Genomic DNA, 83794 nt, shown 5'->3' with positions numbered 1-83794 from the left:
AGAAATTGGAAATCGCATTTTCAATTTCTGTCCTCTGATTAAATCATGGATGAGTTAATCAGAGGTTCCTATAGAAAACTCCGAGTTAATCAGAGTTTCTTATATTAGATATTGTTTTTTGAGGCTTCAAAACAAAGTATTGACAGGTTAGTGTCTTTAAGCCACTATGTATTCATCGAAACGATGTTGGGATTCAACATTACGGTTTTGATAAGGTTTAACGAACTTGGAGAGACCGAGTTCTGTACACATCAATAGCAAGGAGTTTGCTGTTATGAGCGATCAATCGTTCGATTTCCTCGTATTTATAGGGCGCTTTCAGCCTTTTCATTTAGGTCACCTAGCCGTTATTCAGGCGGGCATGGCACAAGCCAAACAAATGATCATTCTTTGCGGTTCGGCACATCAACCGCCATCGGTACGCAATCCTTGGACAATTACCGAGCGTGAAGCAATGATTCGTTCGTCTTTCAATAAACTCGATAACGAACGCCTACATATTGTGCCGCTAATGGATAATGTTTATAACGACGAATCATGGGTAAGAAATGTTCAAGCTACCGTAAACGGCTTGGTCACTGCGCATCACAGCGTTCCCCATAAACAACCCAGCATTGGTTTAATTGGTCACAGCAAAGATCAAAGTTCGTATTACCTTAATCTGTTCCCACAGTGGCGTGCGGTACAGGTTGAAAACTTTAATAGCATTAGCGCGACGCCCATTCGCGCACGAATATTTTCAGACTCTGGCGAAGACTACATTGCAGCAAATACAGCACAAGAGTTACCTAAACCAGTTAAAGAGCAATTAAAAGCATTTTGTGCAACCGATACTTATCGCGAATTAAAAGAAGAACAACACTTTGTGAATAAATACAAAAGTGCTTGGGCTAACGCACCTTATCAACCAACCTTTGTGACGGTTGATGCGGTAGTTGTACAAAGTGGTCATGTATTATTGGTAAAACGCAAAGCGCGCCCTGGTAAAGGTTTATTTGCCTTACCCGGTGGTTTTGTGGGCGCTAACGAAAAACTAGTCGATGCCTGTTTGCGGGAACTAAAAGAAGAAACTCGTCTTAAGGTGCCGGCACCGGTATTAAAAGGCTCCATCAAGCGTCAACAGGTTTTTGATGATCCGCATCGATCAGAAAGAGGCAGAACTATTACCCACAGTTATTACATCGAGCTAGAACCCAGCCAGCAATTACCTAAAGTAAAAGGTGGCGACGATGCCAAACATGCTCTGTGGGTGCCACTTGCAGATATTAATCCCGGTAATTTATTTGAAGACCATTATTTTATCATTCGCGAAATGATAGGCATGTAACAAATCAATAGACCAACACGATTTAACAAGTTGGGAAAGACCCAGCTTATAGATAATGACAGGAGGATTTCCGTCATGGACAGTCAAAACATTATTTTAAACGTAGATTCTTACAAAACCTCACACTATCTTCAGTACCCACCGCAAACCACATTTGTTTCTAGTTATATCGAAGCGCGCGGTGGTCAGTTTGAAAACGTATTGTTTTTTGGTTTGCAAATGTTCATTAAACAATATCTAACAAAACCCATTACACAAACAAATATTGATGAAGCCGAAGAAATATGCGCGGCACACGGCGTACCTTTTAACAAAGATGGTTGGCAATATATTTTAAAAACCTACAACGGATTTTTACCCATAGAAATAGAAGCCTTACCAGAAGGCAGCGTTGTACCAGTAAAAACCGCGTTAGCACAGGTTAAAAATACCGACCCAAATTGCGCATGGTTAACCAGCTACATAGAAACCGCACTTTTGCGCGCCGTTTGGTACCCAACCACCGTTGCCACCCAAAGCTGGTATTGCAAACAAGTTATTTTGGCCAACATGCTAGAAACCTGCGATACCACAGACGGTATTAATTTTAAATTACACGATTTTGGCGCTCGCGGCACCAGCAGTGAAGAATCTGCAGCCATTGGTGGCGCAGCACACTTGGTAAACTTTATGGGTACCGATACCGTGAGTGCATTGGTGGCTGCAAAAAGATACTACGGCGCCGATATGGCCGGGTTTTCAATTCCAGCAGCAGAACACAGCACCATTACTGCTTGGGGTAGAGAAAACGAAACACAAGCCTACGCCAACATGCTGGAACAATTTGCTGGCGACGGCAAACTAGTCGCCGTGGTTAGTGATTCTTACGACCTTTGGAATGCCGTTGGTAATATTTGGGGTGGTGAATTAAAAGAAAAGGTAAAAAATAACGGCGGTACCCTAGTTATAAGACCTGACAGTGGCAACCCAGTACAAATAGTTTATGAAACCATCGAACTATTAATGGATAAATTTGGCTTTACCGTTAACAAAAAAGGTTACCGCGTACTACCCAATTACATTCGGGTCATACAGGGCGATGGCATTTCATTAAAAAGCATTGGCGAAATTTTAGAAAACCTAAAGAACTATAAAATAAGTGCCGACAACATCGCCTTTGGAATGGGTGGCGAACTTTTGCAAAAAATAAATCGCGACACATTAAAATTTGCCATGAAAGCCTCAGCCGTTTGTGTCAACAACGAATGGCGAGACATATACAAAGACCCAGTCACCGACAAAGGCAAACAATCTAAAAAAGGCCGTCTAGCCGTTATTAAAAACGAGGCCGGAACAATACAAACCGTTCAATTAGATGAATTAAACGAGCGCGAAAATTTATTAAAACCAGTATTTAAAAATGGTGAATTGTTAAAAGATTGGCGGTTTGATGAAGTTAGAGAACGTACTTTAATAAAATAAAAAAGCATCATTAAAAACATTTCCATTTAGTTGTTTACTAAAAACCCCGGAATTTTATTCCGGGGTTTTCTTTTATTACACCCACAAAAAATAAATTTCCAATTTAATAAGAACTTTGTCGCCAGAATTTTCTTAATGCCACGTAACAACCTAGATTAGTTACTTATTTACAATTCATTGAGAAATAATACGCATAATTATCTCGATCTGTGTGCTAGTTTTTCATCGTCTTAAAAATTATCTTTCTATAAAAAAATACTACTTTTAGCGTTAATTTTTTAGTTTTTTTGAACTAATTTTTTAATTGCCTAGAAATACGCTTTTTCAAATTAGATTTAATTGGAGAAAACCTATGCCACACTTTTACCCAGATGATCACTTCGCGTTACCTGCTCAAGAATATCTTGAGATAGTATTAGAGCAATCAAAAAAACAGCTTATAAAGATGCGAGTTCAACTGAGAGAAAAACCTGAAGAGTTGGAAGTAAAAGAGCGAAATTTTCTACGCCGAGAATGTGCAAGGTTAAACTCTCTCTCCAAACTTCAAGCTCGTTTGGAAAAATATCGACTGTATCATCAGAGCTCTAGGTTATCAGACAAGGTCAAGGAAGCTAGGAAGTTCACTAATTCAGAAAAGCTAGGTAAGCATTTAAGAGCATCCGGGCATTTTAAGCCGGGAGTAAATTGGCAGGCTCATCATATAATTTGTTCCAAGCATCTCAGCCATGCCTCTGCTAGATTGAAGTTATTCGCGTATTTAGGTATCAATGATCCATCAAATGGTTGTTGGTTACCAATAAAACAGGCGGATGCAATAGATTCAATATATCCTGATGCCGCTGGGCATGTATATGTTCATACAGAAGCGTACTCTACTTGGGTAAGTAATAAGGTGAAGGCAATACAAGGTGCCGGAGAAATGCATAACGTGTTAAGAAATATTCGGTTGAAATTACTTAGAGCAAGAAAGGAGCAAGAGGTTTTCTCGTTGCTTTCAAAAGATGGTCAGCTAGATTTGAAGGGTGTTATCAAAAGTAAGAGTGTATGAAAATGGCAAAAATATTCCAGATAGATTTTGATATTGAGGCTTACGCTTTTTGCGCCTTAGATGATTACGACATTGTCGAGAAAATGGAAGACTTCGCTATAAACACAATTGGCACACCCTTATCATTTGAGTGGATTGCTCCGGGCGTTGAGTTTATGGCGAATGATGATGGAATTACCCTGCGGCCAGATTTAACACAATGGGCGGGTAATGATTTAATTGTATCAAAACTTGCTGCCGAATACTTAGCAGAATTCCTTACTTCAAAAGTTGTAGAAAAGTATCCTTTGGCAAAAGAAGGTGTTGATTATATCTATATAAACCCGATTATAAGACTGGGTAACGAAGTAATAGACACCAACAAAACTAAATTTTCATATTTCGACGACGGTACTGTCGATAATATTGAAGTTTTGGTTTTTAAAAAAAACGCTATGAATAATGCGCCACCGCTATTCACATTAGATATTAATGGCGGAGGCTACTTATATTGCAATGAAGATTTTTATAATAAGGTAACCAAAAATAATTTTAGCGGGTTGGTTTTTACAGAGGTTGATCAGGTTTGATTTGGATTGGCATAAAATATTTTATCAGCATCAAAAAGTTAGCAAGTTTGTTTTCAATTTGTCGAGACTTTTTATAGGAAACTCTGATTAACCTAGAGTTTCCAGCGACACAAGGATGTGTCGCCAATTTCAAGAACCGTAAGTGATTGAAATTGTGAAGAAATTGGAAATCGCATTTTCAATTTCTGTGCTCTGATTAAATCATGGATGAGTTAATCAGAGCTTCCTATATAAAGAATTCGTGTGATCAGGTTGAATAACAGTGAAATTGAACTCAAATCTTACCTAGCTTAAGCAGGAAAGTAATTGCCTGCGTGTTAGATTAGATTTGAGTCGGTGGCGCTAAATACCTAAAAAGCTTGAATTAGCTACGTCATAATTTTTGTAAGGAATTATTTATGAATTTGGATCTGCGGTTGTAAGTTCTTCTTCATTTTCAGCTATTAAGGTTAAAATTTGATCTAAGTATATGCCATGCTCTTTGGCTGTTGCCTTTCGCAAGTACAGTGGAATATCTTCTTGAAATGCACTTTTAGTTATTGGTTTAAATTCACAAAGTGCATCTATCATTGCCGGCCTCAGTATGCTGCTATTTTGTGGAACGTCTATTTTCGATTTGGCAATAATACGAGAATCGAACTCTTTAAGCTTTGCTTCCAGTGTGTCTTGCTCTCCATTGAAGCTTGTAAGCTCTGATATTATTTGAGCTTCTTCATCAACATCGCGTTCAATCTCGAAACTACTTGTATCCATTTCCGGCTCATAATGAACGTCCGTTTTTAATTGATTGAGAAGTGCAATAATTGGCTTGATTTGCGCTTGAGGATTTTTAAACCAGTCCGTAGACCAGATTCTTGTAACATTCCAGCCAAGGCTCTCAAGAACTGATTGGCGTAACCTATCCCTATCTCTCGCTGATTTTGCAGAATGATATGTCGCACCATCACATTCAATCGCCATTAAGTATCGGCCTGGTTGTCCCGGGTCTTTCACTGCTAAATCAATAAAGTATCCAGCAACTCCAACTTGAGGTTCACATTCGAATCCGTGTAATTTTAGAGCATTCATTACACCTATTTCAAAATCACTATCGGGCTCCTTACCGGTGCTCTTAATTTGTGGCAGCCTACCTGTCTGAGCAAAGTTTAGGAAACTCTTCAGTGCGCGTACACCAGCACTAGATGATGGATTTACCAAGATATGACCTTCGGTCATTGAGCTGAAAACATGCATACGTTTTTTAGCGCGGGTGAACAGAACATTTAACCGACGACCACCAGAAGCCGAGTTTATTGGGCCAAATCTTTGCGGCATTTGTGCCGCTCCAGCTTCCTTAGGACCGTAGGTGCAAGAGATAAAAATAACATCTCTTTCGTCGCCTTGGACATTTTCTAAGTTTTTGAGGAAGAATGGTTCGTCGCTGTATTTATTTTTCTCGTAAACATCTCTGAATAGTTCGTCGTCTTTGGATAGCTCTTCTACACAACGATCAATTTGTTCTCTCTGATTCGTGCTCATAGCGACCACGCCAAGAGATTCCTTAGGATTGTTTAACAAGTGCCGCCTAACCGCTTCAGCGATAACCTTTGCTTCTTCAATATTATGTTGGTTAATAAAGCGACCAGTTTTAACGTAAGTGAATTTAATTCCAAATTCGTTACTTCTCTCAGAAGGAGAGGGGAACACTACGAGATTGTTGTCATAAAATTCTTGATTAGAGAATGCAATTAGGCTTTCGTGACGAGATCGATAATGCCATCGCAAGCGGCGAGCATCAAATATTGGAAGAGATACGTCTAGAATACTTTCAGATTGTTCTATAGCTGTTACATCTGCACTCTCGTTTTCAACAGTCTTTTCGAAAAAGCTTGTAGGTGGTAGCTGTTTAGGGTCGCCGACAACTATCAACTGTCTTCCGCGAGCGATTGTACCTAAAGCGTCTTCCGGTTTAATTTGTGAGGCTTCATCCATCACAACTAGGTCGAACTCGATTTGTCCTGGCTCAAGATATTGAGCAACCGAGTGCGGGCCCATCATAAAGCAAGGTTTTAGGGCGATTAACGATTTACCTGATCTATTAATTAATTGTCTTATTGGCGTATGTCGAGTTTTTTTATTTATCTCGTGGTTAATTAGCCCCATTTCAGAATAAGACGAGACTTTACCACTAGATATACCAGGCAGGACTTGATTTTTTCCATTTTGCGCGATTTGGAATGCTATTTTTTCCTGCTGGAGTTTCTTTAGCTTCGTATCATATTGACAGAATTGTTCGCGAATAGCATTTTGGTTAGGGCCTGAGAAATAAGCCAAATTATGGTTTTCGTTGAGAATTTCCCGAGATAGGCTATCGAATACTAAATACAAATACAGCTGTTCAATAGTATTTAAATCTATTTTTCCATTTTCGATACTGCGCAGAAGATTATCTAATCCTGCGTTGCTTAAAGATTCTCTAATTCGGACGAAATCAATCCAAGTGCTCAACCACCTTGGCTTAGAAAGAGCTTGATAGCTTTTCTTTTTCCATAGTAACAAGTTGTCTCCTGTAGACTGAAACCATGCCGCACTGTCCAATTCAACGCGTTCTTTAAATGTATTGAAGTTGGTGCTGAGTTGAGTTGTTCGTTCAGATATTAGCTTTAAACTGTCACGAATGGAGTCTAGTTTCTGTACACTTATATTGGCCAGTAAATAGCTTTTTAGACTTATTGTGTTCAAGTCCATCAGCTTGCGATACAGGTTTAGTGTTGTGTTTATCACTTGTTTTGCGGATTCGCAGTTTTTTCGCGAAGATAGACTAAATCCTTCTCCGAACAATATTGATGAGCATTTATCATTGTTAAGATTTTTTTCCATCTCAATCAATTGACTAAGGTTGCTAACTTTTGAGTTGAGCTCATTAATCGATATCTCTATTTTACATAGTGATTGTAATGTCCGGGTTGAGGTCTCCAATGACTGACAAAATTGTTCTATACCGTTTTGTGATACGAGGTTGTAGTTTCTGTCACTGATTATATCTGATTTAAAGACTGATCCAAGTTGGTCATTGAGTTGCGAAAACTGATCTAATGAAGGCAGAGATTTTGACTTCGCTAGATGTTGGATTCCCTTAAATGTTGAGTCGCTGAAACGGAAAATTGCATTTGCAAATGCCACTTTTTTTCCAAATCCAATGCCATACTGATCTCTTACAGAACGGTACCAGAATCTTAATTTATGTAGTTGCTCAATGGGAGTTTTGATTCCGTTAAATTCATGTTTCAATTGGGTTTTAAAGGAATTATCAGATAGTTGGTCACAGAATTCTTTATACTGAATTAAGTTTTGTAGTTGAAAAATTAATTCGTTTATTCTAGGTTTAATAGGTATGGAAAACCCGAAAATTTTATTCTTTGCTTCTCGCCAGCTTTTTTTGAACCAGCGTAATAAACTTTTATCATTTAATACATTTGCTAATTCTTTTAATTCAGAACTGCTAGGAGTTTCGTTTAGTTTAAAAAATGGTTCAAGAGCGGTTTGAAGAGGTTTAATTTTTCCTAATAGAGCGTTCAGGTCTGATAAAACAATATCCAAGTGGTCATTGTCAAACAAGTCATCACGTCGGCTAACTAGAGATGGATCTAGTAGATCGAAAAACTTAAGAAAGGATTCAAATTCATTGAATCCATTAGCTGATGGTATAACCAAGCCAGCTAAGGTTGGATCTTGTTCAACAACGGAATTTAAATCTTCGTTAATAGATAAAGATAAATCCTTATATGATTGGACAAGTTTAAGTTGTTTGTATATGTCATTTGGACTAAAGTGTTCATGTTTGAGATTACCTTGAACATCACCTAGTGCATTTTGCAATTTAATTAGCGAAATATTATTTTGGAAAATGTTTTCTTCGAATATTGGAGCGAGTTCCGAGTACAGATTTCTAGCCGAATCATAAATAGCAATGTAATTGAGTAGAGTTTTTTCACTTTCATTAGATATCTTATGTAAAGCAGAAAAATCTTCGTTACCATTTAGTTCTGGTAATTTTCTAAAATCGATTGTAAGACTTTTTAGTATGCGTCTAGTTTTGGGTAATTCAATCGATAGTTTTTTAGATAAGTTTTCGAGATCATTAATTACAGATTCTGTAGCTTCGTGAAAGGGTTTTAAAGCATTACAAACTTCTTCGCACTCGAATACCTGAATGTTCTTGTTGTAAACACCAAACCACGGATGATCGCTTAATAACGAATTTTTTCCAAGTTGATTTTTAACTTCATTAAAAATATATGCATATCTACGTAATTCATCAGAAATTCGGCGTCCCTCCAATTCATCGAAGTTTTCACCATTAAAATTTATGGGTTTAATCTCTTCAAGGTTTATCGCGCTGAATTCTTCGCGATATCTCGCGGCCGCGGTTAGAATTTGATGAATAGTTTTCCCAGATTTTTTCCATGTTGAGTTAATAAGTTCGGAGTGCTGACTCAGAGTTTCTTTTTTTCCTTCGTACATCTGAATATCAACTTTAATCGATTCGGGATCGCGATAATTTTTTTGCTCCTCGAGGCGTTTTTTAAGATTTTCATACACTTGTTTTTTTTGAGTTTTATTACTATGTAACTCAAGGCAAAAATCTCCCAGTCCCGCACGTGTAAGCCGTGATTGAACAACTTGAAGAGCTGCCATTTTTTCAGCGACGAAGAGTACTTTTTTCCCCTGCGCTATAGCTGCAGCAATTAGGTTCGTAATGGTCTGCGATTTTCCGGAGCCCGGCGGCCCCTCTATGACAAGGTTTTTACCTTTTATAGCGTCGACAAGAGCGCTGTGTTGGGAGCTATCGGCATCATCAATTAACGGATATAGCTCGTGCACATTTTCTAGTGCATCAATTTCGTACTCTGTTCCAAAAAATGTAAGTCCTGAAGAGTCTTTCGCATTTCCTTCCTTGGTAAAAAATTGTTGAATAATTGCGTGATTCTGAATGTTGTTAGCGCCCGACGGCCACCTAGAAGGATCTAGATCTAGGTACATTAATAATTTACCGAAATCGAATAGTGACAAGGTTGCATTTCGTTTTACGGACCAAGCGGGCTTATTTTTTTTAAGTTGCTTTTCTACGAGCTCTAAATAACTTTCCGGTAGCATTCCATCTTCTATTTCTGGAAGTAGCAGATGGAAATCATGTTTCAGTTTTTCTCTAAGAGATAAGTTTGAGATGATATCTTCACCGGTATGCTCAATTGTGTATGTATAAGTACTGAGCACCACATTTAGGGATGCCTTATTGATTTTGACGGGGAGTAAGAAAAGAGGAGCTTCCTTAGGAGTTATAGAGCTTTCATCCTCGTACCATTCAAGAAAACCGAATGCAAGATAGAGAATATTGGCACCTGTTTCCTCAATAGCTAAAGTTGCCTTGTCGTGAAGTTTGCGTAGTTGCGCTTCTAATTCTCGGGGGAATAATAGAGACTGTATGTTAGTGTCATCGTGTTTTGGCTCTTTTATTTTTTCACTTTTGGGTAACTCATAAGCTGCATTAATTCCTTTTATTTTCGCCCATTCTTTAGCGGTAGGATTAGACTTAGTGGTTACTTCTTGTCCATCTTCCTTAATAGAAATATATCCGTGTTCAATGAGCTCATCTTTTGTAGGTTCATCGACTGGAACGAAGGTGAATTTCCGCCCATCCAAGATATTAACTGCTAATTGGTCTGGCATTTCGTCAATTACTCGTACAAAGCCAGATTTGCCATATCGGAAATTTAATAGTCTATTACGACCTGTTAGGTCAAGAAGTCTATTGCGAATTGTTTGAAGGGAGTCGAAAGCAAAATTTTTATTTATTCCATTGTCTGGTGAACGATCCATGTTTTAACTCCCCCTCGAAGTTCTTATATTGTTTAATTATTAAGAGTAATGAGCGGAACTTGAGCTCGATTAATAGTAATTCTATTTTGCTTTGAGACTAGTATTCTCACCAGTCTTTAAATTATCGAACTGGTAGATTTATCAAACTAGAGGTTTATTGCGGTTGTAAAGCAAGTACTGTTAGGTCATAAACATCCTAGAATTAAGTTTTCTTGTAAAGTGAATTAGCATTAGTTCTCTTAATCTAGTCAATGTGGCGGAGCAAAGTAGTTTTTAACCAGAACATATTTATCGAGGGCGCAATTTGTAAAGGGCTTGTGGTGGTCCTGAGTTGTAATCTATTCGATTCAGTTGAGCGGGGTAGGTAAGTTTACAGATTCATTTTTGACTGGATGCAGAGTTGCATTAAGTTGAATACGAAATATCAAGCTATGGTCGGTATTTCTTAACCACTTCTGTTTTGAGGTTCTTTCAGGCATAAAAAAGCCTCGCATTTGCGAGGCTTTAGAATTTGATGGTGCCCAGAGGCTGAAGCATCCGAATAGCCTTTGGGCTATTCGTCCCCTACGGGCTGCGCTTGTGGCTCAATGCTCGGTCGCATTGAGTCGAACCACGGTCGGTGGTTTCTCAACCGCCTCTGTTTTCGTGTTTTTATCGGGCATAAAAAAACCCCGCATTTACGAGGCTTTAGAATTTGATGGTGCCCAGAGGCGGAATCGAACCACCGACACGGGGATTTTCAATCCCCTGCTCTACCGACTGAGCTATCTGGGCAATTCTTCTTAGGCGCTAAGGTGCGCTGGAAGAGGCGCGTATTAAACCGATTGCGAGCGATCTAGTCAAGGCCTTGCGAAAGAATTTTTCACGAAAAATCAGTTGCTTGACTCTCTTGCGGTCTATTCGCTGGTTTTATCGCCAGTTTGCGGTACAAAGCCTTCAATTTGATCGGTTTCACTGCCAGAAAAGAACTTTTCCATCTGTTCGTTTAGGTAGGTGCGGGCGGTTAGGTCCATCATGTTGAGTTTGCGTTCGTTAATGAGCATGGTTTGGTATTTCATCCATTCTTCCCACGCTTGTTTCGATACATTGTTAAAAAGGTCCTCGCCTTTGGCGCCGGGGTAGGGTGGGCGTTCTAGTCCTTCAAGCTCTTTTTGATAGCGGCGGCAGAATACGGTGCGTGACATGGGTTGTTCTCTTGGTTGTCAAACTTGGTGGTCATTATAGATAGAAAGCACGGTGCGATGCATCCGCATAGGCGGCTGAATGGTTTGTATTTGCCTCCAAAGGCATATCAGTGGTGATTACAAGTGGTTGTGTTAGGGTGCAAATCTGAAGGTTAGAGTGCAAGTTTAAAGCTCGTTATGCGGGCGTAATCGACATCAAAATAAGCGGGGGCTTATGAATCGCTTACTGTTTTTGTGTACGGGTAATTACTATCGTAGCCGTTTTGCCGAGCAATATTTTAATCATCATTGCCAGCGCTTGGCCTTGCCTTGGCGGGCTTATTCCAAGGGTTTGCTGCGCAATATGGCGCTAAGCCCAAATCTTGGGCCTTTGTCGGCGCATACTAAAACGTATTTAAGTGAGCTTGGTATAACGCCAGGCGATTCTCGCTGGCCAGAAAGCGTAGAGCTTGAAGATTTTGATCAATACCATCGTGTAATTGCCGCCAGTCGTGACGAGCACTACACGATGATGCAAGAGCACTTTGGTGATCTTGCAGATTGCATCGATTACTTTGAGGTTGAAGACCTGCATATTGAGTCTTCTGAGTCGGCCTTGCCCAAGTTGGTTATCGCCCTAGACCGGCTCATCGAAGAGATTCAGGGTGCCTAGATGCTCATTTCCGTTGTTATTGCCATCACCAAGTTGTTTTAAGAGCTTGGTGACCGGCGCTGCCAGTCCTAAACCGGATTCGGGATTGGTTTGATTATTCAGTGTCAGCCATTGGCCAGATTGTTCGGCTATGTGTGCTGGATTATTGGCCAGCGTGATCAATACCGGTTGAATGTGTAGGTGATAGTGGCTAAAGGTGTGTATAAAGCTTGGCCAAAGTTGCTGGCTTTTAATGTGTGCGTTTAACGTTGAGCAGTGCTTGTGAATCGCTGCGCTGAGATCGTTACCGTTGTTATTGGCGTTATTTTTTGAGTTGTTTTTATCGGAATTATTCTCGGTAATTGCTTGCTCAAAAACAGTTTGGTCGTCACTTTGCAAAACCTCCGGAAAACTCCAAAGCCCGCCCCAAATGCCGTGTGAGGGTCGTTGTTGTAAATAAACTTCGCCGTTTTGATTAATGAACATCAGCATGGCGGTGTATTTGGTGGGTTTTTGTGTTTTCGGTTTTTTACCAGGAAATTCCAATTGGCGATTTTCTTTGAAGGCAACGCAGGTTTCAACAAGCGGACATGCCTGGCAATTGGGTTTGGTGCGTGTGCACAGTGTCGCGCCTAAATCCATCATGGCTTGTGTGTAGTGATTGCAGTTGTCTGCCGGAGTATGTGCTTCCGCTACCTGCCAGAGTTGATTGAGCACCTCGGTTTTACCGGGCCAGCCGCCAATGGCGAAATGTCTTGCCAGCACGCGTTTTACGTTGCCATCTAATATGGGTGCGTTTAAGCCCATGCTGATACTGGCAATGGCACCCGCGGTTGAGCGGCCAATGCCGGGTAATTCTGCAAGTTGGTCTACCGTGTGTGGAAATTTACCTTTGTGCTCTGTAAAAACAGTGATTGCGCATTTGTGCAGATTCCGCGCGCGAGCGTAATAGCCCAAACCGCTCCAGTGGCTTAATACGTCGTCTACCGGCGCTTGTGCTAGCGCTTTTAAGGTAGGAAAGCGTTTCATAAAACGCTCAAAATAAGGAATCACCGTGGCAACTTGAGTTTGCTGCAACATAATTTCCGATATCCAAACGCGATACGGAGTTATATTTTTTTGCCAAGGTAAATCTTTACGGCCGTATTGATAAAACCACTCCAGCACGCGCTCACTAAAATTAACGCTAATTAATGCCGAGGTGTTGGTATTTTTATCAGATTTTTTAAGGTATTTGCTCATACATAAAAAAGCCAGTGGCTTAGCACTGGCTAAAATCTCTTTAAATTTTTATCGGTTAAAATAGTTACTTATTTATCTTTATCGCGTTTAAACAAGCCGTCTAATAATTTACTGGCGCCGTCGCCCAATTTGTCATCGATCTTATCGCGAAGCTCATTGCGTTTTTCATCGATTTTTAATTTGTCTTTGGCTTCTTGTTTTGCTTTGTCTTCAAGATAATCTTTTGCCCACTCGCGAATGGCGCGTTCGTCTAAGCCACAAGCCGAGGTTGGATTTGATAGATCACCTTTACAGCGAATTAATGACAGTGCTCGACCCACTAAATAAGAGCTGGTAACCGGGCAGCCTTGGCTTTCTAAATTGGCTTGTGTAACCGAAAAAGGTAAGCGCACATCTAACGACTGATTCGCCAAATCAACCTTACCGTTAGCGCCGATTATAAATTGCTGTACACCAGCGGATAGGTTTTCGATGGTTGCGATCTGGTTTGCGAAATTAATTTTGGCGTTAAATTGCTGCATTTGTGTAAAGTTTGGCCATTCAATTTGCGAGTTAAAACTCTCGCCCTGAATTAACGCGACTGCTTGGCAAACCATTTTTTCGATATTAACTGGCACTAATTGCAACGATTGAGTATCGGCGCTGAGTTGTGCATTTAAATTTTCAAACAATTGCGTGCTGGTTAAACCGTTTGTGGTAGAGGTAAATTGAGTATTGGCTTTGCCTTTAAATAAAAACGATTGCGCAGAACCCGGTTCAATAAAGCTGGTGAGTAATGGTTCTAACGACACGCCATTGCCACTGCCATTAATGGCAATTTTAGGCGTGGCTGGACGAGCATCAATGGTGCCGTTGGCTTTTAACGTACCTTCGTAAAAGTTCGCGCTAAAGTTTTTTAAATTCGCTAAACCGTTTTGGTTATTGAGCGCGAGGTTTAGGTTATCGAATACCATGTCGGTAACTTTAATGCGATCAAAATCAACGGTAATGTTCGCGTTGAATTCTTTTAATAATTCAAACGGAATGGGTTCTTCCGGTGCTGTGGTTGTGTTAGCTGATGCATTCGCGGTTGCTGGTTCTTCTGTGGGTGGCGGCAAGTAGCGATCAAGATCAATACTGCTGCCTTTAAGCGCTAAATCTAGCGAATTAAAGTTATTGATTTTGCCGGTCGCGTTTAAGGTGGTTTCGTCGAGTTTCGCTTGCAATTTAGAAATTTGAATCGCATCAAGCTTACCACCGGCAATTAATTCAAAGCTTGCGCTGGTTAATGCTTTGGCATCGGCCATTTCTGGCTTGTCAATTTTTGCTTGCGCTAATATTTTGCTGGGATTAATAGTTGGTACGGTAACGTGTGCATTAAATTGCTGTTGCTTGTTAACATCACCGGTAATCACAATTTTTGAGCCATCTAATACCAGCGATAATTCGTTGAGTTTAGCAATGCCATTACCGCTATTTAATTTTACGGTAGGTTTGTTAAAGGTAATGCCACTGGCGGTAATCTCTTCAAACGCGATGTCGGCATTTAACAAGTACTGGTCTAAAAATGCTAAATCTAATGGCTCATCGGAATTTGTAGTCGTTGATGGTGAACCGGCTGCTGTTGAGGTGGTAGCAGTCGCAGATGTAGCAGCAGATTCTGGTGGTAAATAATCGTCTAAATTAATTTTGGTGCCGCGTAGCTGTAAATTTAGATCATTAAGATTATTAACCTGCGCAGTGCCGGTGATATTGGTTTTATCCAATTCTAAATTTAATTGGCTAAGACTTAATTGTTTTTCGTTGCCGCTTATAGAAAGGCTTGCCGCAACCTTGGTGAGTGCTTGCGGATTTTGCGTGGCCAGCTCGTCTAAACCTAAGGTTTTCATTAACGTTTTGGGGTTAAACGATTCAATTTTAAATTGCGCATTAAGATTGGGTTGCGCTTTTAAATCGGTGGCAGCGACGGTAAAGGTAGAAACAATCGACTCGCTAATCGATTTAGCGGTGTTTTCAAGTAACAGTGCCAATTTACCGGAATTCATTTCGACGCTAGTAAAGTCTTCGCCGAGTTTTATTTTTGAGCTAAAACTACCAGCAACATTAAGCTGGTCGGGAAGGTCTTTGCTGAGCAGGCTCACTTGCCATTGTGCCTCTACGGGAAAGCTTTTACCCGTTAGACTTAAATCATCGACAGTAAGGTCAAAATCCAAGAGGCTGGCATTGATGTCGTTTTGGCGGTCTATAAAGGTCACCGCAGCGTTTTGTATGCGAATACTGTCGGCAGTAATGGATAACGCCGAGCTTTCACCATTATTATCGCCGGAAGTTTGGTTTTGCGTTGCTGCTTGAGTTTCGGAGGATTTATCAAGCAAAACTTCCCAGTTGCCTTTGCCTTGTTCGTCAATTTCTAAATGAGTTTTTAATCCGGTTACCGAAATTGTTTGGATAACAATTTCTTTGCGCAGTAATGGTAATAGGCTTACTGATACTGCGGCGTCTTCAATGGCGGCAAAGCTTTGTCCATCAACGTTATTAGGCAGTAATTCGGTGCGGCCAATACTGATACCAATAGACGGAAACCACTGCCAGGACAGTTCACCTTGGATGGCAATGGGATAGCCTGCATCTGAGGCGGCTTTTTCGATATCACTCTTGTAGTCGTTGGGATCAATAACGGAGGTAACTACTACAATGACGATGGCAATTAATAAAATTAATGCTGAAACGGCGGAAAGTAAAATTTTTAGCAGTTTTTTCATTGTTTACTTCCAAATAAATTGGGCGCGAAAGTGGTGGTTCTGCAAAATAAGTTTTTTGATATATATGGGGCTTTAATGTGCGAGATATGAACAAAATGAGCCTATAGGGTTTTATTTTGATTAATCTCAAGGGATTTTTCTAAATAAAAGTACTTGTTATTTGCAATTCATTCTTAAATTTGATACCTAGTTTATCTCAGTTATCGTCAATTGCTGACCGCAGTTTGATGCCAAACATTATCTATTAGATCAAGTGTATATGAATCAGCTAAGACGCTCCGTAATTATTAACAGACTCGCTAAAGCCGCAAAAGTTACCGGTATTTCTATGTTGAGCGTTGGACTGTTTGCCTGCGCAGACGATTCTGCCAATAAAAATGTTCTAACAGTGTACACCGCCCGTAACGAGCAATTAATCAGACCTCTGTTTGATTTGTACCAGCAAGAAACCGGAACCGAAATTCGCTACATCACCGACAGTGCTGGGCCTTTGCTCGCACGACTGAAGGCCGAGGGTGCAAATACTCCGGCGGATTTATTTGTTACCGTTGATGCCGGTTTTTTGTGGCAAGCTTCTAACGAAGGCGTGTTACAACCCTTTGATTCTGAAATTCTAAAAACCAATATTCCAGAGAGCCTACGTTCAACTCAAGACGACTGGGTTGGCTTATCGTTGCGTGCGCGCACGATTATTTATTCGACCGACAGAGTAAATCCCGAAGATTTAAGTACCTACGAAGCATTGGCTGGACCGGATTGGAATGGTCGCCTGTGTTTACGCACCGCGAAAAAGGTCTACAACCAATCGTTGGTTGCAACCATGATCAAAACGTTGGGCGAACCCGAGACAGAATCCATTGTGGGCGGCTGGGTAAAAAATCTCGCCGCTGCGCCCTTCTCAAACGATAACCAAGCCATGGAGGCAGTTGTGGCTGGCTTGTGCGATGCGACAATAGTAAACACTTACTATTATGGCCGTATGAAAGAAGATAATCCCGATTTGCCGTTAGCAGTGTTTTGGCCAAATCAAGATGATCGCGGTGTGCACGTGAATGTCTCGGGTGCGGGCATTACCAAGTACGCAAAAAATCCGGTTGCCGCTAAAGATTTCTTAGAATGGTTGAGCAAGCCCGAGGCGCAATACATTTTCGCGGAAGCTAACCAGGAATATCCGGTAAATCCCGAGGTTGAGCCTTCTGAATTGGTAAAATCTTGGGGTGAATTTAAAGCCGATTCGGTCAACGTAGAAGCGGCAGGTCGTTTGCAGGCAGAAGCCATAAAGCTAATGGATCGTGTCGGTTATCACTAATCGTTTATAATCCTGGCAGCTTTTACGACAAAATTCTTTTGGAAGTGAGCAAAATTGTCTGCCCAAGATCTCGTATTACCAGCGCCTAAAACCAAAATCGCTCGCGTTAACACGGGATTTTGGTGGCGCTTTCCCACCTACCTTGTCGCGGCAATGGTGTTGTTGCCGCTGTGCGTTATTGTCTTTTCGTGGCTACAGCCCGCTCCCGATATTTGGGCGCATTTGATAGAAACCCAACTGGCGCGTTTGTTAGAAAACACCTTTGTGTTGCTCGTTGGTGTTGCGGTCTCGGTGTGTGTATTGGGTGTGAGCTTGGCGTGGTTGGTTGCAGCCTGCGAATTCCCCGGCAGACGTTGGCTTGATTGGGGCCTGATGCTGCCTTTGGCAATTCCACCCTATGTCTTGGCATTTGTGTTTTTGGGGCTGCTTGATTACGCCGGGCCGGTAAACACGTGGTTGCGCAACTCTTTAGGCATCGCTGGCGGTATTGGCGAAGTCCGAACGGCTCCCGGTGTTATTATTGTGATGTCGCTGGTGCTGTATCCGTACGTGTACATGCTGGCGCGCTCGGCGTTTGTGAACCAAGGTCGCGAGTTGATGGATGCGGCTCGAAGCTTGGGTGTATCGCCGCTAAGAGCGTTTTTTAAAGTATCTCTTCCCATGGCGCGCCCCGCAATCGCAGCGGGAATGGCGTTGGCTATGATGGAAACTCTGGCCGACTTCGGCGCTGTTTCGGTGTTCAACTTTGATACCTTCACCACCGCTATTTATAAATCGTGGTTTGGTTTTTATAACCTCGCCGCCGCCGCGCAATTGGCATCGTTGTTATTGTTGTTTGTGCTCTTAGGGCTTTGGGCAGAGCAGAGTGCTCGCAGTAAAGGTCGATTGCAAACGCGACGTGCGTCCTCCAATAACGATCGCTATCAATTGCGTGGCCTTCACGCTGGCTTGGCGTGTGTCTATTGCGCTCTGGTATTCGCCGTGGCGTTTTTGGTACCCATTGGCCAATTGTTGATTTGGACTTTCTCTCATCTTAATGAATTCGATAATCGCTACTGGGGGTTTGTTAAGAACTCATTGGTGTTGGCGTTCTTAGCTGCGCTGGTTTCCGTAGGTTTAGCACTGTTAGTCTCTTTTGGACGACGCCAAAGCCCGGTTAAAGGCTTAAGCTTTTGGGCGCGCGTCGCTGGATTAGGTTACGCCTTGCCGGGTTCTGTTTTGGCGGTAGGCATCTTGTTAGTTTTCACACTAATCGAAAATCAACTTTTGGCACCACTGCGTACTTGGTTAGGATTTGGACAGGTGTTTATCGGCAGTTTAGCGGCCTTGATTTTGGCTTACGTGATTCGATTCTTCTCGGTAGCGATAGGCCCGGTGCAATCCGGTCTTGATGGCATTCGGCCTAGCTTTCAAGAAGTTGCTCAAACCCTAGGTTCAACACGATTGCAAATATTGCGACGTGTGTACCTGCCTTTACTACGTCCCGGACTATTAACCGCAGCACTTTTGGTATTAGTTGATACACTAAAAGAAATGCCCGCAACGCTAATTTTAAGACCGTTTGGTTGGGATACTTTAGCCGTGCGTGTATTCGAGCGAACCGCCGAAGGCCAATGGGAACAGGCGGCATTACCGGCGGTAACCTTGGTTGCAGTCAGCATGGTACCGGTCGTGCTCATGATTCGGCGCAGTAACCGAGACTGATCTCTAAACTCGGAAAATAAGTAATTGACCATAAAATTGTAATCCGGTGATTTCAGGGCTTTACGTTACAGGCGTTTATACTTTTTAATAGCGCCCAATGGCGTCTACAAGTGAGTGAATATTGAGCAGTAGTGCTTGGTGGCGAAGCAAAATGGGTAAATTTCCACATCGCTCACCCGCTTAACACGCTAACCCAACACCGGTTTAGAGGAAAAAAAATGAGTGAATTTCGCAAAGAACTAAAATACTTGCCTTCCCACGAGTGGGCGCGTGTTGAAGAAGACGGCACTGTTACCATTGGCATTACCGATCACGCACAAGAAAGCTTAGGTGATGTGGTTTACGTTGAAACCCCAGAAGTGGGCGCCGATGTGAATGCAGGTGAAGAGGCCGGTGTTGTTGAATCTGTAAAAGCGGCTTCAGATATTTTCTCACCAGTAAGTGGTGTTGTTATCGCTGTTAACGAAGCACTGGGCGATGCGCCAGAAACCGTTAACGAATCCCCATACGATGACGGCTGGTTCTTTAAAGTTAAACCAACTGATCTTTCAGAATTAGACGACGCTCTTGATGTTGATGGCTACAAAGCCGCTTTAGAAGAAGACGAGTAATTTCAAACTCGTTGTTATCTAATCTCTGATGCTATAACCCGGCTACTGGCCGGGTTATTTTTTTGTTACTTCCAAAATCAGCACACACCACTACAGTAGGTTCGTCATGTCTCTTGCACGCTTGCAACTTAAACCCAAAGCCGATCGTCGATTAAAACAAGGCCATCTGTGGATTTATTCCAACGAAATCGATATTGCTAAAACACCGCTTAAAAATCTGCAAATTGGCGAGCAAGCAGAGATCGTGAGTGATACCGATAAAGTTTTAGGCGTCGCCGTGGTTAATCCCAACGGATTAATTTGCGCGCGATTAATCAGTCGTGATAACAAGCACCTATTGAATAAATCGCTGCTAGTGCATCGTATTAATCAAGCCAAATCGCTACGTGAATTAAATTTTGCTGATCCTTATTACCGATTAGTTTATGGTGATTCCGATTTACTGCCGGGTTTAATCGTCGATCGCTTTGGTGACACATTGGTGGTGCAAATTGCCAGCGCGGGCATGGAAGTGGTTAAACAAGAAATTGTTGATGCCCTTGACCAGTGTTTACGTCCAAAAGGTATTTTGATTAAAAACGATCACTCGGCTCGTGAATTAGAAAACCTACCCTTGTATACCGAAAGTTTGGGTGAAGTAACCAACACCGTTGAGCTTGTTGAAAACTCGGTTAAATTTATTGCGCCCATTGTTGAAGGCCAAAAAACCGGTTGGTTTTACGATCACCGCTGTAATCGCGAATACCTACAAAAAATATGTAAGGGCAAACGCGTATTAGATATCTTCTCTTACGTGGGCGGTTGGGGCGTGCAAGCTGCCGTTGCGGGCGCTACCGATGTCACCTGTATTGATGCTTCCGAATTTGCACTAGACATCGCCTTTGAAAATGCAAAATTAAATGGCGTAGAAGACAAATTACGAATGCTTGAAGGCAAAGCCGTTCCAGCCCTAAAAGCATTAATTGAAGAGGGCGAAAAATTCGACGTGGTTGTCTTAGATCCGCCCGCATTTATTAAACGCAAAAAAGATCAAAAATCTGGTGAAGCCGCTTATTACCACGTTAACGAACTTGCCATGCGGTTATTAAATCGCGACGGCGTTTTAGTATCGGCATCCTGCTCCATGCACATGGCCGAAGAAAAACTTATCGACACCATTCGCTCCGCAAGCCGCCACCTCGACCGACAATCACAAATCTTCTATCGCGGCTGCCAAGGGCCAGATCATCCTGTTCATCCCGCAATTCCAGAGACCAATTATTTAAAAGCGTTGTTTGCAAGGGTTTATAGGGTTTAGAAAATTCCCACTGATGTTGAAATATCAACGACACAAGGAAGTGTCGCCAATTTCAATCACTTACGATTTTTGAAATTGTGAAGAAGTTAGAAGTTTCTGCCCTCTTATTAAATCACGGATGAGTTAATCAGAGGTTCCTATAGTTTAATTTCTCTACATTATCCACAACTACTCTAAATGTGTTCTGCAGATCACTGACCAAAGAATTATTATCAGGACATGCTTTTCGTAGACCCTATGTAAATTTTCACTTATTAATACAATTATTTGTAGAAAATTAGGTGGCTAGCCGGTATTCCATTAGAGTCATATTATTTAAAGAATGATGAGTGCAATTACAAACGCACTCCGCAGAGTGAAGTTTTGAATACCATGTTTTTTGCCTTGGCGGTAATTTCTTTTACAGGAAGTTTTAATCCGCGTTGATTACTAGCGCGGGTAACCAACGCAATTTTAATGTTGAGGTTTTCTTTAAATGTTTGTGTGTATATCTGAATTAAATCTGCTTTGGAGCGCTGCGCGGGTAGTTTAAGTTCAATAGCTTTTGCATCATGGCTTTTTGCTAACCATTGCATGCCGCACTTAAAACTGGGGCAGTCAATATCTGCCCAAAGAAGACAATCTCACTCTATATAAAAGGTAGATCAAGAACATTCTATTAAATCAATTAACCGTAGGTAACGGCCATCATTTACTAAACTCGGATCAGCCTCTTCTATAAGATTAAGAACCCTCATTAGATCGTAAGGTAAATTTACAGTGCTGTTTGGAGTTACTGCATCAATCAATTTTAATACATCACGTGGATACTTCTCTAAAATTATTTTTGGGTTGTCTAGATGGACGAAAGAATAAAGCCAATGTACATCGATCTCAATAGGAACTAAAAAATCATATATCGAAGATAAAACATCTGGGAAACTGTCTCCAGTATCTTTCAATATAGATATCCACGATTGTGTAAGACCAGATGTTCGGAATTTAAGCTCCTTTGGCCATACGTTGTTAATAAACGGAATTACATAATCAACCCAACCCAACTTACTCTCATTGCCGACTCCGCCAAGAAAAAGCACTGCACTCCGTCTATCTCTGTTATTCATATTTCTTAGGCATGTTCTAGCTTCATTTGAAGAAAATCCGACCTCATCTTTGTAACGTACCATTAAATCTATAATTAAACGGGTAGCTACTTGTATTATGTTTTCCTGCCATTTCCACGAATAAATGACAGGAAATAATTCCAATAATAAAGGTTTGAGTAATGCAAATAATTCATCATTAGGCAAATATCGTGAACATAAAAAACCATTCCAAGCTGGTTCGGAGTTTGTATGATTTAACACAAACCATGGCAAGATAGTTTTTTGAACCCAAACGGGATCTAAATTATGAAGCCATTCAATTTGTTGTGTAATCAAAATTACCGCATGGCTACTACCTTCCCCTGGAGCTTCCACTAACTTTTGGTATCGAATTTTAAAACTTTCAGGAATACCTGAAGATTCCTTAAGTTTTAATGAATTAAGTGTGGAATGCAGTGCTTCGGTGATATCGCCAATGGGGCTATTTATTGCATAATTGTAGGTTCGCCTAGAATATTCGATTTCTCCGGGTTTTTGAGGCATATATATCCCACTACCTGTGACCGAATCGTCACCGGAAGTTAAACCTTCAACGAAATGATCAAACACGTTCCAAGCCAATATTTCATCAAATTGATACATTAATAAAAGCTTATCTTTTAACCATTCCCCTACCGTGTGCCTCAACTTTTGTATCACGGAATGAGGTAAACGATACAATCTATAAAGAAATGTTTGGAATAATCTCGAATTTGTATTTTCGGGCCAATTTTGAATTAATGAACGCCAATATTCTTCTGGAAATGCTCCACGCCTTGCCTGAACTGAAAGCACAGATAACGCCTTTCTTGGTTTTTCTTTCACCAAACCATCAAAAGGCTGTTTGTTATAATCGGTAGAAAGATCTCGCTTCGAAATAGATTCAGCTACGTCTATTACCTTACTGATAGGAACGTCAATTAATTCTTCCGGGCTTTCATCAGTGCGTATAGATCGGACTCTGGGGTTATTCTGAGTCAAAAGATATGTAGCCCATTCATCGTACCATTTTGGTAAACTGGAAATCATATCTTCAAGTAGAGTAATATCTTTGCTATTAAACCCTCTTCCTTGCAAAGCCAACCATTTTATATATCGACAAGAAGTGTCAATTTTATTATTCGTGAATTCTTCCTGAGACAAACCTTCGTTGTTATCAGGGCCAAGAAATAAGCGTTCTACAATTGTATTTCTATCATTTAAATCGAACTCATCCCAGCGATCATTTAGCAAAAACAATAACTCTCGTTTATTACTCCAATCCCAGAAAGCTTCCTGCGATAAATCCAATATTATTTCAGCCACTTCGTTACTGTTAAATAATTCAGGATGATTCAGTGCAAACAGTTTGATCTTTGTAAAAAAATATCTCTCGTGTGATCGCCAAGTAAGTACGTATCCTTTTAATACATTAGGATAACTCTTTATCATCTGAGAAAATAACTCAAGAAACCAGTAGAAGAATTCGTTATTCTCATGATTATGACCAACTACTTCTCGATCAGTGTAACAAGTCAATTTATGTGGGGTAAAAGAATCGCATTCTCTTTTAAGATCAGCAGCTCGCTGTAAACTTGCTTCTAGTATCTTAAAAACTAATTCCAAATGCTCAACACGAAGATTCAAATATTTAGAATAGGTATTAGGAAGTTTTACTTGCCAACGAATCAACCTCTTATTATTTTCCCACTCACTGATAGGAGGTTTGACTGCATCAAGACCATATGATTTATTTACGGATAATATTGGCGCAGCTGCTGATGTAAATTCACGAACAACGCTAGAAGTCCATCCTTCTTCTTTAATTCTGGTTTGTAATAGGTGCCATCCCATATCACCTGAAAAGTTTCGACCATCTGATTGATAGTAATGAATTAAACTCCAAGTACTTCGAGCGATTTCATGTAATGAACCATTTCTGGCTAATTCCCATTCTATACACTTCAAAATTGTAGAATGTAACCCTCTCTTTTTCGCAGCCCACCATGCTGTAATCGGGTTGTTTAAGTGTTTGATGATCCAATCCGTAAGATGTTCTAACCGTTTAGGTATTGGCGAATAGTTTCCATATTGCAAATCAGCTAATTGGTGAAAATCAGTTGGATTTTTGTCGCCATATTGCCATTCCAAAATATTATTAGGAAATGAATGAGTTTTAAAAGGTCTCTCAGGGTCATCATCCAAGCCATATTCTTCCAATGGGTCAAAGGATTCATTTTCTCCTAATTCCCAATTGCCACTTTTAGAATCAGCAAGTCGACAACGCGCATCAAAAACACATAACCACTCCGGTGAAGGAGACGGGTCAGTTTTGGCAAATAGGCGTGCTCCAGGAATAGATTTGACTAGATGCACAACTTGGCCTCGTTCATGCGGTTTTAGAGCACGAGGCCCTTTCAAGGCTAGATCGATAACACTGTTTCTCCACTGCCTTAGGTTATCGGCTCGAACCGCCCAGGCTTCCAATGTCTCCCAAAGGCTTTTGTGGCTCTCACACGCAATGGCAGTTACCCCACGGTCTCTCCATTTAGCTTCAATACTTTCGGGATCTCCGCGATCAAAAGCATATAAATTACTTCTGTCAGATTGCCCATCATGATTTAATCCTTGAAGTAAGTATTTTACAGGTGGATCTTCAGCTTGGTAACCTACCAACACAACCGTATAACGTTCTAATAACGAACGGATAAAATTAGTAGCCCATGCTTCTGATAAGTATGCACGACCAAAATCGGCACTGCTGAGTACGTAGGGATGATGAGAGGCTTGAGGGCTTTTTATTCGTCCATGGAGATAGGTAATTCCTGTAATTGGTAAACCAAGATCGATATGCGGAAATTTAGGCGGTTCATAGATATCAGACTCTTTGAACTCTACTGCTGTTTCAAATAGACGGTCAAAATTGGTCGTTACTATTTGGGGGGAGCCATCCTCATTCGTGGATATTCTAGCGATAATACTGTGTTCTTTACTTACTTCAGGCGCAGCTTCTTTACTCAATCGTCGAGCAACTTGAAAATTTACATTCTCTCTACCGTACTCTTGATTGAGCAAATGAAAAATTTGGTCAAGAGCAGTTTTGGGGCGATTTTGTTTTTTTTCATTATCTTCAACCCAGGGACGAAATTCTAAATCTATAGCTGAACCTTTTGCCGGGTCGTAATAATCTATTACATGTTTGGTCAAGTCATAAAAAGTTGGCATCCCTGCATTAATAGAAACTCCAGCCCCACAGAGAAAAACGACTCGCCCTTGATCTCTTTTTTCCAGTAACTGATCGGGAATATTAGGGCCGTTTTTAATAAATCGCACTGAATTTACCTTCCTGAAAACTCACAATTTCTATCAAAAATACCAGACAAACTTCTAATTACCAAATGATGAAAACCGCTCTTATCTATATTTTTGAATTACATTATATATAATAATCAAACCACTTTTTTTGGCGTCGACATTTTTCTCATTCCATTGCACCGGAATTGGGTTCGTCATCGTCCGGGGATTTTATACGTTTGGCTGCCTGTTTTGCCTTTAATCGTTGCTGAATCAAACCAAAACGGTGATCCGAGTGATAATGCGATGGCGGTAATCATCCAATCAAAGATGTTTTTTATGACTAACCATTTTGATTCAGTCCATAATTCGGTTAGTGAATCTGCATTTTTATAGGCTTTAACTAATGGTGTTGAATCGTTCCAGCCAACAATGGGCGGAATATCTACGGAAATTTCTCGGGCTGAAATTGCTAAAGCCCGAGACATTATCAAATAGTGATGAGAGCGCCCAAGCTAGGCAAGTTGGTGTGTATTATATAACTGTTTAACGATTTTAAGCAGATTCTACTCGCAGCGCATTAATCAGCGCTTGAATGTCTTCGATCTTTGTAAAAATCTGCGGTGTTACGCGAATGCAGTAGCCGCTATTTAGGCCATCTCTTACGACGGTAAATACGCCGTATTTTTCTTCCAATGTTTTTTGCAGGTTTTTTACTTCGGTTTCGCTGGCTTTACCTTTTATGCGAAAGCTGCCCATTCCCGTTGTGGATTCTTCGTCGATTGCGCCAAGTATTTCAATGTTAGGATTTTCTTTAAGTTGATTGACCCAGAGTGAGCGTAGGTATTTAAGTCGGGCTTCTTTGTTTTTGCCGCCTATTTTTGTGTGAAAATCCAATGCCATGGGTACCGATATAAAACTCGCGAAGTCTGCGGTTGCCATGTGTACACGTTGGGCAATGGTATCGGTATTGGGCTTTGCATCTCCCGGAAAGGGTGCAATTTTATCGAGTAGTCCTTCTTTTATGTAAAGTGCACCCACTCCTAGTGGCGAGCCAATCCATTTATGCAGATTAAATACGGCTAGGTCTACGCCTAATTCTGGTAAGGTAAAATCAACTAACCCCCAAGATTGCGCGCAATCACAAATGACATCAATGTCATGTTTTTTTGCCTCGGCGGTAATTTCTTTTACAGGAAGTTTTAATCCGTGTTGATTACTAACGTGAGTAAGTAGGGCAATTTTAATGTTGGGATTTTCTTTAAATGCTTGTGTGTATATCTGAATTAAATCTGCTTTGGAACACTGCGCCGGTAACTTAAGTTCAATAGCTTTTGCATTGTGGCTTTCTGCTAGCCATCGCATGCCATGTTTAAAGCTGGGGTAATCTATATCTGCCCAAAGTACAGCGTCGGATGAGTTTAAGTTTTTATACTGACGAATTAATGCATGAAACCCTTCTGAAGCGTTGCGTGTCAGTGTAATTTCGCTTGAATTTATAGTCAGTGCGTTGGCAAGCATTTGGTTAACACTTGTCATGTCTTGATTAAAATCTTTCCTTGCGTAGTAGGAGTTTTGTTGATTCACCATTTTTATGGCGTTTAGATAAAAATCTTGAACCGGGTGCGACATTTTGCCCCAGTAGCCATGCTCTAAATTAATGATACCTTCGGTATGATCATAATATTTTGCGATCCTATTCCAATAGGATTCGTCTTTGGCGAGCGTTGAGGGATTAGTATTTTTTGTTTTTTTGAAGTTGTAAGGTTCTAAAAGTTTAGTGGCTGCGAAAGTAGGTATGCTAGTGGTAGTTAGGAGTCCTAGGGTCGAAGCCAAAAAACAACGTCGGTTTAGTCTTATAGGCGAGGTCACTGTTAACTCCTGAGCTAAAGAAAAGTGAAGATGATTTTTAGAGGGTGCAACAAAATAAATGATTAAACAAGAGCTTGAGGTTTATTTTTTTCAAAGTGAGTAAGTGTTTTTTTGGATTTTCTGAAGGTGTTTTTGCGAGTTATTGTTGGACGCAGTTTTTAAAAAGCAGGAATTTACCTGGAATTGAATGTGATGGAAGAACACTTGGAAATGACTGTTTAAAACGGTAATTTTCACCGTAGGTTGTTCTGTGTAATTATTTTTTGGGGTTTTCTAAGCTCGATTTTTTTAATTCACAAATATAAAGTTCTGTAATTAACGCCTTCTGGATTTAATCAAAGGGTAAGAGTTGCCTTCACTTATCGCTCTTGAAATTAGTGACGCCTGACTACACTGCGCAAATCTCTGGTTTATTCAGAGCTGCCTTATTTAATTGTATGTAGTCTTTTAACTTATTGATGGAGTCATTCTAGAGGACAGAAATTGAAAATGCGATTTCCAATTTCTTCACAATTTCAATCACTTACCGTTCTTGAAATTGGCGACACATCCTTGTGTCGCGAGAAACTCTAGGTTAATCAGAGTTTCCTAGACTTAGTAAGTTCTGCCTTGTATGTCTTGGTAGTTGTTAAATGGATAAAAGATTAAGGATTTCGGTTGCCTGTATCTTTAAATTTAAGTCGGCTTGAACGTCTTCCAAAGCAGAGTTATCTTCTAAAGGATCGGTTTCAAGAGTGTCGGTCTCATGAGTGTCGGTCTCATGAGTGTCTGTGTTAAAAGTATCTGTATTAGCCGTGTTATTATTTTCGCTCGATGGATTAATGTCTTCTAAAGAGTTATTTACGTGCGAATGGCTAATTTCTATAGCCGATTTAAGCGATTGTAGTTTTGTAATTATTTCGGCGTTGTTCACTGAGGCGGTTGTTCTTGGGTCGACTTGTAGTTGTTTGCTGAATATTTCTAAGTACAAATCGATGCTATTGCCGATAATAGCTTTTGGGATATTTGCATCGCCAATGCCAGAAAAAAACTCATGGTGGAGTTCTATCTCACCGTTGTCATTGATGTTGCTCAATACTTCTGTTTGCCAATGGGTTTTCAGTGCAGAATTCCACAAGGTAAGCTGTGAAATTGGCTCTAGATTTTTTAGGCGTATTGAGGTGTTTTTCTGCCAAAATAAGTGTAGCGCGGTTAAATCATCGTGAAGTAATTGTGTTTGCAGTCGAATTAAATCTCTGCGGCGATTTTGTGGGGTTTGGTTAGGTTTTAAGTCTCGACTTTTAACAGCAATGAAATCTTTGATTGTACGAGTTCCGTCGGCGCCCCAAAGTAAAAACTCTATAGCGTGCAAGCCAAGAGAGACTTCTTCTGAATCGGTGATTTGGTGCTGTCCCCGAATTGTTTCGGCGTTGATACTTACCAGTAAGTCATTAACAATTCCGCTGTCGGTATAAATGCCAAAGCTGTCTAGGTATCCGGGTAGAATCGGTTGCGCATCTAACACCGTTTTAAAGCCTGCTAATTCGTAAAACAAATCTTCACTGGCATCTATTAAATTAAATAGAGCGCTAAGTTGAGTGTAGGATTTGTGTGTGGCAATCCACTGTTCTTTTATTACCGCCAAGTTTTCGCTCGAAGGCGTTGCATAAAAATCCGTGGCGAGGCTTTTGAGTTTTTCGGACTCCGCCAACGTAGCGTTAAATATTTGATGAAACAGGTTAATAACCGCTTGCGCCGATTCTTGTCGGGAGTCGCTTGTTAGCTCTGATGATTCAAGCGGTGCAATTTGGGTAGTAGGCAGCGGTTCTGGTTGATTCTGTGATGAAGGCTCTGGCGAGCAAGCATTTAAAATGGGCAGTATCGCAACTGTAATGATGAGTGGTTTGAGAGAAGCCCAGTTTAGTGTCCATTTTATAAAACCTGGGCGGGTATTTGCGGTGTATTTATTGTTGTGAATTGAAGTTTCCATACTCAATTTTTATCAGTGTCTTTTAACGTAGAGAGGTAATTTTCCAGCCGTGTGCTAAGGCGTGTTGTTTTAGGCGATCGTCTGGGTCTACAGCAATAGGATTTTCAACAATGCTCAATAGAGGCAAGTCGTTGAATGAGTCACTGTAAAAATAACTACCGGTTAGGTCACCTGAATATTCTTCCAGCCAATTATACAGACGTTTTACTTTTCCATCTTGGAAGCAAGGCACACCGGTGATTTTTCCAGTGTATTTTTCTTCCACAATTTCGGGTTCGGTTGCTAATAATTGGGTGATGCCAAGCCAAGTCGCAATGGGTTGGGTAACAAAACGGTTGGTTGCGGTAATAATTAATAGGTCGTCGCCTTCGTTGCGGTGGCGCTCAATTAATGCTTTGGCTTTTGGTAAAAACATTGACTCAATTTTTTGAGAAAAGAAGTCGCGTTGCAGGTGCGCAAGTTCTTGTGCGGTTTTTCCGGCGACGATTTGCAGAGCAAATTCGGAGTATTCAAAAATATTTAAGGTGCCGTCTAGATACTGTTGATAAAACCGATTGTTCTGAGCCCGAAATACTTCACTATCTACTAATCCTTGATCCGCAAGGTATTCACCAAATGCGTGGTCGCTGTCACCGCGAATTAATGTATTGTCTAAATCGAAAATGGCTAAGCTCAAAACTTCCCCCTAAAACCAAGTTTCCGAAACTTGAAAGTGTGCAGTTGCAGCATTTTTTTTGGAATGTCGGAACAATCAATGCCGAGTTTTTATAAACGGGTTTATTTTGAGGGATATTTTGAGTATTTGTCACTGTAAAAGTGTTTTTTGTGGGCTTGAATGGTAGAGAGTTCTTTTTGAAATTATGAAACTTGTGAAACAATAGTTTATATTGAAGGTTCAGAATTTCTTTCGTTAACAGGAGCAGGGTTTGATCGACGCCGATGGATTTCGTCCGAATGTGGGTATCATCTTATCGAATGATGAGGGCCAGCTATTTTGGGCACGGCGTGTAAACGGCCAAGATGCTTGGCAGTTCCCGCAAGGTGGTATTAACGAAAATGAAACACCGCGCGATGCGTTGTTTCGTGAGCTTTATGAGGAAGTTGGCTTACAGCCTGATGATGTTGATATTCTCGGCTGTACGCGCGGCTGGTTGCGCTACCGTTTACCAAAGCGATTGATTCGCCAAGGTAATACTCCGGTTTGTGTTGGCCAAAAGCAGAAGTGGTTTTTGCTGAAGCTGAGAACAAAAGATTCAGCAATCGATTTGCAAAAGTTTGGTCACGCCGAGTTTGATCAATGGCGCTGGGTCAGTTATTGGTATCCGCTTGGGAAAGTGGTGGCATTTAAACGCGATGTGTATCGCAGGGCGTTGAAGGAACTCTCAACCCTGCATTGCCAGTTGGAGGTCGCCCGCGGGCTGTAAATCATGCTTAATTCCCTGCGCACCCTCGTACAGGAAGTTAACGGCGCCGATGATTTGCAAGTCGCGCTGGACATTATTGTTCAGCGCGTGCGCGAAATTATGCACACGCAAGTGTGTTCAATCTATTTGCGAACCACCGAAGACAATTACCAGCTGATGGCCACTCAGGGCTTACGCCCAGAGGCCGTGGGTAAGGTTAATCTACAGTCACATGAAGGCTTAGTGGGTTGGGTTGTGGCCCGAGCTGAGCCTATCAATCTTGAAAATGCCGCAGAGCATCCTCGCTACGAATATTTCCCTGAAACCGGTGAAGAAAAGTACCAGAGCTTTTTGGGCGCGCCGATCATTCATCATCGCGAAGTATTGGGTGTGCTGGTTATTCAGCAGATCGAAAGTCGCAAGTTTGATGAAAGTGAAGAGGCGTTTCTGGTTACGGTATCGGCTCAGCTGGCCGGCGTTATTGCCCACGCTGAAGCTACCGGTGCTTTGGGGTCTATCGGTAAAGAATCGCGACAGGCGCGATTTAGCGGTATCAGTGGCGCAGGCGGTGTGGCACTGGGTGTGGGGGTCGTTGCATCGCCTTCAGCTGATTTACATTCAGTGGCGCAAACAACCTGTAAAGATCCCGAGTCGGAAGTGGAGTTTTTGCTGGGCTGCATGGGTAAGGCTCGAAACGATATTGAGCATTTGGCTGAACATCTAAAAGAGCGGCTCAGCGCACAAGAGCAGGTATTGTTTGACGCCTATTTGGCCATACTTGAAGACACCATGCTTATCGACGAGGTCAGCCAGCGTATCCGTTTGGGTGAGGGCGCAGCTTGGGCATGGAGCCAAGTGGTGTTAACCCACGTCTCCAGTTTTATGAGCATGAACGACGCCTATTTACGAGAGCGTGCCAGCGATTTACGCGACTTGGGGCGCCGAGTATTGGGTCATCTTCAGCAATCTGCGGCTAAATCGCGGGTTTATCCTGAAAATACCATTCTAGTTGGACAAGAATTAAGTGCCTCTATCTTGGCAGAGGTGCCGCAAGAATGCCTTCGGGGCATCATCTCTGTTCAAGGTTCAAGCAACTCTCACGTAGCAATCCTAGCGCGTGCCATGGGCATTCCTACGGTAATGGGCGCCGTAGATTTACCCTATAAGAAGATGGATCAACGCCAGATAGTGGTGGATGGCTATCGTGGGTTAGTGATTACCGATCCAACCCAAGAGTTGGTTGAGCAGTATCGAAATATCGCTGAAGAAGAAAAACAGTTGGCCTCGGGTCTTGAGGCGATTACCGATTTGCCCTGTGAAACCCTCGATCATCACCGCGTAGCGCTCTGGGTCAATACCGGCTTAATGGTCGATGTGATGCGCTCGCTGGAGCGCGGTGCCGAAGGTGTGGGTTTGTTTCGAACCGAGGTGCCGTTTTTACTGCGCGACCGTTTTCCGTCTGAAGAAGAGCAGCGCAAGATTTATCGCGAGCAGTTGCAAGCCTTTCACCCCAATCCGGTCACCATGCGCACACTCGATATTGGTGGTGACAAGTCTTTACCTTATTTCCCCATTGAAGAGCAAAATCCGTTTCTGGGTTGGCGTGGCATTCGTGTAACTCTGGATCATCCAGAAATCTTTTTGAGTCAGGTCCGGGCCATGCTTAAGGCCAGCGAAGGTTTAGACAACCTCCGTATTATGTTGCCGATGATTTCAAGCATTGGTGAGCTGGAGTCCGCTCAGGTACTGATTTATCGGGCGTTTCACGAGTTGTTGGAAGAAAACTACAATATCACCCTGCCGCCGATTGGCGTTATGGTGGAAGTGCCCGCGGCGGTTTACCAAGCGCGAGAATTGGCGGCACGAGTGGATTTTCTATCGGTTGGTAGTAACGATCTTACCCAGTATTTATTGGCGGTTGATCGAAATAACGGCCGAGTTGCGGGTATTTATGAATCTCTGCATCCGGCAGTGCTTAGAGCCTTGTACGAGGTGGTGGTGCAGGCCCATAGCCAAGGTACGCCCGTGAGTATTTGTGGCGAGCTCGCCGGTGATCCGGGCGCGGCAATGTTGTTGGTTGGAATGGGCTTTGACGTGTTATCGATGAATGCTACTAACCTCCCCAAGGTTAAGGCGGCGTTGCGTTCTGTATCTTTGGACGACATAGAAGAGTTATTCCTTCAGGTGCGAGATCTACCCGATGCACAAAGTATTAATAATTGTGTAGACGCATTTCTTAAGGAGGCCGGAATCTACAAGTTGTTGCGTACGGCAGTAACCGAAAACGTGACGGTTCCTTAGTAATTAGCTAGGTCGATTCCCTGAATTTTCCCAAGAAAACCCTTATCGGTGCGCAGTTTTATTGGGCAGCTTGCCGGAGTGTTGGGTGATGAAAAACCTGTTTCAAACAGTGTCTTATTTTTAGTGATTGAGGTATTTCTCGTGGCAACGAGTGCACAAAGCGTGATTTTGGTGGGTATGCCCGGAGTGGGCAAAAGTACTCTGGGTGTTTTATTGGCTAAAGAGCTCGGTATGGAGTTTGTTGATACCGATTTAACCATTCAGACCCGAGAAGGCAAAACTTTACAAGAAATTATGGATGAGCGTGGTTACTTAGCGCTGCGTGATGTTGAAGAGCAAGTGTTGCTGGAGATGTCTTTTCACTCAACCAAGGTTGTTGCTACCGGTGGCAGTGCGGTGTACAGCGAACCGGGCATGAATAACCTTAAGCGCTATGCGAAAGTTGTGTATTTATCCCTGTCGCTTGATGCCTTGCGAGGTCGTATTCACAATTACGAAAATCGCGGTATCGCTCGTGCGCCAGGCCAGAGTTTTGAGTCGCTGATGGAAGAAAGAACAGAGCTTTACAAAAAGTTCGCCGACATTGAAATTAACTGCGAAGGGAAAACACCGCAACAATGTCTTATGGCCATTTTGAAAGCGCTGAAATAGTTAGCGGTTTCGTCTAAAAGTAGACGATCGATCGAAATCGTTTTTTGGGTTGCTCGAAAACTTAAAAGGAAACTTTGATTAACCCGGAGTTTCTTGCGACGCAAGAATGTTTCGCCAATTTCAATAACGCTAGGAGGTTGAAATTGCGAAGAAATTGGAAGTCGCATTTTCAATTTCGGCCCTTTGATGAAATTACCGATGAGTACATCAAAGGCTCCAAAAGTCAGTCTGCCCAACTAAAAAAGGCCTTATCAAAAGGCCTTTTTGCTTATTACCAGTTCACCTCAACGGCGGTTTCGGTGGAAATCTCACCGCTTTCGTGATTACGCTCGTGCCAAACGCCGTGGCCGTTTTTATCAATCATGATGATCGTGGTTGAGCGTGTACCGTAATTGCCATGGCTATCTGGAATGTTATCAGCCGTAGGCGTAATAAATTTTGACGATAAATGATGTTCAAGCTCTGTACTTACACCGGTGCGAGGTAAGTCTTCAATATCAGCCCGTTGAGTATCGGTCATTAAGCTGAATAGTTCTTCAATATCTACATCGGTTTGATCAATAATTTCGGCAAATGTGCGTTTGCCACTGACCACTTTTGGCCAAGGTGTATCTAACAAGTGGTTCGATAACCCATAAATACCGGGCTCAAGTAATTTAGGGCCATCGGATTTATTGCTGGTGTAGCCCAAATCTTTTCCGTCAAATACCAAAAGGTTAAAGCCGGTGTAGTCTTCTGGGTTAATATTTTGCAAATAATCTAAAGCGCCAGCGTTACCATTGACGAAATCGGTAACCAGTTGACCGCGACTGATTTTGCCCAGTGATTGATTAGGATCGCGAAAATTTGTAACCGCACTGAAACGGCCGTTTTTGTTGACGGCAAGCCAAGTGCCGCCGTGTTCTTGATCCTTTCCAGCGAGCAGGTTAAATTGCGGGCCCCAAAAGTGACCAGGTTGGGTTGGGCGATTGAAAAACTCATCGCGATTACTGGCAATAATTAATGGCCAATCGCTATGTTGCTGGTGAGCTAAAAAAATCAGACACATATTTTTATTCACAGGTCACAAAGAGCGGCTAGTCTACCCGATTTAATGTGCCAGTAGGCAAATAGGCTCGAAAAAAGCTGTCATATTTCTTAAACAGTTGCAGGATTTTCGAGTATTGGAGAATTTATGCTGAAATACCCAGAGATCGATCCCATTGCGTTTAGCGTAGGTCCGCTGACGGTGCATTGGTATGGATTAATGTATCTTGCCGGTTTTGCCGCTGCTTATGCTTTAGCGATGCATCGATCTGGAAAAGATTGGACACCCATTCGCAAAAGCCAAGTGGATGACTTGGTGGTGTGGGTGGCGCTCGGTGTTATCTTAGGAGGACGCTGCGGTTATGTGTTCTTCTATCAATTTGAGCGTTTTTTAGAAGATCCCTTGTGGTTATTCCGTGTTTGGGAGGGCGGCATGTCTTTCCACGGCGGTTTGCTGGGCGTAATTCTTGCGATGGTCTTGTATTCCAGACACATCAAAATTTCGTTTTTAGCGCTCATGGATTTTGTGGCGCCGTTGGTTCCGCCGGGATTAGGTTTTGGCCGCATCGGTAACTTTATTGGTCAAGAACTTTGGGGGCGCGAAACCACTTGGGAATACGGAATGATTTTTCCAAAAGATCCCGAAGGCTTAGTTCGCCACGCTTCACAGCTGTATCAAGCGGCCCTTGAGGGCTTGCTGTTGTTTGTGATTTTGTTTTTGTATTCGCGCAAACCTCGCCCAATGGGTACCGTAGGGTCGTTATTTTTGATTTGCTATGGTGCTTTCCGATTCATTGTTGAATTCTTTCGTGAGCCAGACAGCCATATTGGGTTTGACTTCGCCGGTTGGATGACGCGCGGGCAATTACTGAGTTTGCCGATGATTTTAGTGGGTATTATTTTGTTCGTTTGGTTTTATCTGCGCGGTAACAAACCAACACCCAATTCCGACCCAGAGCCCGCTCCGTCGAAGTCATGAGTTAGAGTCCTAGGTACAATTTATGAAGCAATACCTCGATCTTATGCGTTTGGTGCGCGACCAGGGTACGTTGAAATCCGATCGAACGGGTACAGGTACTCTGAGTATCTTTGGTCATCAGATGCGATTTAATCTCGCCGATGGTTTTCCGCTGGTTACCACCAAAAAATGTCATCTTCGTTCTATCATTCATGAACTCTTGTGGTTCTTGAAAGGCGAAACCAATACCCAGTATCTCCGTGATAACGGAGTTTCAATCTGGGACGAGTGGGCGACAGACACCGGTGACCTCGGTCCGGTATACGGATATCAGTGGCGATCTTGGCCAACACCAAGTGGCACCAAAATTGACCAGATGAGTCAGCTTTTGTCCCAGCTTCGCACCAAACCGGACTCGCGACGGCTGATTGTTTCTGCGTGGAATCCGGCAGATTTACCCGACGAAACGGTTGGTCCTCAAGAAAATGTCGCCAACGGCAAGATGGCGCTGGCGCCTTGTCACGCCTTTTTTCAATTTTACGTGGCCGATGGAAAGCTCTCTTGCCAGCTTTATCAGCGCAGTGCTGATATCTTTTTAGGCGTACCGTTTAATATTGCTTCTTATGCATTATTAACACTCATGATTGCTCAAGTTGTTGATTTAATTCCCGGTGATTTCGTTTATACCTTAGGCGACGCGCACTTGTATTCCAATCACATGGAACAGGTCGAGAAACAGTTGTCACGGGAGCCAAGAGCCTTACCGACAATGCGGTTAAACCCAAACGTTCGTGATTTATTTTTGTTTACATTCGATGATTTTGAGTTGAATAATTACGACCCTTATCCGCATATTTCTGCGCCTGTGGCGATATAAATAAATTATAAAAATGCTCGCACAGGGGTTTTTGAACGCCAAAGGTTTTTTAAAAAAACCCTTTGTTCAAAATAAATTGAAATCATTTTTGAAGGTATTTATCGCTAGAGCGTCTTCTTGCGCAGTTGTTTTCAGTATTTGCAACTGGACGTAAAAATACCGAAATGAAAATAGAGTATTTTAAAACGTCGACCTAAATTCGAAAAAATTGCATAGTTATTGCGTAGCGGATACCGAGTTTATTTTCGCGTTGTGAGTTTAATCGACGTAGGTCTCAAAATATTTTTTTTGATGAACAGAAAATGATGCTCGTCAAAAACAATTATCAGTATTTTTGCTGAATTAGGCTTGGTTTGAGATGCATATCGGTTGCATGTCATTTAAGCCCAAGGTACTTTATAGCGCCTGCAAAGCAGCATATTAGTAATAATGAAACAACCCTAAGTTGTCAGCTGTATGTTTTATTTGAGGGCGCGGGTTGGAAGTTTGGCTTCAGTTGAAACCTCTATTGCCAAATTAAGTTAGGTTTCTCAATCTGCTTATTGTGATTGGTTAAATAAAAAGCAACGTGTTTGGTTGCTTTTTTTAATTGTTTACTTAAGTAATTTTTTAATTTTTAGCTAGCACCCGAGTTGGGGGAAATATGAAGAAGCAGCGAGTGAAAGCTGTGGCAGCTGCCACTTTCATCACCGCAACCACTCTATTCGCTGGGGAGGTTTTTGCGGATCAGACTTTGGATGAAATCTTTAAAGTCGGTGAAACAAAAGTAAATGCGGGGATTCAATCTCAGCAACGGATCGATAAGCTCCAGTCAGAAACCGAGTCTTTATTGCAAGAGTTCAAAACTGTAAACAAGCAAATCCAAGGTTTGCGCGTGTACAACAAGCAGCTCGAAACCAGTATTGCCAGTCAGCTTGAGCGCATTAACGAGCTTGAAGAATCAATCGAAAACGTAACCGTTATCGAGCGCCAAATTCAACCTCTCGTATTGCGTATGCTTGAAGGTTTAGAACAGTTTATCTCTCTTGATATGCCTTTCTACATTGACACTCGTACCGAAGAGCTAGAAAAAGTTAAAGCCAACATGGACAGCTCCGATTTCTTGGTTTCCGAGAAATTCCGTCAGGTACTTGAGTTGTACAAAATCGAGTCTGAATACGGTCGTCGCGTAAGTACTTACGAAGACACTCTTACTCTTGACTCCGGTGAGCGTGAAGTAAACATTCTTCAAGTTGGCCGTATTGCTTTGTTGTACCAAACAAAAGACACCAAGTTGTCTGGTGCTTGGGATGCCCGTCAAGGAGCTTGGGTTCCGATTGATTCTGGCGCTTACCGCAGTGCAATTTTAAAAGGCATTCGCATCGCTAAGAAGCAAGCCTCTATCGATATTCTAGATCTACCTATCTTGGCACCGGAGGCTGCACAATGAAAATGACCTTCGTAAAGAAATTTGCCGTAGCGTTCACCGCGGGTGTATTGGCTTCTGGCGCATTTGCTCAGTCTGAAAAAGCAACTTCTCTTGAAGAATTGTTGAAAATGGTTCAAGAGGACCGAGTTGCAGAAACTAAAGAGCACCGCGATCGCGAAGCTCAGTTTCGTCGTGAAAAAAATAACCAAGCTCAATTGTTAGCTGAAGCTCAAGCTGTACAACGAGCCGAAGAAAATCGCTCTACCGCGCTTGAAAAAACGCAAAAAGAACAAGAAGAGTTGGTTAACCAAAAACGTGTTCAATTAGATCAACGTTTGGGTTCATTAAAAGAATTGTTTGGTCACTTAACCTCTGCGGCGGGTGATCTTCGTTCAAACATGGAATCTTCAATCGTTAGTGCTCAGTACCCAGGCCGTACCGAGTTCTTGGAAGGTTTGATTGAAAAAATGAACAGCGCAACCAGTCTTCCTAAAATCGAAGAGATCGAGCGCCTATGGTACGAACTGCAACGTGAAACTGTGGAAGCAGGTAAGGTTGTTAAGTTCTCTGGTACCGTAATCACTCCAGAAGGTGAGCAGTTAACCCAAGACGTAGTTCGTGTTGGTTTGTATAACCTTCTATCAAACGGCAAGTACCTGACTTACAGCCCAGAAAGCGGCCACATGTCAGAATTAACTCGCCAACCTGACAGCAGTTACCAAGCTGCGGCTGCAAGCCTACAATCGTCTACTTCTGGCTTCACCAAAGTGGGTATTGACCCAACAGGTCCTCAAGGTGGTACTTATTTGGCTGCGTTGATCAACAGTCCAAGTCTTGAAGAGCGTTGGCATCAAGGTGGTACCGTGGGTTACATCATCACCGCAGTTGGTGTTGTCGGTATGCTTCTTGGTATCTACCGCTTGATCGTATTGAGCATCATCAGTGCGAAAGTAAGATCACAGCTTAAAAATCCTGAAAGCCCAAGTACTAGCAACCCATTAGGTCGCGTGCTTACAGTCGCTAAAGAGAATCCAAAAGCGGATACCGAAACTCTTGAGTTGAAACTCGAAGAAGCGGTTCTCAAAGAGAAGCCTTCCATCGAATCTGGCTTGAGCTTGTTGAAGATTATCTCTGCAGTTGCACCTCTACTAGGTCTTCTAGGTACTGTTACCGGTATGATCGTAACCTTCCAAGCGATTACTATCTTCGGTGCGGGCGATCCTAAAGCTATGGCCGGTGGTATTTCTGGTGCGTTGGTTACAACCGTACTGGGTCTTGTTGTTGCGATTCCAGTTGTACTTATGCACACCTTTGTAAATGGTCAGGCGAAGAAAGTTCTTCATGTAATTGAAGAGCAAAGTGCCGGTATCGTTGCAGAAAGCTCTGAAAAAGCATAAGGAGATCTGCCATGTCATTTGCGGATGCATTAGATGCAATTAGCGCTTTTATCGCTTCCGGCGGGAAAATTCTGCCTTATATTGCAGTGCTTACACTTGTGATGTGGACTTTGATTTTTGAGCGCATTTGGTACTTCAAATTTGCTTTACGCTCCGACGCGAAACAAGCTCTTAATACTTGGGAAGCAAGAAGTGAGCGTAAATCATGGAACGCGCACCGAGTTCGCGATGCTTTAATTTCTCGACTTGGTCTTAAGATTAAATCCAATTTGGATATGATCGGAGCGTTAGTAGCCTTAGCACCCTTGTTGGGGTTACTCGGTACCGTAACAGGTATGATTGAAGTGTTTAATGTTCTTGCAGTCACCGGTGGTGGTGATGCCAAATCTATGGCCGGGGGAGTTTCGGCTGCGACAATTCCAACCATGGCGGGAATGGTTGCAGCACTCTCTGGCGTATTTGGCTCTACCTATGTCAACCGAATTGCAGAGCGAGAAAATCATCTGTTCGCAGATCATCTAACAATGGACCATTAAGGTCCGTTGTTAACCATTACAAATTCGTTTGTAGGACGTTTCCATGGCTAGACGAACCCAGAGTCCGGAAGAAGAAGCTGGCGCAATTGACCTCACTCCCATGTTGGATGTGGTGTTTATTATGCTTATCTTCTTTATCGTGACCGCTTCGTTCATCAAGATTCCTGGTATCGAGGTCAATAGACCTGAAGCTACCAATTATATTGAGAAGAAAAACGCAGCGATTTTAATCGCGTTGAATGACAAAAACGAAATCTGGATTGACAAGAAAAAAGTTGATCCGCGCAGTGTTAAGAAAGAAATTGAGCGCATTCACGTTGATAACCCCAAGGGTAGTGTTGTGATTCAAGCCGATGCTGCGTCAGATATCGAAACTGTTAACAAGGTTTACGAAGCCGCAACCGAAGTAGGCATTACTAATATTGCTATTTCCACGGAGAGGGGCTAGTTATGCAGTTTGTTAGAGTCCTTGTCGGTGCAGTGTTGGCGGCAGGTATTACTTTTGGCCTGTTTGGTTTGATGACTTACTTAATTCATTCCAATACCAAACCACCAGAAGAACAAGAAGATACAAAAATTGTTGATATCACGCTGCCTCAAACCACGGTTGAGCAGCGTTATCAAACGCCCAAGGTTGATAAACCTATTGAGCCAGAGGTTCCGCCTCCAGATTTGCCGCAAACCACAACGGTTACTCCAGATCTTGACCTCAATATTTCAGTTGCTGCACCTACTACCGGTATCGACCTTAAAGTAGCTGGCGGAAGCCAATTTACCAGTGGTGAATACTTACCGTTAGTTAAGGTTCAACCTGTGTATCCGCGTCGTGCTCTGGAGCGTGGCATTGAAGGTTACGTAATTGTTGAGTTCACCGTTACCAAAACCGGACAGGTCCGTGATCCCGTTGTTGTTGAAGCTGATCCACCAAAAATTTTCGACTCTGCGGCAATCAATGCAGCGCTTAAATTTAAGTACAAGCCGCGCGTAGTTGAAGGTGAGCCAATTGAAGTTCCGGGCGTACAAAACAAAATCACCTTTGCGCTTGCTAAGTAATACGGTAGGAGTTAGAAATGAAGCTTATTGCTAAAAAATTCCTCAAAAATTTGGCTATTGCAACGCCTTTGGCCTTTGTTCCAACTGCGTCGGTGATGGTGTTAGATGCCATTGGTGTAAGTGCAGAGTCTTTTAAGGTTTATGCTCAAGAAGAGCGAAAAACTCGTAAGACTCCGGCATTAAGCCAAGCAGTTTATAAAAAACTTGCGGTTCCTAATGGCCTTGCTAACCCAGAGGAAGAAGGTGTAGAACCTGATTTCAAAAAAGCGTTGGAAGAGCTTAAGAAGTTAGAGGCCAAAGACGCTAAAAGCTGGAATGAATACGAAGTAGCTAACCTGTACAACACGTTTGGTTATGTATATTACAGTCTTGAGAATTTTCCTCAGGCGATTAAATACTACAAGCTGGTTGTGGCTCAATCGCCGAATATTCCGGAAGGTCTTGAGATAGGTACGATCTTCACAATTGCTCAGTTGCAATTTGTCAGTGAAGACTACGCGGGCGCCTTGGAATCTTTGAAAAAATGGTTCACTTTACAAGATCCAATGTTTATCACGGCGGATAACTACTCGCTATTAGCGCAGGCGTATTACCAAAATAAGCAGTTTGATCAGGCGCTGAGCAATATATACAAAGCGATCGATATCTATAAGAAAAAAGGCGAACTTCCTAAAGAAAATTGGTATTCCATTGCTCTTGCCATCGAGTTTGAGCGTGAAAACTATAAGGAAGTTGTTGGAATTTTAGAGATTCTTGTTCGTAACTATCCTAAACCTGCTTACTTCAAGCAACTTGCTGGGGTTTATGGTTTAGTGAATAAAGAAAAGAATCAAATGTACCTGAGTGACGCTAACTACGTTGCTGGTTTCAGTGATAAGCAACAAGAAGTGCTTAACTTGGTGTACATGATGATGGGTGAAGGTTATTCCTATCGTGCTGCCAAGGTTCTTGAGAAAGGTATCGATTCTAAGCTAATTGACGGTACTGAGAAGAACTACGAGCTACTCTCTAATGCTTGGTTGGTTTCTCAAGAAACCGACAAGGCTATTGATGCCTTAACAAAGGCTGCTGAGAAGTCTGGTAGTGGTGATCTCTATGCTCGTCTCGCTGGTTTATATGCGGATGACGACCAAAGTAAAAAAGCGCTTGAATTTGCAGACATTGCTTTCAAAAAAGGCGGCATTAAGCGAGAAGACTCTCTGTATATTTCTGTCGGTATTGCTAATGCGAACTTAGCTCGCTGGGCTGAAGCTGTAAAAGCTTTTGAAGAGGCGAGTAAAGATTCACGCAGTAAAGCATTTGCAAGTAACTGGAAAAAATACGCTGAGAGTGAACTTGATCGCGAGCTGAAACTAGCCGCGGACGAGAAAAAAGCGAATCAGGCAAAGGCAGCTAAAACGCCTAAGTCATAAAAAAACCGGCGAAAGCCGGTTTTTTTATGTCCGTCAGATCTGTCTTTAAAACTGTCTCTGACGGATGTTTCTGAGATTAATCTAGCTTAGATAAATCTCGAACTGCGCCTTTATCCGCACTGGTAGCAAAGTGCGCGTAAGCTTTTAAGGCGCCTGAAACCTTTCTTGGGCGAGCTTCTTTAGGTTTCCAACCTTTAGCATCTTGTTCTGCACGACGCTTCGCTAATTCTTCATCGGAAACTAACAAGTTGATGCTGCGGTTAGGAATATCGATGTGAATCTTATCGCCGTCTTCGATCAAACCAATAGCGCCACCCGATGCAGCTTCTGGAGAAACGTGACCAATACACAAACCAGAAGACCCACCAGAAAAACGACCATCAGTAACCAATGCGCAGGTTTTTCCCAGACCCACAGATTTTAGGTAGCTGGTTGGATACAACATTTCTTGCATACCCGGACCACCTTTCGGGCCTTCGTAACGCACAATAACGATATCACCGGCTTTTACCTTGCCGCCAAGAATATTCTCTACCGCTTCATCTTGGGACTCGGTTACGTGAGCGGTGCCCTCGAAAACTAGAATTGAGTCATCAACACCGGCCGTTTTCACTACACAACCATCAAGGGCGATATTGCCAAACAACACCGCCAAACCGCCTTGGGTTGAAAAGGCATGTTCGTAGGAGCGAATACAACCACCGGCACGATCCAAATCGAGAGTTGGCCAGCGAGTACTTTGGCTGAATGCGGTTTGGGTGGGAATACCAGCAGGACCTGCTTTGAAAAAAGTTTGTACTTCTTCCGATTGATTTATGGCAATGTCCCAGCCAGAGATAGCATCGGCCATGGTTGGGCTGTGAACCGTGGGAACTGTGGTATCCAGTTTATTGGCTCGGGCTAACTCGCCCAAAATCGCCATAATACCCCCGGCACGATGTACATCTTCGATGTGATACTGCTGAGAGTTCGGTGCAACCTTACACAACTGCGGCACCTTACGAGACAGGTCGTCGATATCAGCCATGGTGAAGTCAACTTCGGCTTCTTGAGCGGCGGCAAGCAAGTGCAAAATGGTATTGGTTGAACCGCCCATGGCGATATCCAAGGTCATGGCGTTATTGAACGCGGCCTTGGTGCAAATATCGCGCGGTAAAATATTGGGTTCTTCTTGCTCATAATGACGTTTGGCAAGTTCAACAATTAGGTGACCGGCTCTTTTAAACAACATCTCACGATCTGCGTGGGTCGCCAATGTTGTACCGTTACCCGGAAGACTCAAGCCCAAGGCTTCGGTGAGGCAGTTCATTGAGTTGGCGGTAAACATACCCGAGCAAGAACCGCAGGTAGGACAAGCGCTGCGCTCGTATTCGGCAACGATTTCGTCGCTCACTTCTGGGTTGGCCGCAACGATCATCGCGTCAATCAAGTCGAGCTTAGTTTCAGACAGTTTAGTTTTACCGGCTTCCATTGGCCCGCCTGAGACAAATACCACCGGAATGTTCAAGCGCATGGCCGCCATGAGCATTCCCGGAGTGATCTTGTCGCAGTTAGAAATGCATACCAACGCATCGGCGCAATGGGCATTAACCATATACTCAACAGAGTCGGCAATAATATCGCGGCTTGGTAGGCTGTAGAGCATACCGTCGTGGCCCATGGCGATACCATCGTCCACGGCGATGGTGTTGAATTCTTTGGCAACGCCACCGGCCGCTTCAACTTCGCGAGCAACCAGCTGGCCCATATCTTTTAGATGAACGTGTCCAGGTACAAACTGAGTAAATGAGTTGGCAATGGCAATGATCGGTTTTTGAAAGTCGTCGTCTTTCATTCCGGTAGCGCGCCACAATGCGCGGGCACCGGCCATATTGCGTCCGGCGGTGGAAGTTTTCGATCGGTAGGCAGGCATATTGAACTCCTGGTTCACCAAGAAATGGATGTGGGCCTAAAAAATGGGCGACAAGAATACCAGAAAGACAAGAATAGGCCACCGTTGACGGTGTATCCTTGGGTTAAAGGAAAAAGCTTTAAGAAGAAAAATCCTAAAAATTCAAGCGACCGAAACTGCTCTAACAATTAATGGCAATAACACCAAGTTAGTCACTTAAAAGTAATTTGAGCGCAGCACTTTCGATAACAGTCGCATACTCACCATGGATGTTTGCCAACGATATGGCGTGAACTTCATCGGCGCTGTGGGCGTTCCCGAAGTAGTCGGTCTTCTCGAACGTAAAGCAAGCATCGGCGACCACGAATGCCTCAAAGCCGAGATTACCAGCGCTACGTGCCGTTGCTTCTACAGAATTATTGGTGGCAACTCCGGTTATTACCAGTTTATGGAGAGAGCGCTTCGTTAGTTCATCGGCGAGGGTATTGTTGGTAAACGCGCAGGGTACGGATTTCTCGATTAAAAGCTCATCACCAACAGGTCTGAATTCTTCCTTTAGGGTAAAGCCGTCTTGCTCTGGCCAAAATACCGAATCTGGCTCTTTGGAACGATGAATAACGTGAATAATTGGCCAGTATCGATTTCGCCAAAATGCTATCAAATCCAACATGATCTGTTCGGCGTTGGGATTATTACGACGGCCCAATTTAGGGTGATCAATGCCTTTTTGTTGGTCGATAACAATTAATGCGTACATAGGGTTTCTGTTTCTAGTTTTTAGTCGCTTTTAAAAGCGGTGGCCGAGTGCTTGGGTGTTAACAGAGAAAACAAAAAACGCTTTTGATTCTAGGGCAAAGGCGTTGGGTCGAGACTATTGCGCTATTTCTTTTCGAACGGATCGTTAATATTGCAGCGTTTTGATGAATATTTTTGATTTACGTTGATAGTTGTAAGCCAGCTGCTTTTGCGACGGTAATTCGGAAATATCCGCAGGCTTAAAGCCTTGCTCCATAAACCAATGCGCCGTTTGCGTGGTGAGCACAAACAGCTTTCGATAGCCCAATTTACGTGCTTGATGCTCTAGGTCAACCAAGAGTCTGCGAGCGAATCCGCGACTTTGATAATCGGGGTGGGTTGCCACGCATGCGAGTTCAGCAAAGTCGCTGTCGCTAAATCCGTATAGACCAGCACAGCCCACAATGCTGCCGTCGAGTTCGAGCACAAAGAATTGATCGATTTCGCGCTCCAACAGTTCTCGCGAGCGCCTCACCAATATACCCTGTGCTTCAAGGGGTTCGATCAAACTCAAGATGCCGCCAACGTCGTCGATGGTTGCCGGACGCACAAACTCGTAGCGATCGCTGTGCACTAAGGTGCCGCGACCATCAAGCGTAAACAACTCTTCGAGCAATGCACCGCTTTCGCAGTAACTAACGATCTGCGCGCGTGCCACACCTTTGCGACACACTCTAAATGCGCAGCGCAGTGCCGATACCGCGTCTTCTTCGGTGATCGCGCCGGAGTTAATCAAATCTTGGCAATCCGATACGGCCAACTGGCGAATAAGATCACCGTTTAAATCGAGTAGGCCATCTTCATTAATGAAGGTAATCAGTTTATCGGCGGCAAGAGCAATGGCAATTTCAGAGGCCACTTCTGTAGCCGGAATATTAAAAATCTCGCCGGTCAGCGAAAATCCTAACGGCGATACAACCACCATGGCATCGCTATCTAAAGCCAAGGTCAGATTTTTAGAGGCGATTTTGCGGACTTTTCCAGACAGCTGAAAATCAACACCATTGATAACGCCGCGCGGCATTCCCACCACAAAGTTACCCGACAACACTGAAATATCGGCGCCGTGCATGGGTGAGTTGGGCAAACCCATGGATAAGGCCGACTCAACGTAAAATCGAGTTTCGCCAATGGCTTGCAAGACTGCGGGCAGCGTTTGTAGGTCGGTGACGCGCGCGCCGAATTCGTCTTGCCAGGTGTTATTGCCGGGGCCAAGGCGTTCATCAATTTGTGGCCGCGCACCGTGAACAATGACTAATCGAACACCCAAACTGTTCAGTAATGCTAAGTCTTGGATGATGGTGGAAAAATTATCGTGAGAGATCGCCTCGCCCGGCAAATAAACCACAAAGGTTTTCCCGCGATAATCATTAATATAGGGCGACGATGCGCGAAACCAGTCGATGTAATTATTGGAGTTCAATGTTCGGCTCAAATATACAGTGTGAAATTTAATGTCTTTTTATTATACCCATAATAAAAAGCAGCACAGATTCAATTTGCGGTTACGACTTCTCTAAAAAACACGTTAAGAATTTCTGGCTCGTAATTTCGGTTTGAAGAAACAACATCAACCGACTCCAGCCGAGTTAATTCCCGCTCAATAAAATGATGAATTTCAGGAATTTTAGGGCCAAGTTGTTTTTCTTGGGCCTGTTTCTTGAGCGCCAGCAAATCGTTTATGGCTGCTAATAAGCTTGAATCGTGTGCGATTAATGTTTTAATCCTATCGAATTCTATGGGTGCTGGGGTTTTATGTTGTTCGATCCAACGAGCAGAAAGTAGCGGACGTAATACATAAAAGTATTTTTTTAACGGCACTAAATCTTCTTGCAGATAACCACGGAAATTGGTTTTAGCCATGCTTCTGTAGTGATAAATCCCTTGCTCAACGGAATACATATCAGCAATCCAGTCGCGTAGCGTGCTAGCAAACCGACCGTCATCCACATAGATAATTGGCGAGTACAGCCATTCAACCAGCGAAGGATTAGATTTTCTGAACAGTTGCAGCGCTTTGCGAATATCCCAACCGTTAATGTCTATTTCATCCACAATCGGGTATTCGATCACGTCGCGTTTATTTTCTACATCAATTGATAAATACCAATCTTGAGGGCGCGCATACACAAAACGCACATCGTAACCGCTGTTGGGAGAGGCAAAGCCCCAAGCGCGGCTTCCAGACTCTATGGCATAAAGCACGCGAACATTGTGCTCGGCTTCAGCGGCGTGAATGCGACGCATAATTTCTTGGCGGATTTCAGGATCGATCATTAAACAGTTTTCTAAAATGTTGGAAATAAAAACTTGGGTTCGCTAATAGAACACCTATTAAAGACAAAATCGCTTGATCAGCGAGCGCAAAATATTAACGGCCGGATCAATTTGCGCGATTTCTATAAATTCATTGGGCTGATGCGCTTGATCAATAGAGCCTGGGCCCATCACCAAGGTTTGCATGCCCAAGGCTTGTAGATACGGTGCTTCGGTGGCGAAGGCAACTGTTTCGCTGGCTCTGCCCGAAAGCTCTTCAACCACCTTAACCAACTCACTATTTCGCGCCTGCTCAAAGGCAGGTACACCGGGAAAAAGACTTTCAAACGTTAAAGGCGTGGAATACTTTTCGGCAATGGGTGTCAGCAACACGCTCATTTGCGAGCGCAGTTCTTCTAAATCCATACCGGGTAGTGGGCGTAAATCGAAATGCATTTCGCAGTGCCCACAAATGCGATTGGGATTATCGCCGCCGTGAATGTAGCCAAGGTTTAGGGTTGGTACTTGAATATCAAAGCTCGCATTGGTGTAGCGCGTTTGCAATTCTCGGCGGTAATTCATTAACACATTGATGGCGTCATTCATGGCTTCCATGGCGTTGTGGCCAAGGTTGGGATTGGACGAATGTCCCGCCAAGCCCTGAATGCGTATGGCTTCCATCATAATGCCCTTGTGGGCGCGAATGGGCGTAAGGTTGGTGGGTTCGCCAATGACTGCGTAACGGGCTTTGGGTTGCGCCATTTCCACAAGTGCGCGAGCGCCGCACATAGATGACTCTTCGTCGGCGGTGGCTAACACCATCAGCGGTTCTTTAAAGTCTTTGGCTTTAAAGGTTTGTGCCGCTGCGGCGATAACCGGGAAAAAGCCTTTCATGTCGGTGGCACCCAAACCGTAGTAGCGATTGTCTCGCTCGGTGAGTACAAACGGATCTTGATGCCAGCGTTCAGCATTGTATGGAACCGTGTCGGTGTGTCCCGCCAATACCAAGCCGCCTTCACCTTGCCCTAAGGTTGCTAGAAGATTGGCCTTGTTAGGATGGCCGGGAATATCCAAGTACTGAATCTTAAAACCTAAATCAGCAAACCAAGTCGCCAATAAATCCAGAACTTTACGGTTACTCATGTCGAGATCTGGGTGAGCGCTGCTAACCGATGGCGCGGCAACCAGTTGTGAGAGTTGTTCTTTGTAGGAGGGAAGCATCATAGAAAACCGTATTTTATCGCTATTTATGATCGGGTTGGCGGCTGATTCAGTATAGGAAACTCGGATTAACCCAGAGTTTTCGGCGACGTTTCCTGTAAACCTGATAAGCGCCGTTTAATGAACGCATCACATGTTGTTTAATCGTCGATACTTACCAGTTTTAAGGTCAGCGTGCAAAAATCTACCACAAATAAGACATTTAAATACCTAAAACCTTCAGTTCTAAATGATCGGCTTGTTGATAGAAAAAATGGTTCTCACGGTGAATTTTGTTGGAATGTGTCCAATCACTGTTGGCTCATAACATTCGAAAAAACATCCGCATATGTAAGAGCGTTAAACAAGAAGAATGTTTGATTCTTTAGACCCTATTCGAAAAATATATTTAACTAAATTTATCGTCAGGAAGCTCTGAATTAATCAGAGATGAGTTAATCGGCGGTTCCTTTAATAAAAAAATAATGAGAATTCCCAAGCTTTAAATAGCGCATTCATGAGCTTTGCTGTGAGTAACAGTTTATAGGAACCTCTGATTAACTCATCCTTGATTTAATCAGAGGGAAGAAATTGAAAATGTGATTTCCAATTTCTTCACAATTTCAATCACTTGCCGTTCTTGAAATTGGCGACACATCCTTGTGTCGCGAGAAACTCTAGGTTAATCAGAGTTTCCTATATAAATATTTTTGTGTGTTGGCGCTAACACTGTTGTTTTTACAGAAAGTATTTAACTTCTTTTGATAAAAAATCGCTTAATTTTTGTATTTAAAGAATAGTTTTTACACGTAAAAATAATGAGCATCTTCGGGTGTTTAAAAATCGTGCTTTGCTTCTGGAGGCCGTCAATGCTGAGTTCTTTGTAGTTATCCACACGGTTACTCAATATTTCTGTGAGTCTTAATGGTTCAAGACAGAAGAAAATTTACAATGTTGAGCGCTCGACTATTATTTCGCTAGATTAAATAGAAATTGATCAGCTGAGCGATGGCTATTTCTGTTATGCACACGCCGAAATACTTCCCGAAAATAAATCGACGACGACGGTATCAATAACCTGTCAATTACGCCGTTATTTTTTAGTGAGTATTGTTCGGTTCGCAAAAAACACTCTTTAACTACAAAGCGTTGCCTGCTTCGCCGTTTTTATCATTGAAATCTTGTTGAATAAGTATATGTTCTTAACCCAGAAATTCTTTGGCAAAAGGCGGTTCAATGTTAAATCGAGTATTAGACCTTCGGAATTGTTTAGACGATCTTGTCGCCGAAGGTAGGTTGCATCGAGGTGATGCAAATTTACTGTCGGGTACACCCAGAACCCGAGAACAAGCGCTCATGCACCCGTTGGCGTTTATTGCCAGTCAAGAATTAGAAGATCCATCCCGTCCGGGTAAAAAATTAACCGACGACGATCTTGCCGAATGGCTTGCCGAAAAAGCAAAACTACCGCTTTATCACATCGACCCGCTGAAAATAGACGTCGCTAAGGTTACGTCGGTTATTTCTTATGCCTTTGCCAAACGCCACAGTATTTTGTGCGTGAACGTTTCTACCGATGAAGTGGTGATTGCCTGTGCTCAACCCTTTACTGGCGATTGGATTCCGCAGGTAGAGCAGGTCTCGCGACGCGTTGTGCGCAAGGTGGTTGCCAGTCCCGCCGACATCAACCGCTACATGGTGGAGTTTTACAGTCTTAGCAGTTCCATATCCGGTGCTCGTGGCATTGGTGCACAGTCTAACGTGACTAACTTTGAGCAACTGTTAGAGCTTGGCACCCTAAAAGATCCAGAGGCCAATGATCAACACATTGTGAATATTGTTGATTGGCTGTTGCAGTACGCCTTTGATCAGCGCGCCAGTGACATTCACGTCGAGCCGCGCCGCGACATTGGTAAAATTCGCTTTCGCATCGATGGCATTTTGCATCAGGTTTATGAAATGCCCGCCGCCATTACCAATGCCGTTACCAGTCGACTGAAGGTGCTGTCGCGAATGAACGTGGCCGAGCGCCGCAAGCCGCAAGACGGTCGCATCAAAACTAAGCGCGGCGATGGTAGCGAGGTGGAGTTGCGGTTATCCACATTGCCAACGGCCTTTGGTGAAAAGCTGGTGATGCGTATTTTCGATCCCGAAGTTTTACTGCGCAGTTTTTCTGATTTGGGTTTGGTCGGTGAAGATTACGCCGTGTGGAAGAAAATGATGGCCAGCCCTAATGGCATCATCTTGGTTACCGGGCCAACAGGGTCGGGTAAAACCACCACGCTCTATTCGACGCTCAAACAGCTGGCGACCTCGGAGGTAAACGTCAGCACCGTTGAAGATCCTATCGAGATGGTGGAGGACAGCTTCAACCAAACTCAGGTGAATCCGCAAATAGACTTTGACTTCGCCTCGGGAATTCGCACCCTAATGCGACAAGACCCAGACATTATTATGGTGGGTGAGATTCGTGATTTGGAAACCGCGCAGATGGCAGTGCAAGCAGCGCTTACCGGTCATTTGGTGTTATCCACATTGCACACCAATGACGCGCCTTCGGCCATCAACCGATTGTTGGATTTAGGCGTGCCGAGCTTTTTAATCAAAAACACGGTAGTGGGTGTTATGGCGCAGCGTCTGGTGCGAACCTTGTGCCCGCACTGTAAAGAATCTGGCCAGATTTCTGTGCGAGACTGGGAGTCACTAGTAAAACCTTGGAAAGCACCCGTACCGAAAACCGTGTATTTGCCGCAAGGTTGTTTGGAGTGCCGTAATACCGGATATCTTGGACGACAAGGCATTTATGAGATTCTACCGATGAATCCGAATGTGCAGAAATTCGTGCGCGATGACGCCGATATCAGTCAGCTCAGAATGGCAGCCATTAAAGAAGGTATGCGTACTTTGCGTTTATCGGGCGCGCAAAAAATTGCCGCGGGTACCACAACGCTTGAAGAAGTACTGCGTGTTGCCCCCGCTTTAGAATCTTGATTCACTGGCGTCTTAACGAACTGGAAATCACTAGTATGAGCAAAGAATACAAAGGTAGTTGTCTGTGTGGTGCGGTGCGTTTTTCGGTCTCGGGCTTTAGCGAAAAGGTCGCTCATTGTCATTGCACCATGTGTCGAAAATTTCACGGCGCGGCCTTCGGAACCTTAGTACCAGTGAAGGATTTGCACTGGTTGGCTGGCGAAGATCAGCTAAAACACTTCACTGCTGCAAACGGCACCACGCGTGTGTTTTGTGAGAACTGTGGTTCGAGTCTAGGCTTTTTATCAAAGGGCGAAGCGCTGGAGAACCTAGAAGTTGCCATTGCTTGTTTTGACGACGATATTCCTGTTGAAATCGACGCCCATATTTACACCGATTACAAAGCCAATTGGTGCGAGATTACCGATGGCAAACAACAGTTCCCCGAAGAACGAGGCGGTTAGCGCTGCCTCTGAATTTACCGATAAGAATAATCTATGATTACCGAGCAACTTTCTAAACACTTCTCTCAATTACCGTCTTCACTCCGCTCCAGCAGCGAAAAACTTCTCGCAAATTTTCAAGAACGATGGCCCGAGCACTGGGATTCAGCTCAAACGCTGTTTGACGATAAAAATACGCCACACTTCGTTCGACTTATTGCTTGCAGCTTATATGCGCAAAAAATCGTACTTTCAGACCCAGATCTATTGGGGGTGCTGTTAACAAGTTCCGGTCGGGAATACGCAGATAATCACCGTGAGCAGCTCAACAAAGCGCTTTTAAGTGCCATCGACGTGTTCAGTGAGAAGCATCCGGGATTGGGTTTAGAAACCCGTGGCAATGCTAAATGGCAGGCATTGAGTTTTAAGTTAACGCCCAACAAAGCACAGCTCGACGAACTGGCAGCGCTTTGGGATAGCCGCATTCGCCGCTACCGCCAACGCATTATGGTGGCGACCATTTGGCGAGAATTTAACAGCCTGAGTACGCATCAAGAGATCACCTTTAATCTATCGGAACTCGCCAGCGCCTGTGTGCAGGTGTCCATGGATTTGCACTATCAACTGCTTGCTTTGCAACACGGTTTTCCGGTAGGGCAGTTCACCCAAAAAATTCAACCCATGCTGGTGTTAGGTATGGGTAAGTTGGGCGCATGGGAGCTGAACTTATCGTCCGATATCGACCTGATCTACGCATTTCCCGAAGCCGGTGAAACTGTGTTTATCGAGAGCAAAACCGCCGCCGTTATTCCCAGATTAAAAACCCTTTCAAACCAAGAGTTTTTTATTCGACTCGGCCAGAAGATCATCAAAAGTTTGGATGCACAAACCGCCGATGGTTTTGTGTTTCGTGTTGATATGCGATTGCGTCCCTACGGACAAAGCGGAGCTTTGGTGGCTAACTTTAATGCCCTTGAAGATTACTACCAGAACCAAGGCCGAGAGTGGGAACGCTACGCGATGATTAAATCGCGCGTCATTGCCAGCAGTGAACACACTTTAATTGACCCTCAATACAGCGAAGCTCGCCAGCGCAGTTTAATGAATCTTCTACGGCCCTTTAGTTATCGCCGTTACGTCGATTTCTCAGTAATCAATGCGCTACGTGATCTTAAAGCCATGATCAATCGCGAAGTTAAACTGCGCGGCAAAACTCAGGATGTGAAGCTCGGTTTTGGCGGGATTCGCGAAGTGGAGTTTATCGCCCAAGCCTTTCAATTGATTCGCGGTGGTCGCGAGCCACAATTGCAAGAGCGGCGTTTACTTAAAGTGTTGCCGATCTTATCGCGCCTGCATCATCTCTCTGAACAGACTACTCAAGCTCTGGCCGAAAACTACCAGTTTTTGCGCCGCGCCGAGCACGGTATTCAAGGTTGGAATGACCAACAAACCCAAGCGCTGCCGGTGGATGTGCCTGCACAGCAAGCCTTGGCGGTGATGATGGGTTACGGCACTTGGGATGAGTTTTACGATGCTCTTCAGAAGGTTCGTGAACAGGTCAACGAAGAGTTTCAGCGAGTTATTGATGCCTCCGGCGAGACTATCCATCAAGACAACCTAACGGAATCGCGCTTTTGGCACGGACTGGTGTGCGGTGAGAGCAATGATGAGGTTCTGCTTGAAGAGCTTTCTGAAATGGGTTTTCCAGAGGCCGAATCGACTTTGGAGCATCTGCGAGGCTTTTTGAGCTGCCAAGAACTCAAACGCATGAGTACCACCGCACGAGATCGCCTCGATAAGGTTATGGGGCAGGTCCTGCATGAAGTTGCTAAGTTGGATATTGCCGAACTCGACTGGGCGCTGTCGCCAACACAGGTTTCGCCAGTTGAGGTGTTAAAACGGGTTCTGCCACTGCTAGAAGCCGTCGCGAGACGCAGCGCTTATCTGATTCTCATGCAAGAGAATCCGACGGTGATAAAGCATCTGGTGCGACTGTTTTCGGCCAGCGTCTGGATTGCCGAGCAAATTACGCGGCATCCGGCCTTGTTAGAAGCTTTAATCGACGCTGCGAACTTGCATCGTGTACCAGAAAAGGTCGCGCTCACCCAAGAATTAAACCAAGCGCTGTTGGGTATCGCCCACAACGATCTAGAAACACAAATGGAAACGCTGCGCTATTTTCGCCGCGCTCATGCGTTACAGGTCGCTGCCTGTGAGGTCAGTGGTTCATTGCCGTTGATGAAAGTCAGTGATTATCTAACTTGGGTTGCCGAGGCAATTTTGGTACAGGTTTTAGAGTTGGCTTGGCAAGCGTTGGTGGAAAAACACGGTGTGCCCACCGATCAAAATGGCCCAAGAGCGGATAAAGGCTTTGTGATCATTGCCTACGGAAAATTAGGGGGCATTGAGCTGGCCCACGGTTCTGATCTGGATTTGGTGTTTATTCACGATTGTGACCCGCAATTATCCACCGACGGTGACGCGCCTATCGATAACCAAACTTTCTACACGCGTTTGGGTAAAAAAATCATTCATATATTGAATACCCGAACGCCTTCGGGGCGTTTGTACGAAGTCGATATGCGTTTGCGGCCTTCCGGTAACTCCGGGCTTTTGGTGAGCAGTCTGTCGGCCTTTGAGCGTTACCAAAAAGAACAGGCCTGGACTTGGGAGCATCAAGCCTTGCTGCGCGCAAGACCGGTTGCCGGTACCGAATCCTTAGCACAAGGCTTTATGGCGTTGCGACGCGAGGTGCTTTGCATGGCGCGAGATAGAGCCAAATTGCGCCAGGAAGTGGTAGAAATGCGCGACAAAATGCTCTCCCACCTTGGCTCGAAACCTAACCAACCACAATTCGACATTAAGCATGATCGCGGTGGTATCGTTGACATAGAATTTATGGTTCAATACGCCGCCCTAGCCTGGGCGCACCAATTCCCTGCGCTGGTGACTTTTTCCGATAACATCCGGATTCTCGACGAGATAGAACAAGCTGGTTTGATGCCTTCACGTGATGTGCAACTCATGGTGGACGCTTACAAAGCCTATCGCTCCATCGGACATCGTCTAGCTTTACAGCAACAGCCTAATGTATTACCTGCAGATTCGTTGTTGGACTATCGTCAAGCTATCTCAGCCCTCTGGCAAAAGAGTGTCGCTGAAAATCCTGAAACCTAATCGCCCTGTAAAGCGATTAGAGCGCCCGAAGTTTGAGGCTCGGGCCGTGAAACTGAATTAAGTTGTTGAATAATCGTTGGAGTTTTCTATGTCGTTTGCAGATCGCGAAGGCGTAATCTGGCTTGATGGTGAGTTAGTTCAATGGCGCGAAGCCAAGACTCACGTGCTCACCCACACCCTACACTACGGAATGGGTGTCTTTGAGGGTGTGCGTGCCTACAACGCCGACAACCTTGGTGCGTCCATCTTCCGTCTTGAAGAACACACTCGCCGTTTATTTAATTCGGCACACATCATGAACATGGACATTCCGTTTAGCCGTGAAGAAATTAATGAGGCGCAACGAATTGCTGTTCGTGAAAACAAATTAGACGCAGCCTATTTGCGTCCTATGGCATTTTACGGCTCAGAAGGCATGGGTCTTCGCGCCGATAATCTAAAAGTACACGTTGTCGTTGCCGCATGGCACTGGCCGTCGTACATGTCACCAGAAGCCAAAGAAGTGGGTATTAAAGTTCGTACCTCCAGCTACACGCGTCATCACGTCAATATTTCTATGTGTAAGGCAAAGGCAAACGGTCACTACATCAACAGTATGTTAGCCCTGCAAGAAGCCTTGCAATGCGGCTGTGACGAAGCCTTGTTGTTAGACGTAGACGGCTACGTGGCAGAAGGTAGTGGTGAAAACTTCTTCTTGGTTCGTGACGGTGTCATTCACACGCCTGAGCTGACTTCTTGTCTAGACGGTATTACTCGCTCGACCGTGATGCGTTTAGCCGAAGATGCCGGCTACACCATCAAAGAACGCCGTATTACACGCGACGAAGTGTACATCGCTGACGAAGCATTCTTTACCGGCACCGCAGCAGAAGTCTTACCGATTCGTGAACTTGATGGCCGTAAAATCGGTTCTGGTAAGCGCGGCCCTGTGACCGAAGCATTGCAAACAAAATATTTTGATTGCATTCATGGCCGTGATGAAAAATACCTAAACTGGTTGACTCCAGTAGCGAAATAATTTTTAGTAGCGACTAAAATTCGAATATAGAAAAAGGCCTCATTTAGAGGCTTTTTTCTTATTTATTAAAGCTCTGATGACGTTAGAGGAAACTCTGGTTAACCTAGAGCTTCTCGCGACACAAGGATGTGTCGCCAATTTCAAGAACGGTAAGTGATTGAAATTGTGAAGAAATTGGAAATCGCATTTTCAATTTCTGTCCTCTGATTAAATCATGGATGAGTTAATCAGAGGTTCCTAGAGTTTTTACCGACACAAGCAGGTGTCGAACAATTTAATGACCACAAGTCGTTGAAATTGTGAAGAAATCGAATACAACACCGCCGATTTCTCTCTTTTGATTAAATCACGGATGCATTAGTCAAAGATCTTAGAATTTTTGAATTATCGATGTAACCCTACTTTCTGTACGGAAGGTTTTTGTGCGAATCCTGGTTTTAAATGCCGGAAATTTGGCTGACGTTGTTCAAATGCTACCCGCGTTTAGCGATGCCAAACATGCTTTTCCCCACATAGCAATTGATGTTGTCGTTGACGAGCGTTGGGCTCAGGTTCCTTCTTGGCATCCTGCGGTCGATAGAGTATTCACATTAGCGGTAAAAGACTGGCGAATCGGTATGTTATCGCTGGTTGCGTCTAACGAATTAAAACGCTTGCGCATTCAGCTGCGCAAACACGCCTACGATTGGGTGGTTGATTTACACGGAAATTGGTTGAGTGCATGGTTCAGTCGATCATTCAATACTAATAGTGTGGGCTTTAGTCGCCTAAACGATAAGAAAAAAACCTATTCGTTTTTGTACAATCAAAAAATTCCCGCCCAATGCAATCTGCATAGAGTCGAACAAATTCGCCGTCTGTTTTCAGAAGGTATCAACTACAAAATTACTTATCCAAATTGTTTTTATTCACTGGACGCAAACAGTTTTTGCCAAGGCTGTGATAACAGTGTGGTTCTGTGTTTTGGCTGTAAAGATAGCAAGCAGCGTTATCCAGCCGCGTTAGGTAGACAGTTAATTCAAAATTTGGTTGATCAAGGCTTGCGAGTGAAGCTGTTGTGGCGTGATGCCGAATCGGGCAGCTACGTTAAAAGTATGGCCGAAGGAATTTCTTCGGTAGAAATTATGCCAAGGCTTTCACTTTCGGGAATTGCTGCGGTAATGGTGCAGGCGCGCGCCATAGTGACTGTTAATAATGGTTTAAGTCATTTGGCAGCGGCATTAGGTATTCCCACCGTTTGCCTGCTTGGACCAAAATCGGATTTAAACACCGCCGCTAAAGGCGCTAATCAATTAAAAATTATTGAAATACACTCCCCCGGATTTGACTATCCGCCTGCAAAAATTCAAACAGAGATAAACGATCTTATCGATCAATACCCATCTATTTGTTATTCCACCGAATTTTTTATGCAAAAGAGCACCGCATAAAAACACAACACATTGAAACGTTATGAATAACCAAGAATCTGCGGCTGGCAACAAAACCAGCTGGGACATATATAAAAGACTTCTCGCGTATATAAAATCCCATAAACTCAAATTTGGTTTATCGATTTTGGGTTTTCTTATTTACAGCCTAACGCAAGCATCGTTTGGTTACGTTATTGAAGAATTTATTAAAGCACTGCAAAACCCACAGGAAGGTCATCTGTATTTCGTGCCTTTATTGGTGGTGGTTTTAGCGTTTATTCGTGGCGCCAGTTATTTTCTAGCAAACTACTCCATGTCGTTGGTCTCACTGGCCGTTGTTAATGATCTACGCAAAGAGTTGTTTGCGAAAATTCTTTATTTACCGAGTCATTATTTTGATCAACGTAATTCGGCAGAAATGGTTGCCATCATTACCTACAACATAAATCAGGTAAGCACGTCGGCTTCTAATGCGGTAAAAACCGTATTTCGCGAGGGTTTCACGGTAATCGCATTGCTGTGTTATTTATTTTATAAAAACTGGCAGCTCACACTGATCTTTTTATTAATCGCGCCCTTTATGGCGGGTATTGTTGCTCTGGCCAGTAAACGATTCCGTAAGCTCAGTAAGCGTATGCAATCGAGTATGGGTGATCTTGCTCACGTCGCCAACGAAGCAATTTCTGGATATCGCTTAGTGCGCGGCTACGGTGGCGAAGATTACGAACGTGATCGTTTTTATCAAAGCAGTGATCGTAATACTCAACAGGGTAATAAATTCAATTTCGTGCACTCCCTGCAAACGCCCGTGCTGCAATTTATTTTGTCGATTGCACTCGCCGGGGTTATGTTTTTGGTGTTGTTTATTAACGGCACTCCCGAAGAACACGTAGCCTATATTGTTATGGCGGGTTTATTGGCGCGTCCTATTCGTGCGCTCACTCAGGTAAGCGGCATGATTCAGCGCGGCATTACTGCGGCAGAAAGTGTGTTTGATGTTCTCGATAGCGACTCTGAGCCTGATCAGGGTCAGTATGAAATTGATCGAGTTAAAGGCCATCTAGAAATTAAAGATGTACTGTTTCGGTATAATCCCGAATCGAATCCGGTCATTAATGCCATTAATTTAACCATTAAACCCGGCGAGACCGTCGCTTTGGTTGGGCAGTCGGGCAGCGGTAAAACCACCTTGGCTGCGTTAATTAGCCGTTATTATGAACCTGACTCCGGTGAGATTTTGTTGGATGGTCGGAACCTAAAAGATTATAAATTAACGAATTTACGCAACCAAATTGCGTTGGTGAGCCAAAGCGTTACCTTATTCAATTGCAGCGTAGCCGAGAATATTGCCTACGGTACACTCAGTAAAGCCAGTGAAGAGGATATAATCCGCGCTGCCGAAGCCGCACACGCTAAAGAGTTTATCGACCAGCTTCCAGAAGGTTTTAAAACCATTATTGGTGAAGATGGTACCCGCCTTTCGGGTGGCCAACGTCAGCGAATTTCGATTGCTCGTGCACTGTTAAAAGATGCACCGATATTAATTTTGGACGAAGCAACCTCTGCACTGGATACCGAATCAGAACGCGCTATTCAAGCGGCGCTTGAAGAGTTAATGAAAAACCGAACTACCATTGTTATTGCCCACCGTTTATCGACCATTGAAAATGCCGATCGCATTGTGGTTATGGGGCAGGGTGAAATTCTTGAAATAGGTACTCATCAAGAATTACTGGCAAAAAACGGTGCCTATGCTCAGTTTCATTCCAACCAGCAACAGGACTAAAATCGACACCTACGGCAACACGAAATCATCCAGAGTTGCCAGTGATACAAGGACGTGTCCTTTGATTAAATCGTGGCTAAGTTAATCAGAGGTTACTTAACTACCAGCGTTGATGGAATACCGTCGAACTCATGAACTATTGGCAATATCAATTAATTTGGCGAGCCGCTTTACCTTTGGTGAAGCGACGTTTAAAAAAACGCGCACAATTAAACCCCGGATACGGCCAAAATGTTTCAGAACGCTACGGAACTTATCCCCAGAGTTATCACAGCAATAAACCGGTTGTTTGGCTGCATTGCGTTTCTGTGGGTGAATCCATTGCCGCGCAGCCGCTTATTGAGTGGCTTATCGGTCTAGATCGTTTTCAATTATTACTAACCTGTTCAACACCTACCGGACGAGATCAATTGCAGTCAACCTTTGGCGATCGCGCTTGGTTGGTATTTGCACCTTACGATCTGGAAAAATTTGTCACGTCTTTTTTGGATACGTTTAATCCTAAAATACTGTTGGTTATGGAAACGGAATTATGGCCGAGTATTTTAAAGCACTGCAAAAAGCGCGGTATTACCAGTTTTTTGGTTAATGGGCGTTTATCTGAGAAATCCGCAAAAGGTTACGCGAAGCTCGGTGGTTTAAGTCGAACCATGTTGGCGGATATTGATAAATTACTGGTTCAATACGAAACCGATAAAATACATTTTTTACAGCTGGCAGACGTTGAATCAAAAATCAACGTACTTGGCAGTATTAAATTTGATATTACGATAAGCGAAACCCTGCGTAACTGCGCCTTACAGCTCAAAAACCAATTGCGTGAAGCGGGTAAAGATTTTATTTGGATCGCAGCATCCACACATTTGGGTGAAGATGAAATTGTTCTTCAGGTTCATCAAGAACTTCTGAAACAAAATCCTAACGGCTTGTTGATACTTGTCCCTAGGCATCCAGAACGTTTTGAGTCTGTGGCGCAATTGTGCTCGCCCTTTAAATTCGTAAAGCGCAGTTTATGGATTGCCAATTCAGAGTTAAATTTTAAGGATGTACAGGTAATTTTAGGCGATACGCTTGGCGAATTAATGTTGCTTTACGGGTTGGCCGATGTGGCTTTTGTGGGTGGCAGTTTGGTTGAAAATGGCGGACATAACTTAGTAGAACCTGCTAACTGGTCGCTGCCATTGCTGAGTGGGCCGAGTTTGTTTAATTTTTCGGTGATTTCCTCGCAATTAAACCAAGTTACTGCCTTAGAAATTGTTCACGATTCAGGGCAATTACTGAAGGCATTAATGGAGCTACAAAGCGATGATTTACGCGCAGAAAAAGGTGGTGCAGCCTTAACTTTTGCCAAGAAAAATCGAGGCGCGTTGGATCGAGTTAAAGATGCGTTATTGCCGTTTTTATCGAAAATTTAAGGGTTTATTGTCGGCATCAAAGAACGCAAGCGTTGGTGAATAATCGTAATAACGCCGACGCTGATTGCCTGATAAATGCGAGCTTATTTTGTTGTCGTGCTTTAATTCATTCCAGGTGTTTATTTTTCCCGTTGAATTAGATTTTTGTGTTGCTAGAATTATTGTCTTATTTTTAAGAGTGAAATTCGAGTTTTTTAACGCGGTCGAAAGAATGTTGGTGGCGGTATTATCGAATTGTGCAAGAGTAGTTTCTGGTGTTAATTGAAATTCCAACAGATTTTTGTTTAAGGTTTTTGCGGTATTTTTAACGGTGTTGTAATGATTGATATAACATCGGTGTAGATGTTCATAAATAGCTGGTTGTTGCTTTTCTTCATTAAAATCCAACGAATACAAATCTCCAAAAACTCGTGTTAACGATCTGTGTAATAAAGGATGTAAATCCTTTGCGGGTTTTTGAGTAATTTTTTTAAGCAGCAACAGGATGGACGGCAGCCAGTCGTTAATGTTGCGATGTAAATAAATCCAAATACTGTTTGGAAAGACTTCGTTTAATTCAAAAAAGTCTGAAAATATAGGCGTATCGGCAATAACCTGGGCTTTTTCAATACAGGCTTGACTGTAAGCGGTATGTGCAACCGAATAGTTGAGTTGTAAAAAAAGCTGGCATATGCTGGTCGTACCTGTGCGCGGTAGACCAACAATGAAAATTTTGTGCATGAAATTGATCTGTGGCTTTATTGGTTTTGGTATTCTTCGTACATCAGATAATAACTTTCATGCATGCCCAGGTTTTGATAGGTTTTTTGCGCCGTAGTATTTTCTTTTTCTACGTATAAACGGTATCCACACACATTGCCTTGGGTTTCGGCAATTTCTTTTACCGCTGCATAAAGCTGTTTGTACACGCCTTGGCGACGAAATGGTTCGGCCACATAAACACTTTGAATCCACCAAAATTCTTTATTGCGCCAATCGCTCCACTCTTTGGTAATCATTAAACTTCCAGCAACCACATCATTTTGTGTTGCCACTAAATAAAATCCGCGAGAAGGGTTTTTAAGAAGTTCGGTGACACCGGCGGTTAAAATGCTGGAGTCTAGCTCTTTGCCTTCGGTTTCTAAAGCCATGGCTTGGTTGAAATCAACCAGTGTTTGCAGGTCGGGCAATTGTCCCTGACGAATAGTGAATACAGATAAGGTCATAAAAAATTCTTAAAAATGTTGATGGCAATAATGAATTAATTTCGTGGTGAACGCGCGTAATAAATCGGATTTTACCGACCAAGTATGCCAGTAAAGAGGCACAGTAATGGGAATTTCTGGATTTAAAATTATCAGTTCGCCACGATCAATGTATTTTTGGCATTGTAATTGGGGAACAATTCCCCAGGCAAATCCGAGTTTAATAAAATCCAAATAGTTTTCAACGGATGGAATTTGATGGTAGCGGTAATCCGCCAAGGTAATATCAAAATGCTCCGCCAAATATTTTTCTTGCAGCTGGTCTTTGGGGCCGTAATGCAGGGCCGGTGCTAATTTAAAACGCTCGGTGCTGGGTTTTTCGGGAAAATATCGCGCATAGAATTCCGGCGTGCATACGCAGTGGTAAATCATTTCGCCTAAGGTGTAGCAATCGCAGCCAGATACCGCTTGAGATTCGGCGCTCACAGCGCCAACCACTTCGCCGGTGCGCAATAGCTGCAAGGTTTGGTCTTGGTCATCAACACGTAGATCGAGCAACACGGTTTTTTGCTGCATAAATTCAGCAGTTGCCTTCAAAAACCAGGTGGCAAGGCTGTCGGCGTTTACGGCAATAGTCAGTTTGTGAACGGTGTTATTGGTGCTGCCGAACATTTCAGATTCAAGCAGTTCGGCTTGGCGGTAAAAGCTCATAAGGCGCTTGCCCAGCTCGGTCGGCACGGGCGGGCTAGAGCGCAACAGTAGCGTTTGCCCAGATTGCTGTTCGAGCTGCTTGATGCGTTGCGATACCGCCGACTGGGAGATATTCAGGCGTTCCGCGGCGCGATCAAAGCTGCCGCTTTCGATTACGGCGGCCAGCGCGCGCAGTTGTTTGTTGATGAGCTGCATTAGAAAAACTTATCTGAGATAAATATATTTAGTTTTTGTGGATGAAAGCAGTGTCTTAAACTTAGCAGAACTTGTCCACAGTACCCGATGAATTCCTCATTGGTTTTATCTCTATCCCGTATTTTTTAAGAAGAAAACTATGACCAGCTTGTTGCCGATCGTTCAAGGCTATTCTTTGACTCTTGGTTTAATCGCCGCAATTGGCGCCCAAAACGCGCTGCTTATCAGCCAATGTATTCGTAATCAACACCAGTGGTTGATGGCCGGAATTTGTATGCTGATTGATATCATGTTGATCAGCGCCGGTGTGTTCGGTTTGGGCCTAGTTATCGAAAACGCGCCCGGTTTGATGATGTTTTTTAAATTAGGTGGCGCTGCCTTTCTGTTTTGGTACGGTGCGCGATCGTTTATGGAAATGCGCGTCGAGCAGAGTTTGGTGGCCGATGATCAGGTCGTTACCGCGCGTAGAACCATCATTCTCACCACCTTAGCGGTGAGTTTGTTAAATCCACACGTCTATCTTGATACCGTTATTTTGATTGGCTCGGTGGGTGCTGCGTTACCAGAAAATCACCAGTGGTTGTTTGCCCTAGGCGCTTCCTTGGGTTCTATCTCTTGGTTTATTAGCCTATGTTTGCTCGGTAAAATTTTGCAGCCCGTGTTTGCCAATGCCAAGGCTTGGAAGGTGTTGCACGGTATTGTTGGTGTGACCATGTGGGCGATTGCTTCTAGTTTGTTATACGCGGCCATTAGCGCGTAAGTGCTAAACGGTAAAAGTACTCAACAGAAATGTGCTGGCTAGAAAAATAACTGCCAGAAAAGTAACAGTTAGGTTGATCTAGCGAGACATAAATTTTGCCAGCGGGTTGTCTTTGAGTTCTTGCTCCCGCTCGGCAGACATGTCCGCTTCAAGTTTGGCTAAAAACTTACGGTAGTTGTCGGCTTTGGCAGCAAGATTAGGCACCTTTTCAAGCGCGGTGACTAATAATGAGTAAGCAGAAAAGACCAACGACTTATCGTTAAAGCGTTTGTGGAAGTTGTTGAGTAGCTTAATTGCCGCCTTAGGATCGCCTTGGTTTAGTAGGTCCCGAGCCAGTTGAATACAAATATCGGGTTTTTGTGGCATGTAATCAGGCGCCACATTAATGATGGTTCTGTAGGTGCTTGTGGTCGCGAATTCTTCATTGCGCGACATAATTCTGGGTAGATAAGCGTCGGCATATCGAACCAATCCGTCTTTATCGTTTACCGCACACATCAATCGAAAGCATTTTTCCCAAAGACTTAAATTGTTGTAGTTTTTGGGCAGAATTTCTTTGTAAATCTCTAACGCGTCTTGATAAAGACCTTCTTTTACCAACACCTCAATGTGTGCCAGACGTACGTCTAACTCCTGGCGTGGCTCGCGAATAACGCTGGAATCTGCGGCGTAAAATCCTAAGGCATCTTGTTTTTGGAAAACCAAATAACCCATCATGTGAAAGGTGATGATTTGGTAGTAACCAGAGATCATGCTGTTGGCAATGATTTGAATGTTGGAGTGACCCGCACCAATTAATCCATCAAGTACCACCACCGACGACATCATAATGGCGATAAAAATTAACATGATTACATAGGATGCGCCGGTGGCCTTGATAAGCCGACTGATGTTGCTCGGGTTCACCGCTTCCGGCAGTGAACCTTCGATGGCCAGTAAAATAAATACGGCGGGCAGCAAGAATAGTTCGAGCAGCACCATCACAATGGCGAGCTCTGCGCCTAAAAATGCGCTGGTAAAATGCAGTAACGCAAACGCCAAGATCATGATGCCGATAAGTTGAATCAGCAGCTTTAAGCCACCCTGTAAACTATCGACAACCTGGGGCGGTTCCATCACGCCCTCGGCGGTTTTTTCTAAACAATCGAATGAGTAGCGCAGCGAAATTGCCAGTGGCAAGATATACACCCAGAAAATACCAATGAACTGGGCGACTAGCGTCAATACGGTTGTCAGTGCAATGAGCTGAAGTGCTTGAGGTTTGAATCCGTAGCGGTAGATTTTATTCAGACGGCGCCAAAAGGGCTCAACACTGTAGGCAGCACCTAAAAAACTGAGTGGCTGGCGACAAATAAAACAGCGCTTGGCTTCATCGTTTTCAGATGCCACATTCTCGTCGCTACAGTTATCGCAGGTAAAACGCTTACAGTGGCGGCAGTAGTAACTGGCCGAGACCAGTGGATGATATTTGCAGTGGCTCATGAATGGCGACGATCGAGGTTTAACCTCGTAAATCCCTTAATTTATAGTTTGGCGGTAAGTTCATCGGCCAACTGATCATAGTGAAGTTTTTTGTCGATGTAACCTTCACGTTCATAAAAATGCGATAACCGGCGCGCTAGTTTGGCGCAGGCGGCACCCACGAAGTTATTTTCTAAAAGGTTTTTCAGAATTTTTTCGCTGGCCAAGCCTTCTTTATTATCCAAGAGTTTTAATGCGATTTGCGCTTGGGTTTCATTGGCAAACTCGAATTGCTCGGTCTCCCCTAGGCTTCGCCAGTAGTTAGACCAAGCGGTAGCCAGTCCTTCGAGCTTATTGTGTTGATTCAAGCACTCGATCAAAAATTCTCTCTGGTTTTCTCCGCCCACGGCTTTGAATAAATTAAGTTTGATCTGCAATAACGGTGTTTGCTCACCGTGGGTTGCGATCATTTCATCCACCAGTTTTAGTGCACGAGTAAAGTCGTAGGAGGCAATTGCGCGATATACCTTGTCCTGATCTTCTAAAAAAGTATCAACCTGTTGATTTTGTTGTAAATAATCTTGGTCGATGGCGCGGCTGTTGGTATAGAGCGTATAGAAAATCAGTGCTCCACCGGCTAAAAAACCACCGACGTGAGCGCTGTAGGCGACAGGCGAGTTGTCATCAAAAATAAGCCGCATTAATTCGCTGACAATATAAAACGGTAAAAGCCACAGAGCCGGTGCTCTAAAGTAACCAACGAACACAAAAGCCCAATAAAAGAACTCGATTTTCTTCAACTGAAACAGGGTTACGTACATCGCCATAACCGCTGAAATGGCGCCACTTGCACCGACTAGATGCGTACTGCCGTCAAAGCTCGACGGAAAAATACAGTACATGAGGCCGCCGCCCATACCACCAATTAGGTAATAAATGACAAAGCGAGTTAATCCCAGTGCAGCCTCAACGGCGAAGCCGCAAATCAACAAAAACACCATGTTACCCAATAGATGCCAAGTATCGCCGTGTAAAAATTGGTGGGTGATTAGGGTGACAATGCTGAATTCTTTGGGACTTAAACCATAAGCGCGATGACTAACGGTGTTCACAATCGCTTGGACTTTTTCGCGGTCGGTACGCCAGCGGTTTAATAAATCGGGATCACTTTTGTAAAAGGAGTCGGTCTCGGCAACAAATTCGGCGAATTTCTCGTTGAACACCATATCGCCGAGCACATCGTTAGGATTTTCACGTTTGTATTCGGCGAAGGTCAGTCCTGTTTTTTCGCCGTAGGTCTTCTCCCAAAAATTTTCGTAGGGCGCTAATTCGAGTTCATTAAGGCCGCGGCTTTGATATTCCCCAACTGCATGTTCGAACTTCTTGTCGTCACCACTTTGATAAACAAGGAACACCAAAATATTGATTAGAATTAACGCAAACACCGCAACCGGTGGGCGGGTCCAATCAATTCGCTTTTCTGTAGGTAAGACGACCATAGTTTCGCAATTTGGCAGTTGTAGGATTAATGTTTAGGACGCTTTAGAAGTGCGTCTACATCAGTGCTTTTCTCAGATGACATTGACGTCACACTATTTTGACGATGCTGATCCTATTTTAGAAGAGTTTGCATCAAGAAATGTCATTCTTTACCCGGGTTTTGGTTATAAACCCGAGTAAAGAAGAATATGAAGAGATTTTTATTGGTTTTGCGGATAAAACACTGGTCTATTTATGACGTGTTATTTTTACAGCTTTCTGCCAAGGCGCTTTTCGATCTGACGTTTTTCCCAGTTAGCACCAAACAGGTTGGTGATTTCAAAAGCGCTCAATCCGTGACTGATAATGCCAATTCCCCAGCCCATCGCCGGCCACCAAGCCCAAATGTGCGAAGGATTTGTCGCCAAATTGATAATAAACAACAAGCTAATCACGGTTACATAGGTAACGCAGTGAGAATAGAAACTTTTTATCGATCTTACTTGATCAATTACAAGTTGTTCTTCCATTGTCATCGATGTGTCGTTTTGCATGTCTGGCTCCGTTTGTAATTTTTCGATCGTGGTTTCGAAAACAGCAGCTAAGGATTTCAAAGACTCCAAACTGGGCTTCTCGCCACGCTCGATTCTTTGAATCGTGCGAATGCTTAAACCACTTAGCTGGGCCAATTGGTCTTGGGACCAGCCGCGTTGCAATCGAAGTTTTCGAATGATCATATCGTTTTCCTATCTGCTGTAACGGCGTTAAAAGTAGTGCTAAAACGGCTTTGACGGTGACGACAGGCACCCGACAGCTTTATGACATGTTATAAAAATCAAGCACTTACAAAATTTTTTGGTTGTGGACAAATTCAGCACTTAAAAATCTGTGATGCATTTATGGTGCAACAATCTGGCATCAACCCTTCATAAAAAATGCTTTGGAAGCTGGAGTCAAACGATATAACAGTTCTTTGTAGTTGGGAGATGAGAGAGAAGGGTAGAGCGGATTGCGCGGCGAGAGGGTGTAGGTTTGAAAAGGTGCGAATCTTAAGAGCTTGAAGTATGTGCACCTATTAAATCGATTTGATAGGACAACCAATTTGATCGGACAACCAATTTGATCGGACAACCAATTTAATAGGTGCACAGCAACGATTAATCTACACCGTAATTAGCACGGGTTTTTTCATCGGCAGAATCAAGCCAGTTGTTTAACTCTAAGATATCCCCCGGAGTTAAGGTGCCAGCAGTTTGCTTCAACGACAGCGTATCGATGATGTAATCGTAAAGCGCGTTGTAGTAGTTAGACTTGGCTTCAAACACACCTTGTTGAGCATTCAATACATCAACAAAATCACGGGTACCTACTTCGTAGCCCGCTTGTGTTGCCTCCAAAGAGCTCTCACTAGAGATGATGGCTTGTTTACGGGCTGAAACAGTCGCGACATCGGTTAACACACCCAAGTGCTGTGAACGTGCCGATTGGATAACTTCACGCTTGGTTTGCAAATACGATTCTTGAGTTTGCGTATATTGGGCGTGCGCTTGGCGTTTTTGCGCATTCAAACCACCGCCATTGGTGATTGGCAGGGTCACCGATACAGTAAAACCATCGCGATCGATATCTGGGTCGCCGTCAAAGTTGTGATCCTGTGACGCCAATAGCGTTGCATCAACGGTTGGTAAAATAGCACTGGCTGCTGCTTTGGAGCTTTGTCTTGCTGCTTCGGCGGCAAGTTTTGCAGCTTTCAACGAGTTGTTGTTTTGCAGAGCAAAATCGACCCACTCTTGGCGAGTGTTTGGTACAGGTTCGGTGACCGGGAAGTTGTCCGACAACGACGATACCGAGTTTTGCAAAGCACCGGTAATCACTTCGAGTGTGTCGTAGGCGCTGCCCAGAGTGTTGCGGTTACCTAGGGTTTGTGCGCGAGCACTGTCGTAATCAGCCTGAGCGTTATGCACATCGGTAATGGCCGTTAGGCCCACTTCAAAACGCTGCTGAGTTTGCTCCAACTGGCTTTTAAGTGCTTTTTCAAGCGCAATGGAGTTCTCCAACACGTCTGCGGCACGCAAGACATCAAAGTAAGCGTTGGCCACACGAAGAATAAACGCTTGCTCATCGGCAGCAAATTGCGCTTCTGCCTGATCAGTTAAACGTAAACCTTGTTTGTAGGTGTACCAAGCGTTTAGGTCGAACAATGCTTGGGTCAGTGAGATGGAGTAATTCACTGAACGCGATGCGGTATTAAAGTTACTGAATCCGGTTTCAATATTAATGTCGGAATATTCTGCCGACGCGCCAATGTTTGGCACAATCCCGGTTCGGTTGATGATTTTTGCCTGAATTCCGGCTCGGTAGGCGGCTTCGTCGGCTTTTAATTGGTGTTCATTTTCCAACGCGAGCTGGTAAACGCCTTTTAAATCGATGGCGAAGCTGGTCAATGGAGCGGCCAGTAACGAGAAAGATAACAGATACTGAAGTGGTTTTTTTACCATGCGTATGAAGCCTTTGATTCCATAAAATACCTTTTGGATTTACCAAAAGGCTTGAGAATTGGAGCGAGTTTGCATTATGAAGCGTGCAACATTCAGATGATTGATGGTTCGACGCGATTCACCAACACAGTTCGAGAGTGGTTTGTGGACGTTAACCCTAAGACGATATAGGTGTCGAGAGTCGTCGAGTTGTGACCTTTGACGTAAACGGAACGAAAATGGTTTCACTTCAATCAACGATAAATGCAATAGTCTGTTTATATGGGTGCTTAAATTACGGTTTCAAATGTCAATGAAAACACTCAGTCTTAAATGATGTGCATTGTTGGTGGATCCATTCTCATTCTCCTGTAATTTTATCGCTTCTCTATCGTTTGTCTTGCACAATCCTGCAAATATATTTAACAAAAGCCCAAAGATTATGGTCGCTGCGTAAGTAAGTGCTGCGAACCATTAAGAATTGTTGTGTGCAGGGCATTAACGCACTGATTTAGGAAAACTTTATGGATACAAGCAATAAGTCATCATTCACAGACCAAGACGTTACGCTTGAAAATACGCAGGTTGCTTATCAAGGCTTCTTTAAGATGCTCAAGTACACACTTAAGCATCGATTATTTAACGGCGGCTGGAGCAAAAATTTTTCTCGGGAGCTATTTGTGCGCGGCGATGCGGCTGCGGCTATTTTGTACGATCCAAAAGCCGATCAAATCGGCTATGTTGAGCAGTTTCGGGTAGGCGCTATGGCCGCCGGACAAAATCCATGGTGCTTGGAGGTTGTAGCAGGAATGATCGACAAAGGCGAAACCGGCCGCTCGACCATTGAGAGAGAGCTTGTCGAAGAGGCCGACTTTTATCCCGCAGAAATTATCGAAATAGGTTCTTATCTATCAACACCTGGAGGTTGTGACGAGCGCGTTTGGCTGTATTGCGCGCTGGGAGATCTTAGCAAGATTGGCGGTGTTCATGGTTTGGATGACGAAAACGAAGACATTCGTGTGCACGTTGAATCTGCGGAAACTGTGCTAAATCGAATCTTTACGGATCGGTTCAATAACGCTGCAACCGTTATAGCTTTGCAGTGGCTAGCGCTAAACCGAGCGCGACTTATCGAGGCGCATCGAGACTAACTCTTCTTTTGGGATTATCGGGAGAAGCAAAGCAAGTCTCCAAATCCGAAAAGTTGGCGTATTCATTGCGCCTAGCCATGTCTTTGGAAATTCGTTAATTTGGCTGACGGATTCTAAACTGAAGGAACCTCTGATTAACTCATCCATGATTTAATCAGAGAACAGAAATTGACAATGCGATTTCCAATTTCTTCACAATTTCAATCACTTACCGTTCTTGAAATTGGCGACACATCCTTGTGTCGCGAGAAACTCTAGGTTAATCAGCGTTTCCTGAACTAGAAATTGGCCGTTTAGGGCAATCATTTACCGTACAAAACTTACCGTACAAAAGAGTTGTTGGAGATTATGAACTCAGTACTTAAAGAACGCCGTCAGTATGTCGTCGACTTGCGCGCTCAGCAGGCTGAGTGTGATGCCAATTATCATCGCCTACTTAAACTGCTACCAACCATGGAGCCAAAAGAGTCTAGAGATTATGTGCTTGATGGTCGTCACCATCACAATCGCGAACAGGTTTCTCTAAAGGTTCTTGAGCAGGCGCCGTATACCTCGACCATTGAATTTAAACAGAGCGAGCCTAGTCATGGCTGGTCGCCCAACTGTGTTTTGCGTGTGCGTATGTATCACGATGCGAAAATGGCTGAGGTGGTTTCTTGGGATGAGCATTGGAACACACGTGCTCGATATCATTATCCCAACAAAAACATGTACCACGTAGATGAGAAGGCACAGCTCAACAAATTCTTAGGTGAATGGCTTGCGCACTGCTTATCGTGTGGTCGAGTTGACACTCAGAATGTCAGTTGACGGCTTGAAAATAGGTAGATTTTACAAGATTTCGACGCTTTGACGCTCCAATTTGTGTACTGGAGCATAAAATCAGACAAAAGATTCTCGAATTCAACCCGTATAGTTTCTGATCACCAATCTATTTTTGTATACTCCGAACTAAATAGCTCTGACTGTTCAGACCAACGGAGTTGGAACCTTGATATCAATATTTTCAGGGCTACTACGCAAAGCTTTAAACTCCGCAAAACGGGGGCAGACCTTGTATATGCACACATCAAAACCGATTCGTATCGCTCAAGTTACCGATCCTCATTTGGGTCGCAGCTACGGCGATAAGCTGCTTGGCGTTGACGCCGACCAAAGCCTACGGGATGTGTTAGCAGATCTGTCTGCTCACGACTTATTGATTGCATCTGGCGATATTTCTAACGACGGTAGCCCAGAATCATACCGTCGCTTCGCCGATACCATCGCTGAGTTTGGGTTCTCTCGCTATGCGTGCTTGCCTGGTAACCATGATGACCACGAAGTCATGGCCCGAGTGATGGGGCCTGCGGTAATGAATCCGGTGTTGGTTAACGATTCGTGGATATTCATATTGCTCAATTCACGAGTACCCGGATACGAGTACGGTGATCTTGCCGATACTGAGTTAACGTTCTTAGACAAAACGTTGGCGCGTCACCCTAATCACCACGTTATGGTGTTTTTGCATCACCAGCCGGTGCGTGTTGGTAGTGCTTGGATTGATCAGTACATTGTTCGCAGTGCCGATCGGTTTTTTAGCATCATCGACAAGCACAAAAATGTTCGCGGCGTTGCTTGGGGACATGTTCACCAAGATTTTCATACCGAGCGTAATGGTGTGCATTTGTTTGCCAGTCCATCAACGTGTATTCAGTTCAAACCCAATTGTGATGACTTCACATTAGATACTGAGATGCCCGGTTATCGAATGTTTGAATTACACGCCGATGGTCAAATCACGACGGAAGTTAATCGAGTGTCCGAGAGGGACTACAAGGTTGATTACAGTTCTCACGGCTATTAGTCTCCGGTCATATCTCTCAAATCCGCAAACCGCTTAGGCTGCGGATTTGGCATCACTAAGTTCATCGATTAGTATTCCTGAAGCATTAATTGGAATACACCAACCATGTCTGATGAAACTCTCTTATACATTCACGGATTTTTAAGCTCGCCGCAGTCTTACAAAGCGCAAAAAACCAAAGAATGGCTTGCTGAATGTCATCCCGAGATACGCTTTGTTGCCCCAGAGCTAAGCCCATATCCTTTTGACGTTAGAGATACTTTGACGCAAATCGTTGAAGGTTTGGTCGGGCGCGTCTATTTAATGGGAAGTTCACTGGGTGGTTTCTGGTCTACTTATCTAGCCGAGCGCTACGACTTGCCAGCGGTTTTGATTAATCCTGCCTGTGAACCGCATAAGTTACTCCCGCGATATGTAGGTCAAACCGTGCAAAATTACCACTCCGAGCGGAGTTACCATTTAAGTCAGCAACATGTTGATGAGTTGGCCGAAATCGGATCTGCTCCCATGACCAAGCCAGAAAACTATTGGTTGATGGTGCAAACTGGCGATGAAACCCTTGATTATCGCTTGGCTGTGGCCAAATACGCCGGTGCTCGTCAATTAGTTGAAGAGGGTGGGAATCATGGTTTTGAACACTTCGAACGGCATCTACCCGCAACCGTTAGCTTTTATCGTGAATTCTTCCAAAAGGGCTAACTGATTGATTTTTGAGGGAATACATTTTTCCAAGAAACGGTTACGCTAGAACTATCGCCACTATTATTTGAACGCTTTCATGTCTAAATATACCTCTCAAGATATCGAAGTCCTAACGGGACTGGATCCGGTGCGAAAGCGCCCCGGCATGTATACAGAAACCACACGGCCAAACCATTTGGCACAAGAGGTTATCGACAACTCCGTGGATGAAGCCTTGGCCGGTCACGCCAATGAAATCATCGTTACTTTGCATAAAGATCACTCCATGACCGTTACCGATAATGGTCGCGGTATGCCTGTGGATATCCATCCCGAGCAAGGTAAACCGGGTGTTGAAGTGATTTTGTCTACCCTCCACGCTGGCGGTAAGTTTAACAACAACAACTACCAGTTCTCCGGTGGCTTGCACGGGGTGGGGGTGAGTGTTGTAAACGCGCTGTCGAAGATTCTTGAAGTAACCATTCGTCGAGATGGACAAATACACCGCATCGGCTTTATGGGTGGTGACAAAGCCAGCGATCTAGAAGTTATTGGCACCTGCGCTAAAAAAGATACCGGCACCAGCGTGCGCTTTTTACCCGATCCTAAATACTTCGATACCTTCAAGTTCTCGATTTCACGCATGCGCCACGTGTTGCGCGCAAAAGCGGTTTTATGTCCCGGTTTAAAGGTGGTTTTTAATAACCAGCAAACCGATGAAATCGACGAGTGGTATTTCGAAGACGGACTTAAAGATTATCTGTTAGCAGCAACTTCAGGCTGGACAAGCCTGCCGGAAGTGCCTTTTGTCGGGTCATTCACCGGTGAAACCGAAGGCGCCGATTGGGCCGTGCAGTGGTTGGTTGAAGGTGGCGAACTTATTCAAGAAAGCTACGTAAATTTAATTCCCACCTCCCAAGGCGGCACCCATGTTAATGGCCTGCGTACCGGTTTATTAGAAGCTTTGCGTGAATTTTGCGAGTTTAGAAACCTGCTCCCGCGCGGTATTAAACTAACGCCCGACGACATCTGGACTAACTGCTGTTTTGTTCTGAGTTCGAAAATGGCCGATCCGCAGTTCTCTGGCCAAACCAAAGAAAAGCTCTCCTCCCGTGAGGCGGCAGCTTTCGTTTCGGGTATATCCAAAGATGCGTTCAGCCTATGGTTGAACCAGCACACCGGAGAAGGTGAAAAGCTTGCCGATTACTGCATCAGCAATGCCCAGCGTCGAGTGCGTTCCAGCAAAAAGATTGCCCGTAAAAAAATCACCCAAGGCCCCGCTTTACCCGGCAAACTGGCCGACTGCTCCAGTGACGATCCGGTTCGCGGCGAGCTGTTCTTGGTGGAAGGTGATTCGGCGGGTGGTTCTGCCAAACAGGCGCGCGATCGCGAATTCCAAGCCATCATGCCGTTGCGCGGTAAAATCTTAAATACCTGGGAAGTTGATAGTGCCGATATTCTTGCCAGTCAAGAAGTACACGATATTTCCGTAGCGCTGGGCGTTGATCCCGGTAGCGACAATATAGAAAGTCTGCGCTATCACAAGGTCTGCGTACTGGCCGATGCCGACTCCGATGGATTGCATATCGCCACACTGTTATGTGCATTGTTCGTCAAACACTTCAAACCTTTGGTAGAAGCTGGCCACATCTTCATTGCCATGCCACCACTGTATCGAATAGACCTAGGCCAAGAAGTCTATTACGCTCTCGACGAACAAGAGAAAAACGGCATCTTAGAGCGACTAAAAGCCGAGAAAAAACGTGGCACACCCAACGTACAACGTTTCAAAGGCCTTGGTGAAATGAACCCCATGCAACTGCGTGAAACCACCATGGCGCCAGACACCCGCAAACTTGTACGACTCAACATCGACGACGAAGAACAAACCTTCGGCACCATGGACATGCTGCTCGCCAAAAAACGCTCCGGCGATCGCAAAGTGTGGTTAGAGTTAAAAGGAGATTTGGCAGAGGTTTAATCGCTAATAAATAATATCTTTGAATTTTATAAGACAAGCCTCAGCAAATTTGTTGGGGCTTTTTTCTAGCGGTTGATGTGATAGATTTTTAAACTTAACAATTGGAAAGTCTTAATCAATATCAATGAGATACAAAAACCAATGAGATACAAAAACGTTATCTAAAACCATAATAGGTAGAGAACTCTTTTTGTTGGCGTTTTCCAAGCTTATTAGTGGAACTTGATGTTATTCGTAAAAACCGTATATATCTTTTAGCAAGCAATAATTTAAGTTATTTTAGGTTCGTAAATTATTCTCTAGTTACTGCTTTCTAGTGTTACGTCAATATAAGCCTGAAATTAATAACAAATAACACAGATGCTTTTATTAAAAAAATAACATGCATTTAATGTGTTTATTTGATTCGATAAAAATAAGCAGTTTCTTGCGTTTGCAACACTTTTAAAAAGCTCAAAGATTTTGTAAAAACTTTTGAAGCTAAAAATACTTTGCATTAATGCTAAGGGTCTTATCTGATTGCATCGCAATTACCAATCGCAACGCAAAGTACATTTAAAAAATGTTAACAAAGCTCAATAAGCCCCTTGTATCCCCACGAATCATGAGGCTCAGGTGTCCGGCGGCCAAGTTGACAGCTTTTCAAGGATTTCTTAAAACTGTTAGAAATAAAACAAACTATTTTCTGACATCAAAATTTACGAAACTCGCGTTAGCTAACACCTTTGTATGTTCTTTTTCTACGTATGGGTAATTGATAAGAATCCGGATTTGTGACGTAATCAGCGACTTGTCTAATTGGCGCAAATATCTGAGTTTTTCTTCTAGAATCTCAATTAACATCGTAATTGGATAGAATTTGATGTAAGTCTTGAGACTATCCTTAGCCCTGCATCACAAATTTGCTATCTGCCAATGTTTAAAGAAGTTGTTTAGGTTAAAAATAAACATATTCATATTTGTTTGTTGCGTTATTGTTTATTAAATTAGCAGAAAGAATTGAGCAATACAGAGCACCCGACACCGCCACACTCAACTTTAGAGTGTGTATGTGGTTTCCTGTTACTGATGGCTCTATCAATTAATTTCATTTAAGTTAGGGACACCATGTTTAACCTGCACGTAAAAGGTAAAGATGGCGAGCGCTTTTTGCTCTTACCAGGGTTAGGTACCTCCACACCAATCACAGGCGGGCCAACCGCTCAAGAAGCCAAAGCTATTTTAGATAACTTTGATGCCGCTGCCAGAAAGAAAATCTACGAAGGTTTTTTTGGGCCCGGCAAGCCTATCGACCCGTTTGTTGAGCAAAAACAATTCCCTACCGGTAATGGTGTTTCTCGTCCCTCATTCAATCCTACCGCCCGAGCCGAAGATATTAATATCCATGTTGTTCGCTTGGGTATTGAAGATCGCATGGGTAAAGCACTATTTCTGGCATTTTTAAGTAAACGTATCGTTGTTAATGCGGCGCCACTTAATAATTACGAAAACGAAGAACGCAGTGCGAATTTAAAGGTGCAAATTCGCCAAGCCCTGCAAAAAATCATTGCCGAAGAAAAACGCGAAGCGGCAGCGATAGAAGCTAAACTCAGCAAACAGGGCTGGTGGGAGAAAACAAAAACTTATTCTGGTGCATTAGGTGACGGCCTATACGAAGCGGGCAAAGGTTTAGCTATATGGGCTAAGGATGTTGCCGAGGTTGCCGCCTATGTAAACCCAGTCCGTCAGGCCGTGGTGATTACAGGGTCATTAATTGAGCAAGGCGAACTCAGCTGGGAATCTCTCGAAAAAGCCAATAACACCTATCTTACTGGGGCAAAAAAAGAAATCGTCGATGTATTGGGGTTTGATCCTTCTGCGTTGACTGCCGAACAGTTCGATATGGCACTTGAAGTTGCCACGCTTATTTATAACGATTCCGGCTTGCGCAGTATTTTCTATAAATTTGCCAAAGACTACGCGGCTGCCCAGCATTCGCTTGAATTAACCGAAATGGCCGGTGGCGGCGTCTTTGAAATCATTCTCACCGTAGTTTTAGCGGCAGTAACCGCAGGTGCCGGGGCGGTAGCTTCTTTGGGCAGCAAAGTTCGCTACATGAAGAACTTCCAAAAAGTGGGTGATTTGGTGATGGACTACGTAAAAGTAATCCAGCGCCGCAAAAAGCTAGAGCAAGAAGCCAATGCCAAAGTCAACAAGGGCACGCTTTCTGATTTAACCACATCCGAGACCGTCGAGACCGATGCGCCTAAGAAGGCCTCCGGTGACGGCAGTAGCAAGGCTGATGAGTCTTCTAACCAAGCAGACGACGGAAAGTCTGGCGAAACGGATACCAAAACCTGCTCGCCAGATGCTGCCAATACCTGCACCAACGGTGAACCCATTAGCATGGTCACCGGCGAAGAGCTGTTGCAACAACAAGACTTCGTTTTACGTGGCCCCATTCCGCTGGCTTGGACGCGGACCTACCGCACCACCAACCCTCGCAACCGCACTCTGGGTTTCGGTTGGGGACATCCTGCTTGCGAAAATCTGTTTGAACTCGACGATAAACGCATTCGCTTTACCACCGGCGAAGGGCTTTACGTGGTTATTCCAAGACCTAAACTGGGCGAGACCACACACAACAAAGCCGAAGGCTTGCGTTTAACGCGCTTCGAAAACGGCTACCTGCTGCAAAAGAAAGGTCATCCACAAAAATTCTTCGAAGGCATTGGTTCGCGTAAAAAAATCAGCCGCTGGGTGGATACCCTTGGCAACGCCTTGACCTTCAACTACGACAGCGATCTGCGTCGTAAACTGATTTCAATCTCGTCAACAACTGGCCAACAATTAGCGTTTACCTACAACGGTCAAGGCTTAATCACCGCCATTGATCTGGTGTCTTCATCTCAAGAATCAGAATCTACAGAGACATCACGAACTCTCGTTCGCTATCAGTACGATGAGCACGGTGATTTGATAGCCATTGTGGACGGTAACGACCACGCGGAAAAGTTCGAATACACCAACCACATTGTTACCAAGCGCACCCTAAAAACCGGTTTTAGTTTTTACTTTGAATGGGACAAGTTTGCTCCCGATGCCAAATGTACCCGCCAGTGGGGTGATAAAGGTCGTTACGACTATCGCTTTGAATGGGACGACGCCAATAAGCGCTCCAAAGCCATCGACAGCAATGGCAATGTGCTGCAATACGAATACAACGATCGCGGCCAAATCACCCAAGAAACCAACCCCGAAGGTGGCGTTACCCGCAACGCCTACGATGCCTACGGCCGGCTGATTCACACCCGCAATCCCAACGGCGACGCTACTCAATATCGATACGACGACAACGGTAACCTCATTGAAACCGTTGATGCCTTGGGCAATACCCAAAAGCTCACCTACAACGAAAACGATCAAGTTATAAAGCTGGTTGTTAACGATCAAATTGTCTTCCACCGCAGCTACAGTGACAATGGTTTATTGATCGAACAGCAAGACGCCGAAGGCAACAAAACCGAATACCAATACGACCAACGTGGCTTCCCAACCAAGATCATTCGTCACGGCTTTGATGGCGAATCCATCAGCCAAGAACTCCGCTGGAACGCTCTCGGTCAACTGATCCAAGAAACCAAACCCGACGGCAGCGAAGTCAGCTACAACTACGATAACCTCGGTAACATCACCCGCGTTGCAGCACCTTTAGGCACTCAACAATACCGCTACGACGATAACGGCAACGTCATTCTCGCCATCGACCACACCGGTGGTGTGACCCGTTTCGCCTACAACGAAAACAACCAGCTTACCCGTTACACCGATGTCAGCGGTAGAAGTACCGAATACCACTATGATGGCCTTGCTCAGGTGGTTAAAAAAGTACTGCCCAACGGTGCCGAACTGCATTACGAATACGACAAAGAACGCAATCTTACCGGCCTGATTAACGAAAACGGCGAACGCTACCAGCTGGAATACGACGGCAACGAACGCCTTACCAAAGAAATTGGCTTTGATGGCCGCGTACAAGCCTATCAATACGATGCCGCTGGATTCTTAGTCGCGCACATCGAAGGCGACCACAACAACAGTCATCAAGCCAAGCTCAACACCACCCAATTTAAACGCGATGCGTTGGGTCGCTTACTTGAAAAACTCAGTCCCGATGGCGAAGTAACCACCTTTGCCTACGATAAGCATGGTCGTTTAGCCCAAGCCAACAACGCCTCGCAACAACTGCGTTTCCATTACAACGCCAGCGGCCGTTTGATTGAAGAACACCAAGGCGAACAGGTTTTACGCCATAGCTACAACAGTTTAGGTTTACGCACCCAAACCGTACTGCCCAGTGGCGATACCCTAAAGTATCGGTTTAATAACATTGGTCAATTACAGTCGGCCTCATTTAACGACCAACTGATTACTAAGCTAAAACACAATAATTTAGGCCAAATTGCCGAGCGTAAACAAGGCGAACTCACCAGCGAATACGACTACGACGCCATGGGCCGCTTGTCGGAACATCGCGTACTCAGCCAAGCGCAAAAACACGCCGTTATCCAGCGCAACTATCGTTACACCCAGGCGGGTAATCTAGAGAGTATCGACGACCTCAACAAAGGCAGCACCCAATACTTTTACGATGCGCTTGATCGCTTAAAACAAGTCGAAGGCTTTGTTAACGAACAATTCGACTTCGATCCAGCCAACAACCTTATCCAGCAGAGCGAACAACCCAAAGCTGAGCAGGCTCAACAAAATCCAAATCAAGCCACAGAAAGTGCCCAAGAATTTGCAAACAACAACGTCGTATCTCTGGATAAAGCCCGAGAACAAAAAGCGGAAAAACAAGCTAAAGGCAACCGCCTCGCCTTCCAAGGTGATAGACACTTCACCTACGACTCACGCGGTAACTTAATCAAAGAAGCGAGAGGCAAAAACGGCAAGTTAGTCACAAGCTTTACCTACAACGCCCAAAACCAATTAATCGAAATTGACAACTGCGGTACTAAAACCCGGTACCAATACGACGCCTTAGGCCGCAGAATCAAAAAAATCAGTGCAGACACAGAAACTCAATTTCTGTGGAATGGCGATGTACTATTAAGCGAAACCCAGTATGGGAAGAACGCAGAACAAAAAGAATTATTAAACGCAAAAATCTACGTCTTTGAGCCCAACAGCTTCAAACCATTAGCGCAAATCCAAAACAAAGAGATTTATCACTACCACCTAGATCACCTAGGTACACCACAAGAACTTACCGCCAACGACGGCAGCATCGTATGGAGCGCCCAATACAAAACCTACGGTAACCTCGCCTTAAAAACCGTAGAAACAATCGAAAACAATATACGGTTCCAAGGCCAATACTTCGACCAAGAAACAGGCTTACACTACAACCGCCACAGATACTACAACCCCAACACTGGGCAATTTACCCAACAAGACCCCGTTGGGTTATTGGGAGGATTAAATAACTACCAATATGCGCCGAATCCGATTGGGTGGATTGATCCTTTTGGTTTGACCTGTAAGGAAGGCTTCGCATATATCTATCATTATGAGGGGCCAACTAGCCCTCATTTCACAATTGTTACCGAATTTGATGGAAAAAAGTTTGGTACAGAGCAGATAGGAAGTGAAGGAGAAAGAACTCTAGATATGGAGTTCAACCCTCTTGACGCAGAAATGCCTCTTCTTGCCGTATATAAAGTAAAATTAGCTGACGCTGAAGCATCTCAAAAATATCAACGCGACCTGGTGGATCAAGGTTATGGCGCTTTGGATCGTGCTGGCTATGATCCTGATAGGCTTGATACACCTATGTATTGCGTGGAAACACAAAGCTGCTTGACTCATGTTTTTGATGTATTGAATGCCGGAGGTAAACCAGCTCCGAAAACCTCACCTGTAGGCTTATCTACAAGAAGATACATGAAAAGTATCGAAAAGGAATCTAAATCTTATGACTCGAAAGGTTAGTTGATATGGCTCAATGGTTGTGTAGACAGCACGGTAAAATAAACCATATTCCTGCGTGTATTCATATAAAGCAAAGTGTTTGTGATCTGAAGTTATTAGAGTTTAGATTAGTGCTGGAAGAGCTGTCACAGGTAGGCACGAGTTATATTACTTACCTTCTATGTAAAGACTGTGCTGAAAAGATAGGTATGCAAAATAAAGCCACTATCTATTTCGATCCGCAACTTCGAAAGTTTGAACAAGATGAGGATTTTGATGAAGAGGAAGCGATATATGAGGGTATTTTCGATCAGCTTGATGAAGGATTGGTTTCGATTTGTGAAAAATGCTTATTAGATATTTTTCCTGAATTTTTTTCGGTATTAGATGAATATAAAAAAGGTGTGGTAGAGGTACCGAAAAAACAAGGTTGAGTGCTGACAAAGGAAAGTAGCATGCTATTCAATTACTAATTTCTTCAATGAAGTAAAATGGGAAAAAAATATAACATAACAACAAATATGAAAAGGTGATAATTACGGTATTAAAACCGAATACCGATACGACGCCATGGGCCGCTCGTCGGAACATCGCGTACTTAGCCAAGCGCAAAAACACGCCGTTATCCAGCGCAACTATCGCTACCCGCAAGCGGGTAATTTAGAGAGTATCGACGACCTTAACAAAGGCAGCACCCAATACTTTTACGACGCGCTTGATCGCCTAAAACAAGTCGAAGGCTTTGTGAACGAACAATTCGACTTCGATCCGGCGAATAACCTTATCCAACAAAGCGAACAGCCCAAAGCTGAGCAAGCTCAACAAAACCCAAATCGAGCCAAAGAAAACTCCAATCAAACCACAGAAAGTGCTCAAGAATTTGCAAACAGCAACGTTGTTTCACTCGATAAAGCCCGCGAACAAAAAGCCGAAAACCAAACCAAAGGCAACCGCCTCGCCTTTCAAGGTGACAGACACTTCACCTACGACCAACGCGGAAATTTAATCAAAGAGGCGAGAGGCAAAAACGGCAAGTTAGTCACAAGCTTTACCTACAACGCCCAAAACCAATTAATCGAAATTGATCATTGCGGTACTAAAACCCGATACCAATACGACGCCTTAGGTCGCAGAACCAAAAAAATCAGTGTAGATACAGAAACCCAATTTCTGTGGAATGGCGACGTACTGTTAAGCGAAACCCAGTATGAGAAGAACGCAGAACAAAAAGAATTATTAAACGCAAAAATCTACGTCTTTGAGCCCAACAGCTTCAAACCGCTGGCGCAAATCCAAAACAACGAAATCTACCATTACCACCTAGATCACCTAGGCACACCCCAAGAACTGACCGCCAACGACGACAGCATCGTATGGAGCGTCCAATACAAAACCTACGGTAACCTCGCTTTAAAAACCGTAGAAACAATCGAAAACAACCTACGCTTCCAAGGCCAATACTTCGACCAAGAAACCGGCTTACACTACAACCGCCACAGATACTACAACCCCAACACTGGGCAATTTACCCAACAAGACCCGATTGGGTTATTGGGAGGATTAAATAACTATCAGTACGCACCTAATCCGGTTGGGTGGATTGATCCGTTTGGGTTGACTGCGGAAAAAGAAGATCCAAATAGACAAGCTAATGCTATTGTAGCCGTAACACCTGATGACATAGCTCAAGCTATCAAATCTATTGAAGCTAAAGGGTTATTTTTTGGTCAAGACTATGTCTACATAAAAGGCTCCAACAAAAATGTGAGTAAGCATAGCGGAGCAATACAAGAAAAAATTCGAGACCTTAATGATCCTAACGCTTCCCTGAATTATCCAATGATTGCAGCAGATAATGTAATTGTTGAAGGTCACCACACTATGGTCGCCATGGAGCTGACGGGCCATTTAGATAACGAATTAATTTCAGGTATAAAACACGAAACAAAATTAATGTTGGAGGAGGATGGTACAGATCCAACCAAATGGAATCACGGGGCAACTAAGACACCATCTTCAGATGTGAGAATATTAGATGAAAATGGAGAGTTGGTTAGGAAGGTAGGTAACAACACTGAGCCAGAGGTTGTTGCAAAGAGTGTAACTCAGACTAGCGTAGACGATAAACTCGCGAAATATCTCTTAAATAAAGATCACCCTGTTGGCGGTAGTAAGGCGAAATGGTTTGATGAGGCACTAGGGTTTGGTCAAGGAAATGCCAATGATTTGGCCAAGCAGATTGTATTTAACGAAAAGTCCGCTGTTAAAGGAGCGTTAACACAGCATGGGCAGAAGTTTGACCAAATCATCCCTATAACCGGAGCTAATGGGCGAGTGATCGATGTCAAGTTTAGCTGGATACGAAATAATGACGGTGCAGTAAGGCTCGTTACAGGTATACCAACGAAGAAATAATTATGTTCAATGAGTATGATGTTGTAATTGCCAAAGTAGATCTTTCAGAAAAAGTCAGGTCTGGCTGTCTTGGTACAGTATTGTTGTGTTTTGATGGTGATGACTACGAAGTAGAGTTTGTTGATAGTCAGAAAGATACGCTGGAAGTGTTAACTGTTTCTGGCAGTAATTTAGTACTTCAGTCTGAATTTGAATCTAGTCGTCCTTGATGCTAAAGCCCGCACTCGCGGGCTTTTCTTTATGGCAAATCCTTAGCTGCAAAGTTCTGCCGCTGATGGATCACGGCCAGCACGTAGCGGTTGTCACCTTTGACTTCGTACATGATCCGATAGGAATAAATGTGCAGTTCTTGCACCTCAGGTTTATTTACTTCAGGCACCATCTTGCCAATGTTAGGGAAGCGGTCGAGGATGTTGGTTTTTTCTCGGATCTCCTGGGCGACCTTTTTGGCGTAGTGCTTGGAATCCTCAGCTATAAAATCATGGATGTGTTTTAAGTCTGCCCGGGCAGGCTTTGTTGCAAAGGGGCCAAAACCTGCTAAGAACTTCAAGCCTTTGACCAACCCTGCACAGAAACCGAAGGTTCCAGACGGGTATGAAGCTGTTCCTGGCACTAAGGGAGGAACCGTTTACAGAAAACCAGGCACTGAAGGAAATGCGAATACTATTCGCGTGATACCACCAACTAAACAATACCCGAACGGGTATTGGCGGCAATATAACTCTCACGGGCAACCGATTAACCCATCTACTGGGAAACCTGGCCTTAAACACGAAACTCATATTGAATTACCACCTAGTTGAAGGTTTTCACATGTACGGTATAGACAAAGCGGTTAATTTTAAATTTATGATCGGTAAAGAGTTGTTACAACTTTGTATCGGCCTTTATCAAT

The 83794-nt window shown here is 43.8% G+C and carries 62 protein-coding genes and 1 tRNA gene (1 of these 63 running past the window's edge); 38 read left to right on the top strand and 25 right to left on the bottom strand.

Annotated elements, in window-relative coordinates; translation table 11 throughout:
* Nucleotides 1–274: 274 nt before the first annotated feature.
* From ACYQ2C_RS09035 to ACYQ2C_RS09020, 4 genes are all read left to right on the top strand, one after another.
* Nucleotides 275–1327, top strand: a complete 1053-nt coding sequence (locus ACYQ2C_RS09035) for a bifunctional nicotinamide-nucleotide adenylyltransferase/Nudix hydroxylase (protein ID WP_460052336.1) — start codon at nucleotides 275–277, stop codon at nucleotides 1325–1327.
* 75 nt (nucleotides 1328–1402) lie between these two features.
* Complete coding sequence (locus ACYQ2C_RS09030; protein ID WP_460101751.1) at nucleotides 1403–2788, top strand: nicotinate phosphoribosyltransferase; 1386 nt, start codon at nucleotides 1403–1405, stop codon at nucleotides 2786–2788.
* Between the two features lie 352 nt (nucleotides 2789–3140).
* Entirely contained in the window at nucleotides 3141–3836 is a 696-nt protein-coding gene (locus ACYQ2C_RS09025; RefSeq protein ID WP_460101749.1) for an AHH domain-containing protein, read from the top strand.
* Nucleotides 3833–4405 carry a hypothetical protein gene (locus tag ACYQ2C_RS09020; RefSeq protein ID WP_460101747.1) on the top strand — a complete coding sequence of 191 codons (573 nt, stop codon included), beginning with the start codon at nucleotides 3833–3835 and terminating at the stop codon, nucleotides 4403–4405. Before ACYQ2C_RS09025 ends, ACYQ2C_RS09020 begins: the two co-directional genes overlap by 4 nt.
* Before the next feature lie 396 nt (nucleotides 4406–4801).
* On the opposite strand, the gene hhe is transcribed toward ACYQ2C_RS09020, so the two are convergent.
* The 3 genes from hhe to ACYQ2C_RS09005 all read right to left on the bottom strand — a co-directional run bounded on the left by hhe (nucleotide 4802) and on the right by ACYQ2C_RS09005 (nucleotide 11448).
* Nucleotides 4802–10264: a DUF4011 domain-containing anti-phage protein Hhe gene (hhe, locus tag ACYQ2C_RS09015; protein WP_460101745.1), complete on the bottom strand. Its 5463-nt coding sequence runs from the start codon at nucleotides 10262–10264 to the stop codon at nucleotides 4802–4804.
* A gap of 698 nt (nucleotides 10265–10962) precedes the next feature.
* Nucleotides 10963–11038: transfer RNA gene (locus ACYQ2C_RS09010), tRNA-Phe, on the bottom strand.
* A gap of 122 nt (nucleotides 11039–11160) precedes the next feature.
* The gene (locus ACYQ2C_RS09005; protein ID WP_460052323.1) at nucleotides 11161–11448 is read right to left on the bottom strand and encodes an oxidative damage protection protein; all 288 of its coding nucleotides are present in this window, start codon (nucleotides 11446–11448) and stop codon (nucleotides 11161–11163) included.
* A 214-nt stretch (nucleotides 11449–11662) separates the two neighbouring features.
* Between ACYQ2C_RS09005 and ACYQ2C_RS09000 the strand changes: the two genes are divergently transcribed.
* Complete coding sequence (locus ACYQ2C_RS09000; RefSeq protein WP_460101742.1) at nucleotides 11663–12100, top strand: arsenate-mycothiol transferase ArsC; 438 nt, start codon at nucleotides 11663–11665, stop codon at nucleotides 12098–12100.
* On the opposite strand, the gene mutY is transcribed toward ACYQ2C_RS09000, so the two are convergent.
* On the bottom strand, nucleotides 12065–13321 hold the full coding sequence (gene mutY / locus ACYQ2C_RS08995; protein WP_460101740.1) for an A/G-specific adenine glycosylase: 1257 nt from the start codon (nucleotides 13319–13321) through the stop codon (nucleotides 12065–12067). The two genes, ACYQ2C_RS09000 and mutY, sit on opposite strands and share 36 nt — an antisense overlap.
* Before the next feature lie 68 nt (nucleotides 13322–13389).
* A complete protein-coding gene (locus ACYQ2C_RS08990) occupies nucleotides 13390–16062 on the bottom strand; it encodes an AsmA family protein (protein ID WP_460101738.1) in 2673 nt (890 codons plus the stop codon).
* A gap of 259 nt (nucleotides 16063–16321) precedes the next feature.
* Between ACYQ2C_RS08990 and ACYQ2C_RS08985 the strand changes: the two genes are divergently transcribed.
* The 4 genes from ACYQ2C_RS08985 to ACYQ2C_RS08970 all read left to right on the top strand — a co-directional run bounded on the left by ACYQ2C_RS08985 (nucleotide 16322) and on the right by ACYQ2C_RS08970 (nucleotide 20983).
* Entirely contained in the window at nucleotides 16322–17371 is a 1050-nt protein-coding gene (locus tag ACYQ2C_RS08985) for an extracellular solute-binding protein (RefSeq protein WP_460101736.1), read from the top strand.
* Nucleotides 17372–17425: 54 nt separating this feature from the next.
* A complete protein-coding gene (locus tag ACYQ2C_RS08980; RefSeq protein ID WP_460101734.1) occupies nucleotides 17426–19075 on the top strand; it encodes an ABC transporter permease in 1650 nt (549 codons plus the stop codon).
* A 218-nt stretch (nucleotides 19076–19293) separates the two neighbouring features.
* On the top strand, nucleotides 19294–19686 hold the full coding sequence (gene gcvH / locus ACYQ2C_RS08975; RefSeq protein ID WP_460052338.1) for a glycine cleavage system protein GcvH: 393 nt from the start codon (nucleotides 19294–19296) through the stop codon (nucleotides 19684–19686).
* A 106-nt stretch (nucleotides 19687–19792) separates the two neighbouring features.
* Nucleotides 19793–20983 carry a class I SAM-dependent rRNA methyltransferase gene (locus ACYQ2C_RS08970; protein ID WP_460101731.1) on the top strand — a complete coding sequence of 397 codons (1191 nt, stop codon included), beginning with the start codon at nucleotides 19793–19795 and terminating at the stop codon, nucleotides 20981–20983.
* 335 nt (nucleotides 20984–21318) lie between these two features.
* Here ACYQ2C_RS08970 and ACYQ2C_RS08965 read toward each other — a convergent pair whose 3' ends face one another.
* The 6 genes from ACYQ2C_RS08965 to ACYQ2C_RS08940 form a co-directional block, all read right to left on the bottom strand.
* A complete protein-coding gene (locus ACYQ2C_RS08965) occupies nucleotides 21319–21558 on the bottom strand; it encodes a hypothetical protein (RefSeq protein WP_460101729.1) in 240 nt (79 codons plus the stop codon).
* A gap of 69 nt (nucleotides 21559–21627) precedes the next feature.
* Nucleotides 21628–25419 (bottom strand): SIR2 family protein, encoded by a 3792-nt coding sequence (locus ACYQ2C_RS08960; RefSeq protein ID WP_460101727.1) that lies wholly within the window; start codon nucleotides 25417–25419, stop codon nucleotides 21628–21630.
* Nucleotides 25420–25595: 176 nt separating this feature from the next.
* Entirely contained in the window at nucleotides 25596–25868 is a 273-nt protein-coding gene (locus ACYQ2C_RS08955) for a hypothetical protein (protein ID WP_460101725.1), read from the bottom strand.
* Nucleotides 25869–25935: 67 nt separating this feature from the next.
* Nucleotides 25936–27252, bottom strand: a complete 1317-nt coding sequence (locus tag ACYQ2C_RS08950) for an aminotransferase class V-fold PLP-dependent enzyme (RefSeq protein WP_460101724.1) — start codon at nucleotides 27250–27252, stop codon at nucleotides 25936–25938.
* 628 nt (nucleotides 27253–27880) lie between these two features.
* Nucleotides 27881–29221: an imelysin family protein gene (locus tag ACYQ2C_RS08945; RefSeq protein WP_460101722.1), complete on the bottom strand. Its 1341-nt coding sequence runs from the start codon at nucleotides 29219–29221 to the stop codon at nucleotides 27881–27883.
* 22 nt (nucleotides 29222–29243) lie between these two features.
* Nucleotides 29244–29897 carry a histidinol-phosphatase gene (locus ACYQ2C_RS08940; protein ID WP_460101720.1) on the bottom strand — a complete coding sequence of 218 codons (654 nt, stop codon included), beginning with the start codon at nucleotides 29895–29897 and terminating at the stop codon, nucleotides 29244–29246.
* A 250-nt stretch (nucleotides 29898–30147) separates the two neighbouring features.
* Between ACYQ2C_RS08940 and ACYQ2C_RS08935 the strand changes: the two genes are divergently transcribed.
* Genes ACYQ2C_RS08935 through ACYQ2C_RS08925 form a run of 3 tightly spaced genes read left to right on the top strand, consistent with a single transcriptional unit; the run spans nucleotide 30148 to nucleotide 33576 of the window.
* Nucleotides 30148–30645, top strand: a complete 498-nt coding sequence (locus ACYQ2C_RS08935) for an RNA pyrophosphohydrolase (protein ID WP_460052304.1) — start codon at nucleotides 30148–30150, stop codon at nucleotides 30643–30645.
* 3 nt (nucleotides 30646–30648) lie between these two features.
* The gene (gene ptsP / locus ACYQ2C_RS08930) at nucleotides 30649–32925 is read left to right on the top strand and encodes a phosphoenolpyruvate--protein phosphotransferase (protein WP_460101717.1); all 2277 of its coding nucleotides are present in this window, start codon (nucleotides 30649–30651) and stop codon (nucleotides 32923–32925) included.
* A gap of 48 nt (nucleotides 32926–32973) precedes the next feature.
* Nucleotides 32974–33576 (top strand): shikimate kinase, encoded by a 603-nt coding sequence (locus ACYQ2C_RS08925; protein WP_460101715.1) that lies wholly within the window; start codon nucleotides 32974–32976, stop codon nucleotides 33574–33576.
* 271 nt (nucleotides 33577–33847) lie between these two features.
* Here ACYQ2C_RS08925 and ACYQ2C_RS08920 read toward each other — a convergent pair whose 3' ends face one another.
* Complete coding sequence (locus ACYQ2C_RS08920; protein WP_460101713.1) at nucleotides 33848–34624, bottom strand: NRDE family protein; 777 nt, start codon at nucleotides 34622–34624, stop codon at nucleotides 33848–33850.
* Nucleotides 34625–34750: 126 nt separating this feature from the next.
* Between ACYQ2C_RS08920 and lgt the strand changes: the two genes are divergently transcribed.
* The 8 genes from lgt to ACYQ2C_RS08880 all read left to right on the top strand — a co-directional run bounded on the left by lgt (nucleotide 34751) and on the right by ACYQ2C_RS08880 (nucleotide 42243).
* Entirely contained in the window at nucleotides 34751–35581 is an 831-nt protein-coding gene (gene lgt, locus ACYQ2C_RS08915) for a prolipoprotein diacylglyceryl transferase (protein WP_460101711.1), read from the top strand.
* 22 nt (nucleotides 35582–35603) lie between these two features.
* Nucleotides 35604–36437, top strand: coding sequence for a thymidylate synthase (locus tag ACYQ2C_RS08910; protein ID WP_460101709.1), 834 nt, complete (start codon nucleotides 35604–35606; stop codon nucleotides 36435–36437).
* Between the two features lie 643 nt (nucleotides 36438–37080).
* Nucleotides 37081–37866: a DUF3450 domain-containing protein gene (locus ACYQ2C_RS08905; RefSeq protein ID WP_460052296.1), complete on the top strand. Its 786-nt coding sequence runs from the start codon at nucleotides 37081–37083 to the stop codon at nucleotides 37864–37866.
* Entirely contained in the window at nucleotides 37863–39242 is a 1380-nt protein-coding gene (locus ACYQ2C_RS08900; protein ID WP_460052295.1) for a MotA/TolQ/ExbB proton channel family protein, read from the top strand. The genes ACYQ2C_RS08905 and ACYQ2C_RS08900 overlap by 4 nt, the downstream gene beginning before the upstream one ends.
* Nucleotides 39243–39253: 11 nt before the next feature.
* A complete protein-coding gene (locus ACYQ2C_RS08895; RefSeq protein WP_460052293.1) occupies nucleotides 39254–39778 on the top strand; it encodes a MotA/TolQ/ExbB proton channel family protein in 525 nt (174 codons plus the stop codon).
* A 43-nt stretch (nucleotides 39779–39821) separates the two neighbouring features.
* Nucleotides 39822–40226 carry an ExbD/TolR family protein gene (locus tag ACYQ2C_RS08890; protein ID WP_460052292.1) on the top strand — a complete coding sequence of 135 codons (405 nt, stop codon included), beginning with the start codon at nucleotides 39822–39824 and terminating at the stop codon, nucleotides 40224–40226.
* 2 nt (nucleotides 40227–40228) lie between these two features.
* Nucleotides 40229–40831 (top strand): energy transducer TonB, encoded by a 603-nt coding sequence (locus tag ACYQ2C_RS08885; RefSeq protein WP_460052290.1) that lies wholly within the window; start codon nucleotides 40229–40231, stop codon nucleotides 40829–40831.
* Between the two features lie 17 nt (nucleotides 40832–40848).
* Nucleotides 40849–42243: a tetratricopeptide repeat protein gene (locus ACYQ2C_RS08880; protein WP_460101706.1), complete on the top strand. Its 1395-nt coding sequence runs from the start codon at nucleotides 40849–40851 to the stop codon at nucleotides 42241–42243.
* A 76-nt stretch (nucleotides 42244–42319) separates the two neighbouring features.
* Here the strand turns inward: ACYQ2C_RS08880 and ilvD are convergent, their stop codons facing one another.
* The 5 genes from ilvD to argE form a co-directional block, all read right to left on the bottom strand.
* Nucleotides 42320–44155: a dihydroxy-acid dehydratase gene (gene ilvD / locus ACYQ2C_RS08875; protein ID WP_460101704.1), complete on the bottom strand. Its 1836-nt coding sequence runs from the start codon at nucleotides 44153–44155 to the stop codon at nucleotides 42320–42322.
* Nucleotides 44156–44342: 187 nt separating this feature from the next.
* A complete protein-coding gene (locus ACYQ2C_RS08870) occupies nucleotides 44343–44891 on the bottom strand; it encodes a cysteine hydrolase family protein (RefSeq protein ID WP_460101702.1) in 549 nt (182 codons plus the stop codon).
* Between the two features lie 144 nt (nucleotides 44892–45035).
* Nucleotides 45036–46352, bottom strand: coding sequence for an amino-acid N-acetyltransferase (gene argA, locus ACYQ2C_RS08865; protein WP_460101700.1), 1317 nt, complete (start codon nucleotides 46350–46352; stop codon nucleotides 45036–45038).
* 71 nt (nucleotides 46353–46423) lie between these two features.
* Entirely contained in the window at nucleotides 46424–47206 is a 783-nt protein-coding gene (locus ACYQ2C_RS08860; RefSeq protein WP_460101698.1) for a nucleotidyltransferase domain-containing protein, read from the bottom strand.
* A 57-nt stretch (nucleotides 47207–47263) separates the two neighbouring features.
* A complete protein-coding gene (gene argE / locus ACYQ2C_RS08855; RefSeq protein ID WP_460101696.1) occupies nucleotides 47264–48409 on the bottom strand; it encodes an acetylornithine deacetylase in 1146 nt (381 codons plus the stop codon).
* Nucleotides 48410–49621: 1212 nt separating this feature from the next.
* Between argE and ACYQ2C_RS08850 the strand changes: the two genes are divergently transcribed.
* The 7 genes from ACYQ2C_RS08850 (at nucleotide 49622) to waaA (ending at nucleotide 60606) form a co-directional block, all read left to right on the top strand.
* Nucleotides 49622–51376, top strand: a complete 1755-nt coding sequence (locus ACYQ2C_RS08850) for a GspE/PulE family protein (RefSeq protein ID WP_460052281.1) — start codon at nucleotides 49622–49624, stop codon at nucleotides 51374–51376.
* Between the two features lie 35 nt (nucleotides 51377–51411).
* Nucleotides 51412–51819 carry a GFA family protein gene (locus ACYQ2C_RS08845; RefSeq protein ID WP_460101693.1) on the top strand — a complete coding sequence of 136 codons (408 nt, stop codon included), beginning with the start codon at nucleotides 51412–51414 and terminating at the stop codon, nucleotides 51817–51819.
* Between the two features lie 33 nt (nucleotides 51820–51852).
* On the top strand, nucleotides 51853–54975 hold the full coding sequence (gene glnE / locus ACYQ2C_RS08840; RefSeq protein WP_460101691.1) for a bifunctional [glutamate--ammonia ligase]-adenylyl-L-tyrosine phosphorylase/[glutamate--ammonia-ligase] adenylyltransferase: 3123 nt from the start codon (nucleotides 51853–51855) through the stop codon (nucleotides 54973–54975).
* Nucleotides 54976–55063: 88 nt separating this feature from the next.
* A complete protein-coding gene (locus ACYQ2C_RS08835; RefSeq protein ID WP_460052277.1) occupies nucleotides 55064–55993 on the top strand; it encodes a branched-chain amino acid transaminase in 930 nt (309 codons plus the stop codon).
* A gap of 422 nt (nucleotides 55994–56415) precedes the next feature.
* Complete coding sequence (gene waaC, locus ACYQ2C_RS08830) at nucleotides 56416–57423, top strand: lipopolysaccharide heptosyltransferase I (RefSeq protein WP_460101688.1); 1008 nt, start codon at nucleotides 56416–56418, stop codon at nucleotides 57421–57423.
* A gap of 22 nt (nucleotides 57424–57445) precedes the next feature.
* Complete coding sequence (gene msbA / locus ACYQ2C_RS08825) at nucleotides 57446–59191, top strand: lipid A export permease/ATP-binding protein MsbA (protein ID WP_460101686.1); 1746 nt, start codon at nucleotides 57446–57448, stop codon at nucleotides 59189–59191.
* Nucleotides 59192–59322: 131 nt separating this feature from the next.
* A complete protein-coding gene (gene waaA / locus ACYQ2C_RS08820; RefSeq protein ID WP_460101684.1) occupies nucleotides 59323–60606 on the top strand; it encodes a lipid IV(A) 3-deoxy-D-manno-octulosonic acid transferase in 1284 nt (427 codons plus the stop codon).
* Here the strand turns inward: waaA and ACYQ2C_RS08815 are convergent.
* The 3 genes from ACYQ2C_RS08815 to ACYQ2C_RS08805 are packed head-to-tail and all read right to left on the bottom strand — an operon-like array spanning nucleotide 60592 to nucleotide 62696.
* On the bottom strand, nucleotides 60592–61326 hold the full coding sequence (locus ACYQ2C_RS08815) for a sulfotransferase (protein ID WP_460101682.1): 735 nt from the start codon (nucleotides 61324–61326) through the stop codon (nucleotides 60592–60594). The two genes, waaA and ACYQ2C_RS08815, sit on opposite strands and share 15 nt — an antisense overlap.
* A gap of 17 nt (nucleotides 61327–61343) precedes the next feature.
* The gene (locus tag ACYQ2C_RS08810; RefSeq protein WP_460101680.1) at nucleotides 61344–61811 is read right to left on the bottom strand and encodes a GNAT family N-acetyltransferase; all 468 of its coding nucleotides are present in this window, start codon (nucleotides 61809–61811) and stop codon (nucleotides 61344–61346) included.
* Nucleotides 61812–61820: 9 nt separating this feature from the next.
* Nucleotides 61821–62696, bottom strand: coding sequence for a LysR family transcriptional regulator ArgP (locus ACYQ2C_RS08805; RefSeq protein ID WP_460052267.1), 876 nt, complete (start codon nucleotides 62694–62696; stop codon nucleotides 61821–61823).
* A gap of 139 nt (nucleotides 62697–62835) precedes the next feature.
* On the opposite strand from ACYQ2C_RS08805, the gene ACYQ2C_RS08800 reads away from it, so the two are divergent.
* Nucleotides 62836–63456: a LysE/ArgO family amino acid transporter gene (locus ACYQ2C_RS08800; protein WP_460101677.1), complete on the top strand. Its 621-nt coding sequence runs from the start codon at nucleotides 62836–62838 to the stop codon at nucleotides 63454–63456.
* A 78-nt stretch (nucleotides 63457–63534) separates the two neighbouring features.
* Here the strand turns inward: ACYQ2C_RS08800 and ACYQ2C_RS08795 are convergent, their stop codons facing one another.
* From ACYQ2C_RS08795 to ACYQ2C_RS08780, 4 genes are all read right to left on the bottom strand, one after another.
* The gene (locus tag ACYQ2C_RS08795) at nucleotides 63535–64938 is read right to left on the bottom strand and encodes a hypothetical protein (protein WP_460052263.1); all 1404 of its coding nucleotides are present in this window, start codon (nucleotides 64936–64938) and stop codon (nucleotides 63535–63537) included.
* A gap of 41 nt (nucleotides 64939–64979) precedes the next feature.
* Complete coding sequence (locus tag ACYQ2C_RS08790; protein ID WP_460101674.1) at nucleotides 64980–66416, bottom strand: rhomboid family intramembrane serine protease; 1437 nt, start codon at nucleotides 66414–66416, stop codon at nucleotides 64980–64982.
* Between the two features lie 249 nt (nucleotides 66417–66665).
* Complete coding sequence (locus ACYQ2C_RS08785) at nucleotides 66666–67133, bottom strand: 2TM domain-containing protein (protein WP_460052260.1); 468 nt, start codon at nucleotides 67131–67133, stop codon at nucleotides 66666–66668.
* Between the two features lie 420 nt (nucleotides 67134–67553).
* On the bottom strand, nucleotides 67554–68894 hold the full coding sequence (locus ACYQ2C_RS08780; protein ID WP_460052259.1) for a TolC family outer membrane protein: 1341 nt from the start codon (nucleotides 68892–68894) through the stop codon (nucleotides 67554–67556).
* A 503-nt stretch (nucleotides 68895–69397) separates the two neighbouring features.
* Between ACYQ2C_RS08780 and ACYQ2C_RS08775 the strand changes: the two genes are divergently transcribed.
* From ACYQ2C_RS08775 to ACYQ2C_RS08735, 9 genes are all read left to right on the top strand, one after another.
* Complete coding sequence (locus ACYQ2C_RS08775; protein ID WP_460052258.1) at nucleotides 69398–70024, top strand: NUDIX domain-containing protein; 627 nt, start codon at nucleotides 69398–69400, stop codon at nucleotides 70022–70024.
* A gap of 348 nt (nucleotides 70025–70372) precedes the next feature.
* On the top strand, nucleotides 70373–70834 hold the full coding sequence (locus ACYQ2C_RS08770; protein ID WP_460052257.1) for a DUF1249 domain-containing protein: 462 nt from the start codon (nucleotides 70373–70375) through the stop codon (nucleotides 70832–70834).
* Between the two features lie 250 nt (nucleotides 70835–71084).
* On the top strand, nucleotides 71085–71870 hold the full coding sequence (cpdA, locus tag ACYQ2C_RS08765) for a 3',5'-cyclic-AMP phosphodiesterase (protein WP_460101670.1): 786 nt from the start codon (nucleotides 71085–71087) through the stop codon (nucleotides 71868–71870).
* Between the two features lie 105 nt (nucleotides 71871–71975).
* Nucleotides 71976–72569, top strand: coding sequence for a YqiA/YcfP family alpha/beta fold hydrolase (locus ACYQ2C_RS08760; protein WP_460101668.1), 594 nt, complete (start codon nucleotides 71976–71978; stop codon nucleotides 72567–72569).
* A 79-nt stretch (nucleotides 72570–72648) separates the two neighbouring features.
* Nucleotides 72649–74532: a DNA topoisomerase IV subunit B gene (parE, locus tag ACYQ2C_RS08755; RefSeq protein WP_460052252.1), complete on the top strand. Its 1884-nt coding sequence runs from the start codon at nucleotides 72649–72651 to the stop codon at nucleotides 74530–74532.
* 1107 nt (nucleotides 74533–75639) lie between these two features.
* On the top strand, nucleotides 75640–80505 hold the full coding sequence (locus tag ACYQ2C_RS08750; RefSeq protein WP_460101665.1) for an RHS repeat-associated core domain-containing protein: 4866 nt from the start codon (nucleotides 75640–75642) through the stop codon (nucleotides 80503–80505).
* Nucleotides 80506–80510: 5 nt separating this feature from the next.
* Entirely contained in the window at nucleotides 80511–80918 is a 408-nt protein-coding gene (locus ACYQ2C_RS08745; protein WP_460052796.1) for a hypothetical protein, read from the top strand.
* Between the two features lie 136 nt (nucleotides 80919–81054).
* Nucleotides 81055–82899, top strand: a complete 1845-nt coding sequence (locus tag ACYQ2C_RS08740) for an RHS repeat domain-containing protein (RefSeq protein ID WP_460101663.1) — start codon at nucleotides 81055–81057, stop codon at nucleotides 82897–82899.
* Between the two features lie 2 nt (nucleotides 82900–82901).
* Nucleotides 82902–83108, top strand: coding sequence for a DUF4926 domain-containing protein (locus tag ACYQ2C_RS08735; RefSeq protein WP_460101661.1), 207 nt, complete (start codon nucleotides 82902–82904; stop codon nucleotides 83106–83108).
* A 29-nt stretch (nucleotides 83109–83137) separates the two neighbouring features.
* Here the strand turns inward: ACYQ2C_RS08735 and ACYQ2C_RS08730 are convergent, their stop codons facing one another.
* Nucleotides 83138–83512, bottom strand: coding sequence for a type II toxin-antitoxin system RelE/ParE family toxin (locus ACYQ2C_RS08730; RefSeq protein ID WP_460101659.1), 375 nt, complete (start codon nucleotides 83510–83512; stop codon nucleotides 83138–83140).
* A gap of 200 nt (nucleotides 83513–83712) precedes the next feature.
* On the opposite strand from ACYQ2C_RS08730, the gene ACYQ2C_RS08725 reads away from it, so the two are divergent.
* Nucleotides 83713–83794: the 5' end (the start) of a DUF6188 family protein gene (locus tag ACYQ2C_RS08725; RefSeq protein ID WP_460101657.1), read on the top strand. 278 nt of this gene lie beyond the right edge of the window; only the first 82 of its 360 coding nucleotides appear in the window; it begins with the start codon at nucleotides 83713–83715; its stop codon lies beyond the right edge, outside the window.

It is taken from the genome of Sessilibacter sp. MAH3, assembly GCF_054658275.1.
The sequence above is the reverse complement of the archived record's forward strand: the minus strand, read 5'-3'. Positions and strand labels throughout refer to the sequence as shown.

Bases quoted from the DNA above. Each gene is read 5' to 3' on its own strand.
- ACYQ2C_RS08785 (WP_460052260.1), bottom strand. From the start codon at position 67,133: ATGATCATTCGAAAACTTCGATTGCAACGCGGCTGGTCCCAAGACCAA.
- ACYQ2C_RS08910 (WP_460101709.1), top strand. From the start codon at position 35,604: ATGAAGCAATACCTCGATCTTATGCGTTTGGTGCGCGACCAGGGTACG.
- ACYQ2C_RS08815 (WP_460101682.1), bottom strand. From the start codon at position 61,326: ATGCACAAAATTTTCATTGTTGGTCTACCGCGCACAGGTACGACCAGC.
- ACYQ2C_RS08990 (WP_460101738.1), bottom strand. From the start codon at position 16,062: ATGAAAAAACTGCTAAAAATTTTACTTTCCGCCGTTTCAGCATTAATT.
- ACYQ2C_RS08770 (WP_460052257.1), top strand. From the start codon at position 70,373: ATGAACTCAGTACTTAAAGAACGCCGTCAGTATGTCGTCGACTTGCGC.
- ACYQ2C_RS08800 (WP_460101677.1), top strand. From the start codon at position 62,836: ATGACCAGCTTGTTGCCGATCGTTCAAGGCTATTCTTTGACTCTTGGT.
- ACYQ2C_RS08985 (WP_460101736.1), top strand. From the start codon at position 16,322: ATGAATCAGCTAAGACGCTCCGTAATTATTAACAGACTCGCTAAAGCC.
- ACYQ2C_RS08775 (WP_460052258.1), top strand. From the start codon at position 69,398: ATGGATACAAGCAATAAGTCATCATTCACAGACCAAGACGTTACGCTT.
- parE (WP_460052252.1), top strand. From the start codon at position 72,649: ATGTCTAAATATACCTCTCAAGATATCGAAGTCCTAACGGGACTGGAT.
- ACYQ2C_RS08905 (WP_460052296.1), top strand. From the start codon at position 37,081: ATGAAGAAGCAGCGAGTGAAAGCTGTGGCAGCTGCCACTTTCATCACC.
- ACYQ2C_RS08955 (WP_460101725.1), bottom strand. From the start codon at position 25,868: ATGTCTCGGGCTTTAGCAATTTCAGCCCGAGAAATTTCCGTAGATATT.
- ACYQ2C_RS09035 (WP_460052336.1), top strand. From the start codon at position 275: ATGAGCGATCAATCGTTCGATTTCCTCGTATTTATAGGGCGCTTTCAG.
- ACYQ2C_RS09025 (WP_460101749.1), top strand. From the start codon at position 3,141: ATGCCACACTTTTACCCAGATGATCACTTCGCGTTACCTGCTCAAGAA.
- lgt (WP_460101711.1), top strand. From the start codon at position 34,751: ATGCTGAAATACCCAGAGATCGATCCCATTGCGTTTAGCGTAGGTCCG.
- msbA (WP_460101686.1), top strand. From the start codon at position 57,446: ATGAATAACCAAGAATCTGCGGCTGGCAACAAAACCAGCTGGGACATA.
- ACYQ2C_RS08880 (WP_460101706.1), top strand. From the start codon at position 40,849: ATGAAGCTTATTGCTAAAAAATTCCTCAAAAATTTGGCTATTGCAACG.
- ACYQ2C_RS08900 (WP_460052295.1), top strand. From the start codon at position 37,863: ATGAAAATGACCTTCGTAAAGAAATTTGCCGTAGCGTTCACCGCGGGT.
- ACYQ2C_RS08895 (WP_460052293.1), top strand. From the start codon at position 39,254: ATGTCATTTGCGGATGCATTAGATGCAATTAGCGCTTTTATCGCTTCC.
- ACYQ2C_RS08965 (WP_460101729.1), bottom strand. From the start codon at position 21,558: ATGCAATGGTTAGCAAAAAGCCATGATGCAAAAGCTATTGAACTTAAA.
- ACYQ2C_RS09005 (WP_460052323.1), bottom strand. From the start codon at position 11,448: ATGTCACGCACCGTATTCTGCCGCCGCTATCAAAAAGAGCTTGAAGGA.
- waaA (WP_460101684.1), top strand. From the start codon at position 59,323: ATGAACTATTGGCAATATCAATTAATTTGGCGAGCCGCTTTACCTTTG.
- ACYQ2C_RS08790 (WP_460101674.1), bottom strand. From the start codon at position 66,416: ATGGTCGTCTTACCTACAGAAAAGCGAATTGATTGGACCCGCCCACCG.
- ACYQ2C_RS09000 (WP_460101742.1), top strand. From the start codon at position 11,663: ATGAATCGCTTACTGTTTTTGTGTACGGGTAATTACTATCGTAGCCGT.
- ACYQ2C_RS09030 (WP_460101751.1), top strand. From the start codon at position 1,403: ATGGACAGTCAAAACATTATTTTAAACGTAGATTCTTACAAAACCTCA.
- argE (WP_460101696.1), bottom strand. From the start codon at position 48,409: ATGATGCTTCCCTCCTACAAAGAACAACTCTCACAACTGGTTGCCGCG.
- mutY (WP_460101740.1), bottom strand. From the start codon at position 13,321: ATGAGCAAATACCTTAAAAAATCTGATAAAAATACCAACACCTCGGCA.
- ACYQ2C_RS08780 (WP_460052259.1), bottom strand. From the start codon at position 68,894: ATGGTAAAAAAACCACTTCAGTATCTGTTATCTTTCTCGTTACTGGCC.
- ACYQ2C_RS08750 (WP_460101665.1), top strand. From the start codon at position 75,640: ATGTTTAACCTGCACGTAAAAGGTAAAGATGGCGAGCGCTTTTTGCTC.
- ACYQ2C_RS08735 (WP_460101661.1), top strand. From the start codon at position 82,902: ATGTTCAATGAGTATGATGTTGTAATTGCCAAAGTAGATCTTTCAGAA.
- ACYQ2C_RS08920 (WP_460101713.1), bottom strand. From the start codon at position 34,624: ATGTGTCTGATTTTTTTAGCTCACCAGCAACATAGCGATTGGCCATTA.
- ACYQ2C_RS08970 (WP_460101731.1), top strand. From the start codon at position 19,793: ATGTCTCTTGCACGCTTGCAACTTAAACCCAAAGCCGATCGTCGATTA.
- ACYQ2C_RS08810 (WP_460101680.1), bottom strand. From the start codon at position 61,811: ATGACCTTATCTGTATTCACTATTCGTCAGGGACAATTGCCCGACCTG.
- ACYQ2C_RS08805 (WP_460052267.1), bottom strand. From the start codon at position 62,696: ATGCAGCTCATCAACAAACAACTGCGCGCGCTGGCCGCCGTAATCGAA.
- gcvH (WP_460052338.1), top strand. From the start codon at position 19,294: ATGAGTGAATTTCGCAAAGAACTAAAATACTTGCCTTCCCACGAGTGG.
- ACYQ2C_RS08760 (WP_460101668.1), top strand. From the start codon at position 71,976: ATGTCTGATGAAACTCTCTTATACATTCACGGATTTTTAAGCTCGCCG.
- ACYQ2C_RS08740 (WP_460101663.1), top strand. From the start codon at position 81,055: ATGGGCCGCTCGTCGGAACATCGCGTACTTAGCCAAGCGCAAAAACAC.
- ACYQ2C_RS09020 (WP_460101747.1), top strand. From the start codon at position 3,833: ATGAAAATGGCAAAAATATTCCAGATAGATTTTGATATTGAGGCTTAC.
- hhe (WP_460101745.1), bottom strand. From the start codon at position 10,264: ATGGATCGTTCACCAGACAATGGAATAAATAAAAATTTTGCTTTCGAC.
- ACYQ2C_RS08945 (WP_460101722.1), bottom strand. From the start codon at position 29,221: ATGGAAACTTCAATTCACAACAATAAATACACCGCAAATACCCGCCCA.
- ACYQ2C_RS08890 (WP_460052292.1), top strand. From the start codon at position 39,822: ATGGCTAGACGAACCCAGAGTCCGGAAGAAGAAGCTGGCGCAATTGAC.
- ACYQ2C_RS08795 (WP_460052263.1), bottom strand. From the start codon at position 64,938: ATGAGCCACTGCAAATATCATCCACTGGTCTCGGCCAGTTACTACTGC.
- glnE (WP_460101691.1), top strand. From the start codon at position 51,853: ATGATTACCGAGCAACTTTCTAAACACTTCTCTCAATTACCGTCTTCA.
- ptsP (WP_460101717.1), top strand. From the start codon at position 30,649: ATGCTTAATTCCCTGCGCACCCTCGTACAGGAAGTTAACGGCGCCGAT.
- ACYQ2C_RS08745 (WP_460052796.1), top strand. From the start codon at position 80,511: ATGGCTCAATGGTTGTGTAGACAGCACGGTAAAATAAACCATATTCCT.
- ACYQ2C_RS08845 (WP_460101693.1), top strand. From the start codon at position 51,412: ATGAGCAAAGAATACAAAGGTAGTTGTCTGTGTGGTGCGGTGCGTTTT.
- ACYQ2C_RS08885 (WP_460052290.1), top strand. From the start codon at position 40,229: ATGCAGTTTGTTAGAGTCCTTGTCGGTGCAGTGTTGGCGGCAGGTATT.
- cpdA (WP_460101670.1), top strand. From the start codon at position 71,085: ATGCACACATCAAAACCGATTCGTATCGCTCAAGTTACCGATCCTCAT.
- ACYQ2C_RS08860 (WP_460101698.1), bottom strand. From the start codon at position 47,206: ATGATCGATCCTGAAATCCGCCAAGAAATTATGCGTCGCATTCACGCC.
- ACYQ2C_RS08870 (WP_460101702.1), bottom strand. From the start codon at position 44,891: ATGTACGCATTAATTGTTATCGACCAACAAAAAGGCATTGATCACCCT.
- ACYQ2C_RS08850 (WP_460052281.1), top strand. From the start codon at position 49,622: ATGTTAAATCGAGTATTAGACCTTCGGAATTGTTTAGACGATCTTGTC.
- ilvD (WP_460101704.1), bottom strand. From the start codon at position 44,155: ATGCCTGCCTACCGATCGAAAACTTCCACCGCCGGACGCAATATGGCC.
- ACYQ2C_RS08835 (WP_460052277.1), top strand. From the start codon at position 55,064: ATGTCGTTTGCAGATCGCGAAGGCGTAATCTGGCTTGATGGTGAGTTA.